Source organism: Psychroflexus montanilacus (assembly GCF_020164535.1).
Classification (GTDB): Bacteria; Bacteroidota; Bacteroidia; order Flavobacteriales; family Flavobacteriaceae; genus Psychroflexus; species Psychroflexus montanilacus.
Window position 1 is genome coordinate 57,672 of record NZ_JAIQZC010000005.1, and the last position, 115,343, is coordinate 173,014.

A 115,343-nucleotide genomic window follows, 5' to 3' on the forward strand; every position below is an offset into this window, starting at 1 on the left:
TATGCCCATAGAAAATGTATCGATTTATGGGATTGCCATTTACATCGCTACAGTCATCGCCGTGCCTTCCAAAGCTATGCATCAAATCACCAATCCTATTACGGCCAAATACCTCAATCACGGAGAAAATGACTTGCTTAAGGATCTTTATGTGCGAAGTTCCAATACGCTTTTTGTCATCAGTGGGTTTGTATTTACGCTTATCATAACCAATGTGAATCAGTTGTATCAAATTATTCCAGAAGAATATAGAATAGGAGTCAGCATTGTGTTTTTAATTAGTTTGGTAAAACTGAGTGATAATATTTTAGGAAACAACAACAGCATCATCTTTAATTCCAAGTACTACAAAACAGTGCTTCTGGCTGGGGTTGTTTTAGTAGGAGTAGCTTTTGCTCTTAACCTTTGGTTGATTCCTGAATATGGAATTTACGGCTCAGCTTACGCGACTTTCATTTCATTTTTGTTGTATAACATTTTCAAACTTCTCTTTGTAAGAATTACGTTTGGAATTCACCCATTTAACAGAAAGAGTTTTTTGATTTTTTTGATGATTTCAGTTTTGACAGTTAGTTTCTATTTCTGGGATTTTTCAACTGATTTCGCTTTGATGAATATTGCAATGAAATCAATAATAATAAGTGGTATTTATTTAATAGTGAGTTTGAAAGCAGATTTGTCTACAGATCTTAAGGATTTATATTTCAAATTCGTCCAAAAGAAAACTCCTTAGCATTTTCTACTAAGGAGTTTTCCAACTCATCAACCAAAAACCAAATCAAAATGTGATTTAAACAAATCACTATTTACTAAGTCGTTGAGAATTAGGTTTTCTTACACTGTTAAACTTTAGATTTCAAAAATTGACCAGTAAACGAAGCTTTTGTTTTAGAAACTTCTTCAGGAGTGCCTTCAGCTACAAGATGTCCACCGTTAACTCCGCCGCCGGGGCCTAGATCAATAACGTGATCTGCGCACTTGATGAGGTCAATATTATGTTCAATCACAATAACACTGTGACCGTTTTCAATCAAAGCTTCAAAGGATTTCAATAATTTGCTGATATCGTGAAAATGAAGACCAGTTGTAGGTTCATCAAAAATAAACAAGGTCTTATCGGCATTTTTTCCTTTGGTTAAAAAAGAAGCTAGCTTGATACGTTGCGCTTCACCACCAGAAAGAGTAGAGGAACTTTGTCCTAAAGTCACATAACCAAGGCCAACGCTTTGTAAAGCTTCCAGTTTGTTGGAAATCTTGGTTTCATTGTGGGAAGAAAAGAATTCCATTGCATCATCTATCGTCATAGATAGGATATCATCAATGTTTTTGCCTTCAAATTCCACATCCAACACTTGTTGCTTAAAGCGTTTTCCATGACAAGCCTCACATTCCAAATGCACATCGGCCATAAACTGCATCTCGATGGTGACTTCACCTTCCCCTTCGCAGGTGTCGCAACGTCCGCCCTCTACATTAAAACTAAAGTGTTTGGGTTTGAAATTTCTGATTTTTGAAAGCTTTTGCTTGGCAAACAAATTTCGAATATCGTCGTAAGCTTTGATGTAGGTCACAGGATTCGATCTCGAGGACCTCCCAATTGGATTTTGATCGACATATTCAATATGCTTGATGTGTTTGAAGTTTCCTTCAATGCCATCAAACTGACCTGCTTTGGTACCGTAACCACCGTTTTGCTTGATCATAGCCGGGTACAGAATTTTCTTCACCAGTGTACTTTTTCCGCTACCAGAAACGCCAGTAATGGCTACAAAACTATCTAGTGGAACCTTTACAGTTAGATTTTTGAGATTATGTTCTCGCGCTCCTTTTAATTCAATATAAGATTTTGAGGTTCGTCTTTTCTTGGGAACTGCTATTTCCATTTTACCATTGAGGTATTGTGACGTCAGAGACTTGGCTTTTAAGATTTGTTTGTAAGTCCCTTCAGCAACAAGGTCACCACCGTGTGTGCCTGCTTCTGGACCAATATCGATGATGTAATCTGCTGCTTTCATGATGTCTTCATCATGCTCTACTACAATAACAGTGTTCCCTAAATCTCTAAGGTCTTTCAAGACCTCAATGAGGCGTTCGTTGTCTTTGGAATGCAAACCAATGGAAGGTTCATCCAAAATATACATAGATCCAACAAGACTACTTCCCAATGAAGTTGCCAGGTTGATTCGTTGAGATTCACCTCCAGAAAGGGTGTTGGATTTTCTGTTTAAGGTGAGGTAAGTCAGTCCTACATCCATTAAAAACTTGAGTCTGCTATTGATTTCTTTCAATAAACGTTTTCCGATCTTTTCATCGTGTTCGTTCAGCTTCAGTTTTTGGAAAAAAGCGCTCACATCGTCAATTGGTAAATCGACTAATTGTGTAATGTCAATATCATTGATCTTTACATAGGTCGCTTCTTTTTTCAGTCGACGTCCTTTACATTCTGGACACCGTGTTCGTCCTCTATATCTGGATAGTAAAACTCTATTCTGAATTTTATAAGCTTTAGACTTTACGGTTTCAAAAAATTCGTTGATTCCAGTCACATACTGATTTCCATTCCAGATGATATTTTTTTCATCTTCAGTCAATTCGAAATAAGGTTTGTGGACGGGAAAGTCAAATTTATGCGCGTATTTGATAAATTCCTTTTTGTACCAGCCTAAAGTATCTCCACTCCAGGGCGCAATAGCTCCTTCATAAACGCTAAGGCCAGTGTTAGGTATCACCAAGGCTTCGTCTATATCTATTATGTCGCCGTAACCTTCACATTTCGGACAAGCTCCCAAGGGGTTATTGAAGCTGAACAAATGCACATTGGGTTCTGTAAACAGCATCCCGTCCAATTCAAATTTATTATTGAAATTGGTTATTTTTCCAGAAGATACGTCCTCGATATTGAGTTCGCCTTTTCCTTCAAAAAATGCATTTTGAATAGAATCTGCTAGTCTGTTGTAAAAATCTTCATCGTCTTTCACAACAATTCTATCGACTACAATTGAAAGCTCACTTTTCTTAGAAATCTTTTTTTCCTGAGCCTCGCTGATTTTTAGAACTTTGTCATCAACTTTTATTCTACTAAATCCTTGTTGCTGAAGGATTTTTATTTTCTCTTCAACCGTGCGCTTGTTTTCCAAAGTAATAGGAGCGAGGAGGAGGAGTTTCTGTTTTTCATCCTGAGCTTTAACAAAATCTACAACATCTGTCACCGTATGTTTTTTGACTTCATTTCCAGAAATTGGAGAAATGGTTTTGCCTATTCTGGCGTAAAGCAATTTTAAATAGTCGTAGATTTCTGTAGAAGTTCCAACGGTAGAACGTGGATTGGTAGAATTCACTTTTTGCTCAATCGCTATGGCAGGCGCAATGCCTTTGATGTAGTCAACTTTAGGTTTGTCGAGTCTGCCAAGAAATTGTCTGGCGTAAGCAGAAAGACTTTCTACATAACGCCTTTGACCTTCAGCGTAAAGTGTATCAAAAGCTAGGCTTGACTTCCCGGAGCCAGATAGTCCTGTGATGACAACTAATTTATTTCTCGGAATAACAACATCAATATTTTTTAAGTTGTGGAGTTTTGCTCCCTTTATAATGATGAATTCTTTAGGGTCGATTTTATCTAAATCTTTTTGCTTCATAAACATTTGGAATGCTGCAAATATAAAGATTTGCTAAGCCATATCTGTGTTATACACTGATTCATAATATGTTAAAATTATTAACGAGTTGTGGTGAGTTAACTTATATTTATATATTAGCCAGATAATTATAAGCCTATACAGCACTTTTACTTAAAATAATTTAATAACGATAACCACTTATCCAGTAAGTTGGTTTTACTTAAGTAAAGGATATATGAATAGGACTTCCATCTCTTCAGAGGCTTTTTTAGTCAAACAATACATTTTAGGTGATGAAAAATCACTTTCCATTTTAATCAACAGACATCAGCAGAAAATTTTCAGCTTTATCTTTTCCAAAGTTTATGACAAAGACTTAGCCGAAGATATTTTTCAAGATACTTTTATCAAAGTGATTAGAACTTTGAAGCGAGGTAAATATAATGAAGAAGGAAAATTCCTTCCCTGGGTAATGCGAATTGCACATAATTTAGTCATTGATCATTTCAGAAAAAGCAACAGGATGCCAAAATTTGAAGGAAAAGGGGATTTTGACATTTTGGATTTTATGACCGATGGTGATCTCAACGCTGAACGTCAAATAATAAAAGACCAGATCGATACAGATTTACATGAACTTATCAAAGAATTGCCTCAAGACCAGCTTGAAGTGTTGGAAATGAGAATTTTTAAAGAAATGAGCTTCAAAGAAATTGCGTTCAAAACGGATGTGAGTATAAATACGGCTTTAGGAAGAATGCGATACGCGTTGATTAACCTTAGAAAGATTATAGAAAAGCATCAGGTGGTTTTGACCAATTAGGGAATGCAATAATTCAATTTTAATTCCGTTTTCGTTACATATAAAAACAAACTATATGGCGAAAATTTACTTAAATGAAGTCTCCCAATCCTCTTCAAGACCAATGAAACCTTCAGCAAAAACTATCAAAGCTATTTTAGATTTTTCTAAAGCTTTGACTGTCGTAAACTTTAAAAATTTACAATTCGACAGCATTCAGAATTAAATTATTAATCCTCAGTTGAAGGCTTCCTTATTTCGATTTGGAAGTCTTTTTACTTTCATAAGCTTTGATCACAGACTTCCTTCCTATAGTTTTTGTGATAATGTCTTTTTCCAGATTCCAGCCCCTTGCTGGAGAATATTCTCTTCCATACCAGATGATCTGTAGATGCAAATCGTTCCAGACTTCTTCTGGAAAAAGTCGCTTAGCATCTTTTTCGGTTTGCTGAACGTTTTTACCTGTGCTGAGATTCCAGCGGTACATCAATCTGTGAATATGGGTATCTACTGGAAATGTAGGGACTCCGTAGGCCTGTGCCAAAACTACAGAAGCAGTTTTGTGACCCACAGCCGGAAGTTCCTCCAGAGCTTCCATGTCATTGGGTACTTCTCCATTGTATTTGTCTATAAGGATATGAGAGAGACCATATATGCCTTTTGCTTTCATCGGAGATAAGCCAACTGGTTTGATGATTTCCCGAATTTGATCTGGGCTCATTTTAATCATGTCCCAGGGGTTGTCTGCCTGTTCAAAAAGTAAAGGTGTAATTTGGTTAACTTTTACATCTGTACTTTGGGCTGAAAGTAAAACAGCAATTAAAAGTGTATATGGATCTTTATGGTCTAAAGGTACCGGAATAGTGGGGTAAAGTTCCTTTAACGTATTTATAACGAAATCTACTTTTTCAGATTTTTTCATTTGCTTTACTTTTAAACAAAAATAGGAATTATGACAACACTAAAAGCGGGAGATAAAGCCCCTAATTTTGAAGCTAAAGATCAAGACGGAAACGTACATACACTTAAAGATTATGAGGGTAAAAAACTAGTTGTTTTTTTCTATCCAAAGGCTAGTACACCAGGCTGCACAGCAGAAGCATGTAACCTGAGAGACAATTGGAAAATATTTGAATCTAAAGGGTTTCACATTCTGGGAGTAAGTGCAGATTCTGCCAAACGCCAGCAAAATTTTAAAAACAAATATGAACTTCCATTTCCCTTACTGGCAGATGAAGATAAAGAGGTCATACAAGCCTTTGGCGTGTGGGGTCCTAAAAAGTTCATGGGAAAAGAATACGATGGCATTCATAGAACAACATTTGTCATCAACGAAGAAGGCGTTTTGGATGATGTTATCACTAAAGTAAAAACCAAAGCTCACGCGGAACAAATTCTTTAATTTTTGGATATATAAGATTTCCCCAAGAATTAATGTAATTTGGTTTCATGAAATGGGAGCAAGCTATACAGGATTTTACCTACTATCTTAAAATAGAGAGAGGTCTGGCCGATAACACCATCCAAAATTATCGGCTGGACATTTTAAAATTGACCAATTACCTTTCAGAATTTGACTTGAATACCTCTCCAAATGAAATCACGGAGGAAGACATTCAGGGTTTTATCTATACAATCTCAAAATTGCTCAATGAGCGTTCTCAAGCCAGATTGATCTCTGGACTGAAAAGTTTTTTTGATTACTTAATTTTTGAAGATTACAGGACAACCAATCCGCTGGAACTTATAGAATCGCCGCGCCTTGGAAGACAACTTCCAGATACACTGTCTACAAATGAAATAGATAAGCTTATTGGTGCCATTGATTTATCTCATCCTCAAGGTCATCGTAATAAAGCTATCATAGAAACACTGTATGGCTGCGGGCTTCGTGTGAGTGAGTTAATCAACTTAAAACTTTCTCATCTTCATTTTCAAGAAGGGTTCATCAAGGTCATAGGAAAAGGAAATAAAGAACGATTAGTTCCTATCAATGATTATACTCAAAAATTCATTAATCTTTATAAAGATGAGGTAAGGATATTTCATGAGCCCAAACCTGAATTTAAAGATATCTTATTTTTAAACCGACGTGGTGCTCAGTTAACTCGAGCCATGATTTTCACTATTGTAAAACAATTAGCTCAATCAGCAAATATTCAAAAGAATATAAGTCCACACACCTTTAGGCATTCATTTGCTACCCACCTTTTGGAAAATGGAGCCAACTTAAGGGTGATCCAGCAAATGCTGGGGCACGAAAGCATTACCACAACAGAGATTTATATGCATCTGGATAAAACACATTTGAGATCTGTGCTAGAGAAATTTCATCCCAGGGCTTAAAGCTCAATTTTGCTAAGTATCTTGTAATTTTTATAGAGTTTTCTAGTAATTATACCGTAAATAATTCTATAAAAGAGTAAAAAGAACCCGATAATTAAAACTAGGAATAGAGTCATGATACCAGCAAAAATCCAGAGTTCCTTTTCACTCAACTCAGATTGGTATTCAATAAATTTCAAGCAGGTTATGATAAAAGTAATTGCTAAACCGATAATATTGTACCCTACATAAATCTTGACAGTTTTTCGAGTTTTAATGATTTGTTTCATTACTTGTTTTGCCGAATTATAAATTTGAATGCGTTTATAATTGATAAAAAATAAAGCAATAAAAATAATGAGGACAATATAATTTAAATATTTAGTTACTGTCCAAAAATCAGTCATTCCTAAATTCTCGATCATATCATTTTGGTCTTCAGAAAATGCAAATAATTCTACCACTATCCAAAATGTAAATTCTAAAACACTGATAATAAAGATCCACTTCACACTCGAAGAGGATTTTTTGTGTAGCATAGGCATCAATTCTTCCCGAGAATATTTTGGTAATTCTTTGGTTCGTTCTTGCCAGTCTTTTTTAATAAGGTCTAATTCATCCATAATTAAGGATTCAAAATGTTTTTTAGCTTTGTTTTCACTCTATTCATTTTCACTCTTGCATTTACTTCAGAAATCCCTAAAGTTTCTGAAATTTCAGTATATGGTTTGTCTTCTAAATAAAGTAAAACCAAGGCTTTATCAATATCATTTAATTCTTTTATAGCAGAATACATCAATTTTAGGTTGTCGTCTAAAGTGCTGTCATAACCTTCAGCAGAAATTTTGAAATCAAAATTCTCCCAGGGCAAGGTTTGGACTCCTCTTTTTTTCTTTCGGTATAAGGTAATCGCTGTATTTAAAGCTACTCTATACATCCATGTACTAAACTTTGACTCTGCTCTAAATTTCGGATAAGCTTTCCACAATTGAATGGTTATTTCCTGGAATAAGTCTTTGTGAGCATCTGCATCGTAGGTATACATCCTACATATCTTGTGAGCGATATTTTGATGTTCCTCGAGAAGGCCAATAAATTTCTTTTCTAATGCTTTATTCAAAACTTACTTAGTCTACTTGTAAGTCGTTAAAATTATCAAAAGTTACAGACTTGGGTATAAATTAAATTATTTTTACTAAAATTCATATTATGAATGTTCCAGTTACAGATTTACCAAGGGTTGTGATTATTGGAGGAGGATTTGGTGGAGTAAGTTTGGCAAAAAAACTTGAGAAAAAGCCTTTTCAAGTTGTGATGTTGGATAAGAGAAATTATCATACTTTTCAGCCATTGTTATATCAAGTTTCTACCTCTGGTCTTGAGCCAGATTCTATCGCCTATCCCATTAGAAAAATACTAAAAAAAAATAAAGATGCTTACTTCAGGATGGCAGAAGTAAAACATATAGACGATAAAAAGCGGGTTGTAGAGACGAATATTGGAGAAATTACGTATGATTATCTTGTAATCGCGACTGGTTCTAAAACCAATTTTTTTGGGAACAAGAGCGTAGAAGAGAATGCGATCTGGATGAAAACTGTTCCACAGGCACTAAACCTGAGGAGTTTGATTCTTGAAAATTTTGAAGAAGCTACCATAACCAAAGATACAGACCGTAGGAAGGCTTTATTAAACTTTGTGATTGCAGGTGCTGGCCCTACAGGTGTAGAGTTAAGCGGAGCTATTGCAGAATTGAGAAGAAATGTAATTCCTAAAGACTACCAGGATATTGATCCAAATGATATCCACATACATTTGATAGAGGGGATGGAAAAAGTACTTCCGCCTATGAGTGATAAATCATCAGCAAATGCACAAAAATACCTTGAGGAACTAGGTGTTGAAATCCACCTCAATACGTTTGTAGAATCTTATGAAGATCATGTTGTTAAGACCAATAAAGAAGATTTGTCTTTTCAAACGGAGACCTTTATCTGGAGCGCAGGCGTAACAGGTGCCGCCATAGAGGGCCTTAAAGAAGGAGCGCTTATGGAGAAAGCCAACAGGTACAACGTCAATGCATTTAATCAAATAGACGGCTACGAAAATATTTTTGCCATCGGCGATATCGCTTTAATGACAAGTGAAGAATTTCCTAAGGGTCATCCTATGGTTGCCCAACCCGCAATTCAGCAAGGAGACCATCTAGCTAAAAACCTGCTTAGAACCATCAACAAACAAAAACTTTTGCCTTTCGAGTATTTCGATAAAGGGACCATGGCCACAGTAGGTAGGAATAAAGCAGTAGTAGATCTTGATAAAATAAAGTTCGGAGGAGCCTTTGCCTGGTTTGTCTGGATGTTTGTCCATCTCTGGTTTTTAGTAGGTTTTAGAAATAGAATTGTTACATTCTTCAATTGGACGTATAGTTACATTAATTATGATAGAGCTGCGCGTCTTATCGTAAGACCTTTCAAGGCTGAAAAACTTAAGTCTCCAGATTAAAGCACCTATTGAAGTTCAAAAAAAAAGCTGGAAACTTTATTTAGTTTCCAGCTTTTTGGTTTTGAGCAGAAATTTTTAGTTTCCTAAAACTTCTCTTACTTTTTCTCTCAAGTCATTTCCTCTTAAATCTTTTCCAATGATAATACCATTTTCATCTATAAGGAATGCTGCAGGAATTGCTCTCACTCCATATTTTTGAGCAATTGGCTCTTGCCAGTGCTTAAGGTTTGAAATATGATTCCAGTCCAAATTGTCGTCTTCAATAGCTTTTAGCCATGCATCTTTACGATTTGGCTTGTCCAGGGAAACACCTACAACTGTAAATCCTTTGTCCTTATAGTCATTGTAAATGCTTACAATGTTTGGATTTTCAACTCTGCAAGGTCTGCACCAGGAAGCCCAAAAATCAATTAAAGTGACTTTCCCTTTGGCATCATCGAGTGATAAATTATCACCATCTGGTGTAGGGCCGGAAAATTTTGGAGCTTCTGCACCAAGGTCTGTGGCTCCTATTTTAGCAATATTTTGTCCCATGGCTCTGCCTAAAGGAGTATCTTTCACTTCTCCATCGTATTCTTCGTAGATAGATTTCATCTGGTTGAGAGGAATAGATTTTGAATTCATAACATCAGATAAGGCCATCATGCCTACTATAGAGTGAGTATTGGTTTTAATAAATTCTAGAGTAGCTTCTTTTGACTCTTCTTCAATAGCTTCGATATCCAGTCTATAATCTAAAACTGCAATCTCATCTTTGGTTTGCAAAGCCTGTTGATGCTCATTTTTAATAAAGTCACGTTCTTCAGCGTAACTTGTAATCATGTCGAGGTAATCTTTTAGAAGTTGATTGTGTTCTCCAGCTTCGATTTTAGAATTTCTCAAATTAGATTTATCGGCTTCAATCTTGATCTGATTTGCATCATTGATAAAAATCATATTACCGTTTACTCCTTCAATTTGAATAAGGTTGATGTCCTGATTAGATTTTTTTAAGTCAAATTCAAAAGAATTATTTTGAACTTGTGTCGTGTCCAAAGGGATAGGGATATTCTCAGGGCCAAGTTGAGTGAGGTAGACGTTTGTTCCATTCTTTACATCATCAATGGACGCTTCAAGTTTTGGACTAGAGGAATCACAACCAACAAGAGCTAGAAGGATAAATAAGCTAAAAAATATTCTCATTTTATTCGTTTTTATAAGTACAAAAATAACATACTCCTGCAGAGTAGAACTTGAACTTGGAAATAAATTAGCTTTATATGATAAATCTATCATAACTTAAAAGTTTAAAAATCTTATTATAAATAGTATTGTAATTCTTATATTACATTATGGACCGTTACGAAGATATATACCCATTTCAAATAAAGTTAAGTTTTCAAAAAATACTTGATAACTTTCATAATCGATTAGAAAAGGAAACTAATCCTATTTCTAAAAAATACATGCAGGATATTTTGGACTATTCCAAAACTTATCCGGAGCTTTTTAGCGGTATTGAAGATTTTGAAGACCTCACGCCTTATGAAAATCAAATCAAGATGTTACTGGATGATTTATTCCCAGATATTCTCACTTACAATGAAATAAAAGTAGCGACGGTTCCTTTTAGAAATAAGATGTTTAGAACAACTAAACGTTTTCAGGCTATATTGGATTCAGTTCCTGATAAAAACTTCAAATTTTTACCCAGAAATTTTAATGTTGAAAAAGATTACATCCTGGCCTGTATCATTATTTTGAATACTTATTATAAGTACAATATAGATTTTTTCAGACCAGAATATTATGATGTACCAGATGCTAATGGCAATTTGCGTAACTACAGATTATTTGTTAATGCTGATTTTGTTGAGTTGATTCCTAAAAAAAATGCACCAAAAATTACAGATAAAGATGTTGATGAATTGTTAAACCGGTCCAATGATATTGATTTTTGGAAAGAAAAATTCCCACCAAATTCATGGATATTCAAGGGGTTTGCAATTTTAAACTTGACTGACGTAACTGCTGATAATAGCATTTCAGAAATAAAAACCCTACTTCTCAACAACAATATTTTTTCTGAATCTGAAGTAGTTTCTCACAAAATGGTTCAGATTTTAAAGTCGATTTTTAATCTACCAAAGCTTGAGTTTGGCTTTGCACTTTTCAATGATGAAACCGAAAAATTTCAGCAAACTCATTCCAATTTTATAGAAAGTTTTATCCTTGATTCTATTTCAGAAAACGCTTGCAGAGAAGCTTTTTGTCACGGAGCTTATAAAGCTATCGTAAATCAACATAAATATTTTAGTATTACAGATGTGGATAATTATGTTGAAAAAAATCCTACGAATAAATTTGCAAATCATCTTCAATCCAAGGGTATAAAATCTGCGATACTAGCGCCAGTAGGCAAAAACAACAAATTGCTAGCGATCCTGGAATTGGTGAGTTACTCTAAAAATGATTTGAATAACATTAATGCCATCAAGCTGGATGATATCGTGCCTTATATAGCTGAAACAGTTGAGAATTATAGACAAGACCGACAAAACAGGATTAAAGCGATAATACAAAGTGAATATACCTCGATACATCCAAGTGTGGAGTGGAAATTTGAAGAGGAAGCGGAAAGATTGTTTCTTGAATCCGTAAGCAACAGGGACTATGAGCTCAAGGAAATTGCTTTTAGAAATGTATATCCACTCTTTGGACAAATAGATATAGCTGGATCTTCTACGCAAAGAAATCTGGCTATACAGAATGACTTGATTTACCAACTGAATCAAGTTCTGAATATTGTTAATTCTGCATTTGAGGCCCAGTCAATTCCAGTCTATGAGCAACTTGGCTACAGAATTACCGATACCCTTTCGTACTTAACTGAAGGCATTACAGCTTCTACTGAAGAAAAGACCGACAAACTCTTGAGAGAAGATATTCTTCCTGTTCTGAAACACATTCAGCAAAATGTGCCTTCATGTCGATCTATGGTTGAAGTTTACCTCGAAAAGACTGAATCTGGGGCAAAAGCTTTTCATAAAAACAGAGATGAATTTGATGAAAGTGTTTCAAGAATCAACTCTTGTATGGCCAGCTACATTGATTTGAAGCAGGTGGAAGCACAGAAGCTTTTTCCACATTATTTTGATAGATACAAAACTGATGGCGTAGAACATAACATGTACATAGGACAATCCATTGTTAAGGATCTGACCTTCAGCGAAGTTGTCCTGGAAAACTTAAGGTTATGGCAGTTGTCGGTGATGTGCGAAATGGAAAATAAGTTTTATAAAATACAGGAAACCAAGCACCTTAAGTTGAGTTCACGCTCTCTTATTTTAGCTTTTAATAATACATTGACTATACATTACCGAATGGACGAGAAGCATTTTGATGTCGATGGGTCTTATAATGCAAGGTATGAAATCATCAAAAAAAGAATAGATAAGGCTTTTATTAAAAATTCTAATGAGCGCATCACTTCCAAAGGGAAACTGACAATTGTATACTCCCAAAAAGAAACTGAAGACGAATACCTTAAGTACATAGACTACTTGCAGAGAAAAAAGTATCTAGAAAAAAATGTTGAAGTACTGGATGTAGAAGATTTGCAGGGAGTGTCTGGTCTTAAGGCAATTCGCGTTGGCATATTGTATCACATAGGCGATAATACCGATGAAAGCATTACCTATGAAGATTTGATAGAATCTTTAGATGCTAGTAATTAGTGTTGAATGATGATCTGTGAACCGGACTAGTCAACACTAATAACGTTTCTATACCAGGAAAAGAATGGAACTCTCCAACCTGCAACTTTGATTTTGTTGTTTTTGTCTAGTTCGATTTCGTTTTGTACATCAGCGCTATCAAATTTGAAAAACAGCCAGCTGTCTGTATTTTCAAATACCTCATCTTCACCGTAGACTAGGAATTTACTTTTTATTTCATCTCCTTTCCCTGTGGTAATTCTTTCTTTATCACTTATTGTGGTTTCAATAGTTTCGTAGCTTAAATAATATGCTACTGGATAACCAAATATGAGGACTAAAACAATGATGATGATTATTTTTTTCATTTGCTGAAATGTAAATATGATGATGAAATTAAATAAGGTTAAATGCAATAAAGAAACTGATTACTGAGATGATAATTCCTGCCATGAACGTGGTATAGGTTAATCTCAAAAGCCTATATTTTCTTTCAAGAACTTTTCCCAGTAAATACAAGTCTTTTACCAATGCCTCATAAACATAGTCTTTGTCTTTCATGATTTCTTTGACGCCCCACAGGTAATCATCAAAACTCATCTTATGGAAATTCCCAAAAAATAAAATATTAACGTCTCTGTTTTCTACTTGTTTTTTGGTGAACTCACCTGAGGTGACGTTAGGCCTGGTAGATAATATCGAAAGAATGATAGCAGCTACACTAAAACAAATTAAAATGAGAGTGGGAATCATCAAATGGGCATTACTAGGATTGTCTAATTTCGGAATAATGTTAGCCAAAGCCAAAGAGATTATGATCGCATTGACAGACAATAAAATATTCGCTTTGGTATCAGCAATATCACTTAGTTTGATATGATTTCTTAGCGTTACACGAAATAGTGTTTGAATACTTCTTTCAGGATTATCATTTTTATACTGAGCTTTATACCTGGCTTTTAATTTTTCTTTTTCTTTTTTTCTCTTCTTTTTTTCTTTTCCCTCAATCAGTTTAATAAGGTTTTCCTGTTTGAGAGCGCTCCAGTTTTTTATCGCATAAGTAGTATAGTATTGATGTTGTATGGAAAGCATTTTGATGTTCAAATCAAGCCACTCATCAGCGGTGTATTTTTGCCCTCTCAGATTCAATTCCTGCCTTAAAAGTTCGCTTACTTCTTTGAAATTATCTTTTGCAAAGTGAGAACAATCTGCATCTTTGATAATTTTTTCAACTTCAGACTGAGGCTGAGCTCCCATTTGAGTCGCATCTATAGTTTTTTCAACTAAAGCGATAGTATCATCAGACAGGTTTTGCTCTTTCAAAAATGCTCTTGCAATGCGTTTGCTTTCTTCTTCATGATAGCTTTCAGAAACAGTATATCCTGTGTCATGCAACCAAGCTGCAAGCATTAAAATGTTTAAATCTTCTTTATTTAGATTTTGTTCTTCAGCAATAAATTTAGCACTCTCAACAACCCTTTGGGTATGATTGAAATTATGGTACACATATTTATTAGATAACTTATCTTTGAACAATTGCAATACGAAAGTTTCAGTTGTTGAAATAAGTTCTGTCATTTTTCTTAAATTTTGACGACTAGTTTTTAAAATAATTTCTATGAAAGTAAAACTACCCTGGATCGCATTTAGCTTTCTTATAATATCCTGCGCAACTTACGAAGTTAAATATAAAAACCCAGACAAGTTTCAATCAACATCATATCCCGAGACAAAAAAAATAGCTCAGCGTTTTTATCTGATAGGCGATACAGGTTACGAAAATTTAGAAGATGCGCCTCCTGGTATTTTGGCCTTTAAGGCTTTTGCAGAACCCCTGCATACTAAAAATGATAAAGTTATCATTTTGGGAGACAACATTTATCCTGCAGGTCTCCCGAGCAAAGGTAAAGACAATAGGATGCAGGCTGAACGTATCATAGATCAACAAACGAGTAATTTGAGCTTTTTTGAGGGGGATGTTCATTTTATCCCAGGCAATCATGATTGGTATTCTGAAGGAATCCAGTCTTTAGAAAATCAAAAGAAACGGATCAAACAAGTCTTAGAAGATCAGGACAAACCCTGGTTGCCAAAGCCGGGATGTGGTATGCATTTCGTAGATATTTCAGAAGATGTTCATCTTATCATTCTCGATTCTCAGTGGATTTTAGCCAATTGGGATAAAAATCCATTGATCAATAGGAATTGTGACGAGATTAAAACCCTCGATCAATTCTATGAAGAATTTGAGACCGAGTTGAAAAAAAATCAGAACAAGACTACCCTTGTGGCATTGCATCATCCACTTTATACCAATGGTGTTCATGGAGGTACTTATGAATTTTCCAAGCACTTGTTTCCATCAAAAAAAAAAATACCTTTACCAGGCTTGGCATCTTTAGCCAATCTAATTCGGGTATCGGGAGGAGTTTCTGTTCAGGATACTCAAAATAAGCAATACCAATCCATGGTAGATAGAATTACAGCTATCTCCAGCAGATGGAATAGAGTTGTTTTTGCCTCTGGTCATGAACATAGCTTACAATACATAGAACACGATTTAATTAAGCAGATCGTATCTGGTTCTGGGTCCAAAAAATCATATGTTAAACTGGGAAGCGATGGAGAGTTTGCCTATCCAGGTTATGGTTTTGCTATCTTGGATGTGTTTGAAGACGGGTCCTCCTGGGTTCAATTTTATTCTGCAGACGAAGACGATCCCAAACTTATTTTTCAACAAGAAGTTTATGAAGGTGAAGCCACCTTTGATCTCAAGCAGCTTCCTGAAGAATTTCCTGAAGAATATACCACCTCTATTTACGAGGAATTCAAATCTGAAAGAACAGGGTTTTATGAAAGCGTATGGGGAGAACATTACCGAGATTTATATACTCGTGAGATAACAGTACCAGTACTGAACATTGATACAACCTTCGGTGGATTAAAGCCCATGCGGATGGGTGGTGGTATGCAAACCAATTCACTTAGGTTGAATGATAAAGAAGGAAGGGAGTATAACATTAGACAAATTAAAAAGAATCCAGTAAGACTTCTTCAACAATTTGTTTATCCAGATAAAAACTTGAGTGGAGAATTTGATGATACTGTAGTAGAAGAAGCTCTTTTGGACTTTTTGACTGCAGCGCATCCTTTTGGTTTTATGGCAGTTCCAGACTTGTCTGAAGCTATTAGAGTTTACCATACCAATCCGCAATTGGTTTACATTCCTAAACAAAAAGGTTTAGGAAAATTCAATCAGGTACATGGAGATGAATTATATATGATAGAGGAACGTCCAGAAGATCACTGGATGGGTACAAAAGGAGTGTTTGGAAACCCAAATCATGACATTATAAGTACAGCTGGAATGATAGAGCGTTTGCGTAGAGATGAAAAATATAAACTCGATGAATCCAACTATGTAAGGGCAAGACTATTTGATATGCTTTTAGGAGATTGGGACAGGCATGAAGACCAGTGGCGTTGGTCTGAGTTTGAAGAAGAAAATGGAGATAGGATTTTCAAGCCAATTCCAAGAGATAGAGATCAAGTGTTTGCCAATTTTGATGGAGGTTTTTTTAAAGCTTTAAGAGCTATGAGTTCTATGCCTAAAAAATTTCAACCTTATGATGAAGATATTGAACACTTGAGGTGGTTTAATAATTCAGGATTAAGTCTGGATAGAATGATCATAAGGAATGCAACCAAAGACGATTGGTTAAGGGAAGCTGCTTATATTCAGCAGCAGTTGACAGATGAGGTAATAGAAAAGGCATTTTCAAGATTTCCTGAAGAAATAGATAAAGAAAGAACGGCAGACTTGATCTCGATTTTCAAAGCTAGACTTAGAAAACTGAATACCTACGCTGACCAGTACTTCAGTATTTTAAATGAAATCTCTGTTCTAATTGCTACAGATAAAGATGATTTTATTGATGTTGAGAGACAGGAAGACGGTAAAACGCGTGTAAAAATAATGCGCGATATAAAAGGGAGCAGAAAATATACTATTGTGGATAAAACCTTCGATCCAGACTTTACAGATGAAATCTGGATTTATGGATTGGATGATAAAGATACCTTCACCACATCTGGAGACTTTTCAACAAAAATTAAGGTAAGATTAATTGGTGGTCATGACGATGATACTTTTCGAATCCAGTCTGGAAAGAAAGTGAGGGTTTATGATCATAAATCCCTTGATAATTCAGTCGAGGAGAAGAACGGGGGAAGAGTAGTAAGAACTGACAACTATATCATCAATACATTTGATAAAGACAGAAGTGTGAATCACACCACTTCATTTTTTCCACGCTTTGGGTTCAATCCAGATGATGGCCTTTTGTTTGGTGCTCAGGCTACTTATGGTTATAATGGTTTTCAACTCAACCCATTTACTTACAGGCACAAAATTAAAGCTGGAATTTACACAGCTACAGGTGGATATGATGCTGGTTATGAAGGTGAATTTGCAAATATTTTAGGGTCTTATAATTTATTTACAGCTCTGGAGTATTCCAGCCCAAACTTTGCTAGAAACTTCTTTGGTTTTGGAAATGGAACTGAAAATGTAGATGAAGATTTTGGAAGAAATTTCAATAGAGTGAAAATAAGAAGGATTGAATTTGAATTAGGCCTTCGCAGAGCATCCAAATATGGAAGCATTTTTGAACATAAATTATCTTATCAAAATTATGAAGTAGAACGAACTCAAGGCCGTTTTATTGATTTAATAGGAGATGATCTAGAAAACGAAAATCCTACATTTTTCGACCAGAAAAACTTTGTCTCTTACCAGTCTTCTTATCAATATCAAAGTGTTGATGATGCATTAAACCCTTCTCGCGGGATGGATTTTAAAGTAGAGCTCGGGGCTACTATGAATACTGAAGACACCGACCAGCATTTTGTATTTCTTAATCCACACCTTGAATTTTACAATCCACTTACGAAAGACAAAAAATGGGCATTAAGAACAAAAGCTTCATCACAATTGATCTTTAATGACGATTATGAATTCTATCAGGGAGCCATTCTTGGGGCAAGAAATGGATTAAGAGGTTTTAGAAGAGATCGATTTATAGGACGTGAAAGCTTTGTAGGGAATGTAGATTTAAGGCACAGTTTTAATTCTATCAAAACCAATTTTATTCCTCTACAATTTGGAGTTTTTGGAGGATTTGATGTTGGTAGAGTTTGGGCTAATGTCCCAGAGTCTAGTCAATGGCAAAATGACTACGGAGTAGGGTTTTGGGTGAATGGAGCAGACTTATTTTCTGGAACATTCAACTTTTTCCACAGTGATGATGGGTTTTGGTTCTCCTTCGGTTTTGGAGCTCAATTCTAGACTATCTTTTTGATAACTCTCAAGTTATGAGAATATCGCCCTGTGTCTGTATTGAATATGCCTGAGTGGTCTATTCTATCTATTCGCACATGACCGTGGGCGTGAATGATGTAATTGTCTTTCATCATAATTCCTACGTGGATAATTCGCCCCTCATCGTTATCAAAAAAAGCAAGGTCTCCTGGTTCACTTTCTTCAATAAAAGATAGCGCCTGACCTTGCTTGGCTTGTTGAAATGCATCTCTATAAAGGCGTATTCCACTTATTTTATAAACCATTTGAGAAAATCCACTACAATCAATTCCAAAAGGAGATTTACCACCCCATAAGTATGGAGAGTTAAGATACAGCATAGCTGTATCAACCAATTCAGATTTGGAAAATCCTTCATTTGTTGCACCATCAAACTGATGATTCAGTTTTTTTGATGAGTGTATAGCCGAACCTATACAAACAGGCATTAAATGTCCAGTTGATGTTGTCATTAAACTCAATAAATCTGTAGAATACAGGTGCTTTTCTTTCGTTGCAATGAAAGTAGTCTCATCAATTTCAAAGGCTTGTTTTTTATCCAACCAGCCTTCATAGCCATCAAAAGCTATACGAATTTTTATCCATTTGGACTTAGTTTCAATAATTTCAAAATGATCACCATAAAGCAGTTGAGTAACCATTTCTGAAGCGTCGCTTGCTTCTGCTCTCACAGGAACAACACTTAAAGGACAAATTCCGTATAGCATCTTGATGAATTAAAAAATGATTAGCGTCCCAAAACCATTGCAGAAGCACCACCACCGCCATTACAAATGGCTGCAGCCCCAAGTTTGGCGTTGTTTTGTTTCATTATGTTTATAAGTGTGATCAATATTCTCACACCAGAACAGCCTAATGGATGACCAAGAGAAACCGCACCGCCATGTACGTTTACTTTACTACTATCCAATCCCAGCAGTTTTGTGTTAGCGATTCCAACTACAGAGAATGCTTCGTTGAACTCAAAGTATTCAATGTCTTCTTTGGTTACATTTGCTTTTTTAAGGGCTATGGGTAAAGCTTTAGCAGGAGCAGTTGTAAAACGTTCAGGTTCCTGAGCTGCATCTGCATAACTTTTGATTGTAGCCAGGACTTCAAGTCCTAGTTCTTCAGCTTTTTCCTTGCTCATTAAAACTACAGCACCGGCACCATCATTAATTGTTGAAGAATTGGCAGCTGTTGCTGTACCATCCTTGCTAAAGGCAGGTCTAAGTCCGGCAATTTTGTCCAACTTGATGTTTTTGTATTCTTCATCTTCCTTCATGATGACCGGCTCTCCTCTACGTTGTGGAATTTCCACGGGAACAACTTCATCGTCAAATTTTCCATTTTTCCAGGCTTCAGCACTTCTTTTATAAGATTCTTTTGCAAATTCATCCTGCTCTTCTCTTGAAATATGGTGTTCTGTAGCACAAAGATCAGCACAAACGCCCATAGCATTATTGTCATAGGCATCTACAAGTCCATCACGCTGCAAGCCGTCAACCATCTGAGTTGGACCGAATTTCTGTCCATTTCGTAAGTGAAGGTAGTGTGGAATCATGCTCATGTTTTCCATACCACCAGCAACAATGATTTCGGCATCACCAAGCGCAATAGCCTGAGCTGCTTGCATTACAGCCTTCATCCCGCTGGCACATACTTTATTTATGGTTGTACAAGGGACCGTATCTGGAATACCGGCTCCAATAGCCGCCTGTCTGGCTGGAGCCTGGCCGTTATTGGCTTGTACAACATTTCCCATAAGAACCTCATCGACAAGTTCTGCTTTTAAGTTGATTTTGGACAATGCACCTTTTATGGCAATTTCTCCCAGTTTTGTAGCTGGGATATTGGATAAGCTCCCAAGAAAACTCCCGATTGGTGTTCTTGCGGCGCTTACTATAACGATTTCTTTAGACATAAAAATTAAAATTTTATTTTCAGCGAATTTAAGAATTTAAACCCAATCGCGTTTCATTTAAGGAGACCTTAAATTATTTTTATGAGGTAATTCTTTGTCAAGTTTGCTGAATTTGGCAGCCTTGAAAGTATTAAATTTAGATAGAGTCTTAAGACTATATATTTTCATAAATTTGAGCAATCTTAAGTTATGAAGAATCTTCTTGACAATTTATATAGAAATCAATCCATCATCTTTAAGTTTTTCCTTTTAGCTTTAAGTGTATTTCTAATTGTTTACTTTTTCCCCACAGGGGGGCAATTCAAATTTGAAATCATCAAAGGCAAGCCCTGGCAATATGAGAACCTTTATGCACCCTTTGATTTTGCTATTTTAAAGTCTGATGAAGAAATAGCAGCAGAAAAGTCTAAAATTAAAAAAACACATATTCCTTATTATAATTTTGATGTCTCTACAGCAGAAAAGGTCAGGGAAAATTGGAAAGAAGATCTCGATTCTACGCAGGATTCACTAATCCAAGCTAATCCATCTGTTTCTGAATTTACTTCCAATACAATTGAAGACATTTATAACACCGGGATTCGAATTAAAGATGATGAGGAAAACAACTATACCATTGTATTTCTTATAAAGAACAAAGAAGTTGAGGAAGTCTTGTATAAAGATTTACTCACACAGGAAGACCTCAAACCCTTTTTGATTTCAAAAATTGAAGATAACAATCTCACCAGTTTAAGGAATCCGCTTTTAGAGATTTTCTTTGAAGTTTTAAAAGTAAATGTTGAGTACGATGAAGATTTAAATGAGAAACAGATTCAGTCAAAATTTGATCAAATCTCTTATACCAGGGGCAGAGTAACCAAAGGCAGTAAAATTATTGCTAAGGGTGAAATTATAGAAGGGGAGAAGTTAAGAAAACTAAAATCTCTCAAGCATGAATACGAATCTCAAAGCCTGGAGTCTTCGGCCTATGTAGTTGTGATTACTGGTTACACATGCCTTGTAGGTCTATCATTGTTGATGCTTCTTTTGTTTATAAGACAATATCGTCCAGACATATATGATAATAACAATAAAATCACCTTCATTTTTTTCAACATTCTATTTCTGGTATTTCTTACCCTTTTGGTTTTGAGGCTGGACACAGATTACATTTACGTAGTTCCACTTTGCATTCTGCCATTAACTTTAAAAGCCTTTTTTGATGCTCGTCTGGGTTTGTTTACTCATATGATTACAGTACTTATTTTGGGACTCATTGTGCCAGATAGTTACGAGTATATGTTTCTACAGGTCATAGCAGGGATTGTGACAATTTTGACGGTTTCAGAATTGTATAAACGGGCTAACCTCTTTATTTCTGTAGTTCAAATTACTTTGGTTTACATCTTTGCTTACTTTGCATTCAACATGATAAAAGAAGGAAGTATCTCAGAAATTAATTATAATAATTTCATTTACTTCTTACTAAGTGGTGTAGGCTTGCTATTTGTTCAGCCGTTGATATATGCTTATGAAAAGATTTTTGGATTGATTTCAGATTTATCTCTTTTGGAGCTTTCAGATACCAATTCAAAATTATTAAAAGAGCTGGCCAACGTTGCCCCAGGTACTTTTCACCATTCTTTGAATGTAGCTAATTTAGCAGAAGCCGCTGCCAACGAAATTGGTGCCAATTCACTGCTGATAAGAGTTGGAGCTTTATATCATGACATCGGTAAGATGAAAAATCCGATTTATTTTACTGAAAATCAAACGACTTCTGTTTCTCCTCACGATGAGCTTTCTCCAAGAGAAAGTGCAGAGGTGATTATTAATCACAGACTCGAAGGAATTGAAATCGCAAAACGAAGAAACCTTCCTGATAGAATTATTGATTTTATAAGAACGCACCACGGCACAACAACAGTCTATTATTTTTATACCAAGCAAAAAGAAGAGGATGAAGGCGAAGTAGATCCACAGGATTTTAAATATCCTGGACCAATTCCTTTCAGTAAAGAAACAGCGATTTTAATGATGTGTGATTCTGTTGAAGCTGCTAGTAAATCTCTAAAGGAGCCTAGTACACAATTAATTGATGACTTTGTCGAAAAAATTATCAATAAACAAATACAGGATGATCAGTTCATCAACGCCAATATTACCTTTAAAGAAATTCAGTCTATCAAAAAGATTTTGAAAGCCAAATTAAATAATATTTATCACCTCAGAATTGAATATCCAGATTAATATGAAGTCTATTGTAATAGCCATAGATGGCCATTCTTCCACAGGAAAAAGTACAGTTGCCAAGAAACTCGCTAAAGAACTGGAGTACAAATATGTGGATACAGGTGCGATGTACAGAGCTGTAACGCTTTTTGCCATCAGAAATAATTGGATTCGAAATGCGGAAGTTGATGAAAATCAACTCATTGAAAACTTATCTTCCGTTGAAATCAATTTTGAATATAATCCTGAAGCAGGTACCAATGATGTGATTCTAAATGGTGAAAATGTAGAGAAAGAGATTAGAGCGATGGAGGTTTCAGAACATGTGAGTTCTGTTGCTAAAATTGATGAGGTCAGAAAAAAACTGGTTGAAATCCAAAAGCAATTGGGGGACGAAAAAGGCATTGTCATGGATGGCAGAGACATCGGGAGTGTCGTGTTTCCTGATGCTGAACTCAAAATATTTATGACGGCTAGTGCAGACATCAGAGCTCAACGCCGCTTCAATGAACTCAAGGAAAAAGGCGAAGATATCACTTTTGAAGAGGTCTTAAAAAATGTCAAGCATAGAGATGATATCGATTCCAATAGAAAAAACTCACCGCTTATTCTATCTGATGATGCTATTAAAATTGATAATAGTGAGTTATCACAAGAGGAACAATTTGAGATTATTTTGAATTTAGCAAAGAAGCGAATCGCATCAGCTTAACCCATCTTCAAAACCAAATCAATTAACCGGTTACTATACCCTCTTTCGTTATCGTACCAGCCAATAAGTTTTATCAGGTTTCCACCAATCACCGAGGTCATTTCCGCATCAAATACGCAGGAATAGGGATTTCCAACAATATCAATACTCACTAGTGGCACTTCAGAATATTGAAGAATACCTTTTAAGTGCGTTTCAGAGGCTTTTTTGAATAGAGCGTTGACCTCTTCAATACTGGTAGAGGTTTTTACGTTGAGTGTCATATCCGTTAGAGAGCCATTGGGTACAGGAACTCTTATACCACAGCCGCCAATAACGTCGCTCAAGTCAGGGAATATTTTCGTCAATGCTTTTGCAGCACCAGTTGTTGTAGGAATAATCGATTGTGAAGCTGCTCGTGCTCGCCTTAAATCACGATGAGGCTTATCGTGCAAGCTCTGATCGGAGGTGTAGGAGTGAACTGTAGTGATGTAAGCCTGCTCCACTTCAAAGGCATCGTGAATTACCTTCAGCATTGGTGCTGCATTGTTTGTCGTGCAAGAAGCGTTTGAAATCATGAGATCATCTTCTTCCAACACCCAATCGTTGACACCCAAAACTATCATTTTCACGGAATCATCGCTTGGCGGAACACTCAAAATCATTTTTTTGGCGCCAGCTTCCAAATGTAGTTGTAATTCAGTTTTGGTCTTGAATTTACCGGTACATTCTACAAGTGTCTCCACACCAAATTTTTCCCAATTCAAATCTTGAAGTTTTGGAATATTGACTAGTGGAAACAATTTACCGTTCACTAAAATACCTTCATCGTTATAACTAACTTCAAAAGGAAATTGGCCATGAATACTATCGTATTTTAATAAATGCGATAATGTCCTTGCGTCTGCAAGATCATTAATGGCGACTACTTCAATTTGTGGATGCTCGTATAATAAACGAAAAAGGCTTCGACCGATGCGACCAAAGCCATTTATTCCTACTCTTATGGTGTTATTCATTCTTATTCAAGATGTTTGTGAGCCTTGTAAGAAGATCTTACCAGCGCAGAACTTTCCACGTGTCTAAAACCTAACTCTTTACCGATAGTTTTATATTTTTCGAACTGCTCCGGTGTAATAAATTCCTGAACTGGAAGGTGTTGCTTGCTGGGTTGCAAATATTGACCAATAGTGACCACATCCACATCCACGCTTCTAAGATCTTTTAAAGTTTGGATGACTTCTTCTTCTTTTTCACCAAGGCCTAACATGATACCAGATTTTGTTCTTCTGATGCCTTGTGCTTTTAAGTATCTCAAAACTTCTAAACTCCTATCATATTTCGCTTGTATTCTCACTTCTCTGGTCAAACGTCTTACTGTCTCCATATTATGAGATACTACTTCAGGTGAAACTTCAATAATTCTATCTATATTTCTTGTGTTACCTTGAAAATCAGGAATCAAAGTTTCAAGTGTCGTCGTTGGATTCATTCGCCGTATGGCATTTACGGTTTCTGCCCAGATGATAGACCCCATATCTTTTAAATCATCTCTATCTACAGATGTCACTACGGCATGCTTAACGCCCATAATTTTGATGGATCTTGCCACTTTTTCTGGCTCATCCCACTCAATGTCTTCAGGTCTTCCTGTTTTTACTCCGCAAAATCCGCAGGACCGCGTACATACATTACCCAAAATCATAAAGGTAGCTGTACCTTCTCCCCAGCATTCCCCCATGTTTGGACAGCTTCCAGAGGTACAAATGGTGTGCAAATCGTACTTATCTACAAGCTTTCTTAAGTTTCTATATTTCTTACCCGTAGGTAATTTTACACGCAACCATTTAGGTTTACCCGTTCTGGTGGTGGTTTTATTTTCGGTAGTTGTTTTTTCTTTTTCTAATACTGCAGTCTCCATATGTTGCAATTTTGTACAAATGTAAGAAATTATGAACAGCTAAACCTCAGTTTGACCACCTCTTGCTTTCAAATTAAGAAACTCTAAGACAAATTTAACCTAGGTTGATTTTTTCGATAAGCAAGCAGTTTCTTTCTTCGGAATTTGTCACCGTTTACTTAAATGTTTGGATCAATCTAGCTTTTATTTTTTTGAGTCAACCTCATGCTCTGGCTACTATGTAATAAATCATTAAAAAGTGACTGAAGCTACCTAGCATCACGAAAATATGCCAGATCACATGATTGAAGGCCATAGAAGTTTTGACATAAAAATAAATGCCAATAGTATAAAAGAGTCCTCCAAGTGCCAGCATCGATAATTCCAAAACTGTAAAGTTTTTCATTACGGACATGATGTCAAAAACAATAAGCCAGCCCATAAGTAAATAGAGTAGAAGAGAGATTTTTTCAAATTTACCCGTGAAGAAAAGCTTTAAAATGGTACCTACTAAAGCGATTCCCCATACTGCATAAAATAAAACCTCGCCATAACTATCTATTAGGACCGTGAGGACAACTGGACTATAAGTTCCGGCTATTAAAAAGTAAATACTAATATGATCGAGTACTCTGAGTTGCCTTTTTAAACGTTCATTGGTTACATAATGATAACTCGTAGAAGCTGCGTATAGTAAAATCAATGAAATGGCATAGAGTAGTAGACCAAGAGTGAGGTTTTCATCTTTCACATCTATATGCAAATACAATATACTTATCCCCAAAAAGGCAAGTAGCAATCCTATACCATGGGTTAGAGTATTCCAAAATTCTTCCTTTTTGGTTTGAATAATTGACATGCTGTTATATCAATAAAATTAACTGCAAATCTAATTTATTACCGTCTTTGAATAAAAAATCTCAATAGATATTTTCTATTGAGATTTCTTGTAAGAAAAGTACAGAATGAAGCCTTCTCTTGTTGTTAATAAGTAAAACAACCACACCTATCTCTCCTGTAGCGCTCTTTAGCCCTAAAGTTGATCATAAATGAATGTATGCCTCCATTGTACTGTCCAAAAGTAACAGTAGAGATGTCATAAGCATAACCTGCCATAATCTGATCTGTTATTCTAAGTCCTATAAAAGCGCCAGCCGTTACATTATGTTCATAATTGGCACTCGCAAATAATTTGTCCTTCCAATCCAGGTTAAAAGCTATTAGAGCACTGTATGGAGCACCATCTGCAACCCTGGCAAGCATTGTAGGCTGAAAATAGACTTCACGTTCCAGCTCAAACCTGTAACCTGTGGTCACAAAGTAGTTTGGAGTTGTATTGGCCAGCGTATTTCTAAAATCATCAATAAATTCTGTGGTTAGAAAATTGGGAACAGAAACTCCTACAAAGAAATTTTCTCTATGAAGAAAAACACCTGTACCAAAAATAAAACTGGTTCTGGATAAATCTCCAAAGGGATTTCCAAATTCATTTTGGTCCTCTATAGAAAGTCGGTTATAATCTATAGCATAATTGTTTGCTCCTAGTTTTATACCTGTAGAAAGTAACCAATTTTGAGAAAGTCTTAAATGGTATGCAAGATTTCCTACAACTCTATTCTCTGTACTCGCACCAATACTTTCACTCATTACATCAAAACCTGCTCCCAGGTTTGTGGTTCCAATTCTGTCATGGCCAGTGAGAAGTAAAGTTTCTGGAGCACCTTCAAATCCAACCCACTGCGAAGTGTAGAATCCGGTGGCGCTATATCCATCTGAACTTCCTGCATAAGCAGGATTGTACATCAAAGGTGCATAAACGAAGTTTGATAATTTCACGTCAGTTTGGGCTTCAGCATAAAAACCAAGACCCAAAATTAAAAGGAGTGTTATGTTTTTAAGAAAGTTCATCATCTGTTGTTATTATCAATTTGCACGTAACCTTTCTTAGTGTCATTATTACAAGGTGATCTATATTTCAAAATATAGAAGTAGGTTCCAGTTGGTAAAAAGTTGGTTTGATTTACTGTTCCGCCAACATTAGATGCACCTTTGAAGGCATTATCTGTATTGTTATAACCAGTCGTTTCCCAGACTAACTTTCCGTAACGGTTATATATTTTCATTTCATTCTCTGGAAATAATTCAATATTGATGACATTAAGTTTTTCATTGAGGTTATTACCATTGACGGTGATGTAGTTGTTAACATCTATAATGCCTTCAATAATATTTACTTCTACCCTAAGGGTTTCACTGCTCAGACAGTTAAGATCTTCATCAAAATTCCTGGCGTACAACATGGTGTTTTCAGTGATTAAGTAATCAGCTGGAAGAGCATCATCACCGTCAGGTGTTAGGTACCATTTAATATCCATACCCTGCACGTCTAGATCGCTTACAGTAGGCTGGTCTTCAATACAAAACTCCTGAAAAGGTTCACCCGTTGGAGGATCAATTTCATTTACAAAATCTTGCTCTATTTCAATTTCTAAGAACTCCAGACATCCATTGTCATCCATGACTTCTATTTCATAAAGGCCTGGTTCTAATCCTTCAAATAAGAATGTAGAGTTTCCAGGGCCAAAATTGGAAGTGTAAGGTGGGGTTCCTCCTTCTACAAAGAGGGTTATAGTACCATCATCAATTCCAAAACAATTAGCTTGTGTGGTTTGGAAACTCACCTCAAGTAGAGGAGGTTCTTCAATATTTACTTCAAGATTAACACTACAATTACTCGCGTCTGTTACTACGAGAGAATACACGCCTGGAATAAGATTATTGAGACTTACCTCAGAACTTGTAAATCCGTCTGGGCCACTCCACTGGTAATCATATGAACCATTAGCAAATAACCGACCGCCTTCAACTTCCACGTCTATAAACCCATCAGCAGCATCAAAACAGCTTATGTTTTCGAAATTGTGGTTTATTTCCAACTCGTTTACGCCTTCAATTTCAACACTTACAACTTCCTTACAATTAAATCTATCTGTTATTTCTGCTGAATATACTCCTGGTTCAAGATTCGTTAAAGTCTCACCAGTTTGACCATTATCCCACACTACAGTATACGGTGCAGTTCCTCCTTCAATTTCCAGAGCTATACTTCCATCTTCATTGAAGGCGCAAGTTTCATCTTCAGAATCTACTGTAATCTCAATAGGATCTGGCATTATTAATTCAACAGTTTCAGAAGCGATACAACTCAAGTTATCATACACATCAACCGTGTAGACCCCGGGTCCAACACCTGTTAAGTTCTTTTCTGTAGAAATGACGTCATCTACTTCATTTTTCCATTCGTATTGATATGTAAACTCATTTGGACCTGTTTGCAGAGGTGTCCCACCTTGTACGTCAATATTGATGAAACCATTAAATTCGTCAATTAAATTTTGAACGTTTTCGCTTCCAGGGATTACAATATCATCGGTACAAACAATAGCAGACTTATCAAGGATCTCAATTTCAATTGGAGTTGGTTCAGTGACTTCAAAATCTTCAATGACTGTACAGTTATTTTGATCGGTTATAATTACAGTATAGTAACCGGCTCCAATATCTTCCAGGTCCTGTGTTGTGGCCACGAGCATACCATCTTTTAGCCAGGTATATGAATAACTACCGGTTCCACCTGTGACAGAGATGAGGATTCTGCCTGTAAAATCTCCATGACATTGAATATTTAGAACAGCATCCTCTATAACCACAAGTTCTTCTGGCGCTTCAATTTCATAAGTAAACTCATATACACAGCCAAAACCATCAGTAATTTCTAAATTATAGGTTCCCTCTCTTAAGTTGAAGATATCTTCCTGATTGGAACTGTATCCGTCAGGACCAGACCAATTAAACAAATATGGTTGATTAACAGATCTTGGAATTCCACCTTCTGGACTTATTTGAATGCTACCATCGTTAGCATCTGAGCAGCTTGTTTGATTTCCATTGAAATCTGAAATCACTGCATTGTCGATGATTTCAGAAGGAACTGTGATGGTGAATTCAATTGTGCTTTGACCACAAGGATCTCCACCAAAGGTACTTTGTGAAGTAGCTGTTATCACCGCTGTCTGGGTTTCTCCAGTTGTGTTTGTCGCTGTAAATGTAGGTAAGTTTCCAGATCCACTTGCTGCTAAACCAATCTCAGTATTTGAGTTTGTCCATTCGTAAGTTGTAATCATTGTAGGGTTGGTAGTTGTAAAATTTATTCCTCCTACCTCATCACCTTTACAAACTTCCAAATCTTCAACAGGATTTAATTCCGCGAAAGGTACAACCGACATTGTCGCCGGATCCGATACGATTGGTCCACAACTTGAATTGTCAAAACTAACAACCACATAGTAATACTGTTCTCCAGTAACATTTGTAGGAGGTGAAAATGTTGATTGGTTTTCTCCTGCTATTGCTGTTCCGCCCACGTTGCTGTCTTCATCATTTTCAAACCATTGATAGGTTGGATTTCCTAAGCTAAAATTTATATTTACAGACAGAAGGTTTGGTACTGCATCAAGGCAAAGTTCTTCAGATTGAGGATGCTGATTAATTAGTGGTTGAGGTTCTATTGTTATCCTGGCACTTTCACTAATGGTTTCACATCCAGGAGCATTTTGAGAAACAATTACATAATAGTACAGTGTGCCTAATTCGTCAGTAGGTGGAGTAAAGTTAGAATTGATCTCATTTGCAATTGCTGTACCTGTCGAAGTATCATTTGTATCATTCACATACCATTGGTAATCCAATTGACCAATCCCACCAGATACTTCAACATTTAATTCGTCTGGGGTTGCACCTAGACATAAATCCTGATTATTTAGCTGTTGTGCATCTATACTTGGATCTTCCAAAACTTCAACTTCAGAGACCTGACTGATAACGTCTCCGCACTCATCCCCTTCAGGACTTATTTCTACATAGAAATAATAAGTACCTGGAGTATCAAAAGGAGGTGGAAGGTAAGTTGAATCTGTGGCACCAGGAATTGCTGTACCTCCGGCATTGGTTGGTGTTGTATTCCTAAACCATTGGTATGTAGTAGAAGTAGATTCCCCACTCTCTAAACCGACACCCAATGGTGAGATTTGACCACCTTCACAAATGGTTTGCAAAGCTTCAGGTTGTTCTTCAATTAGTCCAGAACTCTCTACTATGACCTGGACCGTAAAAGGATCTCCCGTACAATTTCCAGATTGAGGAGTTACAGTATAGGTCAATGTCGCAATATTCTCCGTTATGTTAGTTACATTCTGGCTTATTTCTGTTTGTGGACTTGTTTCAGCAGAACCGCCTGTAATTGCTCCAGCTGGTTGACTCACTGGCTCCGTCCAGGTATAAGTTGTATTTGTAGGAACTATATTACTTCCAACATCACTTGGTATTACCGAGAAGGTTCCACCTGTACAGATGTTCTCTGTAATATTTTCAATAATTGGTCTGGGTTCAACAACGACTTCAATAAAAAAGGAGTCTCCGGAACATGCTCCACTTTCTGGAAAGACTTCATAGGTAACAGTCACATTTTCACTGCTATTGCTGATTAATGTTTGTTGTATTTCAGATTGAGGAAGTGAAGTTTCAGTAGCTCCAGTAATCGTTCCCGGTTGAGAAACTGTTGGTAATCCCCAAGTATATCTAGTCCCCGCAGGAACTCTATTTGGAGCTACATCATCTGGATCTATAGTAAAACTCTCTCCACTACATAAGTTTAAACCTGTGTCTTCAATAAATGGTTTTGGCTCAACGTCTACAGTTATTGTAAATGGTTCACCATCGCATCCTTTTACGCTTGGAGTAACAGTATATATTACTGTTGCAGCTTCGCTAGTTATATTTTCGAGTAGCTGATCTATAGAATTTGAAGGTGTAGCTTCTGCTGTTGCACCTGTTACCGAACCTGCTGGATCTATTGAAGGTTCATCCCAAGTATAAGAAGTTCCTCCAGGAATCTGATTCCCTATAAAATCCGGGTCCGGTACGATTGAAAAAGACCCCTCACTACAAACTTCAAGGGCAATGTTTTGTATGACGGGCTCCTCAGCAAAATTTACTGTAATTGTAAAAGGTGGTCCTTCACAACCATCAAAAATTGGAGTCACCGTGTAAATTAAACTTGCAGCATTAGTCGTAAGATTTTCTATGGGTTGAGAGATACTGGTCTGAGGTACTGGCTGTCCGGAGCCTCCTACAACAGCACCAGGCGGGTCACTCACTGGATTATTCCAGATATATGTGGTGCCAGCTGGAACGAAGTTTCCTCCAGTTGAATCTGGAATGACTTCAAAATCATCTCCATTACATAAGTCAACACTGATGTTTTGAACTAGAGGTGCCGGATTGACCGTAATTGTGAATGTTTCAGGAATACCTTCGCAGTTTGTTGATCCAGAAGTCACAATTGGAGTGACAGTTACTGTAGCTACAATTGGATCTTCTGTTAAATTCTCTGTTGTAAAACTTGGTAAATTTCCAGTTCCAGCCGTAGGTGTTAACCCAATGTTGGTGTCGATTTCCCATTCAAAATTTGTTGTACTAGACGTGTTTGGCGAACTGAAGATAATTTCAGAAGTTGTATCTGTGCTACAAAATTCTAGATTTGGAAGAGGGTCAACCTCCCCCAGAGGAAGTATTTCTAATTCGATCGAATCTGAAGCCTCCGAGCATGATCCCGGAGGATCATCTGTTGTGATGGTGAGCGTCAAAGTTCCTGTAAACCCAGGAGGCGGGGTGAACTCAGCATTAGGATCTGTTGGATCTGAAAAAGTACCTCCATCAGAAGAAGTCCAGGTTATGCTGGATGCTGCAGCTCCAAAATCACCATCAAGTGCTATAGTGCTGTCTACACAAATAGGGTCATAATTACCAGCATCTACCTCCGGACCAGCGATAACTGCAACAGTATGTTCATCCAGCGCTTCAGAACATAAAGTCCCTGAATTATCTGAAGATAGTCTAAACGTTATGTTTCCTACGTAGCCAAGCGGTGGAGTGTAAATAGGATCAAGTGCACTTGCATCAGGCGTGAAAGTTCCTCCGGCAACGCTAGCTGTCCAGCTGCCAATTCCTGTGCCTCCAGATACAATACCATTTAATTGAATACTGTCATCAACACAAACCTCTGTTGGTCCGTTTGCTTCAACATTTACTGGTGGTAACACTTCTATATTTCCATTGTAAGTGTTTGATCCACATTCATTTGTTACCGTTAATTCATAAGTATAATTCCCAGGGGTGTTGTAAGAAATTAATGGATTAGGATCATTAGAACTGGATATAGAAGCAGGGGGCGAGGCTCCAAAATCCCACGAATACGTGGTTCCGATAGAAGTATAACAATCGTAAACAACAGGGTCTATTGTGAAAGGTTCACCTTCACAAGCAATAAGGTCTTCCAGCTCAACTTTGGGTTTATCTTTAATAGTGACAATTTCTTCGTAAACATCATCTCTACACTCTTCACCTGGTAAAATGTCCTGAACAAATACTTCTAAACGAATGGTGTAAATTCCAGGTGCATTGAATTCAAATTCAGGCTCAAAATCATCAGGTCCTGTTCCATTAGCAAAGTTCCAACTTGGAGCGTCTGGAGGACAATCTGGATTTGTAGCTGTTACGGTCCATTCGTATTTGGGTTCTATATCACAGCCTTCAGCCTGGGATGTGTTTTCTGTAGAGACAATTAAGTTGTCCTCAAAACAAGCCTCATTTTCATTAATTGTAAACTCAGATATGACTTCCGGGATGATACAAATTTCCTGAGTAATTCTACTTTCTCCGCAGTTGTTTCTTGTAACAAGTGTGATGTTATAATATCCAGGTGTATCAAAAATAACTCCCAGTATTTCACTACCATCATCCCAGGAAAACCAATCAGTTCCGTTTCCAGCATCGCTGCCAAGCTGTCCTCCAGCAATTGTTGTTCCAGCTGTTGGGGTAACCTCCCAATACCTTCCATAATCATCATTACATCCGCTAGAAGCTGTATTGGTACCCCCAAAAGAAATATCTGTAAAATTAACAAGGGAGTTCACACAGGCAATTTCAGCAGGTAATATAAAGTCCGCCTCTGTTGGCTCAGAAACACGAATGGGTCCTGTGGAAACGAAATTACCATCGGTACTACATGGATTGGCAGATGTTGCTGTGATTGAGTAAGAGTTGGCGAAAGGTGTTCCATTTACAGTGGAATTTACTCCACAAGATGTATCTAAAAAAGTATGAGTAAAGGTCTCTGAAATAGAACCTCCTATAGGATAGTCTGATGATTCAAGAATGATAGCTGGCGAACCATCATTTATTAAAATAGTATATGTGGTTCCTGGAGTATTGTTGGCTACAGAAATTGTATACTCGTATTCGTTTGGTAGACAATTTTCATTACCTGTTAATTGAACATTAATAACAGGTGGTTGCGTACCTACAAATACCCTGAATTCACTAGTGCCAGTAGTGCCATCTGGAAATGTAACTGTGTAAGAAAGTGTGTATAAACCTGAAGTGTAGGTGTGAGATTCTACTGTAGTACTAGTGTCACCATCTCCCCAGTCAATCAAAAATGTGGTCCCTGCTGGGTATGTTCCAATATCTGGATCAACAAAATTGAATACTCCATTATTAGACAAATCACCAGTACATCTTAAAAAAGTTTTGAAACCATTTTGATCTTCAACACCATACCCCCCTGCACCTCCAAGAGGATTTGTGATGTCTAAGTCTGGTGGTAAAAAAGCGTTGGACTCCTGATCTGTTAAAATCTCAAAAAAGGAATTGACCTTTTGTTTTTTAACAGAAGGTTTTTGATTTTGCTGCAATTCGGTATTCGCAAAAGCAATGTCGTGTTCTGTTTCGTAATTGTTATCGAATGTTATAAAAACAGCTAATCCAATCACTAGTGAACATCCAATAAAAAATGAAGAGAGTAGTTTTGTTTTCATTAGCTGTAGTTTTCTTAAATTATCTACGGGAATGAATCCTTAAGGTTCGCTTAAAAATTAATTTTCCATTTGTAGAACTTTAACTACAATGTTAATGACAATAATTCACATGTGAAAGCAATAATTAATAAATATTGAGGATTTTTTTGATTTAATAAGTGATTTCAATCATAAATAACTGATTATCATGAACTTATGATTTTAACAAAAAGAGAGTTAAATTTTCAATAACGCAATAATAGTATAAAAAGTACAATTTTAAGCAGTAAAATTGGAAAGTTTAATCGATTTAAGTGGTCTTGGGTGTCTACCAGTCGGTATTTTCAGAAATAATGAATTGGTAAAGATCTGAATTTAAGTTGTTAAAAAAAGTAGATAAAAGGGATCTGCTTTGGTCTAAATCTTTTTTAATGACCTCATCTTTTATCAAATTAACATCTGATATCTGGCGATATTCTGTGTAGTATTTATAATTAAGGTTAGTAACTTCAAACCTGTATTTATTGTCTCTTAAGGATATTTTTATCTCAAAATTCAAATCGGATGGTAAGTTTTTAACCTTTAAAAACCGTTCAGATTGCGCTGAAATGGAAAATGTGTTTTTACTAAAGCTGCTTTTGTTTAATGTTCTCTCCGTAAAGTAGCTCTCTATCCAGGCCTCGACTTTTTTCTTCAGTGAAGCTTGATTTTTATTTTCAACGTCAATAACAACAGCTTTTGGAAAATCATAAGTATCAAACTTTAGTTTATCTATGTTTTCTTCCTGTCCAAAGATAGATAGAGATACCAAGATCAATAAAAGTGATGTTATGCGTTTATACATGTATAATGCTTTTTAAGAATATTCAAAATTAATCATATATACTTAGAAAGCACTTATAATAAGATTTAAGATGATTATTTAACGCCTGTGAATCGTGTGACGAAACCTTTACCAACATGGAATTCACCTTCAGCTAGTTCTATTTCTAGCTCTTCAGTATATATGTGTGATAAATTCTTAAAGTCGTTTCTTATCATTTCGGAGGTATACAGCATCTCAAAACTTTTTGGACCTCCCGATTTAAAATTGTCTTTTAACTGTTTGGGGTGAAAAGCCTCTAAAACGATTCTTCCACCTGTTTTTAGAGATTCTGTAGCTTTTCTATGGAGATAGTTTCTTAGCTCTGGATTTACATGAGCGTAAATCAATGCTATCAAATCGTATTTTCCTGCTGTAAAATGGAAGTCTTCAATTTTGGCCACATTATAGGATATAGAGACTCCTTTTGTCTGGCACAATTCTTCAGCTTTCATTCTTCCAGCTTCAGAAAAGTCGAAAGCATCTACCTCCCAACCATGTTCTGCGGCAAAACAGGCGTTTCTTCCTTCGCCTTCCAGCGGAAATAATGCTTTACCATGTTCTTTTATTTTTTTTAATTCAGATTTTAAAAATGTGTTTGGCTCCTGACCATAAACAAATCCATTTTGTGCAAATCTTTCATTCCAGAATTCTTTCATAATTAAAAACCCGAAGCTTTTGCTTCGGGTGAATTAAATTTATTTATAATTTTTCATTTGTATTTTAAGATCGTTTTCACCAGAAATCATCTCGAAAGATGTATTTTTTGTTCTCTCAAGTTCGAGTGCATAAACCAAAGCATTGGCTACATCTTCTCTAGGGATTTGTCCCATCTTCTTCAGTTTTTTAGCAATTTCAACTTTTTCTGTGCCTTTTTCATTGGTAAGTCCACCCGGCTGAACAATGGTGTAAACCATTTTAGATTCTCTTAAAAAGTCATCTGCAGCTTTCTTACACTTTAAATACAATTCTAAGCCTTCCACAGAACTTGGGTTGTCCGTCCCCATTGAACTTAACATCACAAATTTTTGTAGTTTATGAGCTTTTGCCAATTCAATAGATCTTATCGCTCCTTTTTGATCTACGGCGATTGTTTTTTCTTCCTCTGCACCGCCACCTGCTCCTGCAGCAAAGATGACTTTATCCATGTTTTTAAACGCATCGGAAAAGTCTTCTTCCAAATCACCTATTCTAGTTTCTATACCTTGATTTTCAAAAAATGGCTTTTGTATGTCCTTTCTTATCATGGCATAAGGTTTAAACTCAGTAGAATCTCTTAATATTTTTGAGATGATTCTACCCGTTGTTCCATTTGCTCCTATTACTAGTATATTTTGCATTAGATTTTGATTTTATGATTTGTTCAAAGTTATTTAAACTTACTTGGCTTTCAATTAAAATGAAACTAAATGATTGCTGTATTAAGTTAAATACTATTAATTATTCATTTTTACTGTAAATATCATCAGTTTTTACTGCTTTTTGCCTGAAGCGATAAATTAGTTTGTGTTTTCTTGTAACGCAAGAATAATTCAAACGTATATATAGTGAAGCAATTGAATCAATCTCAACTGAATTTGTCGTCAATAAAACTTATAGAACAATGTCTAAAGGGGAACAGAAAAGCTCAATTAGAGCTTTACAAAATGTATTGTCACGCCATGTTTTCAATAGCTTTGAGATACGTAAGGGATAAGGATTTAGCTCAAGACATAACTCAGGAAGCTTTCATTAAAGCCTTTACAAACTTGAAGTATTTTGATTTTAATTCCACTTTTGGAGCATGGTTAAAGCAAATTGTCATCAACCAGAGCATTGATATGCTGCGAAAACGAAAATTTGATTTTAATATTGACGAGATCCAAATTCTTAAAGTAGATGATGAAGAAAATTGGGATGTTGATGATGCTATTGATGTAAATGAAATTAAAGATGCCCTTGAAGAATTACCAACAAAATACAGACTTGTGCTAAAGTTATTTCTGATGGAAGGATACGATCACGAAGAAATTTCAGAAATACTAAAAATTTCTGTGAACGCTTCAAGAACTCAGCTTTATAGAGGAAAGAAAATGCTAATAGAGCAACTCAATAAAAGAGGCTTTGAAATGAGGTACAACACCTAATTCGCATCAACCAGAGAATTGATTATTGAGTATAACACACCTAAAAGAACAATAAATTTGAACAGATGAAAGACTTGCGTGACTTCAATTATGATGAAATAATTAAGATGCCTGATGGCCATTTGGAAAGCTTTCAAACAAAGCTGAATAAAAAGACCAGAGCAACATCCGTGGAAGGATGGATTCAAAAATTTGCTGCTATATTGATTATTGGAATTTTGATTTCTACACATTGGATTCAACCTGAAACTTCAGAATCTAATTCCAATCCACTGGCTAATGAAACCATTGAGTTGAATGATGTTTCACCAGAATTAGGAACTCTTGCATCTTTTATTCAGGCTTCGATAAACTATGAATTGGCAACTTTAGACTATGGCAATTATGAAGATGTAGCTTTTTCCTATCTGGACGAACTAGAAAGAATTGAAAACGATTATAAAGAACTTCAAAAAGAATTGAAAACCAGTGGCTTTAATCAACTAATCATAGAAGCCATGATAGAAAATTTACAGTTGAGATTGGAATTGCTTCAAAATTTAAAACTCAAATTAAACGAATTAAAAACATTAAATCATGAAAAGAATACTCAACAACAGTTATAAGCTATTGCTTTTAGTTCTATTAGTTCCATTTTTAGGGTTTGCGCAAAGCAAAAGAGAAAGCATTGAAAGTTTTGATGTTGATAAAAACCCTGAAATCAAATTAGATCTTTCGCATGCTCAAATTATAGTGTCTACCTGGAACAAAAATAAAGTAGAGGTAAAGACCACATTAACGAGTGAGAATCTAAATCAAGAAGAAGTGGATGAAATCTTTGATGCAAATGCAGTCAAAGTTTTAGGAAATAGCAGACGAGTTGAGATTTCCTCAAACCAGGAATCTATGTTAAATGAAAGTAGAGTAATGGTAAAAAGAATTCCACTGCCTCCCTCGCCGCCAAATCCGCCAAGGGTGAAAGGAGCGCCTACACCGTTAAAAGGGAAAGTCTCTACAAATTCTCAAGGTGTACCACCACCGCCTCCTCCAAGCCCACCTCAGGCTCCATTAGAATTTAACTTTGATTATAAAGCTTTCAAGGAAGATGGGAAAGCTTATCTGGAAAAATTTAAGGAACAGATGGAGTCCTCAAACTTTAAAGAGGAAATGGAGGAGTTCAAAGAAGCTATGCTGGAATGGAGTAATGAACTTGCCAGCAATAAATTAAACTTAATTGATAATGCTATTGATACGCTAAATACAATCCAAAAAATATACACCTTTAGAATGGATAGTGTTTTTCCAAATATCAAGGGCAGTGTTACAAAACGGACAAATCAGATACAAAAAGTCATCGAAATTAAAGTTCCAAAATCAGCAACTTTTGAAGTTGATTTGAGACACTCCAAACTCAATGCAGATGTTATGAAAAACCTTTCGGCAAAGCTGAGGTATTCAGACTTTCAGCTTAAAGACCTTCTAGGAGAAAACTCTGAAGTACAAATGAATTATTCTACACTACTGATAGGTTCTGCTAACAAATTGAAATTAAATCTTTTATATTCTAAAAAAGTAGAACTAGTTCAAGTAAATGAGGTCAATGTGAAGTCTAAAATGTCTAATTTTAAAATCAATTACCTTAAAAGTCAAGCTTTAATTGATGGTTCTTATGGCGAATTGGTTATAAATGAAATAGACACCGATTTTTCTTTAGTGGATATTCAATTGGAGAAATCGAGGGCCACTCTTATACTGCCTAAGACCCTTAGTTATAAATTCTACGCTAAATCATCCAATTCGAAATTCAACATGAATTCTGATTTAGATTTCAAAATGTCTAAAAGTTTTGACGACGTGATTTATACCAATTCAACTAAGACAGATAATTCCCAGACCTTATCTTTATCTGCTAATTATAGTACAATTGATTTAGATTAGTTTGATCAATATCAAAATAAAGATATTGAAAACTACAAAAGGCAGTCATATAAGCGCCATTTATGTTACAAGATGCTACCGAAATACTCGATGAACTTTAGTAGATATTAAAAGACCCCACGGTTCCAAAAAATTTAGGGACTGTGGGGTCTTAATTTTTAGATTTAAAATTTATTTAAACTCCAGTCAAAGCATAACTAAACTCAATTTAACGACAAAAATTCTACCTAAACTTTTGACTCCTGTTGTTAACCATAAAAAGGGCATTGACAAAAAACAGTTTACCGTTTTCCCAAAACGAACGGAACATCACATCGTCCACCATATAGATAAGGCTTCCCCGACCTAGTCGCTGTTCGCCAAAAACCAGGGATTTGGCTATTTTTTCTGAAGCTTTTTCTCCAACAAATCCACTTAAGCGTTGTGACGAATCGTCCAGATATCCCACATTATAGCCTTTTTGAAGGTATTGATAGGCTGTAGAACTCGTTTTTAAAGTTGCGTATTCATCACCATATCCAAATCCTAAAGGATGAGTGTTATCGACTTTTATATTGAAGATTGCACCAGTAATATTATCTTTTGTTCGCTCTTTCTCAAGCTCTGCGTAGGGTGTCAAATTCACTTGGGTACTGTCTTTTTCAGTCTTAACTTTTTCCAAACCAAAGCCTTTTTTACCTTCAAAAGTGGAAAGCGCATTGGCTATGGCAATGACTTTCCCACCACCTTTTATCCAATTGGTTAAAGCTTCTAAACCTTTTTTATCAACTATTGAAGAATACCTACCATTAGGAAGCACCAGGACATCGTAGTTTTTTAAATCAATTTTATTAAAGTCGTCTGTGGCAATTGAAATAAGGGGATAGTTTAATTCTTGTTCAAAGAAATACCAGAGGGATCCGTAGCTCAATGATGAGGTTCCTTTTCCTCTTAAGATAGCAATGCGTTGAGGGTGGATTTTCTTAACATCAGGAGATCCAAAATCCGTCCCGGAGTCTGAAAAGCTCGTTTTGGTAGCTTTCAAATCAATCTTAAATTCGTTGGCTGTAGCGACCACTAAAGAATCAAAATCAGCTTGCTTATTATTGGTTTTTGTGATGATCAGGCTTCCTCTGTCGTAGGACTTACCTTCAATTTTAAATGGCTTGTTCGTTGCTCTCACGTCGAGCTCATGCTGTAGTAGTTTGGCTAGAAATTTAGCATCTGTCGTACTTTTCCAGGGAGAAATATAGCCTACGGTTTCTTTTTCAACCTGAAGGGGTTGTGAATGATCTTTCTCGGACTTTGAATTTACTTTTCCACTGACCTTAAACACCTCAACTCCATGAGCTAAAGCCAAGTTCCAGGAGGTAATATCATAAGTGAGAGGGGTTTTTAGTTTTGGGTCTGCTTCAAACAGCACCCTGAGCATTTTTGCTTTGGGTTGATTCGCAGGCAATACTAACGCATGTTCAGCTTCAAAAGAGGTTTTGGCACTGCTGTAGGTATTTTTACCTTTTAGAGACTTGTCTGTCGCATAAGCATAAGTGTATTCATGCCTGTCAAAGAGCTGGCTCAACACCTTCAGCTTTTGTTCATCCCCAGCCAAGACGTAATGATCAAAGTCAGGCGAGTGATTAAAGTAAGTTTTAAATTCTGAATTTAATTCAGTAGCAAATTCAGAAGAAATCTCAACTGTTGAGAGTCCGCTTATGTTGTGATGTTGTACTCGGTCGACCAAAGTGAGCTCGTAGTCTTCGTCGGTATTGATGCCGAGGCCTGCTTGGCCATTTCCTGCTTGTTCGTAAGTCATCCCAATAGCGCCATTGTAGGTGGGGTAGGTGTCACCGTAGCTTGGGTAAAACAAGTCGAATCGCTCTCTAGTGAAGTAAGACCAGGCATTTTCGTCAAAAGCCTTGGCGTTGTTTTTTCCGATTTTGGTTTGAAATTCTTTTTGAAAATCAGTAATAACTTCATGAAACGGTTCGGCTGCTGGCGCGAAATAGTATGGTGAATTAATGCCCTGCTCATGAAAATCGACGTGGACGTGGGGCATCCATTGGTTGTAGAGTTTTAGCCGCTGTTGAGTTTCTACCTGTGTAGCCCACATCCAGTCGCGATTCAGGTCAAAAAGATAGTGATTTGGTCGCCCACCAGGCCAGGGTTCATTGTGTTCAACAGCATCCTGATATGGCGAATAAGGTGTCGCTTTAACTTGGTTGTACCAGTTAACATAACGATCGCGACCGTCAGGATTTACACTAGGGTCGATGATGACGATGGTGTTTTGAAGTGTTTCTTCGTGTTTGGTCACCAGTTCATAAGCCGTAACCATCGCAGCTTCTGTACTGGAAGCTTCATTACCATGGACATTATAGCTCAACCACACTACGGCAATATTTGAGGTCGCATCACCTTCAATAAGTCCTGCTTGTTTTAAATGATTGGTTCTAATCTCTTCAATCTTACTCAAATTTTCTTCGGAAGACACCACTGCATAGCTTAATGTTCTACGTTCGTTGGTTTTTCCGTAGGAGGAAAAACTAAGTTTCGGGCTGTTATCTGCGAGGTGATTGAAATAGTCTAAAACCTGGTGATGCCTGGTGAATTCTGTTCCAATTTTATATCCCAAAAATTCCTCTGGGGATTGAAGCGAAGTTTGAGCATGGAAATAGCCCAAAAAGCAAAAAATAAGAACAAACGTAAAATTGAATTTCATGTGATAAGAGTTTGGGTAAATTTAATAGAAAACTCTTAACAATAAGTACTTATCCAAAAATCTGTTTACTCTTTTTTCAGACTAGTTTCCTGAACTTTCATTTTTTGCATTTCAGATTTATGGTAATCTACTGGACTGCCGAAGGCCATCTGAAAAGCATGCTTCGCAGATTTTGCTTTGGTAATGTCTTTAAAGAGAGCTACCCATTCATGAAAAACTAGTGTAAATGGATTATAAGTTTTTATTGGTTTTGTGATTCCATAAACTGGTTTCTCTACTTCAGGCTCAAACGTTCCAAAAATTCTGTCCCAAATGATTAAAGTTGATCCATAATTTTTATCCAGATACTTTTCATTTTTGGAATGATGAACTCTGTGATGAGATGGAGTTGTAAAGATGTATTCGATAGGTTTTGGTAATTTCTTGATGTATTCTGTATGGATCCAGAATTGGTATAGCACTTCAATCTGGTGAACTACCAAAAACACAAAAGGATGGAATCCCATTAAAATCACAGGTAAAAAGAAAATGATTTTAAGATTTTGTGTCCAGGAAAGTCTGAAAGATGTTGATAGATTGTAGTATTCAGAATTGTGGTGTACAACGTGAGTCGACCACCAGAAGCGCTGTTCGTGAGCGATCCTGTGCGACCAGTATCTCACAAAATCTAAAGCAATAAAACAAAGAATAAAAGACCACCAGGTCATCGGAATGTAAAAAGGAGTCAGGTTGTAAAAGAATAAGAAAAAGGCAAAAACTCCAAGCTTCATGACACCATTTAAAAGGATATTGACAACACCTATAAAAGTGGAAGCCATAAAATCTTTTCCTTCGTAAAGTTTCTTATTTTGTTTATAGCTAAAATAAGATTCCAAAGCTACCAAAGTAAACATCACAGGAGCTGCAATCCATATTATGGTTGTAAAATCCAAGTTTGCAACATCCTCTAAACTTATTTTGACTTTATCCATCGGGTTTTTTTCGCAAACATAAAGAATGTGAAACTTAATTCATTTGTTTTATGTTAAATTTACTAGTCTAGGCTTAATTTTAAAATCTGTTTAGTCTTTTCAGGCTAGGTAAGTACAGGAAGCGAGTCAATTAAGTTTTTAATCTCATTGGAAAGTTTTTGCTTCTGACTTTCGAATTCTTTTTTGTTTTTGATTTTTGACTTTTCAATTTTCAAAGCACAGTCAGATAGAGAAGTTGCACCAAGATTCAAAGCTGTACCTTTTACTTTATGAGCTAGTTTTTTTAAGGTGTCTTCCTCTTCAACTTCCATTAAATCTATTAACGTCTCGTTGAGGGTTTCATCTGCCAACTTAATGAGTTCATTAAAAAACATTTCATTATGACCAATCATTTCCATTAAATGTTCTTTTTCAAAAGCTCCTGGTTCATCCTTTTTCTTTATTTCGGATTCCTTTTCCTTTGTCTGTGGTTCTATGCTTTTTTCACTAATCTTTATAGAAAACTTTAAAATGATATTTCTAATAGATTCCTGTAAAATTGGCTTGGAAATATAATCGTCCATGCCAGCTTCCAGACACTTTTCTTTTGTTCCCTTCACCGTTCCTGCTGTTATTGCTATGATGGGGACAGTTTTACCATTTTTTTCTGCTCTAATCGCTCGTGTTAACTCATATCCATTCATATTTGGCATTTGAATATCTGAGAATATTATGTCTGGTTGGTGTTTTTTAAATAAGCTAAACGCTTTATGTCCATCTTCGGCTTCAAAAATTTCTACATCGCTATAAATATTTTTTAGATAAGATTTTATCAATTCCATATTGATAAGGTTATCTTCAGCAACCAAAAATTTAAGATGAGCAGTTTCTTCAAGAATTTCCAATTCAAGCTTATTTTCTTGGCTTGTACTTAGATTTAATTTTTCATCAGAAAAGACTTGCATTAAATCTCCTTTTTTTATGGGTTTGGTGATGAGTTGATCAAAGTGTTTAAGAAAATTCTTTTCCTCATATTCCTCAGTAGAATTGGATCTGCTCAACAGGACAAAGCGGACATTTTTTGACTTGCTATGCGTTTTTAACCTGGAAACCAAATGGCATGATTCATCAATGGAGCATTCCTGATTTATAAAAATGACTTCTGGAGATATGTCTGTCATTTTAGTTGAGGCACTATCCAGATTTTTTACGTAATTAATTTTTACATCAAAGGACTTTAAGTGATTTTTGATAGTTTCAAAATGCTCTTTCACAGTAGAAATGACAAGAATATTTTTAAAATTATCTATGTTTTGTATTTCTTTTTCTTTGTTATATTCGGACTGTAGGGCGACCTCAAAATAGAATTTACTACCTTGACCAATCTTACTTTTCAGTCTTAATTTACTATTCATTAAATTCAATATCTTATCAGATATAGCCAGGCCTAAACCAGTACCACCGTATTTCTTTGTAACTGATGTATCTTCCTGGATAAAAGCATTAAAAATTTTCTTCTGGTTTTCTTTAGCAATACCAATTCCAGAATCTTCAACAGAAAATATCAAATTGGACAGATGATTGGCTTTACTTTTGAAAGATATGCTGAGTTTTACGAAGCCTTTATTGGTGAATTTTATTGAATTATTGATGAGATTCATTAAAATTTGTTTGATCCTAACCCCGTCTATCCAAACATAATCAGGAACTTTTTCTTCAACAATCAAAATGAGTTCCAGACCCTTCTTGTGAGCTTCATACTTGGTCAGGTCTGCAACCTCCTCTACAATAGATAGTAGACTTGTTTTTGCTGTGTCCAGCTGAAGTTTTCCTGATTCGATCTTTGAAAAATCCAAAACGTCATTGATTAAATCCAGAAGAATATTAGCCGATTGAAATACTGTTTTCATATACTGATGTTGCACCTCATTGAGTGGGGTTTTCATCAATAAGTCAGAAAATCCGATAACTCCATTTAGAGGTGTTCTGATTTCATGACTCATGTTTGCCACAAATTCGGATTTGGCCTGACTAGCTTTTACTGCTTCAGTTTTAGAATTCTTTAATTTTTTCTCAATTCTTTTCTGTTCGGTAACATCTTGCAAAGTAGATATAACAATGCGTTTTCCATTTTTGTCGAAGTGGATGAGGCCATTGATAACAACGGTGAGTAATTTTCCTGATTTCGTTCTAATTACCCTTTCCAAGGGTCCTATTTTTTTAAGATCCTTAAGGTAGTTGATTTGCTTACTGTCAGTTTGAGTTATTTGTTTCTCTGGAGTGATGGTCCAGATGCTCATACCGAGGATTTCTTCTTCATCATAGCCTATCATGTCCTGCATAGCTTTGTTGACATCAAGGAATTCTCCAGAAGCAAAATCTGTAATTACTATCCCTATGGGTGAGAGCTCAAAAATATTTTTAAACTGTTGTACATTCTGCTTTAGCTCTTTTTCCAGGGCCTTTTTATCTGAAATATCTTGGTGGGTACCAAACATCCACTCTGGTTTTCCATCATCAGTCCAGGAAATTACTTTCCCTTTGTCCAATACCCAAATCCAATGTCCTAACCTGTGTTTTAGGCGTAATTCTATTTGATAAAATTCTGTTTTACCTTCAAAGTGCTCCTGAAGCTTTAAATCACTTTTTCTCAAATCATCGGGATGGGTTGCTTTGTTCCAAACTTCAATAGAATTTACTAAAGGTATTTCTCTGGTGGTATAACCGAGCATATCAACAAATCTGTTATTAAATACGGCTTCACCAGTTTGAACGTTCCATTCCCATGTACCAAGATTGGTAGCATTGATGATATCATTAAGTCGTCCTCTTTCTTTTTTGAGTTTTTCCTTAGTGTTTTTTATTTCTGTTATGTCCTGAAACGATCCATAGACACCAATACATTCACCATCAACGATTTCTGGTTTGATATTAACAAGTGCCCAGATGGGTTTTTTTTTGGCCGTAAGTGCTTCAAACTCTCCTGTATAAGAGGTGTTGAATTTTATACATTCAATAACCTTCTGATTGATTTTCTCTAAACTTTTGCCATCTTTGAAAAAATTCTTCGCTTCATCAATTGTAGGTTGGATGTGACCATCTATTTCTGCAATATCTTTAAGAATAGGAGTCCAAAACAATTCTTCTTTATTCACATCATAACGCCAACCTCCAACTCTGGCAAGACTCTCTGCTTCATTGAAAAGGTTATTGATAAGCTTAAGGTTTTTCTCAGCTTTTTTACGGTCTGTGACATCTCGTATTACGCATAGTATTTCAGATTCAAAATTTTCTCTTTGTATAACAGTCACATTCATGCTGAACCACTTCTGAGTACCGTTTCTGTTCAGATCATACTCAACAGGAATGCTAGAATTATAAAGCTTACTTGCCTTTACAGCTAACTTAAGCTGGTACACAAGTTTTTTGTCGATTTCTAAATTGTCTAAATGCTGACCAATAAAACTGGATTTGTCTACGAGTAAGTTATCTTCTCTTCCATAAAACTCTATGAATTTGTAATTGGAATCCAGCAAAAAGACCATGTCTCCAGTATTGTTGAGCAAAGTTTGAAACCTGCTCTTCCCATCAGAAATACTTTCATTGAGTTCTTTGAGTTCAAGTCTCTCCTTATGCGCTATGATTTTATCCATCACTTCTTCAGAAAGTTGATCAAGAATCTCTTTTTGGTCTTTTGTAAGGTCTTTTGGTTTGGAATCAAACACACAAATGGTTCCTAAAGCATAACCTTCATCATCGACAATTGATTTTCCTGCATAAAACTTAACGCTTGGATTGTTTTGTGAGGCTTTTATAATTTTAGGATCTTTTTCCCTATCTACATCCGGGATCACTTTAAGTTTTTCCGGATTGTCGATAGTCAAATTGCAAAATGTGTTTTCCCTGGAGAATTCTTTTTTGTCGTGGTTATAACTTGATTTTATCCATAACCTTTTATCATCAATAAAACTGATATGTGCATAAGAACAATCACAGACTATCGCTGCGATTTTCGCAAGCCGATCAAAACTTTTGTCTTTTTCAGAATCAATAATCTTATAGTTATAAAGTGCTTTCAGTCTGTCTTTTTCCATACCAATAAAATACCAACATAAATTTAAGATATAATTTAGAATACAGCAATGTTAATCATGAAAAAAAGGCAATTAATATAAAATAATTGCCTTTAGCTTATCATTGTGATTGGTAAATTGTAATCAGAAATTTTTGAAAATCTATATGCTTGTCAAGTTTTCACTTAGTGTTGTAATGAATTTTTTGATTGGATTTTTGATCATCATAGCCATCATGCTATTGAATTCTCCTTCAAAAATCAATTGAACTTCAGATTGGCTTTCAGCAATAGCTTCTATCTCACCTCTCAATGTAAAAGGAAGTTTGTCACTTGCTGCAGCGAGAACTACAAGGTGGTGAGGTTCAGTTTTATCAAGTTTAAGTTTTATAGCGGGCATTCCTTTCAATTGAAAAAGAAAACTTTCTTCGGAAAGCATTTCAAATTTTTCAATTCCTTCTGGCATTAGTTTTTCAAAATTTTCTACATTTTTAAGAAACTCATAGGTTTCTTTTTGACTTTTGGCTACGGTTTTCTTTTCGCTTTCTATGTGCATAGTTAGTGGTTCCAGTTGGCAGGATCTTTTCGCCAGGTTTTTAATAGTTCAACTTCAGTTTTATTAAGATAATTGGTTTTGTAAGCTTCTTCTAAAAGGATGTCATAATTCCCCAAGGTATAGACATCCAAATGTTCGTCTTTGAAAGATTGTTCTGAAGCTTCAAAGCCGTAGGTGAAAATAGCCATCATTCCTTTTATATTGGCTTGGCCTTCATTTTTTAAAGCATTCACAGCATTTAAACTGCTTTTTCCTGTACTGATTAGATCTTCTATGACAACTACATTGGCATGAGGGTCCAGTTTTCCTTCAATTTGATTTTGTCTGCCATGTTTTTTGGGCTCAGGTCTTACATATACAAAAGGCAAACCCAGATAGTCTGCAATAATAGCTCCTATACCGATAGCTCCAGTAGCAACTCCAGCAATCACATCTGGTTTACCAAAAAGCGTTTCTATAGGTTTTGCCATTTCTGAAACTATGAAATTTCGGATTGGCGGATAGGATAAGATTATTCTGTTGTCGCAATAAATAGGAGATTTTAAGCCACTTGCCCAAGTAAATGGCTCTTGTGGATTTAATTTTATTGCGTTAATTTGCAGCAAAAGCTCTGCTGTTTTATGGGCTGTATTTTCATCTAAAATCATAGTTGCAAATGTATAAAGTTTTCGTGAATGATGTGCCAATAATATTGTCCACTCAAGAAAATATAGGTTCAAACTACACCAATATTCCCATAAAAAAAGCAAAACTAAAACGACTCATCCGCCAAATAGAGTCAGGAGAACTAGCTTATCTAAATCTTTATCACAAAAAGGAACATAAACTTTTAAAACACCTTAAGAAAAAGCTCAAAGTGATTGTAGCTGGTGGTGGTTTGGTGTATAATTCCAGCAATGAAATCCTCTTTATTTATCGAAATAAAAAATGGGATTTGCCCAAAGGAAAAGCCGAAAAAGGGGAGGACATTGAGCAAACAGCGCTGAGGGAAGTTGAAGAAGAAACACATGTAGAAGGTTTGGAAATTGTTTCCTTTTTACAAACTACCTACCACATTATCAACCGTAATTCCAAGTACAAGCTAAAGGAAACTCATTGGTTTGAAATGAAAACTGACTTTGATGGTGACCTCATTCCAGAAATTGCTGAAGGTATAAAAAAAGCCAAATGGAAAAATTTCGAGCAAACCCAAAAGGCTCTCAAGAAATCTTATGCCAACATCAAACTATTATTTCCAAAAGAATATTTAGTTCAGCACCCGAACGATAGGGTAAGTTAAATGCGCCGATTCATAATGCTTTGAATGTTTGTGGATCCAGTTCAGTTGCGCGTACCAATTCCTAGCAAATTCAGCATCCTTTTTTTGCTTTTCTTCAAATTCAGCTTTTAACTCGGGATTTTTTTCAAAAATGGTGAGAGCTAAATCTTCGAAAACGTAGGGAGAAAAGCCTTCCTTTTGCTGAAGAATACTATCAAAGAAATTCCAGTTGAAAAACGAATCTACGGCCACAGGTTCCAAAGTTTCAATAATGTAGCGTAATCCAGGCTGATCTACTTTTACCACCACATCGCCTTGAGAGTACTGTTTTTCTAGAATTTTGGAAGAGACCTTAGTTTCAGAATGCAAATAATGACCTTCGTAGGCAGACGATCGGGTTTTAAAATCTACGATTCTGTATTCTTCAATTTCCACCAACGTATCCTTTGCAAAACGCTCATAATCGATACCATTCCATTTCAGCAACTCTATCACATGAGACCATTGCTTTGGAATGATGTAAGCTTTTGGAATAGAAACAGAGTCTGTTGCTTTAAACTGATTATAATAGCTTACTTCCTTCTCGTAAGGTTTATCTTTTCTGAATTTAATTCTTGGTAGCTTAGTGATTTCGCTTGTTGAGCTTTCAAGTTCGTAACCTAAAAAGTTAAAGCGACTATGGCTTGACGAATCTACCTGAAAGTTAAGAGGATAGACTTTAGCCTTAGAAAACTGTTGAAAGTTATGTTCTCTTGCTTTTTGTATACTGCTTTTTTGTACGTGAGAAACTTCTACTAAAGTTTTGAGCATTTCAAACGTGCCTTCTACGCGCTTAGGATAAGGTTTTAGCATGTGTGTTTCAATCATTAAACCCAGTGTGTTCCACAATGTAGTATAACCAGAGGAGTACCTTGGTGAATCGTTAAACTGAGTAAATCCCTTTGTTGGACTTTCATTGAAGACATTCACATAAGGAGTGATTTCCCATTCTTTTTCTTTCAATTGGCTTTCAACTTCAGGGATAAATTGATTTTCCAATTGTTTACCTAATTGACCACCGAGCTTATTATGCTGAGTGAAAAGATGGGTAAGAGTATATTGATAATCGGCTCCGTTACTAACGTGAGTGTCAACAAAAACATCTGGATTGACCTCATGAAAAATACTGTAAAAAGCTTTGCTATTTTTGGTATCCGATTTCATGAAATCTCTATTGAGATCGTAGTTTTTTGCATTTCCTCTGAAGCCATATTCAGATGGACCACTCTGATTGGTTCTTGAATGTGAATTTCTATTTAAAGCCCCTCCGATGTTATAAATAGGAATAGCATGTAATACTACATCGTTTGGTAGTGACCAATCACCATTGGATAAATCCTTAAAAAGCAGCATGGTCGCATCTATTCCATCAGACTCACCAGGATGAATTCCATTGTTAATCAAAAGCTTTAATGAGTTTTCTTCCAAATCTTTAGGAGTAAACTTAACTAGGTGAAGGGGTTTGCCACTATCAGTTTCATAAACTTCTTCCATCGAAATTCTATCGTCTTTATCTGATAGAAATTCATAAAATTTAATAACTTCCTCATAAGTGGAAGTAGAGTCCCCTCCAGATCGTTCAAAAGCAATTTCAAATTCTGATGAGGATTCATCAGAGGTGTCCTTTTTGGTTGTAGTTTCACATGAGAATATGAAAATGGAAATAAGAAGTAGCAATCCGTATTTTGACATTAGTATTTTTTTAGAATTTAAGCTTTTTAATTCGTTTACATTTGAAGTTCTAAAAATAAGCACTTGAAACAGTTTAGCATCATTATCTTTTTTATTTCGGGCATAATTTTTTCTCAAAGTCAAAAAGACACGACCTCATTGGAAGAAGTCAATCTTAAAACTTCACTTGAAATAGAGAAAGCATACCAAGCACAATCCAATATTTCTTTTTTGAAACAGGAAGAGTTGTTGCAATCCAATCAAACTACCATAACGCCTATTTTAAATAAAATTCCGGGGATTTATATGCAGCAAGGTGGAATCAATACTACTAAAATCAATATCCGAGGAATAGGAGCCAGAGCACAATTTGAAACCAATCGGCTTAAGTTATATTATAACAATATACCCTTAAGCACAGCCAATGGGACATCTATATTACATGACATCGATCTAACCACCATTTCTGAAGTAAAAGTTATTAAAGGACCTCAGGCAACCGAATTTGGTGCTGGACTTGGAGGCGTCATTCAGCTAGAATCGGTACTCAAAGATCAAACCTACGCTGAATCAGAGTTGCTTGTTGGAAGTTTTGATCTTCTAAAACAAAACTATTCGCTCAATGTTTCAGAAGGAAATAAAAGAATAAATCTGACTTATAACAATCTCAGTTCTGGTGGTTTTAGAGAAAACAGTAATTACCAGAGAGAGTCTTATTTTTTAAATTCAGAGTGGGATTTGTCTGAAACTTCAAAACTGCAATTGGTAGGACAAGTCATTCAATTAAAAGGCTTCATACCAAGTTCTCTTGGCAGAACCAATTTTGAAGAAAACCCCACTCAAGCCGCTTTTACCTGGGGTCAGGCCAGGGGATATGAGTCTTACACCAGAGGAGTAGTGGGTCTTAATTATTCCAATCAAATAGGTTCCAACATTCAGCAAAATACAGCGGTGTTTACCAACATTCGAGACGCATACGAGCCAAGACCCTTCGATATTTTACAGGAAAAAAATACAGGGATTGGTCTTAGACATACCACTGAAGTTGATTTTGATTTATTCGGGCTTAACTCAAGGTTGAACATTGGTGGCGAATTTTTACGAGACGATTTCGACGTAGCTACTTTTGAAAACAGATACCAAGAGAATGAAGGTCGAGGAACATTACAAGGAGAAACGCTGTCAGATTTAAATCAGAAAAGGCAATACATAGAAGGTTTTGCAACACTTGATGTTTCATTGGCTAGAAAAATGGACTTAAAGTTAGGCCTGGCGACCAATAAAACGTCTTACGAAATCAACGATCAATTTTCGAGCCCAGAGAATTCTCAGACTGGGGATTATGATTACGATCAAGTCTGGTTACCAAACTTAGTTGGGACCTATTCAATATCCAATAATCAAAAGATTTCAGCATCTGTAAGTAAAGGTTTCTCTGTACCAACAGTAGAACAAAGTTTAACAGAAGAAGGTGTGTTTAATACTGAACTAGACCCCGAAATAGGCTGGAATTATGAGATTGGCTATAAAGCCAAATGGTTTCAGGAAAAATTGTTTACAGAAGTCAGCGCATACTATATGGATGTAGATAATTTGTTGGTAGCTAGACGTGTAGCGGAAGACCGCTTTGTTGGAATAAATGCAGGTTCCACTTCTCACCCTGGAATAGAGTTTTCTATCAAATCGAACCTTAATTACCAATCCTGGCTAAAATTACAGCCTTATTTTAATGGTAGTTTCAATTTTTATGAATTTGATGAATTTGTAGATCAGGGTGAATCATTTTCAGGAAACGATCTTACAGGAGTGCCCTCTCAACAATTCAGTTTTGGTCTGGATGCACAGATAGGAGATAGGTTTTATTTATATTTCCAAACCAATGCGGTTTCAGAAATCCCTGTGAACGATGCTAATACTGAATTTGCTGAATCTTATGCTTTCTCAAATGTGAAGCTAGAATATAGATTCCCAATTTTAAACACACTTTCAGCAAGAGTGAACCTAGGAATGAATAACGCATTTAATGAGAAGTACGCTTCAAGTATAGTTACTAACGCAGTCGGCTTTGGAGGTAGTGAACCGAGGTATTTCTACCCCGGTGAACCTAGAAATTACTTCGGAAGTTTAGCTTTAAATTATACGTTCTAAAACCAAGGCTAAATTTATATAGTCTAATTTCTTATCTCTAACATCTATTAGTCTAGTTGTCTAAATAATCAATAGCTAACTGCGTCAAACTTTTGACACCTAAAAGCATTCCATCATCATCAATCATAAAATCTGGTGTGTGGTGGGGATAGGGCGTTTCGTTTCCAGGAGTCATGCCTCCAAGGAAAAAGTAAAACCCAGGTACTTCTTCTTGAAAAAAAGAAAAATCTTCACCTCCTGTAGTTGCTTTTACAAGCTCAACTTTATCTTCACCAGCTAGTTTTTGTAGAGTTGGAAGCATGTTTGCAGTCAACTCCAGGTCATTATAGGTAATGGCGGTGTTGTTTTGAAAAGTGATTTCAGCATCTCCACCATAAGCTTTAGCAATGGCAGGAACCATCTCATTCATCCGTCTGATGACCATTTCGCGCATATCTGGATCTAAGGTCCTTACTGTTCCTATCAACTCGGCAGATTCTGGAATCACATTAAAACGTGTTCCGGCAGTGATTTTACCAACGGTTATGACCGCGGGCTCATCTACTAATTTTGCTTCACGGCTAATGATGGTTTGTAAGCCGTCTATGATTTTTGCTGAAATCAAAATAGGATCCACACCCGTCCATGGAGCAGAACCATGAGAACCTTTTCCTTTTACATCGATGACAAATCGCTCAACCGCTGCCATTGTTCCACCTGGCTTATACCTTATGGTACCGACTGGAGTAGATGAATTGATGTGTAACCCAAAAATAGCATCAACATCAGGATTGTTTAAAACACCTTCTTCTATCATTAAGCTGGCACCTCCTTTTTCTCCAGGAGGAGGTCCTTCCTCAGCAGGCTGAAAAATAAATTTTACACTGCCGTTTAATAAATGTTTGTTTTTGACTAAAACTTCGGCTACTCCCATTAAAATAGCTGTGTGCGTATCGTGTCCACAGGCATGCATTACGCCAGTTTCAGTACCTAGAAATTCTGTCACCACTTCACTTTTGAAAGGCAAATCATTGCGTTCAGTTACTGGTAAAGCGTCAATATCTGCCCTTAAAGCCACAACTTTACCTGGTTTTTCACCTTTAAGGGTAGCTACTACTCCTGTATGTGCAACTCCAGTCTGAACGTCAAGACCAAGACTTTCAAGATGTTTTGCAATTTTTTCTGCGGTTTTAAATTCTCTATTGGATAATTCTGGATTTTGATGAAAATCATGTCTCCAGTCAATGACTTGTTTTTCAATGGATTCTATGTCTTTCAAAAGTTTTGAATCCATTTGTGAAAATGCATTTGCAAAACACAAAATACATAATGTTGATAGTAAAAATTTCATAGTTAAAATATTTATAGTTTAATAAGCGTATAGTTCTCTTTGTGGAGTTGGATATGCATAGACATAGCTGATAAGGCTAATTTAACTTTAGGATGCATCATTTCTCTCGTTATTTTTCTGCTTTTTGCAGATTGACCACATAAGACAATGTCTACACCCTCTTCCTCAAGAACAGTTAGGAGGTCATAATTTGGATTTTTCAAGCCCTCTTCTTGATGATGAGCCGCATATTCTTCGTGAGTGAATAAATCAAAGATAGCCGAACCGTGAACAACCAAAACCGCCTTAACCTTATTGTTTTCTAATTTTGGAGCTCGGTGAAGCTGAAGATATCTTGCTACGGTGACAAACTTTCTGTTAGCTTCAGTTGTAGACTTGGAAATATCTGCTACATCAAAATCTACTTTGAAGTCTTGATTCAAATCAATATCTATATCGGCATCTTCAACTTCAAATACAGGACCATAAAAATCGAGGTCTTCTGAAGTTTGAGAATAACTCAAAATCATAGTTAAACACAAAATGCCAAAGAATAATTTTTTCATGGATTTAAGATTTTACGACTACAGATTCCGGGACAAGACTTGAGTAGTCACCTTTGTGGCGGATAACATCTCGTACAATAGAGGAGGAGATATAGCTTTTTCCACTAGAGGTGAGCAGGAATACAGTTTCAATTTTTTCCAGTTTTCTATTGGTGTGAGCGATGGCTTTTTCAAATTCAAAATCGGCTGGATTCCTCAATCCTCTTAAAATAAAATTGGCCTCATTTTCTTTACAGTAATTTACCGTCAATCCCTTATAAGTATCTACTTTTATTTTTGGTTCATCTTTGAAGGTGTTTTCAAGGAAAGCTCTTCTTTCTTCCAAAGTAAACATGTATTTTTTTTCTGAATTAACTCCAATTGCCAAAATGATTTCGTCAAAAAGGGTGAGTCCTCTCATGATAATATCGTAGTGTCCAATGGTGACAGGGTCGAAAGATCCAGGAAAAACAGCTCGTTTCATAAATTAAAATTTGTTCTAAGATACTTAAAAGTCAATTAGTCTTCAAAGTTTTCAATTGCAACTTCTATAGCACTTGTAAATAAGTCTTGAAGTGAAATACCTGCAGCTTTTGCTTGCTGAGGTAATATGCTGGCTTCAGTTAAACCGGGACAAGCATTACATTCCAAGAAATGCGGTTCGTTGTTATGAAAAATAAATTCTGACCGTGTTAATCCTTTAAGTTTGAGTAGTTTAAATATTTTGACAGCGAGATTTTGAACTTCCTCTGTTTGTGCTTTGCTTAAATTTGCAGGGGTGATCTCTTTAGATTTACCTAGGTACTTGGCTTCAAAATCAAAAAATTCATTTTCAGAAATAATTTCAGTTATTGGCAAAGCCTGGGTTTCATTACCAATATTAATCACGCCTACACTTACTTCACGACCATCCAAAAATGATTCTATTATCACTTCATCATCTTCTTTAAACGAATGGTCTAAAGCTGCTAGGATATCCTCTTTTTTCTTCACTTTAGAGATGCCATAACTACTTCCAGCCCGATTAGCCTTCACAAAACACGGTAAACCTACGTGGTCAATAATCGCCTGAGTGTCAATGTCATCTCCTTTGTTGATATACACATTCTTGGCTGTTTGAATACCATGAGCTTTCAAAACAGAAATACAATCTCTTTTATTAAACGTAAGTGCTGCCTGATAATAGTCGCAAGCAGTTTGTGGGATTTTTAAAGTCTGTAGGTAACCCTGAAACAAACCATCCTCTCCTGGTGTTCCATGGATCGTGTTAAACACACAATCAAAATGAATGGTAATGTCCTTGATTCTTACCGAAAAATTGGATTTATCAATTATAAATTCCTCCCCAGCATCAGTTTTTACAAACCATTTTTCTTTTAGAATATGTGCTCTGTAGACGTCAAATTTGGGGTTCGCCGATAAATGTTTATAAACAACTTCTCCACTTTTAAGTGAAATTTCTGCTTCGCTGGAATAACCGCCCATGGCTACGGCTATGGTTTTTTTCATTTTTAAAAATTTGTTCAAATATAGCCTTCTAAATTTGAATTAAGACCGACAGGATTTCCAGATCACATCATCAGGAGGCATTGCTTCAAATGTGATATTCTCTTTTCGAACGGGATGAGTAATCATTAGTTTTCTGGCATGAAGATGTATGCTTCCATCTTTATTACTTCGGTCAAATCCGTACTTCAGATCTCCTTTTATTGGTGAGCCAATCGCTGATAACTGACTTCTAATCTGATGATGCCTTCCAGTTTCTAAGGCGATTTCCAGAAGATAATAATTATCTAGAGATTTCTTCAGCACATAGGAGAGTACAGCCTCTTTTGCCCCAGGAACAGGTTTGATGTGTGCGTAGGATTTATTTTGCTTCGGATTTCGTTTCAGATAATGCATAAGTCTTGCAGAGTCTTGTTTTGGTTTATTCTTAACCACAGCCCAGTATGTTTTTTCTGTTTCTCGATTGGCAAACGCTTTATTTAGTCTGCTAAGTGCCTTTGAGGTTTTAGCAAAAACTACTATGCCACTTGTGGGTCTGTCCAGTCTATGTACAACGCCAAGATATGCATCTCCAGGCTTATTATATTTCTCTTTCAGATACAGCTTCACAACTTCACTTAAAGGTAAGTCACCAGTCTTGTCACCCTGCACTATGTCACCAGGTCTTTTATTGATGACAATGAGATGATTGTCTTCGAAGATGATTTGTAGGTTATTTGGGGTGGTGTGCATGAAGTTAAATTTGATGCCAATGTATTAGATTTTTGTTAGTTAACAAGCCTTTTGAAATTTGGCATTAACATTAATTAATAATATTTAGGGTTTTATTAAAATCTATGAAAAGCATTTTAATTTAACTTTAAGCAAAAAATAAATATCATGAAAAAAATTTACTTGGTTATTGTTAGTTTAATGATTACTTCCGTTAGTGCTCAAGGTTTGAGTGGAGAATTCACTGTTGGTGATCTTGAGGCAGATTATGAAACTTTTACACAGATGATTTCAGATCTTCAGGAGGAAGGTGTTGGTGAAGGTGGAGCTACGTTCACAGTTGTTCCTGGAACATACTCCAATCCTATTATTTTGGAAGCTATTCCTGGTCTTTCTGAAACATCACCTCTTGTTATTACAGCAGAACCAGAAACTGTGTTTTTCAATATTATAGGAACATCATCTTCTTCTGATGCTGCAATTACAGTCAACTCTTTAAGTCACATTACCTTTGAGAACCTCAATATAAGAGATATTGGTACTGAGGGTAATGAACTTGAAAGGGGCTTTAGTTTTGCAGGCTCATCAAGCGCAGGATGTTCATTTAATGTGATAAGAAATTGTTCAATTTTTTTAGGGGCCAGTGGTGATAGACCCTTAGCATCAAGTAGGGCGATTAGATTTGCTTCCAATGCGGATAGCCAGGAAGCAGCTAATAGTAACAACATTATTGATAATGTTAGTATTGATAATAGTGGTAGCGGTATCCAGTTTTTGGCTTCAGCAGATTTCTTTGGTAGGGTAGATTTTGAAGATGAAAACAATCAAATCATTAACTGTACTTTTGGAAGTGAAGCAAGTTTAGGTCACGACGAGAGTAGTGGTGCATTTGCAATAAACACACTCGGGAATAGAGGTATGATTATAAAGAATAATGTTATTGATAGTATTACAAACTTAAACTCTTTTCCTGCACTACCTGTGAGTACTTCAGGAATTAGTATTGATTCAGGTTCAGGTGAAATAAGTCAGAATGTAATTAATTACATTGAGCGTGAAGGTACACCAGGAAGTGTTTTTGGTATTCGTGTAAGTACTATTTCCGATGAAACTACTTTGATAGCAAATAATAAAATTTCAGGATTGGTGAGAAGTGAGTTCACCGGACCTACTAGTGACCCAACAATTTATTTAAATGGAATTTGGATTTTTGAACAAGATGGTAACCTAGGTTTAGCTAGAGTATTACATAACACAATTGTCTTAGACCGTGAAGACCCGGTGAGCTATCCTTCAGCAGGAGTCCAATTAAGAAGTGGGTCTACAGGTCAGCCACCTGCAGAAATTTTTAATAACCTGATTAGCAATTCTATTTCTACAACAGATCCTATATATAGATCTTATGCGCTCGTAGACGGAAACCTGGAAAGGGGAATTTTAACAGCTGATTATAATCTTTTATTTGCTGACGGTGAAAATGGATTTTTGGGAAGCATTGGCAGAAGATTAGGTGCTGACGAAGAGTTTACCAATGATTTAGAAGAATTTATCCTTATTTCTGAAACCAATGAAAATAGTGTGAGTTTCACTCCGGAATTTGTGGATACAGATCAAAATGACTTTAGTATTTCTCCTGAAGTTGAAAATCCGCGTGACTATGTTGTACCTAGAATACCAGAAATTGATGAAGATATTCTTGGTACTATGAGAGAAATGGAAGAAACTTATTTAGGCGCTTATGAGGGAACCGTTTTTCTTTCTATTAATTCACCTATATCCAAAACTGATTTAAGTGTCTATCCAAACCCTGCTAATAATTTTATTTCTTTAGAATTACCTGGTTTAGTTTTAGATTCAAATTCTAAGCTTCAACTTTTCAATTTGAATGGACAACTTGTTTTCGAGAAATCAATTCAGGATCGAAATAGTCTTGAAAATATTCAAATCAATTCCCTTAAATCTGGATTGTATATCGTAAAGTTCACAAATAAATCTCAATCATTAACTGAAAAATTAATGGTTCAGTAAATAAATAATAGCACAAACTAAAAGCGCTATCAGATCAGATAGCGCTTTTTTAATATCTCTAATTTGAGACTATTTATGTCTGAATCACCCCAAGATTAAAATCTTTAGTAATTGGCGCGTGATTAGCAACATCAATTCCGTTAGAAATCCATTTCCTTGTATCCAAAGGTTCTATAACAGCATCTGTCCATAATCTGGCTGCTGCAAAGTAAGGACTAGTCTGCTCATCGTAGTTATTTTTGATTTTGTCGTAAAGCTCTTTTTCCTTCTCTTCGGTTATTTTTTCACCTTTGGCTTTAAGTCTGGAAGTTTCTATTGAAAGTAGAACCTTAGCTGCAGAATTACCACTCATCACAGCCAACTCTGCACTTGGCCAGGCAAAAATTAACCGTGGATCGTAAGCTTTACCACACATAGCATAATTTCCAGCACCGTAAGAGTTTCCTATAATCACTGTAAATTTAGGCACCACCGAATTACTCACTGCATTTACCATTTTGGCCCCATCTTTTATAATACCGCCGTGTTCACTTTTACTGCCTACCATAAATCCAGTCACATCCTGAACAAATACCAGGGGAATTTTCTTCTGATTGCAATTAGCTATAAAACGAGTGGCTTTATCGGCAGAATCGCTGTAAATCACACCTCCAAACTGCATTTCTCCGTTTTTGGTTTTTACGATTTTTCGCTGATTGGCCACAATCCCAACGGCCCAGCCATCTATTCTGGCGTAGCCTGTAATAATTGTTTGTCCATATCCTGCTTTGTATTCCTCAAATTCTGAATCATCGACCAGACGCTCAATAATTGGCATCATATCATATTGGTCACTTCGCTTGGCGGGAAGCAAGCCATAAATTTCTTTGGGGTCCAGTTTTGGTTTCTTAGGAGATTTTCGATTAAAGCCTGCTTTATCAAAATCACCAATCTTATCTACAATATTTTTGATTTTAGTTAGCGCATCTTTATCGTCTTTCGCTTTATAATCGGTTACGCCGCTTATTTCACAATGCGTTGTAGCTCCTCCGAGTGTTTCATTATCTATGCTTTCACCAATCGCGGCCTTTACCAAGTAACTACCAGCTAAAAATATACTTCCTGTCTTGTCTACAATCATCGCCTCGTCGCTCATAATGGGCAAGTAAGCACCACCTGCCACACAACTTCCCATCACTGCAGAAATTTGTGTGATACCCATACTGCTCATCACCGCATTGTTTCTAAAGATCCTTCCGAAATGCTCTTTGTCGGGAAAAATTTCATCCTGCATAGGAAGATAAACTCCTGCACTATCAACTAGGTAAATGATCGGTAATCTGTTTTCAATTGAAATTTCCTGAGCTCTTAAATTCTTCTTACCTGTAATTGGGAACCAGGCACCAGCTTTTACCGTGGCGTCATTGGCTACGACAATCACTTTTTTACCAGAGACTTTTCCAATCTTTACTACAACACCTCCTCCAGGGCATCCGCCGTGTTCTTCATACATGCCATCACCAGCAAAAGCTCCAATCTCTATGCTATCTGTAGCATCGTCAAGCAAAAAGTCGATACGTTCTCTGGCTGTCATTTTACCTTTACTATGGTGTTTTTCAATTTTTTTCTCACCACCGCCAAGACTCACTTTAGCAAATTTGCTTCTTAGGTCGGAGACTAAAAGCTTATTATGATCTTCGTTTTTATTGAATTTTATATCCATGTAATATGTTCTAAAGGTTGAGTCGCTAAAATACAAAACCAATCTTATAAACCTTAAACGTTTTCGCTTACTCTTGCTTTATTTTTATTCTGAACTTACCTTCGTTTACCTTTAGTAGTCGTTATTTAACTTAATTTAAACGCGTTAGACTCTTGTTAATAGACTTCTTATTCTAAATTTGGCACTTATTTAGACAGAGTGACCAAAAACCAATCTACTTCCCGGCCATTACATAAAAGAATTCTAAGAATTATTCTAAGAATTCTGCTCAGTCTATTCGTCCTTTTTGTAGTGTTGATAATCTTCATAAGAAGTCCTTGGGGTCAAGATATCATTGTTGGTAAAGTCACAGATTACATCAGTGAAAAGATTGACACCAAATTCGATATTGGTAAGCTTTATATTACTTTCAATGGGAATGTTACTCTGGAAGATTTATACCTGGAAGATAGATCTCAGGACACTTTAGTCTATTCCAAATACCTTGAAGCTAATGTACCTTTTCGTCCGCTTTTATTTGGCGATGAGATAAAAATAGATTTGGTCGACTGGCGGGGTTTAAAAGCCAATGTTTATAGAAAAGACAGTCTGGAAGGCTTTAACTTTCAATATATCATAGATGCGTTTGCCCCTGAAGAAGAGACTTCTGCTGAAAATGAAAATACCTCAGGAGGTACAACTCAATTTTCTCTTGGCAGAATTTCCTTCACAGATTTTGATCTGAGTTATTTTGATGAGGTGACGGGAATGGATGCAGAATTGATTTTGGGGACTTTTGAACTTGAATCCAAAAGCATTGATTTAGAAGAGATGAAGTTTCATTTGGCTGAAATCAATCTAACAGAAACCGAGATTTCCTATTCTCAGTTTAAACCTTCGTCACCTTCAGAAGAGCAAGAAGAATCTCAACTCCCTTGGATTATTATAGATGATTTATCCATAGAAGACGTCAATTTAATGTATGATTCTTCTCCAGATGGAATTGCTTCAGAAGTTTATGTGAATGATTTTGCATTCTCAGACCTGGATGTTAATCTTGAAAATCAGGTGATTTCTTTAAATGAGCTAGCCTGGAAAGACAGTAGTCTTATGCTGGAAATGGAATCGAAACCCACTACTTCCGATGATTCTGAAGGTGTGACTGAATCTAAGTCGAGTTTTTCCTGGCCAGAATGGAAAATAGACATTGATGAAATTGATTTTCAAAATCATAAACTAGAATTCTATCAAAATGGAAAGCGACCTAAAAAGGGAGAATTTTCAGCTGAAGCCTTAGCTTTCGAGGCGTTCTTTTTTAAGCTAAAAGACATTCATGTGTCTAAAGAAGAAAGCCTGAAGTTCAACCTCAAGGAGTTTCGATTTAAGGAGAAGAGCGGTTTGGTTTTAGATGAATTGAAAGTAGAAACGGAATTGAATTCAGAAGAAACTAGTTTGACTAACTTTAGACTTAGACTCAATAATAGTTTGCTTTATGCTAATTTAAAATTGAATTACTCTTCCCTGGAGGAACTTATAAATTCGCCGACAAATTCAGTCATTGCTCTTGATGTAAAAAGCCTGAAGGCAGATGTGAAAGATGCTTATGCGTTTGCACCAGACCTTAAAAACAATGAGCAGATCGCAAATCTTGCTGAACATAACTTTGAAGGAAATTTTCAAGCTCAGGGAGATCTTGAAAGGCTTAATATTATTGAGTTCAAACTCAATTGGGGACAAAACACTGGACTTTCCCTCAACGGAAATCTGAGTCATTTCACTGAAACAGAAAAGTTAGGTTTTGAATTGAAAAACCTTAAGGCCTCCTCAACTAAGAAAGATTTATCCAGATTTGTTTCAGAGAAAGATCTTGGGATATCGCTGCCAAAATCTGTAGTTCTAGCGGGAGATTTCACCAAACAGGGAAATGACTTTTCAAGTAAAAGTCAGCTCAAAACTTCATTGGGAACTATTCAACTTGATGGGTTTTTCAATTCTACAAACAACATCGATTATAAAGTTGGGTTTGATATAAAAGCGCTTCAACTTGGAGAACTTCTCAAAAATGATCAGCTTGGAGATTTGACTATGCAACTGAAATCTACTGGAAAAGGTAACTCTCTCAACGAACTTTCTGCGGAACTTTCCTCAACAATAGATAGCATCAAGTGGAATACATATACGTTTTCAGGCATAGAGATTGAAGGTGATTTAGACAACGGCAAAGGCGACGTGAAATTTGATTATAGTGACGAAAACCTTCAGTTTGATTTTGTTTCCAATATTGAATTGGATTCAGTTTCACCTAAGATTGATTTGGTGTTCAATCTTGATGGAATTCGAACTAAAGAATTTGGGTTGACACCCAAAGATTTACGGGCTAAGGTCTTAGCCAAAATTCAGTTTGAAGGCAACTCAGACAAGTTTCAGCTAGATGCGCAACTGGAAGATGGTCTGGTGGTTTACGACAACGATCCTTATTATTTAGGCAACTTCGACCTCTCTTCAAAAGTGGATTCTACTTCAACGGAGGCGGAAATGTCAAGCCAATTTCTAAATGGCAACTTTAAAGCTAATGCGGGTATTAATGGAATTTCTTCAGCTTTGCAAAACCACTTTCAAAAATACGCCAGAGACACAACTGCGGTAGAGAAGTCTAATCGACCAGTAGATTTTGATCTGGAAATGACTTTTATCGATTCTCCTATTTTATCTGAAGTGTTTTTAGACGGTTTGAATCAAATGGACACCCTCAGGGCTTCCATTCACTTTCATGAAGAGGAAGATGAATTGACTTCCAAGTTAGACCTGCCGTATGTGAATTTTCAGGATAATGAAGTACAAGGCCTAAGTTTGAACGTTAAATCTAATGGTAGTAGCGCTAGTTTCGATTTTGGATTTGATAATATTCTTGCTGGACCAGTGGATATTGCAAAAACTAAACTTTCTGGTGAATTTAAAGATCGTCAACTTAGCTTAGGTCTTGATGCATTCAAAGAAGAAAAAGATTTCTTTAGTTCTTTAGTTTCGATTAAGTTTGAGGAGGACGATTTGTATAAAATCAATGTGTCCTCAGAAAAATTGATTTTAAACGGCTCACCCTGGAATATCCCAAGTGATAATGAAATCACATATCAAAAAGACTCGTTGAAAGTTTCCAATTTTAAATTGAATAGAAATGCTCAAGAAATTGAACTTACAGATGCCTTAGATTTTGAAAAACCTCACTTCGGAATTGTTTTCGATAATTTCAAATTATCAACAATTACCAGTTACTTCAATCCAGATGAAAAAATAGCAGGAGGTAAGTTGAGTGGCAATTTGGTCTTGATCGAACCTTTAGTCTCCAACGGATTGGTTTCCAGCCTCAAGATTGAAGATTTAGAATTCACCGAGGTTCCTCTGGGTAATTTAACTTTAAAAGCAGAAGCGACCAAAAATGACGATTACGAACTCGATTTGAGCTTAAAAGACGGCGGGATAGAACTTGCTGCCAATGGTATTTACCACACCAATGCGACAGAAACCGATGTTGACTTGAACATTGATCTTAGAAAAATAGAAATGCAAACCATAGAAATGTTTGCCTCAGAGGTGATCAAAAATTCTAAAGGGCAATTGAATGGTAAGTTTTCTATTGATGGAACACCTCAGGATCTAAATTATGAAGGTTTCTTAGCATTTGATGATGTTCAGTTCAATCTCCAGAGTTTAAATACACTCTTTCAGCTGAAAAACGAAAGAATTGATTTAACCAAAAATAAAATCAAATTAGATAATTTCACAATTGCAGATAAGGAAGACAACACCTTTGCCGCCAATGGAACGGTTGATATTGAAGAGATCATCAACCCAAAATTTGACCTTACTTTTGATGCAAAGGACTTTCAGCTGCTGAATTCCACTGTAGAAGATAATGACCTGTATTATGGAAATTTGGTTTTTGACGCCTCTGCCCAACTGAAAGGTAATCTTGATTTCCCGAAAGTAGATTTAGATTTGACTATCAAAGAAAGTACAGACTTAACTTATATCGTTCCAGAATCTCAGGCTAGTATTGAAGAGAGAGATGGGGTCGTTGTTTTTGTAAACAAACAAAACCCAGATGATATCTTAACGCAACAAGATGATGAGGATTTGGATGTTGTTATAACTGGAATAGACTTGAAAAGTGATATCAGTATTCAGAAGAAATCTAAAGTAAAGGTAGTTTTCAATAAGCGGACTCAAGATAATGTTACCGTTCAAGGTGGTGGAGATTTTAAATTTGATATCTCTAAAACCGGCAAAATGAATCTGGTAGGGAAGTATGAAGTTTCCAAAGGAAGTGTAGAGTTGAATTTATATAATATTGTTAAACGAAAATTTGATATCGCTTCATCAAGTTCAGTTACTTGGAGTGGAAATCCTTACAATGCTGATTTAGATTTACGTGCCATTTATAAAATTGAAACTGCCGCAAGTTCTTTGATGGCCTCACAAACTGCAGGAGAAAATGCAGCAGTTCAAAACAGATTTAAACAGCAACTTCCGTTTTACGTTTATTTGGATGTAGGTGGAGAGTTAACATCACCAGAATTAAATTTCAAACTGGACATGCCTGAAGACAAGCAAGGCGCTATCAATGGTTCAGTGTACGGTAGAATTAATCAAATCAACCAACAAGATGATCAGCTGAATAAACAGGTGTTTTCCTTATTGGTGCTCAACCGCTTTTATCCAGAATCTGGGAGCGATGGTAGCCAGGGTGGAGCAGCATCGATGGCGAGAGACAATGTGAACCAAGCGCTTTCAGATCAGCTCAATACTTTTTCTGATAAGCTTACGGGTAATTCTGGAATTTCACTCAATTTTGATGTCAATAGTTATACAGATTATCAAGGCGGGAGTGCACAAGATAGAACTGAAGTTGATGTTACTGCACAAAAGAAGCTAATGGATGACAGGTTGGTGGTAGAAGCTGGTAGCCAAATGAATGTCCAGGGTGACCAGAGACCTGGAGAAAGTCAGGCTGTAGTTGGCAATGTGAGTGTGGAATATCTGCTTACGGAAGATGGACGTTGGAAATTACGTGGATTTAGAAAAAGTGAGTATGAAAATGTGATAGACGGACAAGTCTTCGTGAGTGGAATTGCACTTATTTTCACTAGAGAATTCAATAAATTTAAAGTCCTTTGGGATAAAGCTTACCGAGAGTCCTTGGAAGAAAAGGAGCCAAAAGTAAAGTCTGAAGCCGATTCTGAAAAAGAGTCTGATGCAGAGAATGAGGAGAAAAAAAGCCAAGAATCTGAAAATGAATCCAATGAGTGATGCTTTGAAATTATCTCTATATGTAATCATTACAGTTTTTGTAGTGACTTCTTGTAGTGTCCAAAAATATCTGCCAGAGGATAAAACTTTATATACAGGTGCAGAAATTGAATTTGATGATAAAAATGGTAAAGATATCGGTAAGCTTGAAGCAAAACTGAAATCTGCTATATCAAGAAATACCAATTCTAAGTTTTTAGGAATGCGACCTGGGCTTTATTTTCATTTTAAGGCTAATAGGGAAAAACCTGGATTTATCAATAAATTTTTGAATAAACAAATTGGGGAAGATCCTTACTATTTTGAAAACATCGATGTAGAAGCCGCAGAAGATATTCTCAATAACCGTTTAGAGAACTCAGGTTATTTTGGTAGCCTTGTTAATTCTTCTATTGAAAAAGATTCTGCCGATCAGTCAACTTCTGTGAATTATTCTATTGTTTTGCCAGAACCTTATAAGCTAAAGTCCTATGAGTTGAATAAAACGCTTAACGATTCACTTCAGATTTATAAGGAGATTCAATCATCACTAGAAGAATCTGATATAAAAGAAAACAGCTTGTTTAATTTTAATTCACTAAAATCTGAACGTGAGCGTATAGACCAATACTTGAAAGAACGAGGTTATTATAATTTCAATTCAGATTTTTTGATTTTTGAAGCTGACACCAATGCTTATGATGATAGGAAATTCAACTTGTATTTAAGATTAAAAACTAAAGTGCCCGAAAAATCCTTAGTCCCATACGTGGTTGATGAGGTGAATATTCATCCAAACCGAAGTATATCTGATGAAGAAAAAAGCAAGGACACTGTCAATTTTGAAGGCTTTAATTTTATACAGGATTCTGTTTTTTTCAAACCAAAATTTTTGAAGCCTTATGTGTTAGTAAAACCTGGAGAAACTTATAACCCGAAGCTATCTAGATACACAAGCCGAAGACTTTCTTCCATAAGAACATACAAGTTTGTAAATATCGACTACAAGGAAAAAGATACAGTTACCGATGAAGAAGGAAAACGACATCTTAAAGCTGATATTTTTCTTTCTCCTATGAACAAAAGGTCCTTAAGATTAGAATTACAAGGCGTTACTAAATCTAACAACTTTGCCGGACCAAATTTAAGTGTTGTTTATTCAAATCGGAATCTGTTTCAGGGAGGAGAATTACTTAGGCTATCTCTGAACGGAGGTTATGAACAACAGTTTTTTGGAAGAACTGGTGATCAGGGCCTAAGCAGTATTCAATTAGGTTTAAATGCTTCACTTTTATTTCCACGTTTGATTTTTCCAATAGATCTTAATGAAAGCTTTGAATATGCGATTCCTAAAACTAAAGTGAGTTTAGGCTTGGATTATCTTAACAGGACTCAGTTATACACCTTAAGTTCAATCAACACTTCTTTTGGTTATATATGGGAAGGCAATAGTTTTGTTACTCACGAATTGCGGCCTATAAATTTAGAGTATGTAAGCCTCGGAAATACATCTGAGGAGTTTGAAGAAATTTTGGATAATAACCCTTTCTTAAGGCGAAGTTTTGAACAGCAATTTATTGCAGGACTCACGTATAGCTTCACCTATAACGAAATTAAGGATCAGTCCAAAAGTGGAGGCTTATACTTTGGTTTCAATTACGATATGGCCGGCAATGGGTTGAATCTTTTGGGGTCTCAAAATGAAGAGGGTCAAAATACCTTTATAGGTTTGGAGTATGCCCATTATTTTAAAGCAGACGTAGAATTAAGGTATCACCTCAAACTGGATCAAAATCGGCAAAAGTTAGTGGGACGTTTATTTGCAGGGGCAGGGCGACCAATGGGAACTACAGAGTCCTTGCCTTTTGTTAAACAATATTTTTCTGGAGGACCTTATAGCGTAAGGGCTTTTAGAATTAGATCACTTGGACCCGGGACTTTCTCTCCTGAGGACGGAAGCAATTCCTTTTTTGATCAATCTGGTGATATCAAACTGGAGGGAAATTTAGAGTATAGATTTCCAATTACAGAATACCTTAACGGTGCCTTTTTTGCAGACGCAGGAAACGTTTGGTTGGTTAATGACAATGAGGCAACTCCTGGTGGGGAATTCAGTTCAAATTTCATGAATGAACTCGGTGCTGGAGTAGGCTTTGGACTTCGGGTGGATATTCAGGGATTTGTGATTCGATTGGATCTTGCTGCACCTGTTAAAGAACCATCAACATCCTGGAATTTTGATTCGGCAAATCCAGTACTCAACTTTGCTATCGGTTATCCTTTCTAATCGATAGTGTTACTTTATTTTTATTTTTTCTGAATTTAATATTGTTCACTTTCATCTGGAAACTTTTTAGCCTTTACATCTTCATTGTAATTTTGTACCGCTTCAGTCATAACTGCTTCTAGGTCAGCGTAACGTCTCAAAAATTTAGGGCTGAATTCCTTATTCATGCCAAGCATGTCGTGTAGAACAAGCACCTGACCATCTACACCGCCACCAGCACCAATGCCAATCACGGGAATTTGAACACTTTTAGCGACTTCTTCGGCCAATTTGGCTGGTACCTTTTCAAGAACAATGGAGAAACAGCCAATGCGTTCCAACATCAAAGCATCTTCTTTCAGCTTTTGAGCTTCGTATTCTTCTTTAGCCCTCACCGTGTAAGTGCCAAATTTATAGATGGATTGTGGGGTTAATCCCAGATGACCCATCACAGGAACACCTGCTTTCAAAATTCGTTTGATGGATTCCTTAATCTCGCTACCACCTTCAAGTTTTACAGCATGTGCACCACTTTCTTTCATGATACGTATAGATGATCTCAGCGCTTCTTTGGGATCGCTCTGGTAACTTCCGAAGGGTAAATCTACCACTACAAGAGCTCTCTTAACGGCTCTTATAACTCCAGAGGCATGATATATCATTTGGTCTAAAGTAATGGGAAGAGTGGTTTCATGTCCCGCCATAACGTTGGATGCAGAATCTCCTACCAAAATTACATCGATGCCGGCCTGATCTACAATTTGAGCCATGGTAAAATCATATGAAGTCAACATGGATATCTTTTCAGAATTGGCCTTCATTTCAATTAAAGATTTTACAGTAATTCTTTTGTATTGCTTCTTGGCTACAGACATAATTTTAGTTTTATTTGAATGGCTAAATTACTTAATTTTAAACTCACGCTCAAACGTTTTCAAAACCTGTATCCAAAACTGACTTTATGATGAATATAATTCTTTTCGATGATCATTTCCGCTCTCAATTTTTACCATTAACTTACACGAGACCTATCGCAGAACTCCGTTTGGGAATTCTTACACTTAAAGAAAAGTGGGAGCAGATTTCCAAAGCCAAGGTGTCTTTTAAGACTCAAGCTTATTTAGCTGAAAAATATTCAGAACACATTGATACAGAGAATATTTACATCAATGCAAGATATATCGCTACTGAAGCCTTTTTGAAAGAAATTGAAAACTTGGGAAATGACGAGGTTTTGAAGCATGAAGATATAGTTTTAGCCTACAAGCTTAAGAAAGGTGAGACTTTAGACCTTCAGCGTTTAAAAGAAATTCAAGTTCAATCTACATTGAATTGTATCCTTCATACCACAGATTTATTTTCAAAAAATCATAAAGCGATCGAAGATGATTTTCTCATACTAACCAAGGGTAGAACTTCCCAAGCTATACCAGAAACAGTAGCGTGTTTTAACAAAGACCAGATTTTTATTGAAGAAGGCGTAAAACTTTATAATGGAACTTTAAATGCAACCGACGGGCCTATTTATATCGGTAAAGATGCAGAGGTGATGGAAAATTCGGCCATTAGAGGTCCATTTGCACTTTGTGAACATTCTACGGTGAAAATGGGAGCTAAAATTTACACGGGAACTACTATTGGACCACATTCCAAAGTAGGAGGTGAGGTCAGTAATTCCATGATTATCGGTTATTCCAATAAAGGTCACGATGGGTTTTTGGGCAACTCAGTGATAGGGGAATGGTGCAATCTCGGAGCTGACACCAACACCTCCAATCTTAAAAATAATTACGCTAATGTCAAACTTTGGGATTATGAAACGTCCAGATTTAAAGACACAGGGCTCCAGTTTTGTGGCTTGATCATGGGAGATCACTCCAAATGTAGCATCAACATGATGTTTAACACTGGAACAGTAGTAGGAGTAAGTGCTAATATTTTTGGAGCTGGATTTCCCAGAAATTTCGTGCCTAGCTTTGTTTGGGGAGGAAGCCAGGGAGTGATTACCTACAAATTGAATAAGGTTTTTGAAGTGGCAGAACTGGTGATGCAGAGACGAGCGCTTCATCTTACTAAAGAAGACCAACAGATTCTTGAATTCATTTTTGAAGAAACTAAAGTTTATAGAAAAGACAAATAATGAGACATCAAACTATTAAACTTTACTAAAGCTTCCTAGCAATAGGAAGCTGCCTCTTACTTTTGCGTTTATGATATCACAGATTAAAAAGAAAGCAAAAGCAATCTCAGAATTGAAATATGTGAAAATTTTGGTGGATACCATCAAAGATTTCACCTCCAATGAATCTATGAGTTTTGCAGCAGGCACTGCGTTTTATACTATTTTTAGTCTGCCAGCTTTTTTGATTATCATATTAAATTTAGGCGCTAGCCTCTACAACAAATCGGAAATAAGAGAAGAGCTTTTTAGTCAAATCACCAATCTGGCTGGAGAGGAATCAAGGCAAACACTGGAAAGTATTTTAGAAAATTTTGCTTTAAATGCAGATAATACTATTTCCGCAACCATCGCGATTGGTATTTTGGTGTTTAGTGCCACTACCGTTTTTGTAAGTCTTCAGAAAGGAATCAACCACATCTGGCATATCAAACCGAAACCAGATAAAGGATGGCTTAAACTCGCCATAAATAGACTTCTGAGCTTTTCAGTAGTTTTAGTTATAGGCTTTATTTTGATAGTATCTTTGGTCTTGGACGCTGTAGTTTCTTATTCTTTTGGTAAAATTGATAACATGCTTCCAGATATCAATTTAGAGCTTATATCCATAGTAGAAATCGTATTGTCTCAACTTATCCTCGTCGTTATTTTTGCATTGATGTACAAAATACTTCCAGATGCCAGAGTAAAATGGAAAGACACATGGGCCGGAGCCATTGTAACCGCAGTATTATTTGTAGTTGGGAAGTTTTTGATCGGGTTTTATATGAGTACAAACGATTTAAGTTCTACTTACGGGGCAGCTGGATCGCTTGTCATACTGCTGGTTTGGATTTATTATTCTGTGGTAATATTCCTGTTTGGAGCTCAGGTCACTTACTACATTGCAAAAAATATTGGAGGAGGAGTTGTTCCTAAAGCACAAGCGGTTAGAATTGAAGAAAGAGAAGTAGAAGAGTAGGATTTATTTTTTTAACTAAGGTTTTGATTATCAAAAAATAACTGTATTTTTGCAATCCTTTTGAATGCAATACAAGAAACGTTTAAAAGGTTGATTTTAAATAATTTAATCTCTTCTGTAAGTTTTGCTTGAGTTTCTTGGACGAACAGAATACAAATTTTATATCAGCATATGGCTGAAGACAAAACAACAAAAGAGCAACAATCTGTTGCAAGTTCAGAAGAATCAACTCCTAAAGTTGCCCCTTCAGAACAACAAGAAAATCCAAAACAATTTCTAGAAGATTTCAACTGGCACAAGTACGAAGAAGGTATTGATGAAGTTGATGATGCCCAGTTAGAGCAATTCGAGAAATTAGTTGAGGAAAATTTCGTTGACACACTTCATAACGAAGTTGTAGACGGAACAGTAGTTCACCTTACCGATCAAGATGCTATTATCGACATCAATGCGAAAAGCGAAGGTGTTATTTCATTGAACGAATTTCGTTACAATCCAGACCTGAAGGTTGGAGACAAAGTAGACGTTCTTATCGACGTAAAAGAAGATGCAGAAGGTCAACTTATTCTTTCACATAGAAAAGCGAGAGTTATCCGTGCCTGGGAGCGTGTTAATAAAGCTCAGGAAGATGGAACAATCGTAAATGGTCTTGTGAAATGCAGAACTAAAGGTGGAATGATTGTAGATGTGTTTGGCATCGAAGCTTTCTTGCCAGGTTCTCAAATTGACGTGAAGCCTATTCGTGATTATGATGCTTACGTAGGAAAAAACATGGAATTCAAAGTTGTGAAAATCAACCATGAATTCAAAAACGTTGTTGTTTCTCACAAAGCGCTTATCGAAGCGGATATCGAAGAACAGAAAAAAGAAATTATTGGTCAGCTAGAAAAAGGACAAGTTTTAGAAGGTGTTGTGAAAAACATCACTTCTTACGGAGTCTTTGTTGATCTTGGTGGTGTAGATGGATTGGTTCATATTACAGACCTTTCTTGGTCAAGAATCAATCATCCAAATGAAGTAGTTGAGCTAGATCAAAAACTGAATGTGGTTATCCTTGATTTTGATGAGGATAAAACAAGAATTCAACTTGGTTTAAAACAATTGCATAAACATCCTTGGGATGCTTTAGATGAAGGCCTAAAAGTTGGTGATGTTGTTAACGGTACAGTTACAGTAATCGCTGATTATGGTGCATTCATTGAAGTAGAAGAAGGTGTTGAAGGATTGATTCACGTTTCTGAAATGTCTTGGAGTACTCACTTGAGATCTGCACAGGATTTTGTAAATGTTGGAGATAAAGTAGAGGCAAAAATTCTTACTCTGGATAGAGATGATAGAAAAATGTCTCTTGGTATCAAGCAATTGACCCCAGATCCTTGGACTGACATTACGAGCAAATATCCTGTAGGTTCTAAACATGTTGGTGAAGTGAGAAACTTTACAAACTTTGGAGTTTTTGTAGAACTTGAAGAAGGAATTGATGGTTTAATTTATATTTCTGATTTGTCTTGGACTAAGAAGATAAAACATCCTTCAGAATTCTGTAAAGTTGGAGACAAGCTTGATGTGGTTGTTTTAGAACTTGATGTAGAAGGCCGTAAATTAAGCCTTGGACACAAGCAAACTGAAACTAACCCATGGGATAAATATTCTGATGAATTTGCAGTAGGAACCAAGCATACAGCTTCTGTTACAGAGATTGTAGACAAAGGGGCTACCGTAGAATTCAACGAAGATGTCACTGCATTTGTTCCACAACGTCACCTTGAAAAAGAAGACGGTACAAAACTTGCAAAAGGCGAAGCAGCTGAATTTATCGTGATCGAATTCAATAAAGAATTCAAGCGTGTAGTAGCTTCCCATACCTCTGTCTTTAGAGAAGAAGAAGCTCAGATTGTGAAAAAGGCTGCTAAGAAGTCTCAGGAAGAATCTAAGAAAACTACCTTTGGAGATGCTAATGCAGAATTGCAGGCACTTAAAGATAAGATGGAAAACAAATAATTTTAATCATTATTTGTAATTACTAAACCCTGCTTTTTTAAAGCAGGGTTTTTTATGAACTAATGTTTAGGTTAAATTTTTTTTAATTCAAAGACAGCCCCTACGATTTGTTTTACCTTAGAAAGAAAACAATTATGAGCGAATTAAATACATCATCTTTAGAAAAGTCAAAAGCTATAAAACTGGCTTACAACGATTATGGGGACGGACAACCTATCATTTTAATACATGGCTGGCCACTAAACCGCCTGATGTGGGAATATCAGGTCGATGCTCTTGTAAGCGCAGGTTATCGGGTAATTTCATATGACAGGAGAGGTTTTGGAGAGAGCTCAAAACCTTGGAGCGGATATGACTACGATACCTTAGCTAAAGACCTAAAAGACCTTATCGAAACGCTGAAACTTGAAGATGTTATCTTGGTTGGTTTTTCTATGGGTGGAGGAGAAGTAGCTCGATTTATTGGAAACTACGGGACTTCATCTGTAGATAAAGCCGTATTAATTTCGGCTGTAACTCCATTTATGTTAACAACTGAAGATAATGAAGCGGTGGATGTTTCAGTTTTTAAAGGGATGAAAGACGGTATTTCGAAAGACCGCCCACAGTTTTTTAAAGACTTTGGAAAAAACTTTTATAATTACGATGAATTCAAAGGAGATAAAATATCTAATGCATTTCTTGATTTTACCTGGAATCTTGCGATGCAAGGCTCTAAAAAAGCAACTTTGGATTGTGTTGACAGTTTTGGTAAGACTGATTTCAGAGAAGATTGCAAGAAATTTGACATTCCTACTCTAATAGTGCATGGAGATGCAGATCAAATTGTACCTATAGATGCATCCGCTAAAAAAGCGGTTGAGTTAATTCCAAATGCTGAGCTGGAAATCATTAAAAACGCCCCACATGGATTGATGGTGACTCATAGTGAAGAACTAAATACTTCACTTCTCGATTTTATTAAGAAGTAGTAATCTACTTTTTAGTTTTGAAAGAATGCATAAAAAAAAGCTGCTCATGAGCAGCTTTTTTTATGCTTAACGTTCAGACTTCGGTTTTAAGAGTTCTGGAAATTGAACTTTAAATCTAGTGAATCTAGGAACAGAAACATTTTTGATGTAAGGATTGTTTGGATTATTGACTTTGTAATCCTGATGGTATTCTTCCGCCATCCAGAATTTATCAAAAGCAGTTACTTCAGCCGCAATTGGCTTATCGTATTCTTTTGATAGCTCCTTAATTTTACGATCAATTATTTTTCTCTCTTCTTCATTTTGATAAAAAATAATGGAACGGTACTGAGAACCGATATCAGGCCCCTGTCCATTTTGTTGGGTCACATTCTGTGAGCCAAAATAGACATCCACCAATGTCTTAAATGAAACGACCTCTGGATCATAAATGACCTCTACAGCTTCTGCATGACCAGTTTTACCTGTATTACTGGACTCATAGGTTGGATTCTTTGTATGTCCACCAGAATAGCCGGAAAAGACTTCCTCTACTCCTTTTACGCTTTCATAAATAGTTTCAACACACCAAAAGCAACCGCTGGCAAAATAGGCTCTTTCGTAGGTTTTATCATCAAAGCTTTCAGAGGCTTTTTGACTTGGCGATTTAGAATTTTGAGCATTTCCACAGCTTGCAAATAACAGGGAAATTAATATTAAACTTAAATAAGATTTCATAGTATTTTTAGTTCAAAAGTAGGGGTTAATGAGAGTGACTATTTTAAAGGTCACGTTAAATTTTATGTATAAAAAAAGCTCAAGGAATCAACCCTGAGCTTTTCAAAATATGTATCGCTTAAGGTTTACGCTAGTTTGGTAAACATCTTTTCCATTTTTTCTTCTTCTTCTCTGGCCAGTTCTTGATCTACAAGAATCCTACCACTGTGCTCATCGATGATCACTTTACGTCTTGCAGCAATTTCTACTTGAACTTGTGGTGGAATAGTAAAGAACGAACCTCCAGAAGCACCTCTTTCAATCGTTACTACAGCCATTCCGTTTTTCACGTTATTGCGAATTCTCGTGTAGGCTTTTACTAATCGCTCTTCGATGTCTTTCTTGAATTTTTCAGACTTTTCAGTCAAAGCAGTTTCTTCTTTTTCAGTTTCTTTTAAAATATTGTCAAGCTCAGATTTTTTATGATCCAGGTGATTTTGTCTTTCTGCTAATTTTTCTTTCGTCTCTTCAATCACAGCTGTTTTATGCTCTATCTGAGCACTAAACTCACGGATGTGTTTTTGAGCTAACTCAATTTCCAATTCCTGAAACTCTATCTCTTTGGTCAAAGCATCAAACTCTCTGTTATTTCTAACATTGTCTTGTTGCCCTTTGTATTTCTTGATCATAGCTTCAGCCTCCACTATGAACTGCTTTTTGTCCTTGATCTTCTCTTCAGTAACCGTAAGATCAGACTCTAGCTTTTCTATTCTTTTGGTAAGTCCTGCAACTTCATCTTCCAAATCTTCAACTTCAAGAGGTAGTTCACCTCGCATATTTCTTATTTCGTCAATACGTGAGTCTATTAGTTGTAAATCGTATAGAGCTCTTAACTTTTGCTCTACGGTAACCTCTTTTTTCTTTGCCATAATCAATAGTATTGAATTGGATTGGTATTAATATTAGATAAAACGAGTGCAAAATTAGGGAATTTTTTCGTAAGATAAGCATGTATTAAATCTTTTGTATACTGCTCACTCTCATAATGACCGATGTCAGCCAAAATGATCTGGTTTTCAGCTTTGTAGAAGTCGTGGTATTTCAAGTCGGCAGTGATATATAAGTCAGCTTTTGCAGCTTTGGCCTTATCAATGGCAAATGCGCCGCTTCCTCCAAGCACTGCAATACGATGGATTGGACGATCATTAAGTTCAGAATGCCGTATGACTTTCGTTTTGAAAACCTCTTTGATGTATGATAAAACTTCTGTGATTCCTAGCGGAACTTCCAGCTCTCCAACCATCCCGATTCCTCTGTGCTGATCGTTGTTTTCCAATGTTTCTACCTCGTAAGCTACTTCTTCATAAGGATGACTTTCAAAAAGAGCTTTTAGAATTTTTGATTGTAGGTGTGCTGAAAACGTTAAGTTGATTTGAATTTCCTTTTCAAACTGGGTTTTACCTGGCTCGCCTAGCCTTGGGTTTGAGTTTTCATTTCCGTTGAAAGTGCCTATGCCTTCAATGTTGAAACTGCACAAGTCGTAATTCCCAATACTGCCACCGCCAGCTTCAAACAAAGCATTTCTTACCTCTTCAACGTTGGCTTTGGGGACGTAAGTCGTCAATTTTTTGATGGTTTTTGGCTTAGGAATTAAAACGGAAGTATTCATCAATCCCAATTTTTCACAAATCATAGCGTTGACGCCGTTGGAAACGTTATCCAAAGCGGTATGTATGGCATAAATGGCGATATCGTGTTTTATGGCTTTGTGTACTACTCGCTCTACGTATGTTTTATTGTTTAACTTTTTAAGACCAGAAAATACGATAGGATGGAAGCTAATGATCAAGTTACATCTGTTTTCAATAGCTTCATCCACAACAGATTCCAGAGCGTCCAGAGTAATCAAGGCGCCAGTGACCTCCATGCTTTTTTCGCCAATCAATAAACCGGTGTTGTCAAAATCTTCAGCATAATAAGATGGTGAAAGTTCTTCGATGGCTTTAATAAAATCGTTTACAATCATTTGGAAATTTGTTTAAAACTCTAAATTTAAAAATTATAATTTCGCAGTCATGAAATACTTGAGATATTTCCTCTTCCCATTTTCTGTCGTATACGGCTGTATTATGTCTGTGCGCAATTTTTTCTACAACGTTAATATCTTTGAGTCCAAGTCTTACGCTGTTCCCATCATTTGTGTTGGCAACTTGAACACTGGCGGTACCGGCAAATCGCCTATGATAGAGCTCTTGATCCGTACCTTAAAAGATAATTACCAATTGGCAACGCTGAGCCGTGGTTATAAACGAACCACGAGCGGATTTTTGGAAGTAGAAACTCATCATACTACTGCAGAAGTAGGGGATGAGCCTCTTCAGTTCAAAACTAATTTTCCCGAAATTAACGTAGCTGTAGATGCCAATCGCCGACGCGGCATTTCAAAGCTACTTAAAACCTACCCGAAACTAGACCTCATTTTACTGGACGATGCCTTTCAGCATAGAAAGGTGAAACCAGACTTTACTCTTCTATTAACGACCTACGGCGACTTGTATACCAAAGATTTTGTCTTGCCCACAGGAAACCTAAGAGAATTCCAATCTGGCGCCAAACGGGCTCAACTTATTATAGTAACCAAATGTCCGGCATCACTCTCAATAGAAGAGAAAAAAATAATATTCAGGCAACTTAAACCAAAACCTCACCAAAGACTCTTGTTCTCTACCATTCTTTATTCTGAATTTGTTACAAGTAAGACTAGTAAGGAAAAGTTGGCTAGCTTCAATGATTTCACTTTGGTCACAGGCATCGCTAATCCAAAACCACTGGTGATTCATCTGAAGTCTTTGAATAAAAATTTTGATCACATTCGGTTTCCAGATCATCATGAGTTTTCCGAAAGTGAGCTTAAGTCCCTTCAAAAGAAATCAAAGATCTTGACCACTCAAAAAGATTATATGCGATTGAAGTCCAAATTGTCAACAGATCAGTTGTACTTCCTGCCTATAGAAACTCAGATTTTGAATCAACCAGAACTACTTGAAAAGTACCTAAAGGATTATTTACCATAGGTCTTTAAAATATTGCTTTAATAATTCATTTATTTGTTTGTGTAATATAATCTTTTAGTTAAATTTGCAACCTGAAATAAAATTAGTAAAGACGTTACGATGAAAAAAGGAATACATCCAGAAAATTATAGATTAGTAGCATTCAAAGATATGTCTAACGATGATGTATTTTTAACTAAGTCTACTGCTCAAACTAAAGAAACTATCGAAGTAGATGGTAACGAATATCCTTTAATTAAGCTTGAGATCTCAAGAAGCTCTCATCCTTTTTACACTGGAAAAACTAAACTTGTAGACAGTGCTGGACGTATTGATAAGTTCAAGAACAAGTACAAGAAATTCAAGAAAGAAGAAAAATAAGTTTTACGCTTTATAATAGTTCAAAGCCTTCCTTCTTGGAAGGCTTTTTTATGTCAACTATTTTTAATCATAAAAAAGCCTTGAGAAATAAATCTCAAGGCTTTTAGTATTATGCTATTAATTAAAAATTACCTCTCGTCTACAATAGCATTTAAAGTAGCACTTGGTCTCATTTTCTTAGTCACCAACTCTTCGTCAGGAAAGAAATAACCGTTTATTTCTTGAGAACTACCTTGAGCATTCAGTAATTCTTCATTTATTTTGGTTTCGTTTTCTTCAAGGTATTTAGCTACCTTTTCAAATTCAGATTTTAAGCTGCTATCCTCATTTTGTTCTGCAAGTGCTTTAGCCCAATACAGAGCCAGGTAGAAATGAGTACCTCTATTGTCAATTTCATTCACTTTTCTTGAAGGTGATTTATCATTCTTCAAGTATTGACTATTAGCAGCATTCAATGTTTTAGCAATTACCTTTGCTTTTTCATTGTTGGTTTTATCTGCAATGTCTTCAATAGAAACCGCTAACGCTAGGAATTCACCTAAAGAATCCCATCTCAAGTGGCCTTCTTTGACAAATTGCTGGACGTGTTTTGGAGCAGACCCACCAGCACCAGTTTCATACAAACCACCACCAGCTAGAAGTGGAACGATGGACAGCATCTTGGCACTAGTTCCCAGTTCCAAAATAGGGAACAAGTCAGTTAAGTAATCTCTCAAAACATTACCTGTTACCGAAATGGTGTCTTTTCCAGCTTTCACTCTTTCCAGCGAGTACTGCATAGCCTCTTTAGGGCTCATGATTTGAACATCAATCCCGTTTAAGTCATGATCCTTGAGGTATAAATTTACTTTTTTGATAAGGTTCGTATCGTGAGCTCTGTTCTCATCAAGCCAAAATATAGCCGGATTCCCGGTATTTTTTGCTCTTCTTACAGCAAGTCCTACCCAATCTTTAATAGGTAAATCTTTGGTTTGACACATTCTCCAGATGTCTCCTTCTTCAACTTCGTGAGATATCAAGGCATGACCTTCCTGGTCTAGAACATCAACACGTCCATTTTTAGGAATGATAAACGTTTTATCATGAGAACCATATTCTTCGGCCTTCTTGGCCATCAAACCTACATTGGAAACATTTCCCATGGTTTTAACGTCAAAGGCACCGTGTTTTTGGCAGAAATCAATGACTTGTTGGTAAATTCCAGCATAACTTCTGTCTGGAATCACTGCTTTCATGTCTTGAGTTTCATCGTTTTTGTTCCACATTTGCCCACCAGACTTCATGGCAGCTGGCATGGATGCATCAATAATAACATCACTAGGAACGTGCAAATTGGTAATTCCTTTGGAAGAATCTACCATGGCAAGATCTGCTTTCTGCTCGTAAACAGCCTCCAGGTCTTTCAGGATAGCATCAGACTTTTCTTTTGGTAATTTTGATATTTTATTATAAACATCTCCAAGTCCATTGGTAGGATCTACACCAATTTCTTTAAATTCCGCTTTATATTTATTGAATACTTCTTCAAAAAAGACAGTAACTGCATGACCAAAGATAACAGGGTCTGACACCTTCATCATGGTAGCCTTCAAATGAATGGAAAACAACACGCCTTTGTCTTTAGCGTCTTTAATTTCTTCAGCAAGAAATTTTCTCAATGCTTTTGTATTCATTACAGAAGCATCAATGACTTCGTTTTTTTCTAAAGGAGTTGATTCTTTAAGGACTGTTCTGTTTCCATTTTCGTCGGAATGTACAATTTTAACATTGTCCTCTTTTCCTAAAACAATCGATTTTTCACTACCATAAAAATCACCTTCAGACATGGCTGATACATGAGATTTAGAATCTTTACTCCATTCTGCAAGTTTGTGTGGGTGAGCTTGTGCGTATTCTTTCACAGGCTGGGCGACACGACGGTCTGAGTTTCCTTCTCTTAGTACTGGGTTCACAGCACTACCAAGAACTTTGGCATATCTGTTTTTAATTTTTTCTTCCCCTTCGTTTTTAGGACTCTCAGGATAAGCAGGAACTTTATATCCTTTGTCTTGAAGTTCTTTAATAGCTGCTGTCAGTTGTGGTACAGAAGCACTTATATTTGGAAGTTTTATGATATTAGCTTCAGGAGTTTTTGCAAGCTTTCCTAAGTAAGCAAGATTATCGTTTACTTTTTGATCATCTGTAAGATAGTCATTGAAATTAGAAAGAATTCTCGCTGCAAGAGATATGTCTTTTGACTCGATATTAATGCCCGCACTTTCAGTAAAGCGTCTTACAATAGGTAAAAAAGAATAGGTCGCTAAAGCTGGCGCTTCATCTGTTTTGGTATAAATGATTTTAGTACTTTGATCTCCCATGTGTTAGTATTTATTTTTGAATTAATTATATAAAATTGAACCTTTCAAATATAAAGATTAAGCTTATAAAAACCTTGCTGTACAGGTTATAACCCTGTTAAAAACGGAAAAACCTTCTATCAAATTTGATAGAAGGTTCTCTTTTTTTCGAAAATAGAACTTAATTTGTTCTCTTTTCTTTAATTCTTGCTTTCTTACCTGTAAGATTTCTGAAGTAATAAATTCTGGCACGTCTAACGCTACCTCTTTTATTAATTTCAATTTTTTGAATTGCAGGCATATTGATAGGGAATATTTTTTCAACTCCTACCGTACCACTCATTTTACGAATGGTAAATGTCTTTGAAGCGCCAGAACCTTTCACTTGTATCACTACCCCTTTAAAGAACTGTGTACGTGTTTTCTGGCCCTCTTTAATTTCGTAGTAAACTGTGATTGTATCACCAGAAGAAAATTTTGGAAAATCTTTCTTTTCTACAAATTCGTCTTGAACAAACTTTACTAAATCCATTTTATTTTAGTTTTTCTATTACCCAAACCAACATTCACGGATCTCGTCAGAGGTTGATTTAGAGACTGCAAAAGTAAACAAAAATTATAATTATACAAGTAGGATGTTTTATTCTTGCAACAAATCTGGTCTTCGCTCTTTTGTTCTCTCTAATGCTTTGTCATCTCGCCAGTTATCAATTTTTTGCTGATGACCGCTAAGTAATATTTCTGGTACTTCTAAGCCCTTATAGTTGGCAGGTCTTGTATAAATAGGCGGGGAAAGTAAATTGTCCTGAAAGGCATCTGTCAATGCTGAAGTTTCATTGCCTAAAACACCGGGAATTAATCTTATAATAGAGTCACATAATACAGCAGCAGCAAGTTCACCCCCAGAAAGAACATAATCACCAATTGAGATTTCTTTAGTTATGAATAGTTCCCTTACTCTTTGATCCACTCCTTTGTAATGACCACAGAGCATGATCAAATTTCCTTTAAGGGATAATGAATTAGCCATATTTTGATTCAACACATCACCATCTGGAGTAAGGTAAATAACTTCATCGTAGTCTCTTTCGGCTTTCAATTTTGAAATACATTTGTCTATGGGCTCTACCATCATCACCATTCCTGCACCTCCGCCATACTGATAGTCGTCGATTTGCTTATAGCTGGAAGTGGTGTAATCTCGTAAGTTGTGGAAATGAATTTCTACCAGATCTTTTTCTATAGCTCGTTTTAGTATCGAGGCTTCAAAAGGACTCTTCAATAAGTCTGGGACAACTGTAATGATATCTATTCTCATGAAATTTTCTAAACGGTAGTTGTGTTACACCCAAATAGGAGAGATGAAAGTTTATAAATGAATCAGATACTACTGATTTCCTTTATTTAATTTCTGGTTTTTATTCTTTTCATCCTGTAGTTGTCTGCCTAATTTTTGTTGTTTTTCCAGAGCAATACGCTTGTAGTTTTCGTAATCTGCATCAAGATTTTTAAGGTTTTGCTTGGCTTCTTTGGTCAAAAGATTACTTCTGTTAAATTTAAAAATAAAAAATAATAATAAAATAACAAGCACACCTATAATAGACCAAACTAAGGCATTGTATGCAGATTTGGTAAGTGACATTCCAAGAAATTGGATCTCGTCCTTTTCATTTTGAAGATCTGTCAATTCAGTATTCAAACCTGATAATTCTTTTTTCAAAGATTGGACCTGAGCGTCTTGGGATTGAATGCTATCGTTTAATTCAGAAATTTCAGCAGTCAAAAGCTCAAATTCTGTAAACACTTTTTTGATTGCAGCATTGATTTCAACCTTTTCAATCACTTTATACTGTTGGTAATTATTAGATTTGTCAACAACAGTTCTAAGGTCTTCGATAGCTGAAGGCTTATCTGATTGCTCTTCGGCCGAGGTATCTTGTGCAGAACACAAGCCTGAGAAAAACAAAGCAACTATAAGAAAGTGTATAGATTTCATAAAACTAGAATTTACAACAAAAGTATTTAAAATGCATGTAATACTAGTCAAATTGAAAAAATAAAAATCCTTAAGAAATTAAGGATTTTTGTGTTTTAATAATATGTAAACCGTCTTACATTGGAAACATACTTGGCAAGTCGTATCACTTGATGGCTATAGCCAAATTCATTATCGTACCAGATGTAAAGAACGACAGAATTGGTTTGATCATCTGTAATGGTTGCATGACTATCAAATATAGCTGGAGCCGAAACCCCTACAATATCAGATGATACAAGTTCATTGTTTATAGAGTATTTGATTTGCTCTACCAAATCTCCATTGAGCGCTGCTTCTTTTATGATGTTGTTCAGTTCTTCTTTTGACGTTTTAGTCTTTAAATTCAAATTTAAGATGGCCAGCGACCCGTTGGGAACAGGGACACGAATAGCATTAGAGGTTAATTTATCCTCCAATTGAGGAAGCGCTTTAGCAACTGCCTTTCCAGCTCCTGTTTCTGTGATGACCATATTAAGTGCAGCTGCTCGTCCTCTTCGGTATTTGCTATGCATGTTGTCAACCAGATTTTGATCATTGGTATAGGCGTGAATAGTTTCCAGGTGGCCGTGCTCAATCCCGAAATGGTCTTCCATTGCTTTTAATACAGGTGTGATCGCATTTGTCGTACATGAAGCAGCCGAAAAAATAGAATGTTTCTTTATATCGTATTCTTTGTGATTTACCCCGTGAACAATATTAGGAATACCTTTGCCTGGAGCCGTCAGCAATACTTTATCTGCGCCTTTCGATTGAAGGTGTCTCTTTAGTGCTTCTTCGTCTCTGAATGCTCCCGTATTATCAATAATTAAAGCTTTTTTAATGCCATAAACTGTATAATCTATATCCTCAGGTTTATTGGCAGAAATTAATTTTACAGTAGTATCATTGATAATCAAGGCTGAATTTTCAACATCAATTTGAACAGTACCATTAAAATCAGCGTGAATGGAATCGTTCTTCAGAAGTGAAGCTCTTTTTTCCAAAATTTCCTGAGTGATTTCGCCTCTGGTTACTATGGCTCTTAGTCTCAACTGATTTCCTTTTCCTGTTTTGGCCATCAATTCTCTAGCAATAAGCCGGCCAATTCTTCCAAAACCATAAAGCACTACATCCTTTGGTGTAATGGAATTAAAATGTTCTGCGTCTTTGAGTTTGTTGGAAAGGAAGCTCATCACGTTTTGATCTTTATTTCCATTTTGGAGGTATTCAAATGTGAGTTTACCAATGTCCAATTTGGAAGGAGGAAGGTTTAAATTTTTGATACCTTCTGCTACTTCAGTGGAATCGAAAATGGAAATAGGTTTATCCACAAATTTTCCTGCATATTCATGAAGTTTCAAAATCTCACCTACGTTCTTATTGATAAGTGAATTTCTGAATAACACGAGTTCGATAGATTTTTCATACCAAAGGTCGTTAACAATACTGATGAACTTTACGGAAGCACGACGTCTGTCGGCCTGAAAAGAAAGTTCCTTTTCATAAACTTGAGATGGATTCATTACGAAATTGAATTTTTAAAAATTTTTCGGCAAAAGTATAAAACTCAAACGTTTTCGTAAGTCCTTTTTTGGAGAAAATGCTCAAAGATTTTTATTCTTTTTCAGCTGGAAATAATTGTGATCATCGAATCGTAAAATCCTAGTTAATATTTCTATAGTTAAGTATTGTAAATCAGAAAATTCAAAATACTTTTGCAATTTTTAATTTGATTATAAATTACTAATAATGACAGAGTTAATTGCTTTTGGAATTTTATCCTTTACTACCTTTTTTACCATTATTAATCCACTTGGAGTGATGCCTATATTTATGACCATGACTTCAGAACTGGATCAGGCAAGTAGAAAAGCAACAGCCAAAAAAGCCATTATCGCATCTTTTGTAACCATTATTCTTTTTGCTTTTACAGGACAGATTCTATTCAAATTTTTTGGAATTTCTGTGAATAGCTTTAGAGTAGTTGGAGGAATTATTTTCTTCTTGATGGGCATGGATATGTTACAGGCCAGACTTGGAAAAGTGAAGGTGCAGGAAGCTGAGATTAAAACTTATGTTAACGATATTTCTATAACTCCACTTGCCATTCCTATGATTTGTGGTCCAGGTGCCATTACAAACGCTATTGTTATGATGGAAGATGCTCAATCTGTAGAAATGCAAGCCGTTCTCATTGGTGCTATTGTTTTGGTGATGGGAATTACGTTGGCTATTCTTTTAAGCGCTGGAAAAATTATCAAAATCCTGGGTCAAACAGGTAACAATGTGTTGATGCGTTTGATGGGGTTGATCATTATGGTCATCGCCATAGAATTCTTCTTAAGCGGTTTTAAACCCATTTTTCAAGACATAATTGCTGGGAGGTGAAGCCCATCCCTTTCCGATAGCTAGCAGGATCCTAAGGCAAGGGAAAAATATTGTAGTAAAAGTAGTAAAGTATATGTCCCCACTCCTTGGGGGCAGGCTAGGAGAGCTTTCAATAAGCCACTTTTACAAAAAGTCCATGCTCGTCTTTGTTATTTTCATCCTCAACAAAACGAAGTCCATAAGATTTGCTTTTGAAATTGGCTACGCAAAGCACCATAGCATCCAGAATATCATCTGGTTTTACCTTTGATTTAGGGAAGGTTTCAGAGATGTTTTCGTAAAGTTTTTTAAATTTTGAGTCGTGTTTTTGCAACAACTGAAAGCGCTGTTGAAATCCTTCTTGGGTTGACTTTTTAGTCTGAATCACTTCTGAAGCATTCAAATATTTAAAGCAGATTTCAGGGTGACTTTCATAAATTTCTAAACCCCTTGGTTTGGACTTCAAGAATTGGTCGACTTCTTTGATTTTCTTTGAAATGTTGTAGCTCTGTATGGATATGCTTTTATCTAGAATTTCTTTATTAATGGTTCTGGCTTCATCATAATCTGCTGCATAAATAGCTTTTCTGCAGGCTGGTGTGAAGATGGTAGAAGATCTATTGCCGAGTTCCTTTCGCAATTTGGACTCAATAGTTCGTGTAAAATTTATGGATGATAAACCAATTGGAATATCAATAAAGAGTCTTTGAAGGTCTGGATGTCGCCCCATCAGTTCATGAATGGATTTTACCACTTCAAAGTAAAATTCTTTAGAATCGTGAAGGATGACAATCCAGCCTAGAGGACAGGAATCTATTCCAGCTATTTTCATGTGAGGTTTACTTCAGGTGAACGGTATTAATGATTTTTTAAACATAGGATTTTAATCTTTCTTCAGCTCAGGACGTGGCCTTAAGTTAACTTTTATTTTAAAGCTGATGATCTAAGTATTTAAGTTAACGTGCTTAAAATCAGAATAAAAAAAGCCGATACATTGCTATATCGGCTTCATTGTTAATTAGTTTATAAACTTAAATATGTAAAGCTCGGTCGCCAGTCGCCGCAAGGGCTGCTTCTTTTACAGCTTCTGCGTAAGTAGGGTGAGCGTGGCTCATCCTGGCGATGTCCTCTGCACTGGCACGGAATTCCATAGCGGTCACCGCCTCAGCAATAAGGTCGGCAACTCTGGCTCCCACCATGTGTACGCCAAGGACCTCGTCTGTTTTCTTGTCTGAAAATATCTTCACAAATCCGTCGATATCCCCACTAGCTCTGGATCTCCCCAAGGCACGCATAGGAAATTTACCAGTGTTGAACTCGATGTTCTCGTCTTTAAGCTGGTCTTCGTTCTTTCCTACTGAAGCCACTTCTGGCCAGGTATAGACCACGTTTGGAATCAAATTGTAATCGATATGCGGTTTTTGTCCTGCAATCACTTCAGCAACAAAACTTCCTTCCTCTTCAGCTTTGTGAGCAAGCATAATACCTTCGATAACATCACCTATAGCATAAATGTTTGACGTAGAGGTTTGAAGTTTTTCATTAACCTTAATTTTTCCATTGTCTTTTATCTCTACACCAGCTTTGTCGGCATTCAAACCATCTGTGTATGGTCTACGACCGACAGAGACCAGGCAGTAATCGCCTTTGAATTCGACTTCCTTACCGTTTTTGTCATCTGCTTTTACAATCACTTCGTCGCCTTTACGCTCTACAGATTTAACCTTGTGAGACAGCATAAATTTAGCTTTTTGCTTCTTCATGGCCTTCATCAATTCCTTGCTCTGGTCTTTGTCCATCCCAGGAATGATACGGTCCATGTATTCTATCACTGTTACTTCTGCTCCCAATCTTTTATACACCTGTCCCAATTCCAGACCAATCACTCCGCCACCAATCATGATAAGGTGTTTAGGAATTTCCTTGAGCGAAAGCGCTTCAGTGGAAGTAATGATTCGTTCTTTGTCAATGTCTATAAAAGGCAGGCTAGAGGGCTTACTTCCTGTAGCAATGATGGTATTTTTGGCTTCAATTTCAGTTTCTTTACCGTCATTATCAGTAATGATGATATGTGTTTTATCCTTGAAAGAACCAACACCTTCGTAAGATTCAATATCGTTTTTGTCCATCAGGAAATCGATCCCTTTAGTCGTTTGATCTACGACACCAGACTTGCGTTTCATCATGTTTTCCAGATTGACTTTTACGTCTCCAGAAATATCGATACCATGTTCTTCAAAATTCTTGATTGCATCCTCGTAGTGATGAGACGAATCAAGTAAAGCTTTGGAAGGGATACAACCTACGTTGAGGCAAGTCCCACCTTTGGTAGCGTATTTTTCGATTATTGCAGTTTTTAAACCTAGTTGTGCACAACGTATTGCTGCTACATATCCCCCAGGTCCGGAGCCGATCACGACTACATCATATGTGTTCATAAAACGAATTTTAATTACTAATAATAAAGTATTACAAATTTACACCTTCTATCATAAAGGGCAATTGAATCGCTTCAAATCCTTGTTAAATTCCTATGGATTTTAGAAAGGCTATTTCTCCATAATTCCACCTTTCCGTGATACTTAGGAAAATTTATTGTTTATATATTGATTTTAGGAATGAAAATAATGTTTTGGTTATGAGTTAATTGGTGTTTGAGTACTATAAAACTGAAGCTTTGTTTTGTGAAATATGTTACAAAATTGTAACATTACGTCGATTTAAAATCCTTGACATGAGTGAATCCGTGAATGCATCTGAAGAAGAACCCTCCAATTCTAAAATAAGACTCAGCATTTGGCAAGCTTTAATTCCTGTTTTAGCGCTTATAGGCATGCTGGCTTACAATGTCTTTGTGTACGGAGATGACTCTCTTGCTGGTTCCAATCAATTCATCTTGCTTATGGGTGCTGCAGTAGCAGCAATAGTAGGTGTTTCTAAAGGGGCAAAGTTTGAAAGCATGATTGAAGATGTTGCCAAAAATTTGAAATCCACTACAGAGCCTATTTTGATTTTATTGATGGTTGGAGCATTGGCTGGGACCTGGCTTCTCAGCGGTATCATTCCAACTATGATTTACTACGGATTGCAAATTCTTAACCCTACCATATTTCTTGCTGCCTGTGTTATCATCTGTTCGGTTATATCTGTGGCAACAGGAAGCAGCTGGACTACGTCTGCCACTGTAGGTATAGCTTTAATTGGTATTGCCGAAGCACTTGGTGTATCTGTGGGGATGACTGCTGGAGCCGTTCTATCTGGAGGTTATTTTGGAGACAAATTATCGCCTATGAGTGATACTACAAATTTAGCTCCTGCAATGGCGGGAACAGACTTGTTTACTCACATAAGGTATATGACGATTACAACCGTGCCAACTATAATAGTAACATTAATTGTATTTATTATAATTGGCCTAAACTTAGACACTTCAGGTCAAACTAACCCAACAGAAATTTTAGGAAGTATAGAATCTTCTTTTAATGTATCCGGATGGTTATTTGTTGTACCAGTTTTAGTTATCATATTAATTGTAAAGAAAACACCACCACTCATTGCATTACTTTTAGGAACGCTTCTCGCAGCAGTAGCAGCTTTAGTTTTTCAGCCAGAATTGGTGAAAATGATAGGGGGTGGCGACATACTTACATTTGAGACCGCTTATCGCGGAATTATAGATGCAATAACTGTAGACATTACAATTCCTACAGAAAATAAGTCTTTACAAGATTTATTTTCAGCTGGTGGAATGTATGGAATGCTGGGAACGATTTGGTTGATCATTTGCGCTATGGTATTTGGAGGAATCATGGATGCGATTGGAGCATTAGAAAGGATAAGTGAAGCTCTTTTAAACTTATTTACGTCTACATTCGGTTTATTCTTTAGTACAGTTACCAGTTGTTTAGCTTTAAACTTAACAGCGTCAGACCAGTATTTAGCAATCGTTGTTCCTGGGAAAATGTTTGCAAAAGCTTATGAAAAGAAAGGATTAGCACCAGAAAATTTAAGTCGAACTTTGGAAGATTCTGGTACTGTAACTTCGGTATTGATTCCCTGGAATACATGTGGAGCTTACCATAGTGGAGTTTTGGGAGTTCCAGTTGTTGATTATTTCTTTTATGCAATATTCAATTATTTGAGTCCTTTCGTTACTCTATTTTTTGCGGCATTCAATATTAAAATAAGACAACTGACAAATAAATAAGTTATGAAATTAGACATATTGGCAATTGGAGCACATCCAGACGATGTCGAGTTAAGCTGTGCAGGAACTTTAGCCAAAGAAATCGATAAAGGAAAGAAAGTTGGAATTTTGGATCTCACTCGTGGAGAGTTGGGGACTCGTGGTACTGCTGAAACTAGAGATGCTGAAGCCAAACATGCAGCCGATATTTTGGGTGTAAGCATGAGAAAGAATCTTGAGTTTAGCGATGGTTTTTTTACAAATAATACAGCTCATCAACTTGAAATTATAAAAGTTTTAAGGAAGTACAGACCAGACATTATTCTTTGTAATGCTATAAGAGACCGGCACATAGATCATGGAAAGGGAAGTCAGCTTGTGAGTGATTCCTGTTTTTTAAGTGGTCTAAAAAAAATAGAAACTATTTGCGAAGGAAATACACAAAAGGAGTGGAGACCAAAATTAGTTTACCATTATATTCAGTGGTACGATATAGAACCAGATGTAGTTGTAGACATTACTGGATTTATGGATAAGAAAATGGAATGTATCAAAACTTACAAAACCCAATTTTTTGACCAAAAGAGTAAAGAACCAGAAACACCTATATCAAGCTCTAATTTTTTTGATAGTATCACCTATAGAGCTAGAAATCTTGGCAGAATCATTGGAACTGAACATGCAGAAGGCTATACAGTAGAACGCTATCCGGCAGTAAATTCTATTTTTGACCTGATTTAAAATATTTTTTATAAAAGGAACAAAACCCTATCTCAAAATCTGAGTTAGGGTTTTTTATGTAATAACTCGAAACCATTTAATTTTAATAACAATTAGAATTTAATTGCTAATTTAATATATTTATGCAAAATAAATATATATGAAATTTTGTCCGCAATGTCAATCTGATAAAATTGTGAAAAGTGGTATTGTAAACGATCGTCAGCGCTATAAATGTAAATCCTGCAACTACTTTTTCACTGTAAACAAATTAGGGAAAAAAATAGATCAGTATTATGTCACAAAAGCTTTACAGCTGTATCTAGAGGGTTTGACTTATCGTGAAATTGAAAGGATCTTAGGTGTTTCTCACGTAAGTGTGATGAATTGGGTCAAGAAATATAATATTCATAAAGTTCAAAATTCTGATGTCCATCCAACTTATAAAATTTTAAGTCAGAGTGAGCTAGGTCATTATTTTTCTACTTCAGAAAATACTAAAGGCTCAGGAATGATTGTTACTGAGCTTGGTGATAAATTCATGGTAATTAAATGGGAACGATTTAAGGAATAACTATAGTGATTAACATAAATATATATTTAATTTTATTTAACAAATAAAATATTTGAAGTTCGTAGCAAGTTATTAGCAAAGAATGCTATAAAAAAATAAAGACTTGTTATCTGATGAAATATTTTGTTGCATATTTAATAGTAATTATTGCTTTTTCTAGTAATAATGTATTTTCCCAAGGATCGCCTTATTATAAGGGTGGATTTAAGATTAAGTTTGATGATAATGATAATAAATACGTGAGAATTTTGACCTGGGTTCAGGCTCAGGCCAATTTTTCAGATTCGAATCCGGAAGATCAGGCTGATCTTTCTGTTCAGCTAAGGCGTGCTAGATTTCTAGTTTATGGTCAAATCACTAAAGATTTTCTAGTTCTCACTCACATAGGTATTAACAGCCTTAATTCTTTCAATATGGAACCTGTCGGCGCGGAAGGCTCCCCTCAAGTGTTTATGCATGACGCCTGGGCTCAGTATAATGTATCAGATCAACATGTAGTGGGTGGTGGGCTACATTATTGGAATGGCTTGTCCAGGCTCAATTCACAAGGAACACTCAACCTTATGACTCTGGATAACAACAGGTCTTCATGGTCAACTCTAGGTTTATCCGATCAGTTTGCAAGGCATATAGGCGTGTTTGCTAAAGGTAATTTTGGGAAGTTACAGTACAATGTAGCCATCAATGAAGCCATGGTCAATGGACTTGATACAAATCCACTTTCTGAAGCTAATGCGGTATACCGTGGAGCCAATATTTTGGGAACTGCTGAAGCAGGGAAAACTTATACCGGCTATTTTGCTTATAATCTTTTTAATTTGGAGAGTAATTTTTTGCCTTACAAAGTCGGAACTTATATGGGCACTGAACGTATTTTTAATATCGGTGCTGGTTTTTATCACCATCCAAATGGTGCTGTGATTTTAAATGATAATCAACCTGTTGGAGAAGATGTTAATCTTTTTGCAGCAGATGTATTTTACGATGCACCAATTGGAAATAATGGGGCTGCGGTAACAGGCTATGCCGTTTACCAATCCAATGACTATGGCTCAAATTATCTTCTTGGTCCCTACGCTACTGGGGATATGCTCTATGGACATTTCGGCTACCTTGTACCAAGTTCAAAATCAATTAAATTTCAGCCATATACCTCTTACAACCATTCGTTTATTGATGTCTCCAATCAAGATAGAACGATTTTTGGTTTTGGCATTAATGCCTTTTTAAACGGTCACAATTCAAAACTTACGTTAGAATATCAGAATGAGCGGTTTTTAAATCAAACCGTAAATAGAATCAATTTACAAGCAATGATTTACTTATAAAATTTTTAAAGCATGAAAAATAAAGACAAAAATGCGGTAGCCTATTGGAAAGAAAATGTGAGGTACCTCTACATTCTTCTTAGTATTTGGTTTTTAGTTTCCTATGGAGCTGGAATATTATTCAAAGACTGGCTGAATCAATTTACCCTTGGAGGATTCAAACTTGGTTTTTGGTTCGCTCAACAAGGTTCAATTTATGTATTCGTAATTCTGATTTTCGTTTATGTAAGATTGATGAACAAACTAGATAAAAAATACGGATACGACGAATAAAAAACCAAAACTATGGATGCTCAAATATTGACTTATATTATCGTAGGAGCCACATTTGCTCTTTACATCGGGATTGCAATCTGGTCTCGTGCCGGTTCTACTAAAGATTTTTATGTTGCAGGTGGTGGAGTAGGACCAATTGCCAATGGTATGGCTACTGCAGCAGACTGGATGTCTGCAGCTTCTTTTATTTCTATGGCCGGGATCATTGCCTTTATGGGCTATGATGGGGCTACATTCCTTATGGGTTGGACTGGAGGTTATGTGCTTTTAGCTTTGTTGCTGGCTCCTTATCTCAGGAAATTTGGAAAATTTACAGTTCCAGATTTTATAGGAGACCGCTATTATTCCAAAACAGCAAGGATTGTTGCAGTATTCTGTGCTCTTATTGTTTCCTTTACTTATGTAGCAGGACAAATGAGAGGCGTTGGCGTTGTGTTCTCGAGATTTTTGGAAGTTGAAATCAATACTGGTGTGTACATAGGAATGGTGATCGTGCTTTTTTATGCTGTTTTAGGCGGAATGAAAGGCATTACTTATACTCAGGTTGCACAGTATTGTGTGTTGATTTTTGCTTTTATGGTACCAGCGATTTTTATTTCAATTCAATTGACTGGCAATCCTATTCCTATGCTAGGAATGGGAGATACAGTGGTTGGTCAGCCAGATGTTTACCTATTGGATAAATTAGATGGTTTAAGTCAGGAACTTGGCTTCAATAAGTATACTGACGGATCCAAAAACATGATAGATGTAATAGCAATCACCCTCGCTCTCATGGTTGGTACAGCTGGACTTCCTCATGTGATCGTAAGGTTCTTCACTGTAAAGAAAGTAAAAGATGCTAGAAAGTCTGCTGGATTTGCTTTGCTTTTTATAGCGATTCTTTACATAACAGCACCTGCTGTTTCAGTCTTTTCTAAAATTAATTTGATAGACACAGTGAGTGAGAAACCTTATGAGGAAATGCCAGAATGGTTCACCAACTGGGAAAGTTTGGGTTTGATAGGCTGGGTTGATAAAAATAATGATGGTAAAATTCAATATCTTGGACCAAAAAGAAATGGGGGTGTTGCTATTGATGGAAAGACTCCCGAATTTGCTGATGAAAGCAAAGGAAATAGTGGAGAGCGAATAGTGACCAATCCTTCGGATAACGATAATGAATTGTATGTGGACAATGATATAATGGTTATGGCAAACCCTGAGATTGCAGACTTGCCAAATTGGGTCATCGCTTTAGTCGCTGCCGGATGTTTGGCTGCAGCTCTTTCTACTGCTGCAGGACTACTCTTGGTCATATCTTCTTCTGTTTCTCATGATCTGATAAAGAAAATAATTAAACCGGACATTAGCGATAAGGGAGAATTGATTGCTGCTCGTCTTTCTGCTACTGGAGCTGTAGTAATAGCAGGTTATTTTGGTATCAATCCGCCAGGATTTGTGGCTGCTGTAGTGGCACTGGCTTTTGGTCTGGCTGCTGCATCCTTTTTTCCAGCTATTGTTCTTGGTATTTTCTACAAAAAGATGAATAAAGAAGGAGCCGTTTCTGGAATGATTGTAGGTGTGTGTTTGATGTTATTCTACATGCTAAAATTCAAATTTGATCTATTTGGAGGAGGTACAGAACAAGACTGGTGGTTTGGAGTTTCTCCAGAAGGTTTTGGATCTATTGCTATGGTGGCCAATTTTATCGTTTCACTTACAGTGTGTCAGTTTACCAAAGAAACACCGCAAGATGTTCAAGAAATTGTTGAAAATATTAGAATTCCAAGCGGGGCAGGCGAAGCAACAGGACATTAAAAATACAGTTTGTTAAATCTCAAGGGAGTGGTGCTTTTTGCTCCTCGCTCTTGAGAATTTTAATTATTTTAAAGACTTATTCAAGAAATATGAAAAAAAGACATCAGCAAAAACTTATTTTTCTAAGCTTAGGGTTGATTCTGCTGTTCAACATTCCGCTGATTTTTGCCTTCAATACCGTTTCTGAAGTATTTGGGTTTCCTCTATTTTATTTTTTCATTTTTATCACCTGGATGCTTAGCATACTTATTTCATTTATGGTACTTAAAAAATATTCTGATTGATGAGTAAGATTGGGCTTATAGCACTCATTTTTATGTATTTGGGAATTTTGTTTCTCATCGCCTTTTTTGCTGAAAAAAATAAAGGTTCAAAATTGGTTACTCACCCAGCAGTTTATGCACTTTCTCTTGCGGTATATTGCTCTGCATGGACCTATTATGGAAGTGTTGGAATGGCCGCTAGAACTGGTGTAGAATTCTTAACCATTTATCTAGGCCCAATCATAGCAGCACCACTTTGGATTATAATCCTAAAAAAAATAATTCAGCTGTCCAAAGTTTATAACGTGTCCAGCATAGCTGATTTTATTTCTCTGCGATATGGCAACAGCAGGTCTCTGGGAGCACTTGTTACCATTGTTTGTGCTGTAAGTATAATACCATATATTTCTCTTCAACTGAAGGCTATTTCAGAAACCTTTGAAATTGTTTCAACATCAACTCTAGGCATAGAAGGGTCCTCCGTTATCACAGATTCTACGTTTTATATAGCTATAATTTTAGCTGTTTTTGCTTCCTTTTTTGGAACCTTATCCCTGGATGCTTCAAAGCAAAGAGCAGGTGTGATGTTTTCTGTTGCTGCTGAATCAGTTTTGAAATTAACTTTTTTTCTCATTGTAGGTATTTATGTGACCTATTATGTGTTTAATGGCACTTCAGATTTATACCAGCAGGCTAGTTTAAATTTGGATTTAAATCAGTTAAGTACAATTAATGGATTAAGTGGAGGTATCAACTGGTACTTTAGTCTAGCTCTTTCTTTTTTAGCCATTTTCTTATTACCACGGCAATTTCAAACTTCGGTAGTAGAATTCAATAATCGTAAGCAACTAAAAACTTCTATCTGGCTATTTCCACTTTATCTTTTGCTTTTCAACTTATTTGTGATTTTCATAGCCTGGGGTGGATTGTTGATTTTGGGTAAGGATATTAATGCCGATTATTTTACATTGCTCATCCCATTACATTTTGGAGATCACTGGCTGGCAATCATCGTTTTTCTAGGAGGATTATCTGCAGTTATATCTATGGTTGTAGTTTCCACTGTAGCATTGTCTACCATGCTGAGCAATAATCTTATCATTCCCTACGGTTTTATTAAAACCCTGACAAAGAGAAAGTCTTTAAACAATGAAAAAATTATAAAAAACATTAGGCGAGTAAGTGTTTTTTGCTCAATAATACTCGCTTACTTACTCTATGCCTTATTTAATCCAGAAATCTCGTTATTTTCTATTGGACTCATTTCGTTTCTGATTATTGTTCAGCTGGCGCCGAGTTTCTTCATTGGTATGTTTTGGAATCGTGGCTCTGCTTTAGGTGCCAAAGCTGGAATTGTAATAGGAATGCTGATTGTTGTTTTCACCTATTTACTCCCTTTTTTTACTGAAAACATATTCAGTAACAATCAATTTGTAGCCAATGGATTATTTGGAATTACAGCACTTAAACCTTACGCACTATTTGGTATTGAGCTGTTAAATCCTGTAAATCATGCATTATATTGGAGTTTATTGTTAAACACAGGAGCATACTTAATCCTATCTGTTATTAAAAAAGGAAATTATCGAGAACGCAATTATGGAGAAATGTTTGTCAATACCAGCAAGGCAGTCGAACTAAAAGAAAATGCTTACGTATGGAAAGGTGAGGCTTATGTTGAAGACATTCAAAATATTTTGGTTCGTTTTTTAGGACAATCCAAAGCAGATAAAGCCTTAAGAGTATTTAGAAAGCGATATGCAGTAAATCCTGAAGACAGACTTGCAGATGCCAGATTTATCAATTTTTCGGAACGCCTTCTCACAGGTGCTGTGGGAAGTGCTTCAGCCAAAATTTTAATTTCAAATGTTGCCAAAGAAAAGCCAGTATCTCTAGTGGAAGTACTTCATATTCTTGAAGAAAATAGAGAAACAATTTCTGTTAATAAGTCACTAGAGGCACAATCTCAAAAATTAATTAAGCTAGCTTCAGAATTAAAATCTGCAAATGAAGAACTCAAAATTCAGGACCAGTTAAAAGATGACTTTCTAGATACTGTAGCACATGAGCTCAAGACACCTATTACTTCAATAAAAGCTAGTTCTGAAGTTTTAACAGAAGGAAATGATATGCCCGAAGAACTACAACAGAGATTTTTGAGTAATATCATTCAAGATACAGAGCGCCTCAATGTCTTGATTAACGATATTTTAGATTTAGAAAAAATGGCTTCTGGAAGAGATGAGTTAACTTTAGAGTACCAAAGTTTAAATTCATGTATCGAAGATGCTATCAATGGAATCAGAAGTATTGCAGGCAGGAAGAATATACAGGTAGAGTTTAATGCAAAGAAGAAGGTTTTTACTGAATTTGATTACAGTAAAATGCTACAGGTTTTCACGAATTTGCTTTCCAATGCAATCAAATTTGTTCCCGAAAACTACGGAATTATAAGTGTTTCCCTTGAAGAAAATTCAGAAGAAATAAGCTGTAAAGTGATTGATAATGGTAAAGGAATTCCTGAAGAAGATATTCAATTAATTTTTAAAAAATTCTATCAGTCAAAAAATCAAACCTTTAAAAAGCCTATTGGGAGCGGCTTTGGGTTAGCCATATGCAAACAGATTGTTGAAATGCATAAGGGAAAGATTTATGCTGAATCTAATTTGACTACAGGAGCAGAAATGAACTTAAAACTACCAAAACAAAACACATGAAAAAAATCCTACTTGTAGATGATGAGCCTAATATTATAATGGCGGTGGAGTATACGTTAAGGAAAAATAACTACGAAGTTTTTATTGCTAGAGACGGTGAAGAAGCTATTGCACTTGCAGAGAAACTTAGACCAAACCTCGTTATTCTTGATATCATGATGCCGAAAGTAGATGGGTATGAAGTTTTAGAATACTTAAGTGACCACGACACTTTAAAAAACACAACACAAACAGTCATCATAAGTGCAAAACAAAAAGAAAGTGATGTGGATAAGGCTATTGAACTTGGTGCCAAAGCTTATATCAAGAAACCTTTTTCCATGAAAAAACTGTTAAATACTATAAGTGAATTAATAATACAGAAATCTTAAAATACACAATTATGAGCTATAAAGATGCCTATCAAAAAAGTATTGAGCAACCAGAAGAATTTTGGATGCAGGAATCGAAGAATATCAAATGGTTCAAAGCGCCAACTCAAGCACTGGAGCAAACTCCCGAAGGGATTTACCATTGGTTCCCTGATGGAGAAACCAACTTGAGTTACTTATGTATAGATCAACATGTGGAAGATGGGTTTGGGGATGAATTGGCCCTGGTTTACGATTCTGCTGTGAGGCAAAAGCAAGTCAAATATACATATAATGAGGTTTTGGAAAAGGTCTCTAAACTTGCTGGCGGACTCAGAGAACTCGGTGTTGAGAAAGGAGATCGCGTCATTATTTACATGCCAATGATTTCTCATTCATTGTTTAGCATGTTGGCTTGTGCTAGAATAGGTGCTATTCACTCTGTTGTTTTTGGTGGCTTCGCCCCTGATGAACTTGCTATGAGAATTGATGATGCCCAACCAAAAGTCATCATTACAGCAACGTCTGGTATTGAGGTTGATAGACTTATAGCCTATAAACCTATGGTGGACGAAGCTATAGAAAAGGCTAAACATAAAGTCGAAAAAGTGGTCGTGTTCAATAGAAAGCTGGGTGTAGAATTTGAGCATAAACCCTACGATGTTGATTATTTAGAGTTGACGGATAAAGCAAAGCCTGCGGATGCTGTTCCATTAAAGTCTAAAGATCCTTCTTATATTTTATATACTTCAGGAACTACTGGATCCCCAAAAGGAGTAGTAAGAGATACAGGAGGTTATGCAGTTGGCCTTAAGTATTCGATGGAAAACATCTATGGTACAAAGCCTGGAGATACGTTTTGGGCTGCCTCCGATGTAGGTTGGGTTGTAGGGCATAGTTACATAGTATATGCACCTATGATTCATAGAAATACAACGATTATCTATGAAGGAAAACCTATAAAAACTCCAGATGCGGGTGCATTCTGGAGAGTTGTAGAAGATCATAAGGTGAATGTCATGTTTACAGCGCCTACTGCTTTTAGAGCAATCAAAAAAGAAGATCCTGATGGTGAGTTTATCAAAAAATATGATATATCATCTCTAAAATATCAGTTTTTAGCTGGTGAACGTTGCGATGAAACTACATTGAAATGGGCTCAGAAACATTTACAAATACCAGTTATAGACCATTGGTGGCAGACAGAATCTGGCTGGTCTATTGTTGCAAATTACATGGGTCTGGACCCATTACCAGTAAAACCTGGATCTGCCGGAAAACCTGTTCCCGGATATGATATAGAAATCCTTTCTGAAGAAGGGGAAAGTTTACCGGCTAATACTGAAGGTTACATCTGTTCCAAACTGCCACTTCCTCCTGGTTTTATGCAGACCCTTTGGAATAATCATGAGCGCTACAAGAACGGCTATTTAAGTAAATTTCCAGGTTACTACTTCTCGGGTGATGGTGGGTATATAGACGAAGAAGGCTACGTTTTCATTACAGGCAGGATAGATGATGTTATCAATGTATCTGGACATAGGTTATCCACTGCAGCTTTGGAAGAAGTTGTTTCCAAACACCCTTCTGTCGCAGAATGTGCCGTAGTAGGCCTTAAAGATGAATTGAAAGGGGAAGTCCCTCTGGCCATTGTAGTCCCGAAAATGGGTGAAGAAGATTATGAATCTTATAAAATGGAGACTGAAATTGTTCAATTAGTGAGGGATAAAATTGGACCTATTGCTGCCTTGAAAAATGTAGTCATTGTCAAAAGACTTCCAAAAACAAGAAGCGGTAAGACCTTAAGAAGAACTTTGAGGAAACTCGTAGCTGGGGAATCTTATAATTTACCATCAACTATCGAAGATCCTATGGTCATTAGTGAAATTATTGAAACCTTTAGTCAGCAGAAAATAGGGGCTTTCAGTAAAAATAAAGATCAGGTGACTCAATCTTTAAAAGCCCTCACAAAGAGTTACTATAACATCGATTCTTTGGCTAAGTACATGGATGTGTATAGAATTTCTCAAAACGATCCCGAAAATTTTTGGAACACAATCGCAGAACGAAACTTTGAATGGAAGAAAAAGTGGGATACAGTCTTGAAATGGAATCCTGAAGAAGCAAGAGCAACCTGGTTTGAAGGCGCTCAACTCAACATTACAGAGAATGCTATTGACAGGCATTTGAAAACCAGAGGAAATAAAACCGCTATTATTTGGGAGCCTAACAATCCCGAAGAAAAAGAACAACGCATCTCCTACAAAGAACTTTCAGAACGCGTTAATAGAATGGCTAATGTTTTGAAAGCAAACGGCATTCAAAAAGGAGATCGGGTATGTATTTACTTACCTATGATTCCAGAATTGGCTGTAGCTACATTGGCCTGCGCTAGAATTGGAGCAGTGCATTCGGTAGTTTTTGCAGGTTTTTCAGCTTCTGCATTAGCCTCAAGAGTCAATGATTCTGATTGTAAAATGGTCATTACTTCAGATGGTTCTTACCGTGGTTCAAAATCAATCGACCTCAAAGGCATTGTCGATGAAGCTTTAGAAACTACCCCTTCAGTCGAAACTTGTTTAGTGACTAAACGAACCTTTGCTAAAATTGACATGAAAAAAGGGAGAGATGCTTGGTTGCATGATGAGTTGAAAAAAGTAGACAAAAACTGCGCTCCAGAAGTGATGGATGCAGAAGACATGCTTTTTATTTTATATACTTCAGGTTCTACTGGAACACCGAAAGGCATGGTACATACTACTGCCGGGTATATGGTGTATTCAGCATTTTCATTCAAAAATGTATTTCAGTATCAAGAAAATGATGTCTATTGGTGCACCGCAGATATTGGATGGATTACTGGACATTCTTATATTGTGTATGGTCCTCTACTGAACGGAGCTACAACGCTTATGTTTGAAGGTGTTCCTTCGTATCCAGATTATGGAAGATTCTGGGATATTGTAGAGAAATACAAAGTCAATCAATTCTACACGGCTCCTACAGCTATAAGGGCTTTAGCAAAACAGGATATTGAATTTGTCAATAAATATGACCTATCATCTTTGAAAGTTTTAGGGAGTGTTGGAGAACCTATCAATGAAGAAGCTTGGAATTGGTACAATGAAAATATAGGAAAGAAGACATGTCCTATTGTAGACACCTGGTGGCAGACTGAAACTGGCGGAATTATGATTTCTCCAATCCCGTTTGTTACACCAACTAAACCTACCTATGCAACTCTCCCTTTACCAGGTATTCAGCCATCATTAATGGACGAGAAGGGAAATGAAATTGAAGGAAATTCTGTTTCTGGAAGATTATGTATTAAGCACCCATGGCCAAGTATGGCCAGGACTGTTTATGGTAACCATCAACGCTACAAGGACACCTATTTTTCCGCCTTTGAAAATGTTTATTTCACTGGAGACGGAGCTTTAAGAGATGAGGTAGGTTACTACAGAATTACAGGCAGGGTAGATGATGTCATCATTGTATCTGGACATAATTTAGGTACTGCACCTATTGAAGATGCTATCAATGAACATCCAGCAGTGGCGGAATCTGCTATTATCGGTTTCCCACATAATGTCAAGGGAAATGCTTTGGCTGGCTTTGTGATATTGAAAAACGATGGTGAATCCAGAAATAAAGAAAACCTAAGCAAAGAAATTAATCAATTAATTTCAAGTAAAATTGGTCCAATTGCAAAATTAGATCGCATTCACTTTGTTTCTGGCTTGCCTAAAACACGAAGTGGTAAAATCATGAGAAGAATCATGAGGAAGATTTCTGCTGGAGAAGCAGATCAAATTGGAGATGTCTCAACACTATTGGATCCAAGTATTGTAGAAGAAATCAAAGAGAAAGTTGAACCGTTTTTAAAATAAGAATAATCTAAAAGGTTTTATCGTTTCGTAATTTAGAAATCAACTTATTTAGTTTAAAAGAATTGGGGAGATTATTTTTTGTTTATATAATTTTCTCTTTATTTACTCAAATCGTTTTGTGGAATGCAATTTTATATTAAATTTGCAGCGTCTTACAAGACAACTGGTGGATGTAGCTCAGTTGGTTAGAGCACTGGTTTGTGGTACCAGGGGTCGTGGGTTCGAGCCCCATCTTCCACCCAAAAAAAAAGGTCTTATCGATTATGATAAGGCCTTTTTTAGTTTTAAGAGGATAATATTTATCTCAGTATATTGGAAGGAAAAACCACTACACTTTCATTTCCATTTTCATCCACAGAAGCTATTCCGAAGAAAAAATTATCGATAATTATGCCGTCTAGAGTGATTTCATTTACATTTTCAACATATCTAAAATGATCCCAAGTTGGGGAGGTGGTAGATCTCCAGTATACTTTGTAACCTTTAACGTCACTTGGATTTCTTTGTTCCCACTTGAGTTTTACAGAAGGTTCTACAATACCACCAATCGCGACTTCAGTTGGAGCTGGTGGAGCCCACGCCAAACTTGCCATAGAAATAGCGTTCACAGCAGTTAACTTTTTGACATAATCAAAATTGACATGTTCTATGACATCACCGTACTCAATTTCATTTTCAGTCCTGATATCCTGATGTTGTTGATTGTAATTCTCATGAGCTTCCATGATTCTAATACCAGGAAAACCTAAATCGTTGAAAGGCTTATGATGACCACCACGTCCAAATCTATCTAAGCGATATATCATCATAGGATTCATCTCTGGCATGTAGGTTTTAGTGGTTTCGTAAACATATCTCGCCAATTGTCTAGACTCCCCATCTACTTCACCTCCATAAAAGCGCTTCATTTGTCGTTCTCTGTCGGTTTCGGTTGGATTATGAGCCTCACTAAATATTCTAAAGGTTCTATTATCAATAACTCCATCAACTCCTTCTATGTTACCTATCATATCATTGTTCAAAATACCAATAATATTCCAATCGTTTTCTTTAGCGTATTTCGCTAAAAACTGACCTCCGTACAAGCCTTGTTCTTCACCGCTTAAACCTACGTAAACAATACTGTGATCAAATTCATATTGAGAAAGCACTCTAGCCGCTTCCATTGCACCTGCCATTCCTGTTGCATTGTCATTAGCTCCTGGAGCATCAGTTTCAAAATCTTGCGTATCCGAAGCTCTTGAGTCGATATCTCCACTCATAATGATGTAAGAATTTGGATATTTTTTTCCTTTTTGAACAGCGACTACATTAAGTATTTCTGCAGTTTTAGGAATTCTATTTCCATCCTCTGGGGTTACTGTTTCGCCTTGAAAAAAGACGTCTAAGCAGTTGTTGCAATTTGAAGAGATCTCTTCAAATTCAGATTTAATCCAGCGCCTAGCAGCACCAATTCCACGTGTATCACTTTTGGTATCGCTAAAGGTATTTCTGGTTCCAAAATCAACTAAATTTTGAACGTAATATTCCAGTTTTTCTGCAGAGACCTCATTTACAATATCATAAACTTTGGTGTCTACTTGGGCGTAAAAGATAGTCGAAAAGCCAAAAAAGGCAATAGTAAGTATAGTTTTCATGTCAATAATTTTTTGCTCAATTTACTATAATTTTAGAGGAATAAAAATTTTAAGAGCTAAGTGGTATTGTTATCTTTGCGGGTTCTATAGACATATTATTATGAAGATTTCTTACAACTGGTTAAAGCAATTTCTAAAAACTAAATGGACAGCAGAAGAAACTGAAGTTTTGCTTACAGACCTAGGATTAGAGGTAGAAGGCATAACCAATTTTGAATCAATTAAAGGTGGACTTGAAGGAATTGTTGTGGGACATGTTGAATCATGTGAGCCACATCCCAACGCAGACCGGTTGAAGATTACAAAAGTAAATATTGGTAAAGAACAATTGCTCTCTATTGTTTGTGGTGCTCCCAATGTTGCTGCTGGTCAGAATGTGCCAGTTGCTACCATTGGCACAACGCTTTATGATGATAAAGGTCAGCCATGGCCTATCAAAAAAGGAAAGATAAGAGGAGAGGTAAGTGAAGGTATGATTTGCGCTGAAGACGAAATAGGTATTGGTAAAAGCCATGAAGGGATTATGGTTTTGGGAGAAAACCTTATCCCGGGTACACCACTTAATCAAGTTTTTTCTGTTGAAAGAGATCAAGTTTTTGAAATCGGGCTCACACCCAACCGCGCAGATGCGATGAGTCACTGGGGAGTTGCCAGAGATTTGAGGGCTGGTCTAATTCAAAATGAAATAAGCATACCACTGGACACGCCTTCTATAAGTAGTTTTCATGTAGATAATAGAAGTTTGCGAGTTTCTATTTCAGTAAAACAGCCAGAATTAGCACCAAGATATTGCGGCGTGAGTATATCTGGATTGGAAGTGAAAGATTCTCCAGATTGGCTTAAAAATAGATTAAAAGCTATTGGAATAAATTCAAAAAATAATGTTGTAGATGCTACCAATTACGTGTTACATGAATTGGGGCAGCCATTACATGCTTTTGATTTAGATAAAGTCAAAAACAATAAAATAGAAGTAAAAACGCTAAAGACAGGTACCAAGTTTATTACTTTAGATGGTGTAGAAAGAGAGCTTCATGCAGACGATTTGATGATTTGTGATGCTGAGAAGCCACTTTGTATAGCTGGTGTTTTTGGAGGTGAAGGTTCTGGTGTTACTACTAGTACAACCGATATTTTTCTGGAAAGTGCTTACTTCAACCCTGTAAGCATCAGGAAAACAGCTAAAAGACATGGCTTAAACACAGATGCATCTTTTCGTTTTGAAAGAGGAATTGATCCCAACATCACAGAATTTGCTTTAAAACGTGCGGTTATCTTAATTCAGGAAATTGCAGGTGGAGTTGTTTCCAGCGATATAGATGATTTTTATCCAAAGAAAATTGAAGACTTCCAGGTGTTTTTAACGTTTGATAAAATCAATCAACTGATTGGACAAGAAATTGATACTGGGGTTATAAAAACTATCTTAACTTCTTTAGACATCAAAGTAAATAACGTGTCCGAAAGCGGATTGGGTTTAACGATTCCAGCTTACAGAGTCGATGTGCAGCGTGAAGTAGATGTGATTGAAGAAATCTTGAGAGTTTACGGTTACAACAACATAGAATCTGATAGCAAATTCAACGTCTCAGTCGCCAATTCTTCAATTTATGAAGATTATAAAATTCAAAATAGAATAGCAGATCAACTGGTATCTCAGGGATTTTTTGAGATCATGTCCAATTCATTAACGACCAAAGCTTACGTAGACTTGTTAGAAGATCTTAAGCAAGAGCATAATGTTGATATCTTGAATGCTTTAAGTAATGATTTAGGTGTGATGAGACAGTCGATGCTATTTTCTGGACTGGAATCTGTGAGTTACAATATTAACCGTAAAAAAACTGATTTAAAATTCTTTGAGTTTGGAAAAACATATCACAAAGTAGAAGGAGAATTTCAGGAATTTAAGCATTTGTCTTTATTCATGACGGGTTCCAAAACTCCTGAATCCTGGACGAACCCTCAACAGAAGACTAATTTCTTCGGATTAAAAGCTTATTTGGAACGTATTTTTGAAAAACTTGGTTTAACAAATCTGGAGTACCAATCAGAAAACTCTGACTCTATTTCAGAAGGACTTTCAGGCCAGCTGAATTCTAAAACGCTTGTTGATTTTGGAAGAGTGAAATCCAAAATTTTAGATTATTTTGACATTGAGCAGGAGGTTCTTTTTGCTGATATCAACTGGAATAATGTGTTGGATGCCATTCAAAAAAAGCAACTAAAGGTTGATGAAATTCCCAGGTTTCCTTCAACACAAAGAGATTTTGCTTTATTGCTGGATCAAGCAGTGAAATTTGATGATTTGAAGAATTTAGCTTTCAAAACAGACAAGAAAATTTTGAAAAACGTCGATTTATTTGATGTTTATGAAGGTGACAAACTTCCAGAACAGAAGAAAAGTTATGCTTTACGATTCAAATTTATGGACGAGAAGAAAACCCTTACCGATAAGCAGGTCGATAAAGTCATGCAAAAACTACAGAATCAATTCGAAACTAAATTTGGAGCTACTTTAAGATAGAACAATTAAATTTATATTTCATCCCAAGCTTTTCATAGCTCTGGGATTTTTGTTTTTATAAATTAGATGTAATGGATTTACAGGACGATTTTGTAAAAAAGATGATTGAAGAGCTTGTCCCTATTCACAAGTTTTTGGGTTTGAAGCTGCTTCATATCGAAAAGGACTTTGTGAAAGTAAAAGTTCCTTTCAGAGCTGAAGTAGTGGGGGATATACGTTCCAACCGCTGGCACGGTGGGATTATTACGACAGTGATGGACTCTGTGGGTGGAATTGTAGGTGGAACTCATTTGAGCACTATCAAAGATAAAATGGCGACCATAGATATAAGGGTAGATTTTTTATCGCCAGCTTATGCAAAGTCTATCATCGTGGAAGGAAGAACGCTAAGATTAGGTTCAAGGATTTTTGTAGCTAATATGAAATGTTACTTAGAAAATGATCCTGAACAGTTGCCAATTGCAGAAGGAAGAGCAGTTTACAATTTTATACGATTGAATCAAAAACACTAGCTACTTCAATTTATACTTAATAGGTGTTAAATTTTTGAACAGTTATTGTTTGAACTTAACTTACTTATTACTTTTATATCGAATGTTGAAAAAGATATATGATGTTTCCTAGAACAAACCTTAAAACACAGCTGAATAAAGCAAAATTCAAAACAACTTCCAACGAAGACATTTTGAAGCAGGTTCATGAAGTTCTTAAAAATGTTGATGATAGAAATGAAGAAATCTTAGACAAAGTAAATTCTGGTGACTCTGCAGATTTCAATACCTTCGATTTTGACAAACTTCAGTCAAGCGAAATTTATCATATAGACCAAATTGAAAAAATTTGTGTCAACTATAGACTCAGATTTTTGGATTCCAAATATTTCAAAGGTGAATTACCTTATGAGGCAATTTCTAAAATTAAAACTTTAGAAGAAGAGCATGAAACTAATTTAAAAGGCTTTAAAATCATGGCACCTTCCAAGTTATTTAAGTTGGAAAATGCTGATGATCCACTGCTATTCGCACCAATTGGTAACGATTACTATTATTTGATTCATAAGTGGGGAAATGACTTAAGTCCATTTCGCAGACTTATGATGTGGCCATTCAAGACTTTTGAAAATTTCATGTTTTTTGTGTTATTATCAGCTTTAGTATGCACACTATTAGTTCCTAATGGTTTTTTCATGAGTGAAGATAACTTGACAACTGAATTCTTTTTACTTTTCATATTTATGTTCAAATGGATTGGCGGTATAGCATTATACTATGGATTTGCTAAGGGTAAGAATTTCAGTACAGCCATCTGGAGAAGTAAATATTATAACGCTTAATACTTAAACATGATCATTTTACAATTTATATATCAACAATTTACTCCCGCTAAACTTTGCGGGTTTCTTTTTAAGTCTTATAATCTTAATACTAAGAAAGCTTTATTCTCAAAGTTTTTAAAGCATAAACGCAATAAGGCTCTGAAAAAATGTGCTTTAAAATCTAAGCTAATCGCTTAATTCCTTATTCATATATCTTTACTATTTTAGCCGAATTAAAATCCTAATCGGTATAACATTATTTATTTAAAATTTTAAAACTAATGACACACGCAGACCTTTTAAAAGTTACTCAAGAATTTGGTAGCCCCGTTTATGTTTATGATTCAGAAAAAATCACCAATCAGTATAAACGCTTAACGGAAGCTTTCAAAAAGGTCAAACACTTGCGTCTTCATTATGCCGTAAAGGCTTTATCAAATTTAAGTATACTTAGATTGTTCAACCAATTAGGTAGTGCTTTAGATACGGTTTCTATACAGGAAGTGAAATTGGGCATAGCAGCTGGTTTCGATCCTGCCAAAATTATATTCACACCCAATGGTGTTTCTATGGAAGAGTTGGAAGAAGCCGTAGAACTTGGCGTTCAAATCAATATTGATAATTTACTTATCCTTGAGCAATTTGGAGCTAAACACCCTAAAGTTCCAGTTTGTATTAGAATCAATCCACATGTGATGGCTGGCGGGAACACCAATATTTCTGTGGGTCATATCGATTCTAAATTTGGAATTTCAATTCATCAAATGCCTCATGTGTTGAGAATTGTTGAAAATACAGGGATGACTATTAATGGCATCCACATGCATACAGGAAGTGATATTCTGGATATTGGGGTATTCCTACACGCAGCCGAGATTCTTTTTGATGCCGCTGCACAATTCAAAAATCTTGAATTTCTAGATTTTGGTAGTGGCTTCAAAGTACCCTACCATGAAGGTGACATAGAAACTAATGTTGAAGAATTAGGGTCTAAATTGACCAAGCGTTTCAATGAATTTTGTAAATCTTACGGTAAGGATTTGACTTTAGCTTTTGAGCCTGGAAAATTTCTCGTGAGTGAAGCAGGCTTCTTTTTAGCCAAAGTAAATGTAGTAAAACAAACCACATCAACTGTGTTTGCTCAAATCGATTCTGGATTCAATCACTTGATTCGCCCAATGTTTTATGGTTCTAAACATGACATTATCAACATTTCGCATCCAAAACGCAACAAGCGATTTTATTCGGTAGTTGGATATATCTGCGAAACCGATACGTTTGCGAACAACAAAATGATTTCTGAAATAAGTGAGGGCGATATTCTAGCCTTTAAAAATGCTGGGGCTTACTGTTATTCCATGGCGAGCAATTACAACTCAAGATTTAGACCCCCAGAAGTGCTTTGGCACAAAGGTAAGGCTCACCTGATCAGACAGCGAGAGACTTTTGAAGATATCGTAAGGAATCAGCTTGAAGTCGCTCTATAAGTCAAAGTCAACTTCAATATTTCAATACACAAAAAAGATAGAACTAATCAGTTCTATCTTTTTTGTTGTTATAATTTTCTAGTCCCGTTTCCAACCAACTTAAATAAGCTCTGTATGAAGGTTCGTAGGCGATGGTTTCATTCAAAACATCTAAGTCATCAGACAGAAGCACATAGTAAGGTTGGGAATTGTTCCTAAAATTCAAGGTCTGAAAGGTGGCCCATTTATCACCAATGGTTCGGATTTTTTTCACTGATCCATTTTTACGCTCAAAATTGAAACGTTCGTCTTCACTTAATTTGGCTTTATCATCCACATAAAGCGAAATCAGTATGTAATCATCTTGAATGATTTTAAACACCTCTGGAACACTCCAAACTTGTTCCTCCATTTTTCTACAATTCACGCAAGCCCAGCCAGTGAAATCTAACAAAATTGGTTTGTTTTCTGCTTTAGCAGCTTTCAAACCTTCATCAAAATCTTTATAAGCTTTCAGTCCAAGAGGGCCATCAGTTTCCTTTTCATAAAGGCTGTAGAACAGTGGAGGAGGAAAGCCGCTAAGCAATTTTAAATTGGCATGAGAAGAATTGGTGAGCCCAGGAATTAAGTAAACTACAAACGCTAAAGTAAGAACTCCTACAATTAGTCTTCCTTTACTCAATTTTTGAAGTGGACTATCGTGTGGAAATCTGATTTTGCCAAAAAGGTAAAGCACCATGGCCAATCCTATGAGGATCCATATTCCTAAAAACACTTCTCTTTTCAAGATACCCCAGTGTTCGACTAAGTCTGCATTCGATAAAAATTTGAAAGCCAAGCCAAGTTCGAGAAAGCCTAAAACCACTTTCACAGTATTTAGCCAGCCACCACTTTTGGGTAAAGAATTCAACCAATTGGGGAACAATGCAAACAAGGCAAAAGGTAAGGCGAGTGCTAGTCCAAAACCACCCATACCGAAGGTTAGCATTGTGGCTCCGCCATCGGCGGTGAGCGATCCTCCAAGAAGTGAGCCTAATATTGGTCCAGTACAAGAAAATGAAACTAGCGCAAGCGTGAGTGCCATGAAGAAAATACCAATAATCCCTCCAACACTCGTTGCTTTTTGATCCAATTTGCTGCTCCAGGAATTAGGCAATGTGATTTCATAATAGCCAAAAAATGAAAAGGCAAAGACTAGAAAAATGACAAAAAACACAACATTCAAAACAGGATTTGTAGAAATGCTATTGAGAATTTCGGGGTTTACAGAATCGATAAGGTGAAAGGGCAAACTGAGTAAAAGGTAGATCAAAAAGATAAAAGCTCCGTACATGATCGCATTGATAAGCCCCAATTTCTTGGTTCTTGCGCCTTTTGTAAAAAATGAAACTGTCAAAGGTATCATAGGAAAAACACAGGGCGTCAATAAAGCGATGAGCCCACCAACAAATCCTAAAAGAAAAATAGTAAAATTGCTATCTTGATCTTCTTCGGAATTCATTTTGAACTCGCTTTCACCTTTGAGGTCTAGCTTTAAGGCTTCGGTTAAGCTTTTGTCTTTGCTTTTTACCTCGATCGCTTTAGTTTCTGTCAGCATCAATTTAGATGCTTCTACAGTAAAACTGAAGCGTTGTTGATCTTGTGGTAAGCACATTTCATCATTACAAATCATAAAAAGGATCTCAAGATCGAGCGTTGCTTCTTTTGCTTTTACTTTAACATCCTGCTCAAAAGTGACTTCATTTTCGAAATAAGTTAGGTCGGTCTTGAAGATTTCATCAAACTTGGTGATGCCTTCTGGTTCTCGTGTAGAACCTATTTTTTCTAAACGATCTGTGTCAAATTCAAAGTTAAACTCTGTTGGAATAGGACCATTTTCATCCTCTTTCAACTCAATTTGGGATGGTAAATGCCAGCTTTCGTCAATGCTCGCTGAAATGATAACAGTAAAAATACTGTCAGATTTTTTTACGACTGAAGCTTCCCAGCTGGATGGATTTTCAGAATTATCTTGCTGTTCAAATCCAAATTGAGCCCAACTTGGCATTGAAAGGGTCAATAGAAAAACAAATAGGAGGTAAGATCTAATCATTTAAAATTTCAATTTTGAGAATGTTTTTAGTAGAGGGTTCTACCTTATAGCGCTCATCCGTTCTTAGATTCAAAACCCACAGTACATCGTTATTACCATTGCATAATAAGAGCTGTTCAGACTTCAAATGTGGACTTATTTTTTCATCCTTTAGAAAATCGCTTAGTTTCTTTTTACCCTTCATTCCAAACGGATAAAAATAGTCCCCATTTTCTACAGATCTTAAACTTAAGGGAAACTTAAGTTTGGACTTATCAATATAAGCCACGCTAGGACCAAAACTGCCTAACTTTTTTACTTCTGAAAGTTTTAATTTAAAACTTCCTAAATCCACATAAAAGTCGTCTTCGCAGATTTCAATGGTTTGAAAGTCCTCTGTTGAAATTGGAGATAAAATCAATTTCTTTCTATCTTTTACGAGTTGATGGGTGTTAGATTCTACCCGCTTTCCCGTTTGGGCTTCAAGCAAATGATATACATCATTCCACTCTGAAAACCCATAGTCTTTAAGCAATTGATAGAGTATGGCTTTGGTGTTTTTGTAAGATTTTAGTCCCGAAATGTCAATTTCTTTTTGATTCCCTTTTGTTGTGGTGATTTTAGAAGACACCAGTTCAGAAAGTTCATCTACTAAAGCATCTGTTTGTTTTAGGTTTTTAAGTGTTGAGTCAAAATTTTCTAGAAACCTAGCATCCAAGTCTATAAGCTCAGGAAGAAGGTGATGTCTTATTTTGTTTCTTAGGTATTTTGTGCTTTCATTGCTTCTGTCTTCGCGCCAGTTGATATTTTTTTCTAGCGCATAATTCTTGAGGTCCTCTTTACTGAAGATTAAAAGCGGTCTGCGGATGTAATCCTTTTGGCTCGGGATTCCTGTTAGCCCCTTTATTCCAGTTGATCTACTCAAGTTGATAATGAAAGTTTCCAGGCTGTCATTCAGATGATGAGCAGTAAGTAAGTAGGAGTGAGGCGTAGTTTGAATCAATTCTTGAAACCACTGGTAGCGCAGGTTTCTGGCGGTAACCTGTATGGATGTTTTTTGCTGATTAGCTATCAATTCAGTTTCAAAATCTTTTTTAAAAAGTCTGCACTCTAAAGTTTTTGCAAGCGTTTCAACAAATTCAGCATCCAGTTCACTGTCTTCTGCTCTTAGTTTGAAATTACAATGTGCCAAAGCAAAATCTAATTTCAAACAGTGACACAGATGTGCCAAAACTACAGAGTCTATCCCACCACTTATGGCAATGATAAATGGACTGGAGACTAACTCTGGGAATTCAGATTCAATATGGTTTTGGAAACGATTTAGCATTTATGTCAAAAAGCACAAAATTAAGCTTTATTGCTTTATTTCTCTGTAACTCTTGTAGCATTAACAACATATTGTAGCGCCTTTCCTTTTAAGAGGCATTCTTCATATTCCTGTTCAGGATTTGCCATAGATGTTAAGGCACTACCAACCATGTAAGACAAGTATTTTTTTTCTGAATTGTAAAGCAAGGACCGGATAACAACATTAAAATCGAAGTCATTATTTGGTGTGATATAGCCGATGGCACCACTGTAGAGACCACGCTTGGTGGTTTCGTAGGTTTCTGCAATTTCCATTGCCGATCGCTTTGGGGCTCCGGTCATGCTTCCCATGGGAAACAAAGATTTTAAAACTTCGGCCACGGAGTAGTCTGTCTTGACTTCCGAAGTTAGTGTAGAAACCAGTTGGTGGACTTGCTTATAAGAATAAATTTCACAAAGTTCTTCCACAGCAACAGAGCTTTTAATTGCAGTTTTGGATAAATCATTTCTCACTAAATCTACGATCATAATGTTTTCGGAAATTTCCTTGGGATCGTTTTTCAAGTTAAACTTCAACTGCTCATCTTCAGTTTTATCCTGCCCACGTCTTGCAGTTCCTTTGATGGGTTGTGAAATCAATTTCTGGCCTTGTTTTTTTAAAAATCGCTCTGGACTGGCGCAAAGTGCATGATAGTGCTCAAATTTTAAAAAACTTGAAAAAGGCGCTTTTGAAATCGAATTGAGATGATTGAAAGTTGGTAAAGGGCTAAAGTTGATTTGATCTATGTAAAATTCCTGGCAAAAGTTGACCTCATAGATATCTCCACGCTGGATATGCGCCAAAATTTGTTTAGCTCTGTAAACGTATTCCTCCTTCTGCCATCTTGGAGAAAATGTAAAGGTTTGGGTTATATCTTCATTTCTCGCAGATAACTCAGTTGCCAAAATGGACTCAAAATCATTGTCTATTTCATCATCTACCAACGTCAGATAATGCGCTTCAATAATATCATCCTTAAACAGCCATATTTTTTTGGGCTGAATGAAATACAGCTCTGGAAATTGAAGCTGGTCTTTATTATTGGAACTGATAGACTCTGTGTCATTTTTTAGATCATAACTCAAGTATCCAAAAAGCCAGTCTTTAGTTGTGGTCTGAAACTCATCCAGCTTTTCAAAAGCAAGGTCGTCATCAGATTTTATAGCAGTGAAGCCGTCAACAGCAAGAATAGCTTCATATTCCTGGTATAAATGTTCAGTTTGGTTGGAATCCAGGAAAACGACTTCTTCAAATTGGTTTCCCCACTGAAGAAGTTTTTGTTTAAAGTTCTCTTGGGTAGACGTGTTTTGAAATGTCTTTATAGTTCTCAAGCCTGCTTTATTTCATTTTCGAAATTCGTAATTAACGACTCAAGATTAGTACTATAATCATGGCTTAGTTTTGCATTTTTAAAATTTTCACCAAAAAGAGGAAGACTGAATTTGTCAACAATTTTTCCTCCAAACTTTTGAAAGTTGGTAGTGGTGTAATCTAAGCAAAATCTTGCTCCACCAGCTCCAGGTGAAGTGGCAAGTAAGAAAATTGGTTTATCTAGTAAATATTGAGCATCGCTTCTAGATAGCCAATCTGTAATATTTTTAAAAAAGGCAGACATAGTTCCATTATGTTCATTCACTGCCACAATAAGAGCGTCTGCGCTTTTGATTTGTGATACGAGTTCTTGAATATCATGAGGAACTCCAGACTCTTTTTCGATTTTTTCAGAATATATAGGAACACTGAGTGGTTTTAGGTCGATGTATTGAACCTCTGACTTTTTTATAAATTTTAGGGCGTATTTTAAGAGTTGGTCGTTGATTGAGGTTTCAGAATTAGATCCTGTGAAGGCTATAATTTTTGGCATTTTACTTTTTTAAGTAAAGGTACATATAATTGAAAAATCCATTATTTCATAGCCTGAAATAATGGATTCAACTTTACTTAAAGTTTTCTATCAATCAAGATAGACTAAACACTGTTGTAATGATGGATTCTTTTGCATCAGATTTCCTATAAAATCTTTCAATTCCTCAATTTCATAAGGCAAAAGCCATTCGGTAGCTTTTTTTAATTCTTTGCAAAATAAGTTGGGATCAAAACTTACTTTTTTCAAAATTTCTTTAGTGTACTCAAACATTGCTCTTGGCATGATTCAAAATTTTAAAATTAAGTAGAAATGTGTCATTCAAAATATTTATGTAAATATAACAATTTTTAGGGGTATATATTATGATATTTGTCATTAAATAAATCAATAATTATTATTAATTTATTTCTTTCTTATAGTCCACTGAAATTTAAATTCCGAGACAACCTCCCCTTTATTATTTTTGGCAATGGAAGTCATCCAAAATTTTTGCCCATCGGGTGATGATAGGCAATCTTTAATATTGGTTTTTACTAGTTCAGTATCTTCACAAATAAAAGTGATTTTCCCTTTTGCTTTCTTATGAAATGCTGAAGAATTTTCCTGAACCAGCATCGATATTTTTTCTCCACTTTCTTTAATTTCTTTCATCACAATAGCTCCAGTGCTCAACTCAGCTGCCATGGCTTGTACAGCAAAATACATACTGTGAAATGGATTTTGATTGATCCATTTATGTGTTACAGTAGTTGTACAAGCCTCTTCATTTAGTGTTTTTAGTCTCACACCGCATAGCCACGCTGAAGGTAGTTTAGAAAATAAAAACAAGTTGATTTTAGATGGTGTCAGTTTCATTTTACTCAATTTATAAGACTCAATGTAGTCATTTATTTGATTTCAGTATCATTTTTAAACTTAATTTGCTTTAAAACTTAAAAGCTATTTCAAATCCAAAAATAGTGTTTAACCTCTATCCTTCATTGACTTCAGCCTTATTCTACCATTATTTTTGAGGGCAGTTATATGTTAACAAAATATTAAATTATATTACTATGTATTGCAAAGTAGTGTTTAAAAGATATATCTTTGTTTAAGATTATTTGAAAAGGAAACTATGAAAATTGAAAATACGAAAGCCCAAATGCGTAAAGGAGTTTTGGAATACTGTATACTATCGGTGCTTAGTCATGATGATGCGTATGTAGCTGAAATCCTTGAGACTTTGAAATCTGCAAAACTGCTGGTGGTTGAAGGGACAATTTATCCGCTATTGACTCGTCTAAAAAACGCAAAGCTTTTATCCTACAGGTGGGAAGAATCTACTGGTGGTCCACCTCGAAAATATTATGGCCTTACCGACGAGGGGAAGGAATTTCTAAGTGAACTCTCTGAAACCTGGTTGGAATTGAACTATGCAGTGACAAAAATTACTTCAAAAAATAAAACTAACGATGAATAAAACTATCAACATTAATCTTGCAGGCGTATTTTTTCATATCGATGAAGATGCGTTTATAAAATTGGATAAGTACTTGAAAGCCATAGAAACTTATTTGGCTAAAGAAGAAAGTAAGGACGAAATTCTTCAAGATATTGAAGCAAGAATTGCTGAGCTTTTTACAGAATCTATGGCTCATAAAAATCAGGTTGTAAATAGCATCCAGGTAAATGATATGATCGCCATTATGGGCGAACCTGAGGCTTACAAAATTGATGATGAGGAGGAACCTACTAGCAATTCATCCAAATTTAGACCTTCCAGAAAATTATATCGTGACATAGATCGAAATTATATAGGTGGCGTTTCAGCTGGACTTAATTATTATCTCGGGCTTAACACTTTTCTTATCCGTCTGATTTGGGTCGCATCTGCTTTCTTTTCTTTTGGTGCAACAGTGGCTATCTATATCATATTATGGATTGTTATTCCCGCAGCCAATACAACATCTCAAAAACTTGATATGCAAGGCGAGCCAGTTAATCTGACAAATATTGAAAAAAAAGTAAAAGAAAGCTATTCTAAATTTGCGGATAAAGTGGGAGGTATTGATTATGATAAGTATGGTCAGCAAACCAAGTCTGGGCTCACTCGCTTTTTTGACGGTTTAGGAGATGTACTCAAAGCTATAGGGGTATTTATATCCAAATTTCTAGGTGTCATTCTCTTGATTATCTCTAGTTTAGTTTTGGTTGGTTTATTAATATTCCTGTTCAGTTTTGGAACCATATCTGTATTTGAACTTGGAGATTTCAATAAGATGGAACTTTTTTCTCTGGGTATTCCTTACTGGATTCAGGTCATTTTGTTTTTTCTTACAGCAGCGATTCCTTTCTTTTACCTGCTCATTTTGAGTTTGAAACTTTTGTTCTCTAATCTAAAGTCGATTGGAAAAATAAGCCACATTACCTTGATGGGAATTTGGATTCTATGTGTGATTGTGATCACAACTTTGGGCATCAAAAAGCA

Annotated in this window: 87 protein-coding genes and 1 tRNA gene (2 of these 88 cut by a window edge); 41 read left to right on the plus strand and 47 right to left on the minus strand. The window is 36.2% G+C overall.

The window, feature by feature from the left end:
* Positions 1-733 carry the 3' portion of an oligosaccharide flippase family protein gene (locus LB454_RS13060; protein ID WP_224465125.1) on the plus strand. Its footprint begins 734 nt before the window's first position, so 733 of the gene's 1,467 nt are visible here — the last part of the coding sequence; its start codon lies beyond the left edge, outside the window; it ends in the stop codon at positions 731-733.
* A 109-nt stretch (positions 734-842) separates the two neighbouring features.
* Here LB454_RS13060 and uvrA read toward each other — a convergent pair whose 3' ends face one another.
* On the minus strand, positions 843-3,635 hold the full coding sequence (gene uvrA / locus LB454_RS13065) for an excinuclease ABC subunit UvrA (protein WP_224465126.1): 2,793 nt from the start codon (positions 3,633-3,635) through the stop codon (positions 843-845).
* A gap of 217 nt (positions 3,636-3,852) precedes the next feature.
* Here uvrA and LB454_RS13070 point away from each other — a divergent pair, with 217 nt between their 5' ends.
* Positions 3,853-4,440, plus strand: a complete 588-nt coding sequence (locus LB454_RS13070; RefSeq protein WP_224465127.1) for an RNA polymerase sigma factor — start codon at positions 3,853-3,855, stop codon at positions 4,438-4,440.
* A 55-nt stretch (positions 4,441-4,495) separates the two neighbouring features.
* The gene (locus LB454_RS13075; protein WP_224465128.1) at positions 4,496-4,645 is read left to right on the plus strand and encodes a hypothetical protein; all 150 of its coding nucleotides are present in this window, start codon (positions 4,496-4,498) and stop codon (positions 4,643-4,645) included.
* 27 nt (positions 4,646-4,672) lie between these two features.
* On the opposite strand, the gene LB454_RS13080 is transcribed toward LB454_RS13075, so the two are convergent.
* Positions 4,673-5,341: an endonuclease III domain-containing protein gene (locus LB454_RS13080; protein WP_224465129.1), complete on the minus strand. Its 669-nt coding sequence runs from the start codon at positions 5,339-5,341 to the stop codon at positions 4,673-4,675.
* Positions 5,342-5,371: 30 nt separating this feature from the next.
* Here LB454_RS13080 and bcp point away from each other — a divergent pair, with 30 nt between their 5' ends.
* Both bcp and xerD read left to right on the plus strand, forming a co-directional pair.
* Positions 5,372-5,821: a thioredoxin-dependent thiol peroxidase gene (gene bcp, locus LB454_RS13085; protein ID WP_224465130.1), complete on the plus strand. Its 450-nt coding sequence runs from the start codon at positions 5,372-5,374 to the stop codon at positions 5,819-5,821.
* 47 nt (positions 5,822-5,868) lie between these two features.
* Positions 5,869-6,765 (plus strand): site-specific tyrosine recombinase XerD, encoded by an 897-nt coding sequence (gene xerD, locus LB454_RS13090; protein ID WP_224465131.1) that lies wholly within the window; start codon positions 5,869-5,871, stop codon positions 6,763-6,765.
* On the opposite strand, the gene LB454_RS13095 is transcribed toward xerD, so the two are convergent.
* Both LB454_RS13095 and LB454_RS13100 read right to left on the minus strand, forming a co-directional pair.
* On the minus strand, positions 6,762-7,367 hold the full coding sequence (locus tag LB454_RS13095) for a hypothetical protein (RefSeq protein WP_224465132.1): 606 nt from the start codon (positions 7,365-7,367) through the stop codon (positions 6,762-6,764). The genes xerD and LB454_RS13095 overlap by 4 nt on opposite strands.
* Before the next feature lie 2 nt (positions 7,368-7,369).
* Positions 7,370-7,864: an RNA polymerase sigma factor gene (locus LB454_RS13100; RefSeq protein WP_224465133.1), complete on the minus strand. Its 495-nt coding sequence runs from the start codon at positions 7,862-7,864 to the stop codon at positions 7,370-7,372.
* 89 nt (positions 7,865-7,953) lie between these two features.
* Between LB454_RS13100 and LB454_RS13105 the strand changes: the two genes are divergently transcribed.
* Positions 7,954-9,249 carry an NAD(P)/FAD-dependent oxidoreductase gene (locus LB454_RS13105; RefSeq protein ID WP_224465134.1) on the plus strand — a complete coding sequence of 432 codons (1,296 nt, stop codon included), beginning with the start codon at positions 7,954-7,956 and terminating at the stop codon, positions 9,247-9,249.
* A 75-nt stretch (positions 9,250-9,324) separates the two neighbouring features.
* On the opposite strand, the gene LB454_RS13110 is transcribed toward LB454_RS13105, so the two are convergent.
* Positions 9,325-10,524 carry a TlpA disulfide reductase family protein gene (locus LB454_RS13110; protein ID WP_224465135.1) on the minus strand — a complete coding sequence of 400 codons (1,200 nt, stop codon included), beginning with the start codon at positions 10,522-10,524 and terminating at the stop codon, positions 9,325-9,327.
* Between the two features lie 56 nt (positions 10,525-10,580).
* On the opposite strand from LB454_RS13110, the gene LB454_RS13115 reads away from it, so the two are divergent.
* Positions 10,581-12,965 (plus strand): GAF domain-containing protein, encoded by a 2,385-nt coding sequence (locus LB454_RS13115; RefSeq protein WP_224465136.1) that lies wholly within the window; start codon positions 10,581-10,583, stop codon positions 12,963-12,965.
* Positions 12,966-12,991: 26 nt separating this feature from the next.
* Here the strand turns inward: LB454_RS13115 and LB454_RS13120 are convergent, their stop codons facing one another.
* Entirely contained in the window at positions 12,992-13,312 is a 321-nt protein-coding gene (locus tag LB454_RS13120; RefSeq protein WP_224465137.1) for a DUF1523 family protein, read from the minus strand.
* Between the two features lie 28 nt (positions 13,313-13,340).
* A complete protein-coding gene (locus LB454_RS13125) occupies positions 13,341-14,522 on the minus strand; it encodes a Pycsar system effector family protein (RefSeq protein WP_224465138.1) in 1,182 nt (393 codons plus the stop codon).
* 40 nt (positions 14,523-14,562) lie between these two features.
* On the opposite strand from LB454_RS13125, the gene LB454_RS13130 reads away from it, so the two are divergent.
* Entirely contained in the window at positions 14,563-18,291 is a 3,729-nt protein-coding gene (locus LB454_RS13130; RefSeq protein ID WP_224465139.1) for a metallophosphoesterase, read from the plus strand.
* On the opposite strand, the gene LB454_RS13135 is transcribed toward LB454_RS13130, so the two are convergent.
* Entirely contained in the window at positions 18,288-19,031 is a 744-nt protein-coding gene (locus tag LB454_RS13135; protein ID WP_224465140.1) for a C40 family peptidase, read from the minus strand. The two genes, LB454_RS13130 and LB454_RS13135, sit on opposite strands and share 4 nt — an antisense overlap.
* A gap of 20 nt (positions 19,032-19,051) precedes the next feature.
* Entirely contained in the window at positions 19,052-20,227 is a 1,176-nt protein-coding gene (locus LB454_RS13140; protein ID WP_224465141.1) for an acetyl-CoA C-acyltransferase, read from the minus strand.
* A 189-nt stretch (positions 20,228-20,416) separates the two neighbouring features.
* On the opposite strand from LB454_RS13140, the gene LB454_RS13145 reads away from it, so the two are divergent.
* The gene (locus LB454_RS13145) at positions 20,417-22,459 is read left to right on the plus strand and encodes an HD family phosphohydrolase (protein ID WP_224465142.1); all 2,043 of its coding nucleotides are present in this window, start codon (positions 20,417-20,419) and stop codon (positions 22,457-22,459) included.
* Position 22,460: 1 nt separating this feature from the next.
* Positions 22,461-23,153 carry a (d)CMP kinase gene (gene cmk / locus LB454_RS13150; protein ID WP_224465143.1) on the plus strand — a complete coding sequence of 231 codons (693 nt, stop codon included), beginning with the start codon at positions 22,461-22,463 and terminating at the stop codon, positions 23,151-23,153.
* Here the strand turns inward: cmk and gap are convergent.
* The 8 genes from gap to LB454_RS13190 all read right to left on the minus strand — a co-directional run bounded on the left by gap (position 23,150) and on the right by LB454_RS13190 (position 36,149).
* A complete protein-coding gene (gene gap / locus LB454_RS13155) occupies positions 23,150-24,151 on the minus strand; it encodes a type I glyceraldehyde-3-phosphate dehydrogenase (RefSeq protein ID WP_224465144.1) in 1,002 nt (333 codons plus the stop codon). The two genes, cmk and gap, sit on opposite strands and share 4 nt — an antisense overlap.
* 2 nt (positions 24,152-24,153) lie before the next feature.
* The gene (lipA, locus tag LB454_RS13160) at positions 24,154-25,053 is read right to left on the minus strand and encodes a lipoyl synthase (RefSeq protein WP_224465145.1); all 900 of its coding nucleotides are present in this window, start codon (positions 25,051-25,053) and stop codon (positions 24,154-24,156) included.
* 202 nt (positions 25,054-25,255) lie between these two features.
* Positions 25,256-25,891 (minus strand): PAQR family membrane homeostasis protein TrhA, encoded by a 636-nt coding sequence (gene trhA / locus LB454_RS13165; RefSeq protein WP_224465146.1) that lies wholly within the window; start codon positions 25,889-25,891, stop codon positions 25,256-25,258.
* Between the two features lie 125 nt (positions 25,892-26,016).
* Positions 26,017-26,943 carry a PorP/SprF family type IX secretion system membrane protein gene (locus LB454_RS13170; RefSeq protein WP_224465147.1) on the minus strand — a complete coding sequence of 309 codons (927 nt, stop codon included), beginning with the start codon at positions 26,941-26,943 and terminating at the stop codon, positions 26,017-26,019.
* Entirely contained in the window at positions 26,940-33,968 is a 7,029-nt protein-coding gene (locus tag LB454_RS13175; RefSeq protein WP_224465148.1) for a PKD-like domain-containing protein, read from the minus strand. Before LB454_RS13175 ends, LB454_RS13170 begins: the two co-directional genes overlap by 4 nt.
* A 307-nt stretch (positions 33,969-34,275) precedes the next feature.
* Positions 34,276-34,791: a DUF4468 domain-containing protein gene (locus LB454_RS13180; protein WP_224465149.1), complete on the minus strand. Its 516-nt coding sequence runs from the start codon at positions 34,789-34,791 to the stop codon at positions 34,276-34,278.
* A 74-nt stretch (positions 34,792-34,865) separates the two neighbouring features.
* Positions 34,866-35,468 carry a class I SAM-dependent methyltransferase gene (locus tag LB454_RS13185; RefSeq protein WP_224465150.1) on the minus strand — a complete coding sequence of 201 codons (603 nt, stop codon included), beginning with the start codon at positions 35,466-35,468 and terminating at the stop codon, positions 34,866-34,868.
* A 39-nt stretch (positions 35,469-35,507) separates the two neighbouring features.
* Positions 35,508-36,149, minus strand: a complete 642-nt coding sequence (locus LB454_RS13190; protein WP_224465151.1) for an SDR family oxidoreductase — start codon at positions 36,147-36,149, stop codon at positions 35,508-35,510.
* A gap of 207 nt (positions 36,150-36,356) precedes the next feature.
* Here LB454_RS13190 and LB454_RS13195 point away from each other — a divergent pair, with 207 nt between their 5' ends.
* The 3 genes from LB454_RS13195 to LB454_RS13205 all read left to right on the plus strand — a co-directional run bounded on the left by LB454_RS13195 (position 36,357) and on the right by LB454_RS13205 (position 38,852).
* Positions 36,357-36,935: an RNA polymerase sigma factor gene (locus LB454_RS13195; RefSeq protein WP_322962879.1), complete on the plus strand. Its 579-nt coding sequence runs from the start codon at positions 36,357-36,359 to the stop codon at positions 36,933-36,935.
* A 65-nt stretch (positions 36,936-37,000) separates the two neighbouring features.
* On the plus strand, positions 37,001-37,540 hold the full coding sequence (locus LB454_RS13200) for a hypothetical protein (RefSeq protein WP_224465152.1): 540 nt from the start codon (positions 37,001-37,003) through the stop codon (positions 37,538-37,540).
* Positions 37,512-38,852 carry a hypothetical protein gene (locus tag LB454_RS13205; protein ID WP_224465153.1) on the plus strand — a complete coding sequence of 447 codons (1,341 nt, stop codon included), beginning with the start codon at positions 37,512-37,514 and terminating at the stop codon, positions 38,850-38,852. The genes LB454_RS13200 and LB454_RS13205 overlap by 29 nt, the downstream gene beginning before the upstream one ends.
* A 223-nt stretch (positions 38,853-39,075) precedes the next feature.
* Here LB454_RS13205 and LB454_RS13210 read toward each other — a convergent pair whose 3' ends face one another.
* The 5 genes from LB454_RS13210 to pyrE form a co-directional block, all read right to left on the minus strand.
* On the minus strand, positions 39,076-41,550 hold the full coding sequence (locus LB454_RS13210) for a M14 family metallopeptidase (protein ID WP_224465154.1): 2,475 nt from the start codon (positions 41,548-41,550) through the stop codon (positions 39,076-39,078).
* A gap of 65 nt (positions 41,551-41,615) precedes the next feature.
* Positions 41,616-42,521 carry a sterol desaturase family protein gene (locus LB454_RS13215; protein ID WP_224465155.1) on the minus strand — a complete coding sequence of 302 codons (906 nt, stop codon included), beginning with the start codon at positions 42,519-42,521 and terminating at the stop codon, positions 41,616-41,618.
* A 104-nt stretch (positions 42,522-42,625) separates the two neighbouring features.
* Positions 42,626-46,594, minus strand: coding sequence for a PAS domain S-box protein (locus LB454_RS13220; RefSeq protein ID WP_224465156.1), 3,969 nt, complete (start codon positions 46,592-46,594; stop codon positions 42,626-42,628).
* Between the two features lie 141 nt (positions 46,595-46,735).
* On the minus strand, positions 46,736-47,128 hold the full coding sequence (locus LB454_RS13225) for an SRPBCC family protein (protein ID WP_224465157.1): 393 nt from the start codon (positions 47,126-47,128) through the stop codon (positions 46,736-46,738).
* A 2-nt stretch (positions 47,129-47,130) separates the two neighbouring features.
* Complete coding sequence (gene pyrE, locus LB454_RS13230) at positions 47,131-47,775, minus strand: orotate phosphoribosyltransferase (protein ID WP_224465158.1); 645 nt, start codon at positions 47,773-47,775, stop codon at positions 47,131-47,133.
* Positions 47,776-47,783: 8 nt separating this feature from the next.
* Here pyrE and LB454_RS13235 point away from each other — a divergent pair, with 8 nt between their 5' ends.
* The gene (locus tag LB454_RS13235) at positions 47,784-48,407 is read left to right on the plus strand and encodes an NUDIX hydrolase (RefSeq protein WP_224465159.1); all 624 of its coding nucleotides are present in this window, start codon (positions 47,784-47,786) and stop codon (positions 48,405-48,407) included.
* Here the strand turns inward: LB454_RS13235 and LB454_RS13240 are convergent.
* Positions 48,375-50,117, minus strand: a complete 1,743-nt coding sequence (locus tag LB454_RS13240) for a M14 family metallopeptidase (RefSeq protein WP_224465160.1) — start codon at positions 50,115-50,117, stop codon at positions 48,375-48,377. The genes LB454_RS13235 and LB454_RS13240 overlap by 33 nt on opposite strands.
* A 63-nt stretch (positions 50,118-50,180) precedes the next feature.
* Between LB454_RS13240 and LB454_RS13245 the strand changes: the two genes are divergently transcribed.
* Positions 50,181-52,244, plus strand: a complete 2,064-nt coding sequence (locus LB454_RS13245) for a TonB-dependent receptor (protein ID WP_224465161.1) — start codon at positions 50,181-50,183, stop codon at positions 52,242-52,244.
* A gap of 52 nt (positions 52,245-52,296) precedes the next feature.
* Here the strand turns inward: LB454_RS13245 and LB454_RS13250 are convergent, their stop codons facing one another.
* The 5 genes from LB454_RS13250 to LB454_RS13270 are packed head-to-tail and all read right to left on the minus strand — an operon-like array spanning position 52,297 to position 56,336.
* Positions 52,297-53,574: an amidohydrolase gene (locus LB454_RS13250; protein ID WP_224465162.1), complete on the minus strand. Its 1,278-nt coding sequence runs from the start codon at positions 53,572-53,574 to the stop codon at positions 52,297-52,299.
* Between the two features lie 11 nt (positions 53,575-53,585).
* Positions 53,586-54,119 (minus strand): DsrE family protein, encoded by a 534-nt coding sequence (locus LB454_RS13255; RefSeq protein ID WP_224465163.1) that lies wholly within the window; start codon positions 54,117-54,119, stop codon positions 53,586-53,588.
* A gap of 4 nt (positions 54,120-54,123) precedes the next feature.
* Positions 54,124-54,582: a pantetheine-phosphate adenylyltransferase gene (gene coaD / locus LB454_RS13260; RefSeq protein ID WP_224465164.1), complete on the minus strand. Its 459-nt coding sequence runs from the start codon at positions 54,580-54,582 to the stop codon at positions 54,124-54,126.
* Positions 54,583-54,617: 35 nt separating this feature from the next.
* On the minus strand, positions 54,618-55,607 hold the full coding sequence (locus LB454_RS13265; RefSeq protein WP_224465165.1) for a D-alanine--D-alanine ligase: 990 nt from the start codon (positions 55,605-55,607) through the stop codon (positions 54,618-54,620).
* A 39-nt stretch (positions 55,608-55,646) separates the two neighbouring features.
* On the minus strand, positions 55,647-56,336 hold the full coding sequence (locus LB454_RS13270) for an RluA family pseudouridine synthase (protein WP_224465166.1): 690 nt from the start codon (positions 56,334-56,336) through the stop codon (positions 55,647-55,649).
* Positions 56,337-56,483: 147 nt separating this feature from the next.
* On the opposite strand from LB454_RS13270, the gene LB454_RS13275 reads away from it, so the two are divergent.
* Complete coding sequence (locus tag LB454_RS13275; RefSeq protein WP_224465167.1) at positions 56,484-58,343, plus strand: T9SS type A sorting domain-containing protein; 1,860 nt, start codon at positions 56,484-56,486, stop codon at positions 58,341-58,343.
* Between the two features lie 73 nt (positions 58,344-58,416).
* On the opposite strand, the gene LB454_RS13280 is transcribed toward LB454_RS13275, so the two are convergent.
* Positions 58,417-60,045, minus strand: a complete 1,629-nt coding sequence (locus tag LB454_RS13280; protein WP_224465168.1) for an acyl-CoA carboxylase subunit beta — start codon at positions 60,043-60,045, stop codon at positions 58,417-58,419.
* A gap of 291 nt (positions 60,046-60,336) precedes the next feature.
* Between LB454_RS13280 and LB454_RS13285 the strand changes: the two genes are divergently transcribed.
* On the plus strand, positions 60,337-65,331 hold the full coding sequence (locus tag LB454_RS13285; protein ID WP_224465169.1) for a translocation/assembly module TamB domain-containing protein: 4,995 nt from the start codon (positions 60,337-60,339) through the stop codon (positions 65,329-65,331).
* Positions 65,324-67,597 (plus strand): translocation and assembly module lipoprotein TamL, encoded by a 2,274-nt coding sequence (gene tamL / locus LB454_RS13290; RefSeq protein ID WP_224465170.1) that lies wholly within the window; start codon positions 65,324-65,326, stop codon positions 67,595-67,597. The genes LB454_RS13285 and tamL overlap by 8 nt, the downstream gene beginning before the upstream one ends.
* Positions 67,598-67,632: 35 nt before the next feature.
* Here the strand turns inward: tamL and panB are convergent, their stop codons facing one another.
* Positions 67,633-68,451, minus strand: coding sequence for a 3-methyl-2-oxobutanoate hydroxymethyltransferase (panB, locus tag LB454_RS13295; RefSeq protein ID WP_224465171.1), 819 nt, complete (start codon positions 68,449-68,451; stop codon positions 67,633-67,635).
* A gap of 89 nt (positions 68,452-68,540) precedes the next feature.
* Here panB and LB454_RS13300 point away from each other — a divergent pair, with 89 nt between their 5' ends.
* The 4 genes from LB454_RS13300 to LB454_RS13315 all read left to right on the plus strand — a co-directional run bounded on the left by LB454_RS13300 (position 68,541) and on the right by LB454_RS13315 (position 73,688).
* Complete coding sequence (locus LB454_RS13300) at positions 68,541-69,716, plus strand: GlmU family protein (protein ID WP_224465295.1); 1,176 nt, start codon at positions 68,541-68,543, stop codon at positions 69,714-69,716.
* 70 nt (positions 69,717-69,786) lie between these two features.
* Complete coding sequence (locus tag LB454_RS13305; RefSeq protein ID WP_224465172.1) at positions 69,787-70,716, plus strand: YihY/virulence factor BrkB family protein; 930 nt, start codon at positions 69,787-69,789, stop codon at positions 70,714-70,716.
* A 171-nt stretch (positions 70,717-70,887) separates the two neighbouring features.
* Positions 70,888-72,717: a 30S ribosomal protein S1 gene (gene rpsA, locus LB454_RS13310; RefSeq protein ID WP_224465173.1), complete on the plus strand. Its 1,830-nt coding sequence runs from the start codon at positions 70,888-70,890 to the stop codon at positions 72,715-72,717.
* Positions 72,718-72,851: 134 nt separating this feature from the next.
* On the plus strand, positions 72,852-73,688 hold the full coding sequence (locus tag LB454_RS13315) for an alpha/beta fold hydrolase (RefSeq protein ID WP_224465174.1): 837 nt from the start codon (positions 72,852-72,854) through the stop codon (positions 73,686-73,688).
* 66 nt (positions 73,689-73,754) lie between these two features.
* Here LB454_RS13315 and msrA read toward each other — a convergent pair whose 3' ends face one another.
* From msrA to LB454_RS13330, 3 genes are all read right to left on the minus strand, one after another.
* Positions 73,755-74,405, minus strand: a complete 651-nt coding sequence (gene msrA, locus LB454_RS13320; RefSeq protein WP_224465175.1) for a peptide-methionine (S)-S-oxide reductase MsrA — start codon at positions 74,403-74,405, stop codon at positions 73,755-73,757.
* A 125-nt stretch (positions 74,406-74,530) separates the two neighbouring features.
* A complete protein-coding gene (locus tag LB454_RS13325; RefSeq protein WP_224465176.1) occupies positions 74,531-75,313 on the minus strand; it encodes a zinc ribbon domain-containing protein in 783 nt (260 codons plus the stop codon).
* A 2-nt stretch (positions 75,314-75,315) separates the two neighbouring features.
* Positions 75,316-76,410 carry a Nif3-like dinuclear metal center hexameric protein gene (locus LB454_RS13330; RefSeq protein ID WP_224465177.1) on the minus strand — a complete coding sequence of 365 codons (1,095 nt, stop codon included), beginning with the start codon at positions 76,408-76,410 and terminating at the stop codon, positions 75,316-75,318.
* Between the two features lie 49 nt (positions 76,411-76,459).
* On the opposite strand from LB454_RS13330, the gene lpxK reads away from it, so the two are divergent.
* Both lpxK and LB454_RS13340 read left to right on the plus strand, forming a co-directional pair.
* The gene (gene lpxK, locus LB454_RS13335; RefSeq protein ID WP_224465178.1) at positions 76,460-77,458 is read left to right on the plus strand and encodes a tetraacyldisaccharide 4'-kinase; all 999 of its coding nucleotides are present in this window, start codon (positions 76,460-76,462) and stop codon (positions 77,456-77,458) included.
* A 99-nt stretch (positions 77,459-77,557) separates the two neighbouring features.
* A complete protein-coding gene (locus tag LB454_RS13340) occupies positions 77,558-77,818 on the plus strand; it encodes a type B 50S ribosomal protein L31 (RefSeq protein WP_224465179.1) in 261 nt (86 codons plus the stop codon).
* A gap of 128 nt (positions 77,819-77,946) precedes the next feature.
* On the opposite strand, the gene LB454_RS13345 is transcribed toward LB454_RS13340, so the two are convergent.
* From LB454_RS13345 to LB454_RS13365, 5 genes are all read right to left on the minus strand, one after another.
* Positions 77,947-80,175: an NADP-dependent isocitrate dehydrogenase gene (locus tag LB454_RS13345; protein WP_224465180.1), complete on the minus strand. Its 2,229-nt coding sequence runs from the start codon at positions 80,173-80,175 to the stop codon at positions 77,947-77,949.
* Between the two features lie 160 nt (positions 80,176-80,335).
* The gene (gene rplS / locus LB454_RS13350) at positions 80,336-80,686 is read right to left on the minus strand and encodes a 50S ribosomal protein L19 (RefSeq protein WP_164004839.1); all 351 of its coding nucleotides are present in this window, start codon (positions 80,684-80,686) and stop codon (positions 80,336-80,338) included.
* A 108-nt stretch (positions 80,687-80,794) separates the two neighbouring features.
* Positions 80,795-81,472, minus strand: a complete 678-nt coding sequence (trmD, locus tag LB454_RS13355) for a tRNA (guanosine(37)-N1)-methyltransferase TrmD (protein ID WP_224465181.1) — start codon at positions 81,470-81,472, stop codon at positions 80,795-80,797.
* Positions 81,473-81,541: 69 nt separating this feature from the next.
* Positions 81,542-82,150: a hypothetical protein gene (locus tag LB454_RS13360; RefSeq protein ID WP_224465182.1), complete on the minus strand. Its 609-nt coding sequence runs from the start codon at positions 82,148-82,150 to the stop codon at positions 81,542-81,544.
* 95 nt (positions 82,151-82,245) lie between these two features.
* Complete coding sequence (locus LB454_RS13365) at positions 82,246-83,694, minus strand: glyceraldehyde-3-phosphate dehydrogenase (RefSeq protein WP_224465183.1); 1,449 nt, start codon at positions 83,692-83,694, stop codon at positions 82,246-82,248.
* Between the two features lie 226 nt (positions 83,695-83,920).
* Between LB454_RS13365 and LB454_RS13370 the strand changes: the two genes are divergently transcribed.
* Positions 83,921-84,559, plus strand: a complete 639-nt coding sequence (locus LB454_RS13370; protein ID WP_224465184.1) for a MarC family protein — start codon at positions 83,921-83,923, stop codon at positions 84,557-84,559.
* Between the two features lie 109 nt (positions 84,560-84,668).
* Here the strand turns inward: LB454_RS13370 and LB454_RS13375 are convergent, their stop codons facing one another.
* Both LB454_RS13375 and lpdA read right to left on the minus strand, forming a co-directional pair.
* Complete coding sequence (locus LB454_RS13375; RefSeq protein ID WP_224465185.1) at positions 84,669-85,370, minus strand: DUF429 domain-containing protein; 702 nt, start codon at positions 85,368-85,370, stop codon at positions 84,669-84,671.
* Positions 85,371-85,569: 199 nt separating this feature from the next.
* Positions 85,570-86,976, minus strand: a complete 1,407-nt coding sequence (lpdA, locus tag LB454_RS13380; protein WP_224465186.1) for a dihydrolipoyl dehydrogenase — start codon at positions 86,974-86,976, stop codon at positions 85,570-85,572.
* Between the two features lie 296 nt (positions 86,977-87,272).
* Between lpdA and nhaC the strand changes: the two genes are divergently transcribed.
* The 10 genes from nhaC (at position 87,273) to LB454_RS13435 (ending at position 100,883) form a co-directional block, all read left to right on the plus strand.
* On the plus strand, positions 87,273-88,745 hold the full coding sequence (gene nhaC / locus LB454_RS13385) for a Na+/H+ antiporter NhaC (protein WP_224465187.1): 1,473 nt from the start codon (positions 87,273-87,275) through the stop codon (positions 88,743-88,745).
* Positions 88,746-88,748: 3 nt separating this feature from the next.
* Positions 88,749-89,465, plus strand: a complete 717-nt coding sequence (gene bshB1 / locus LB454_RS13390; RefSeq protein WP_224465188.1) for a bacillithiol biosynthesis deacetylase BshB1 — start codon at positions 88,749-88,751, stop codon at positions 89,463-89,465.
* A 139-nt stretch (positions 89,466-89,604) separates the two neighbouring features.
* A complete protein-coding gene (locus LB454_RS13395) occupies positions 89,605-90,018 on the plus strand; it encodes a transposase-like zinc-binding domain-containing protein (protein WP_224465189.1) in 414 nt (137 codons plus the stop codon).
* 113 nt (positions 90,019-90,131) lie between these two features.
* Positions 90,132-91,346: a hypothetical protein gene (locus tag LB454_RS13400; protein WP_224465190.1), complete on the plus strand. Its 1,215-nt coding sequence runs from the start codon at positions 90,132-90,134 to the stop codon at positions 91,344-91,346.
* A 12-nt stretch (positions 91,347-91,358) separates the two neighbouring features.
* Positions 91,359-91,619: a DUF4212 domain-containing protein gene (locus tag LB454_RS13405; protein ID WP_224465191.1), complete on the plus strand. Its 261-nt coding sequence runs from the start codon at positions 91,359-91,361 to the stop codon at positions 91,617-91,619.
* 12 nt (positions 91,620-91,631) lie between these two features.
* On the plus strand, positions 91,632-93,422 hold the full coding sequence (locus LB454_RS13410) for a sodium:solute symporter family protein (protein WP_224465192.1): 1,791 nt from the start codon (positions 91,632-91,634) through the stop codon (positions 93,420-93,422).
* 283 nt (positions 93,423-93,705) lie between these two features.
* Positions 93,706-96,402, plus strand: coding sequence for a sensor histidine kinase (locus LB454_RS13415; protein WP_224465193.1), 2,697 nt, complete (start codon positions 93,706-93,708; stop codon positions 96,400-96,402).
* Positions 96,399-96,773 carry a response regulator transcription factor gene (locus LB454_RS13420; RefSeq protein ID WP_224465194.1) on the plus strand — a complete coding sequence of 125 codons (375 nt, stop codon included), beginning with the start codon at positions 96,399-96,401 and terminating at the stop codon, positions 96,771-96,773. The genes LB454_RS13415 and LB454_RS13420 overlap by 4 nt, the downstream gene beginning before the upstream one ends.
* 11 nt (positions 96,774-96,784) lie before the next feature.
* A complete protein-coding gene (acs, locus tag LB454_RS14015) occupies positions 96,785-100,642 on the plus strand; it encodes an acetate--CoA ligase (protein WP_262902792.1) in 3,858 nt (1,285 codons plus the stop codon).
* Positions 100,643-100,807: 165 nt separating this feature from the next.
* Positions 100,808-100,883: transfer RNA gene (locus LB454_RS13435), tRNA-His, on the plus strand.
* A 58-nt stretch (positions 100,884-100,941) separates the two neighbouring features.
* Here the strand turns inward: LB454_RS13435 and LB454_RS13440 are convergent.
* Complete coding sequence (locus LB454_RS13440; protein WP_224465195.1) at positions 100,942-102,279, minus strand: M28 family peptidase; 1,338 nt, start codon at positions 102,277-102,279, stop codon at positions 100,942-100,944.
* A 100-nt stretch (positions 102,280-102,379) separates the two neighbouring features.
* Between LB454_RS13440 and pheT the strand changes: the two genes are divergently transcribed.
* From pheT to lysA, 4 genes are all read left to right on the plus strand, one after another.
* Positions 102,380-104,806, plus strand: coding sequence for a phenylalanine--tRNA ligase subunit beta (gene pheT / locus LB454_RS13445; RefSeq protein ID WP_224465196.1), 2,427 nt, complete (start codon positions 102,380-102,382; stop codon positions 104,804-104,806).
* A gap of 71 nt (positions 104,807-104,877) precedes the next feature.
* On the plus strand, positions 104,878-105,318 hold the full coding sequence (locus LB454_RS13450) for a hotdog fold thioesterase (protein WP_224465197.1): 441 nt from the start codon (positions 104,878-104,880) through the stop codon (positions 105,316-105,318).
* 98 nt (positions 105,319-105,416) lie between these two features.
* Positions 105,417-106,139, plus strand: coding sequence for a hypothetical protein (locus LB454_RS13455; RefSeq protein ID WP_224465198.1), 723 nt, complete (start codon positions 105,417-105,419; stop codon positions 106,137-106,139).
* A gap of 263 nt (positions 106,140-106,402) precedes the next feature.
* Positions 106,403-107,608 carry a diaminopimelate decarboxylase gene (gene lysA / locus LB454_RS13460; RefSeq protein WP_224465199.1) on the plus strand — a complete coding sequence of 402 codons (1,206 nt, stop codon included), beginning with the start codon at positions 106,403-106,405 and terminating at the stop codon, positions 107,606-107,608.
* Between the two features lie 43 nt (positions 107,609-107,651).
* On the opposite strand, the gene LB454_RS13465 is transcribed toward lysA, so the two are convergent.
* The 6 genes from LB454_RS13465 to LB454_RS13490 all read right to left on the minus strand — a co-directional run bounded on the left by LB454_RS13465 (position 107,652) and on the right by LB454_RS13490 (position 113,731).
* Complete coding sequence (locus tag LB454_RS13465; RefSeq protein ID WP_224465200.1) at positions 107,652-109,679, minus strand: protein-disulfide reductase DsbD family protein; 2,028 nt, start codon at positions 109,677-109,679, stop codon at positions 107,652-107,654.
* The gene (tilS, locus tag LB454_RS13470) at positions 109,672-110,988 is read right to left on the minus strand and encodes a tRNA lysidine(34) synthetase TilS (protein WP_224465201.1); all 1,317 of its coding nucleotides are present in this window, start codon (positions 110,986-110,988) and stop codon (positions 109,672-109,674) included. Before tilS ends, LB454_RS13465 begins: the two co-directional genes overlap by 8 nt.
* Before the next feature lie 35 nt (positions 110,989-111,023).
* Complete coding sequence (locus LB454_RS13475) at positions 111,024-112,340, minus strand: anthranilate synthase component I family protein (protein ID WP_224465202.1); 1,317 nt, start codon at positions 112,338-112,340, stop codon at positions 111,024-111,026.
* Complete coding sequence (locus LB454_RS13480; RefSeq protein ID WP_224465203.1) at positions 112,337-112,873, minus strand: NADPH-dependent FMN reductase; 537 nt, start codon at positions 112,871-112,873, stop codon at positions 112,337-112,339. Before LB454_RS13480 ends, LB454_RS13475 begins: the two co-directional genes overlap by 4 nt.
* A 90-nt stretch (positions 112,874-112,963) precedes the next feature.
* Positions 112,964-113,158, minus strand: coding sequence for a hypothetical protein (locus LB454_RS13485; RefSeq protein WP_224465204.1), 195 nt, complete (start codon positions 113,156-113,158; stop codon positions 112,964-112,966).
* A 120-nt stretch (positions 113,159-113,278) separates the two neighbouring features.
* Entirely contained in the window at positions 113,279-113,731 is a 453-nt protein-coding gene (locus tag LB454_RS13490) for a DUF4442 domain-containing protein (protein WP_224465205.1), read from the minus strand.
* A 259-nt stretch (positions 113,732-113,990) separates the two neighbouring features.
* Here LB454_RS13490 and LB454_RS13495 point away from each other — a divergent pair, with 259 nt between their 5' ends.
* Positions 113,991-114,335 carry a PadR family transcriptional regulator gene (locus LB454_RS13495; RefSeq protein ID WP_224465206.1) on the plus strand — a complete coding sequence of 115 codons (345 nt, stop codon included), beginning with the start codon at positions 113,991-113,993 and terminating at the stop codon, positions 114,333-114,335.
* On the plus strand, positions 114,328-115,343 hold the 5' portion of the coding sequence (locus LB454_RS13500; protein WP_224465207.1) for a PspC domain-containing protein. It continues 547 nt past the right edge of the window; only the first 1,016 of its 1,563 coding nucleotides appear in the window; its start codon is at positions 114,328-114,330; its stop codon lies off the right edge, out of view. The genes LB454_RS13495 and LB454_RS13500 overlap by 8 nt, the downstream gene beginning before the upstream one ends.

Coding starts and splice junctions, on each gene's coding strand:
- uvrA (WP_224465126.1), bottom strand. CDS start 3,635: ATGAAGCAAAAAGATTTAGATAAAATCGACCCTAAAGAATTCATCATT.
- LB454_RS13070 (WP_224465127.1), top strand. CDS start 3,853: ATGAATAGGACTTCCATCTCTTCAGAGGCTTTTTTAGTCAAACAATAC.
- LB454_RS13075 (WP_224465128.1), top strand. CDS start 4,496: ATGGCGAAAATTTACTTAAATGAAGTCTCCCAATCCTCTTCAAGACCA.
- LB454_RS13080 (WP_224465129.1), bottom strand. CDS start 5,341: ATGAAAAAATCTGAAAAAGTAGATTTCGTTATAAATACGTTAAAGGAA.
- bcp (WP_224465130.1), top strand. CDS start 5,372: ATGACAACACTAAAAGCGGGAGATAAAGCCCCTAATTTTGAAGCTAAA.
- xerD (WP_224465131.1), top strand. CDS start 5,869: ATGAAATGGGAGCAAGCTATACAGGATTTTACCTACTATCTTAAAATA.
- LB454_RS13095 (WP_224465132.1), bottom strand. CDS start 7,367: ATGGATGAATTAGACCTTATTAAAAAAGACTGGCAAGAACGAACCAAA.
- LB454_RS13105 (WP_224465134.1), top strand. CDS start 7,954: ATGAATGTTCCAGTTACAGATTTACCAAGGGTTGTGATTATTGGAGGA.
- LB454_RS13110 (WP_224465135.1), bottom strand. CDS start 10,524: ATGATAGATTTATCATATAAAGCTAATTTATTTCCAAGTTCAAGTTCT.
- LB454_RS13115 (WP_224465136.1), top strand. CDS start 10,581: ATGGACCGTTACGAAGATATATACCCATTTCAAATAAAGTTAAGTTTT.
- LB454_RS13120 (WP_224465137.1), bottom strand. CDS start 13,312: ATGAAAAAAATAATCATCATCATTGTTTTAGTCCTCATATTTGGTTAT.
- LB454_RS13125 (WP_224465138.1), bottom strand. CDS start 14,522: ATGACAGAACTTATTTCAACAACTGAAACTTTCGTATTGCAATTGTTC.
- LB454_RS13130 (WP_224465139.1), top strand. CDS start 14,563: ATGAAAGTAAAACTACCCTGGATCGCATTTAGCTTTCTTATAATATCC.
- LB454_RS13135 (WP_224465140.1), bottom strand. CDS start 19,031: ATGCTATACGGAATTTGTCCTTTAAGTGTTGTTCCTGTGAGAGCAGAA.
- LB454_RS13140 (WP_224465141.1), bottom strand. CDS start 20,227: ATGTCTAAAGAAATCGTTATAGTAAGCGCCGCAAGAACACCAATCGGG.
- LB454_RS13145 (WP_224465142.1), top strand. CDS start 20,417: ATGAAGAATCTTCTTGACAATTTATATAGAAATCAATCCATCATCTTT.
- cmk (WP_224465143.1), top strand. CDS start 22,461: ATGAAGTCTATTGTAATAGCCATAGATGGCCATTCTTCCACAGGAAAA.
- gap (WP_224465144.1), bottom strand. CDS start 24,151: ATGAATAACACCATAAGAGTAGGAATAAATGGCTTTGGTCGCATCGGT.
- lipA (WP_224465145.1), bottom strand. CDS start 25,053: ATGGAGACTGCAGTATTAGAAAAAGAAAAAACAACTACCGAAAATAAA.
- trhA (WP_224465146.1), bottom strand. CDS start 25,891: ATGTCAATTATTCAAACCAAAAAGGAAGAATTTTGGAATACTCTAACC.
- LB454_RS13170 (WP_224465147.1), bottom strand. CDS start 26,943: ATGATGAACTTTCTTAAAAACATAACACTCCTTTTAATTTTGGGTCTT.
- LB454_RS13175 (WP_224465148.1), bottom strand. CDS start 33,968: ATGAAAACAAAACTACTCTCTTCATTTTTTATTGGATGTTCACTAGTG.
- LB454_RS13180 (WP_224465149.1), bottom strand. CDS start 34,791: ATGTATAAACGCATAACATCACTTTTATTGATCTTGGTATCTCTATCT.
- LB454_RS13185 (WP_224465150.1), bottom strand. CDS start 35,468: ATGAAAGAATTCTGGAATGAAAGATTTGCACAAAATGGATTTGTTTAT.
- LB454_RS13190 (WP_224465151.1), bottom strand. CDS start 36,149: ATGCAAAATATACTAGTAATAGGAGCAAATGGAACAACGGGTAGAATC.
- LB454_RS13200 (WP_224465152.1), top strand. CDS start 37,001: ATGAAAGACTTGCGTGACTTCAATTATGATGAAATAATTAAGATGCCT.
- LB454_RS13205 (WP_224465153.1), top strand. CDS start 37,512: ATGAAAAGAATACTCAACAACAGTTATAAGCTATTGCTTTTAGTTCTA.
- LB454_RS13210 (WP_224465154.1), bottom strand. CDS start 41,550: ATGAAATTCAATTTTACGTTTGTTCTTATTTTTTGCTTTTTGGGCTAT.
- LB454_RS13215 (WP_224465155.1), bottom strand. CDS start 42,521: ATGGATAAAGTCAAAATAAGTTTAGAGGATGTTGCAAACTTGGATTTT.
- LB454_RS13220 (WP_224465156.1), bottom strand. CDS start 46,594: ATGGAAAAAGACAGACTGAAAGCACTTTATAACTATAAGATTATTGAT.
- LB454_RS13225 (WP_224465157.1), bottom strand. CDS start 47,128: ATGCACATAGAAAGCGAAAAGAAAACCGTAGCCAAAAGTCAAAAAGAA.
- pyrE (WP_224465158.1), bottom strand. CDS start 47,775: ATGATTTTAGATGAAAATACAGCCCATAAAACAGCAGAGCTTTTGCTG.
- LB454_RS13235 (WP_224465159.1), top strand. CDS start 47,784: ATGTATAAAGTTTTCGTGAATGATGTGCCAATAATATTGTCCACTCAA.
- LB454_RS13240 (WP_224465160.1), bottom strand. CDS start 50,117: ATGTCAAAATACGGATTGCTACTTCTTATTTCCATTTTCATATTCTCA.
- LB454_RS13250 (WP_224465162.1), bottom strand. CDS start 53,574: ATGAAATTTTTACTATCAACATTATGTATTTTGTGTTTTGCAAATGCA.
- LB454_RS13255 (WP_224465163.1), bottom strand. CDS start 54,119: ATGAAAAAATTATTCTTTGGCATTTTGTGTTTAACTATGATTTTGAGT.
- coaD (WP_224465164.1), bottom strand. CDS start 54,582: ATGAAACGAGCTGTTTTTCCTGGATCTTTCGACCCTGTCACCATTGGA.
- LB454_RS13265 (WP_224465165.1), bottom strand. CDS start 55,607: ATGAAAAAAACCATAGCCGTAGCCATGGGCGGTTATTCCAGCGAAGCA.
- LB454_RS13270 (WP_224465166.1), bottom strand. CDS start 56,336: ATGCACACCACCCCAAATAACCTACAAATCATCTTCGAAGACAATCAT.
- LB454_RS13275 (WP_224465167.1), top strand. CDS start 56,484: ATGAAAAAAATTTACTTGGTTATTGTTAGTTTAATGATTACTTCCGTT.
- LB454_RS13280 (WP_224465168.1), bottom strand. CDS start 60,045: ATGGATATAAAATTCAATAAAAACGAAGATCATAATAAGCTTTTAGTC.
- tamL (WP_224465170.1), top strand. CDS start 65,324: ATGAGTGATGCTTTGAAATTATCTCTATATGTAATCATTACAGTTTTT.
- panB (WP_224465171.1), bottom strand. CDS start 68,451: ATGTCTGTAGCCAAGAAGCAATACAAAAGAATTACTGTAAAATCTTTA.
- LB454_RS13300 (WP_224465295.1), top strand. CDS start 68,541: ATGAATATAATTCTTTTCGATGATCATTTCCGCTCTCAATTTTTACCA.
- LB454_RS13305 (WP_224465172.1), top strand. CDS start 69,787: ATGATATCACAGATTAAAAAGAAAGCAAAAGCAATCTCAGAATTGAAA.
- rpsA (WP_224465173.1), top strand. CDS start 70,888: ATGGCTGAAGACAAAACAACAAAAGAGCAACAATCTGTTGCAAGTTCA.
- LB454_RS13315 (WP_224465174.1), top strand. CDS start 72,852: ATGAGCGAATTAAATACATCATCTTTAGAAAAGTCAAAAGCTATAAAA.
- msrA (WP_224465175.1), bottom strand. CDS start 74,405: ATGAAATCTTATTTAAGTTTAATATTAATTTCCCTGTTATTTGCAAGC.
- LB454_RS13325 (WP_224465176.1), bottom strand. CDS start 75,313: ATGGCAAAGAAAAAAGAGGTTACCGTAGAGCAAAAGTTAAGAGCTCTA.
- LB454_RS13330 (WP_224465177.1), bottom strand. CDS start 76,410: ATGATTGTAAACGATTTTATTAAAGCCATCGAAGAACTTTCACCATCT.
- lpxK (WP_224465178.1), top strand. CDS start 76,460: ATGAAATACTTGAGATATTTCCTCTTCCCATTTTCTGTCGTATACGGC.
- LB454_RS13340 (WP_224465179.1), top strand. CDS start 77,558: ATGAAAAAAGGAATACATCCAGAAAATTATAGATTAGTAGCATTCAAA.
- LB454_RS13345 (WP_224465180.1), bottom strand. CDS start 80,175: ATGGGAGATCAAAGTACTAAAATCATTTATACCAAAACAGATGAAGCG.
- rplS (WP_164004839.1), bottom strand. CDS start 80,686: ATGGATTTAGTAAAGTTTGTTCAAGACGAATTTGTAGAAAAGAAAGAT.
- trmD (WP_224465181.1), bottom strand. CDS start 81,472: ATGAGAATAGATATCATTACAGTTGTCCCAGACTTATTGAAGAGTCCT.
- LB454_RS13360 (WP_224465182.1), bottom strand. CDS start 82,150: ATGAAATCTATACACTTTCTTATAGTTGCTTTGTTTTTCTCAGGCTTG.
- LB454_RS13365 (WP_224465183.1), bottom strand. CDS start 83,694: ATGAATCCATCTCAAGTTTATGAAAAGGAACTTTCTTTTCAGGCCGAC.
- LB454_RS13370 (WP_224465184.1), top strand. CDS start 83,921: ATGACAGAGTTAATTGCTTTTGGAATTTTATCCTTTACTACCTTTTTT.
- LB454_RS13375 (WP_224465185.1), bottom strand. CDS start 85,370: ATGAAAATAGCTGGAATAGATTCCTGTCCTCTAGGCTGGATTGTCATC.
- lpdA (WP_224465186.1), bottom strand. CDS start 86,976: ATGAACACATATGATGTAGTCGTGATCGGCTCCGGACCTGGGGGATAT.
- nhaC (WP_224465187.1), top strand. CDS start 87,273: ATGAGTGAATCCGTGAATGCATCTGAAGAAGAACCCTCCAATTCTAAA.
- bshB1 (WP_224465188.1), top strand. CDS start 88,749: ATGAAATTAGACATATTGGCAATTGGAGCACATCCAGACGATGTCGAG.
- LB454_RS13395 (WP_224465189.1), top strand. CDS start 89,605: ATGAAATTTTGTCCGCAATGTCAATCTGATAAAATTGTGAAAAGTGGT.
- LB454_RS13400 (WP_224465190.1), top strand. CDS start 90,132: ATGAAATATTTTGTTGCATATTTAATAGTAATTATTGCTTTTTCTAGT.
- LB454_RS13405 (WP_224465191.1), top strand. CDS start 91,359: ATGAAAAATAAAGACAAAAATGCGGTAGCCTATTGGAAAGAAAATGTG.
- LB454_RS13410 (WP_224465192.1), top strand. CDS start 91,632: ATGGATGCTCAAATATTGACTTATATTATCGTAGGAGCCACATTTGCT.
- LB454_RS13415 (WP_224465193.1), top strand. CDS start 93,706: ATGAGTAAGATTGGGCTTATAGCACTCATTTTTATGTATTTGGGAATT.
- LB454_RS13420 (WP_224465194.1), top strand. CDS start 96,399: ATGAAAAAAATCCTACTTGTAGATGATGAGCCTAATATTATAATGGCG.
- acs (WP_262902792.1), top strand. CDS start 96,785: ATGAGCTATAAAGATGCCTATCAAAAAAGTATTGAGCAACCAGAAGAA.
- LB454_RS13440 (WP_224465195.1), bottom strand. CDS start 102,279: ATGAAAACTATACTTACTATTGCCTTTTTTGGCTTTTCGACTATCTTT.
- pheT (WP_224465196.1), top strand. CDS start 102,380: ATGAAGATTTCTTACAACTGGTTAAAGCAATTTCTAAAAACTAAATGG.
- LB454_RS13450 (WP_224465197.1), top strand. CDS start 104,878: ATGGATTTACAGGACGATTTTGTAAAAAAGATGATTGAAGAGCTTGTC.
- LB454_RS13455 (WP_224465198.1), top strand. CDS start 105,417: ATGATGTTTCCTAGAACAAACCTTAAAACACAGCTGAATAAAGCAAAA.
- lysA (WP_224465199.1), top strand. CDS start 106,403: ATGACACACGCAGACCTTTTAAAAGTTACTCAAGAATTTGGTAGCCCC.
- LB454_RS13465 (WP_224465200.1), bottom strand. CDS start 109,679: ATGATTAGATCTTACCTCCTATTTGTTTTTCTATTGACCCTTTCAATG.
- tilS (WP_224465201.1), bottom strand. CDS start 110,988: ATGCTAAATCGTTTCCAAAACCATATTGAATCTGAATTCCCAGAGTTA.
- LB454_RS13480 (WP_224465203.1), bottom strand. CDS start 112,873: ATGCCAAAAATTATAGCCTTCACAGGATCTAATTCTGAAACCTCAATC.
- LB454_RS13485 (WP_224465204.1), bottom strand. CDS start 113,158: ATGCCAAGAGCAATGTTTGAGTACACTAAAGAAATTTTGAAAAAAGTA.
- LB454_RS13490 (WP_224465205.1), bottom strand. CDS start 113,731: ATGAAACTGACACCATCTAAAATCAACTTGTTTTTATTTTCTAAACTA.
- LB454_RS13495 (WP_224465206.1), top strand. CDS start 113,991: ATGAAAATTGAAAATACGAAAGCCCAAATGCGTAAAGGAGTTTTGGAA.